Source organism: Shewanella scandinavica (assembly GCF_031932065.1).
GTDB classification, from domain to species: domain Bacteria; phylum Pseudomonadota; class Gammaproteobacteria; order Enterobacterales; family Shewanellaceae; genus Shewanella; species Shewanella baltica.
Map to the genome: position 1 here is coordinate 1 of NZ_JAUOES010000021.1, position 82,082 is coordinate 82,082.

Consider the following 82,082-nt stretch of genomic DNA (forward strand, 5'->3'; position numbering starts at 1 on the left):
TAGCCCTGCTGAGTGTGATGACGAGAGAAGGAAAGCAGCATGTTAACTGATGACAAACCGCTACACAGCGATATCAAAATCGGCGTTGGCCATATCGTCGCGTTTAAAGAGGGTTGGATGTTGCCCGGTGGCAAGTTTACCACCGACCGCACTGTCGCCATTCGTGCCGCCAAAGGTCTGCACCGTTTCTTGGTTAGAAGATAAGGAAATCAACATGAGCCAACACATCGAAATCCCCGCATTCTTGCTTGAAATGTCTCAGCAAATGCACCAACAAGATAATCGCATTACTGCGGAGCCAATCTGGCAAGTGCGCTGCAAGCGCTACTTAGTGACCCAAGAAGGCTACAACGATCATCACTGGGAGATTTTTTACGGTGAAGACGGCGATTATTCAACGCTCTATCGCTCTGATGATGGCGATAAAAGCAACCTTGCTGAATGGTTGCTAGAGCATGATGCCGAATGGTGCAAAACGTGGTTATTCGAGAGCGACAAGATCGAATCTTATCACGATGAAATCGAATCATTTGCCGACGTATTCACTCAAGCGTTTATCGAAGATTTTGATGTTGATTCAGATCATTACGATTTGCCATCAAGCCTCACCAAACTTCACTTTCAAGAAATTGAAGAGGTCATTAAATCCTGCCTCACCGAAGCCGATGCGAATTGGTTTATCAGGCGTAAACAGCATGATTACCCACATCTATACACCTATGTCGCGTCAATGTATTTGTGCCCTCAAATGATTGAGTTACGTAACTGGATCCTGTCACTGACTAAGGCAGAGGTGGCGGCATGAATCAACAACTCACCCCAAAGCAAATTGCGGCAAGGGCGTACTACCAAGCGCATAAGGAAAGTATCAAAGCGCAGAAACGCGCTAAATACGCACCTAAAGCGCGAAAGCTAAAAGTGATGAAAGTCGCCAACTCATCTACCACACCGCCATCAATAGTTGCACCTAAAACACAAGCAGTACGATTTCAGCAGGAAAAGGAACCTGTAATTCAGTCTGTGAGGATATCGGCTGAAGATAAGGTTCGCTTGGATAAACGCCGCCGCATCGAGAATATCAAACTAGCTAAAGAGTTGGGCTTAAGCATTGAGGATTTTGAATGATGAACCACTTACTCCCAGGCTTTGAATCACAAGAGCGCGTTGCGTTATTGCTATCGCTTACCCGCATTAGTTCGCCCGAGGTGATTGCGGCGTTAACGCTGCATTACACCAGCGCCCTACCCGCCGAACGCGCGGCGGCTCGCCACGGTATTGAACTGTCGAACTTTATGCGCGGGCAAAAGAAGTTAGAGCAAATCGCCGCCACGGTCGAGGCCATTAAAGCCATCGACTGGGCCAAGCTGCAATCGGCTCATTTGCAATCAAGCCCTTTGCAACCGAAGCAGGTGGCCTAAATGACTCAATCAGCGGCGTTTCGCCATCTGTTAAATCATTACCGCAGCCATAAATTAAGCCTGTTACTCAAGGCCACAACGGGCGATAGCATCAAAATCGCGCTGGCACTGGGCGCGTTAGATTGCCTGTACTGGCAAGCATTGGGCAACGGCTTAACCAACTTAGCCAAGGGCATTAGCCGCACCATAGTGTATTCGTACCGATATCACCCAATGCGCCTGCCCTGCCATCCGCCAGTCAGCCAAACCAACGCCAACCAAAACAAGGAGGCGGCATGAATACGTTCAGCACTAAAGCGGGCGTGGTCACGCTATCTAAGCCCTACTTCACCTTGATGTGCGATCAGCAACAAATCGAAGTGAAGTACACCCCCAACAACTATCACGGCTGGGGCATTTGTAAGTCTTTTAACGCCATCGAGTGCAGCGATTTCGGCCAAGCCGACGCCGAAGTATTCGCACTCAACGCAGAATCAAAACTCAGGATAAAAGGAGAAGCAGCATGAAGTCGATACAAGCAGCAACTGTAGAACGTGAAGAAGGTTATTGGACCCATCCCGATTTGCCCGAGTGGGATGAAGGTGTGACCCGTGTGGAGTGTGAAGCATGGGCGGCACGCCAAGGCGGCGAGTTTGTGGCGATTTGGTTTGAACTCGATGCGCCTGAAGATCAGATCGAGCGCTACTTTGATGAGGGCGATAACGATATCAGCGATTGGCAACCCGTTTGCGACAAGGCCGGCTCATTCCTGCTGAGTATTCACGACACCGAAGATGGCCCCGTCGCACTGTTCTTCGCACCGAAGGATAAGGAAGCGGCATGAAGCTTCAACAGGTGTTATCCGTGTTGGTAAACCATAACTATGTGAAGGAGTTTAGACCATGAGCCAGCTATTAACTGATGCTGAACTTGAAGTATTGAGTGGATTAAAGCGCCCAGGTGCGCAAGTAAAATGGTTACGTGATCAGGGCATAAACTGCTTTATACGTGCCGATGGTAAACCTTCTGTCACTTGGGATTTTGTGAATAATCCTCGGGGTATGTTGGTTCATCACAAATCAAGCGAGCCCAACTTTGGAGCACTAAGCAATGCGTAAACGTAAACCTGAGGATGCTTGGTTACCACCTTCAGTCTACATTCATCGCCGTGCTGGAAAGCCAATTTGTTATGTGATTAAGCGTCCTAACTCGACTAAGGTGCTGTGCAAAATCACGGCGAGTAAAGCCGAGGTATGGACTGCATACGAAAAGGCAGTTGCTGAGTTTAGCCTTGAGTACACGGTTAACCGTTTAGCGATGGAGTATTTGGATAGTGCAAACTTTAAAGAGCTTGCCCCCAGAACCCAGCGAGATCGGGACCGTGAACTTAATGTGTTCAGTAAAGTGTTTGGCAGTATGTTACCGGACCGAATTGAGCCACATCATATTAGGCGCTATATGGATCTAAGGGGGCAATCAAGTAAGACCCAAGCAAACCATGAACTCGCGGCAGCTAGCGTGATGTTTGCTTGGGGTTATGAGCGTGGACGCTGTAAAAGCAACCCCGCAAAAGGGGTTAAAAAGTTTAAGGTAAAGGCTCGCGATAGATATATTACTGATGCGGAGTTCAACGCTCTGCTTTCATGTGCAGAGATAAGGTTAAAAATTGCCTGTGAAATAAGTTACCTATGTGCAGCAAGGCAAGGTGATGTTTTGCAATTAACTTGGTCGCAGGTCAATGAAGATGGCTTGTTTATCCAACAGGGTAAAACAGGGAAAAAGCAAATCAAAGCTTGGTCGCCTCGACTGCGAAAAGCGATTGCCGAAGCAAGAACTCTGCATTCAGGCATTGCCAGTATTTATGTCATTAATAAACATCCCAGCGGGAAATTAACACAAGATGGATTGCGCAGTGCTTGGAAGCGAGCGATGGCAAAAATGGAAATGGATTATCCGCAGATTGAACGCACTTTTACGTTCCATGATATTAAGGCTAAAGGTGTATCAGACTTTGAGGGAACACTGTCAGAGAAGCAACAATACTCGGGCCATAAAACCTTGGCACAAGTGAACACCTACGACAGGAAAGTGGAAATAGTACCGACAATTGGTAGCGTTAAAAAATGACTACTTATTCAATCCGAGTAAAATCATTTTCTACGTTTTATTCTACGCAAAATAAAACGGCTCGCATATTTCTATGCAAGCCGTTGTTTTATTTGGCAGGGGTGGCAGGACTCGAACCCGCAACCATCGGTTTTGGAGACCGCTGTTCTACCAATTGGAACTACACCCCTGTTGACGTGGGGCATTATGCTAAAAGCACTTCCAAAGGTAAAGTACTTTTTATGACAAAACTCATTAACTGAAGGTTTTTCAAACAAGTTAGACGATTACTGTTGAATTAATTACCACTGAGATTAAAAAGCCACCGCATATCGGGCACGATGTTTTAACGAATGCATTATCTAGAGAATTAGCCGCCCTAATGTCCTAGCTAGAATCACTGCAGTAAATTCGACAGATATGGTTGTTTCGACAAGTTTTGGACCACTTAATGGCAAAAGCCACACATTTATCGAAAAAAGATCTGAGTTCGATTTATAAAATCGGCGTTTTATAGTATAAGCATCGTCAATTTCATACACTGCTCGACGGAACCAAGATGTCTGACAAATTTTTCTTCAAAGGTCGTAAAACGCCTAAGCCAAAGCATGAGAGCTTTGGTTACAACACTAAGCGTGCCGCTAAACCGGGTACAGAAGCTTTCCCTCTGCAATTAATCGTTGCAGATGAAGCGCGTAAACTCGAAGTTGCCGCGATTGTTGCCGAACACCAGCTGTTCGCCAATATCGAAGTCAATGCTGATGTTGCTGAAGATATCCTTGAGTTAGAAGGTTTATTGAATAAACCTAAGACCACAACGTTCGAGAAGAAACCGAATCGTAACGAGCCTTGCGCTTGTGGTAGCGGTCAAAAATTCAAGAAGTGCTGCGGCAAGTAAACGCTTTAATCAGCGTTATGAGTAATAGAATAGATAGGGACTTTTGCCGTGACGTTTTTGTACGTCGGGAATAGCCCCTTTTCTCTCCCCAATTCTAGTTTCTGCCCAAAGCTAATCTTCCAGCTTCGAGATAAAAATCCGCTGCAAATCGTTATTCCACAGCTGAATAATTTTGCGGGTCTTTTCTTTATTCCAAAAACATTTGCCAAATAAAATCAATCCCGCCCCTTCTAGGCAGCGTTTATCTTCTATTTCAAATTGCGCCAATAATGGCTGTTTTATCCCATCGATAGGAATGCCGATATCTTTACTGTCAGCGGGATTAAGCCAGCTCATGGTCGGGTCTGTATGGGATATTGTGCCCCAATACATGTGGGGTTTGTTATCAAGCGGGTCGGCATCGGCAAAGTTGACGAACAGGTTCTTCGCCCGCCAACGGTATTTGCGCTCACTGTCTGTATATACCCAGAGATCAGATTTCGCCAGATCTGTACCGCGCAATAAACTGTGCAGTAACTTTTCGAGCCCTTGGCTTGGCACCCGTTTCTCGGTTGTGCGTGCCGCAGTGTTAACTTGATAGTCTGTTTTCGACTCTTGCACTTGACCGTCCGCTGACGATGCAACAGGTACTGGTGACGACTCAGATATAGAAGACGACTTAGACGTCGGCGCGGTCTTACTTGCGGATGACGCAGTGGATGCTTTATTTGCGGAAGAATAGCGGCGAGGCTTGCGGCTGAAATCGATCATCAATGCATCGGCGTCCACCAGCTGTTGCTGAACTTCGATAGCATCTTGTTCCTCGCGGGATTTTTGCGCCGAGGGTTTAAATTCAATGCAATCAGCTTGGTGATAACGCGAGCCGAAACAGGCGGCTTTGCCATCCTTGGAAGCTTTACGGAAATACGCTTTTCCGCCGCACGCAGGGCAAATTAACCATTGTCGTAAGCGCTCGATATCTTCATCGGGTAATTGCTGAAACTTAAAAACACTGTAAGTGGTTCTCGCTGTTAAATGATCCTCTGTTTCGAGTTCACAAATGGCATCTAACATAGCGTTCTCCTTTATTTTTACCTGTTAGCAGATGCTCACAAAATCACTAAACCCAGGCATTCACCCCAAGGGGGATCATCGCTAACAGGATCAACATGCCCAGCACGCGGTATATCAAACCTAAGGTACTGGTGCCCTGCGAGCTCATATCCGAGTGTAATAGTCTGCTGTTTTCCTTTGCGGCATCTTGGTTATTGCGCTTCATTCAACCTCCTTGAAATATTTCGCCAAAGGCACCACTAGACTCAAAGGGATTAACGGCGCGGCTTTTGGATCAGTCGATACACGATAAAAAGGCGTCAGCAGAGTGATTAACGCATTGAAACACTTGAGCGCCGCCAAGGCATCGGCAGCGGCATAATCGATTTGCGCGCCAGATAAAGGCACATGCTGCCAATTCGATAGGGTGATTTTTTTCGGCTTATCAATACGGGTACCCAGCAGAGTCGCCACCAATTGGCGCGTCCCCATCTCCTTATCAGCCCCCAGTTGCGCCAATGCCCAGTTTAAATCCAACTTTGAAGCGACATTGATGCCCCACTGCCGCTTGAGGGCATGCGCATCACTGCGTAATCCGACGCCGACTTTGAGTATATTTTCATCTTCTAATACGGTTTTTAACTGGGTGAATTGCTCACCTAAAATGGCATGCTGAAATAGATAACAAGCGTCAGCTGTCGCTATTTGGATAAGGCTCAGGGGATATTGTACGCCGCGCTCAAAACTCGCACGGGTTTCAGTATCAAAACCTAAGACTGGCTCAGCCTGTAATCGTGCGACAACTGCATCAAACTCCGATGGCTGAACCACTTCAATGTAAACCTGTTGCAATTCAAAAACTGCGAGTGCCGCCATGTCAGCATCATCGATACGAGTCGCTAAGGCAATCCGCTGCTGCAACCACAAATACGCCAACTGACGCTGCGCTTGCCGCTGAGTCTTAGCATTTGTATTGAGGGGCGTATCAGTCTCGGCCGCCACCTCACCTTCTAACGGCTCTCCCTCTAACGCCTCGGTCGATGCATTGAGCTTATCGAGATAAGCTGTGCCCGCAGCATCCATTGCCGCAATCAAGCCGTTGGCATCTTTACCCAATTCTTTGCGTAACCAAGCCAACTTACTCGGGGAGATACAGTATTTCATTAACTTCATCGTCGCCCTTCCTTGTTGAGTTAATCCTCGATTTTCGATGCGCACTCCTCACTCGCCACGCAGTTTTTGTATCCCTGTCATCACAGCAAGTGCGACTGCGCCAGCAACAACGCCAAATAGGCCGTTGAGCACACTTGGCGTCAGCACGGCAAGCACAGGTCCGACAAAACTCATCGCCGCGACGGCTTGCTCAGCATGCTGGATTTGCTCGCCAATCATGTGTAAGCCATGGGTTAAAATCCCGCCGCCCACCATAAACATGGCCGCAGTGCCGATAATGGTTAAACTTTTCATCAGCACAGGTGCGGCGCTTAATAAGCCAAAACCCAGTTTACGGTTCATTTGCGTTAAGGCCGACTCACCTTCACGCTGACTCAAGTACAAACCCGCATCATCCATTTTCACAATCGCCGCCACTAAACCATACACACCAATGGTCATGATGATCCCGATAACGGATAAGGTGAAAAACTGCGTCGACAGGGATTTGTCCGCCACTATGCCTAAGGTAATCGCGATAATCTCCGCCGATAACACAAAATCGGTACGAATCGCACCTTTGACTTTTTCGGCCTCGTAAGCGGCTAAATTTTTGATGTCTGGTAGCTCACGTTCCTCTTGCGTTTCGCTGTGTGGCTGGCCTTTTCTGTGGCTATAGCTGTGATGCAGTTTTTCAAACCCTTCGTAACATAAAAACAGACCACCAAACATCAATAACGGCGTTACCGCCCAAGGAATAAAGGCGCTGATTAACAGAGCAGCAGGCACTAAAATGCATTTATTACGAAACGATCCCTTAGCTACCGCCCAAACGACAGGTAATTCACGCTCGGCACTCACGCCTGTGACTTGCTGGGCATTGAGGGCTAAATCATCCCCCAGTACACCCGCGGTTTTCTTTGCCGCCACTTTACTCATTACCGCTACGTCATCCAAAATCGATGCGATATCGTCAAGTAAGGTTAATAAACTTGCGCCAGCCATGCTAAATCCCTCTACAAATCATCTATAAACCATTCTGCTTTTGCCATAGTAGCTTAGTTAGATTAGTGACGTATAGCGAAATGCTTTCCAACTTAACTACTTCAGTTGCTTAGGTTATTGGGGCCGCTGACTGATATTGACCAGCCTGCAATCTAGATCACAGCTAAGGCGGAATTGCGCCACATTATTTATCGGAAAAGAGTATACTAAGCGCAGAATTTTTTACTCATTTGCCGTTACAGGATGTCAACATGACTCAAGATGAAATGAAAAAAGCTGCCGGTTGGGCCGCGCTCAAGTACGTTGAAAAAGACAGCATTGTTGGTGTTGGTACGGGTTCGACTGTGAATCACTTTATTGATGCACTGGCAACCATGAAAGCCGATATCGAAGGCGCCGTCTCTAGCTCTGAGGCATCAACTCAGAAAATGAAAGCGCTGGGTATTCCCGTTTATGACTTAAACAGCGTTGATCGTTTATCTGTCTATGTGGACGGTGCCGATGAAATCAACGACCGTATGGATATGATCAAAGGCGGCGGCGCGGCGTTAACTCGTGAGAAAATTGTCGCGGCTGTGGCTGAAAAGTTTATCTGTATCGTTGATAACACTAAGCAAGTCGACATACTAGGTGAATTCCCACTGCCAGTTGAAGTCATTCCAATGGCGCGCTCTTATGTGGCACGTCAGTTAGTTAAGCTAGGCGGCGATCCTGTGTACCGCGAAGGCGTTGTGACCGATAACGGCAACGTGATCCTCGATGTGTACAATCTTAAGATCCTTAATCCAAAGGAATTGGAAAGTCAGATCAATGAGATCGTCGGTGTCGTCACTAACGGTCTGTTCGCTAAACGCGGCGCAGATGTGTTGTTAGTCGGTACACCTGATGGCGTAAAAACCTTTACCGCCAAATAAGTTAAGCATTAAAGCTACATCACAGTCACAAGGCTGCAGATGTAAAAACACGGTAAAATACGCAATAAAAATGCCAGCCACTTTTTCAAAGGGCTGGCATTTTTTATGGTTTTTTAGGGTTCAATGTTATCTGACTCAGCCATCTATTCTCTGACTAAACGGCCTATTCTCTAACTAAACCCACATCGCAGACAACTTATATCAAGCGCTTGGCTTAAGCTCTGGCGGCTCTTGCCGCTCTTACCAAGCTCTGGCGACTAAGCCTTTTAAGTAGAATCCTTCTGGGAAGGCGCTACCGATAGGGTGATCGCTAGCTTGGCTTAAGCGTTCGATAAACTGGATTTCGCGTTTTGCGTCCAGCGCTGCATCGGCCACGATTTTTTGGAACAGATCCGCAGGCATTAATCCCGAGCAAGAGAAAGTCAATAACACCCCGCCCGGATTCAACAACTGCAATGCAATCATGTTGATGTCTTTATAACCACGGCATGCCCCGTTTAACTGTGCCTTGTTATCGGCAAATTTAGGCGGGTCGAGCACGATAACATCGAAGGTTTTGCCTTCATCACGGTATAGACGCAGCAACTTGAACACATCGGCTTCGTTGTAATGCACATTGTCATCACTCAAACCGTTTACTTGCATGTTCTGACGCGCCGTCGCTAATGCTAAAGAAGACACATCGACGTTTTCTATGCTGGCCGCGCCCGCTTTTGCGGCGTACAAACCAAAGGTGCCTGTGTAGCAGAAACAGTTCAATACCGATTTATCTTTCACGAAACGGGCGGCAATGGCGCGGTTATCACGTTGATCGAGATAGAAACCTGTCTTATGACCTTTAATCACATCGACGGCGATCTTGATGCCATTTTCTTCGATAATCACCGGCATTTCAGGCAGAGTGCCGTGCAGTAAACCGGTAACAGGCAGCAGACCTTCTTTCTTACGGGAATCCACATCGGAACGCTCATAAATAGCGCAATCAGGATATTGCTCAGCCAATAGCTCGACTAAGGTATCGCGCCATAAATCAGCCCCCGTGCTCAGTAACTGGCACACCAACACATTGGCATATCTGTCGATGGTGATCCCAGGTAAACCATCGGACTCTGCGGCCACTAAACGATAGCCTGTTAAGCCTTGCTCACGAATTAAATCATTACGGCCAATTTGCGCCCGCTGTAAACGTCTGGCAAAAAACTCGCGATCAATTTCTTCTTCGCGATCGAAAGTCCAAATGCGTACTTGGATTTGCGACTCAGGCGACCAAGCACCACGACCTAACCAATGACCATCATGAGCGACCACATCGACTGTCTCACCCGCTTCAGGTTTTCCCTTAATGTTATGAATAGCATTGGAAAATACCCAAGGATGGCGACGCTCGAGCGACTTCTCGCGGCCGGGTTTAAGTTTGATTCTGATAGCCATAGTTGCCTTATAAATAGTGCCGCCACTAAAAAAGGGCTGCTGTCTAAAAAATGGGAAACGGATGATATACCCAATGTCACCTGAGTGCGAGTACCGAACGCGCCGCAGCGCTTATTTGCCATCATCCACGGGTTGCCGATCATACCTTATTTTGCGCCACTAAACCTGCGCAAGAAACGCCATTTTTTCCATAAATTGGGCAATTTCTCTGCTCTCTCGATCGCGCTGATCTCGATTTTCACAACATCATTTTAACTTAAGTTGAAAGATATTGGTCTGAGTGCGGGTCTCATTAACGCAACAGGAAAAAGCTCTGCGCATTCGAAAGGCTCGTTTAGCCCGCGCACAAGATATTCAAACGAATCGCTCGATAACAACTAGGCTTACTCCTGTGTTTATTAGTCAATGCTTTATAAGTCGTCGATTTACAGCAGTCGTTATCAAAGCAACCAAATTAAGATTACTCATTAGCAGTCACACTCAAAAGGATTAGAACCATGAATAAGAAAACACAAACTGCACTGACGGGCGCCGCATTAGCGATGGCAATGGCAAGCATGGCGGGTTACGCCAATGCCGCCGAACCTATGGCTGGCGCTGACAGTACCGATCTCGTACATTGTTATGGTGTGAATGCCTGTAAAGGCCATAACGATTGCAAAACCGCCGATAACGCCTGTGCTGGACACGCCAGCTGCAAAGGCAGTGGTTTTGTGGCTATGCCATCAAAAAGCTGTGGTGATGTCGGCGGTAAAGTCGCAGATGACTGGGTGGGTAAAATTGCTAACGCCGAATTGGTTCACTGCTATGGCGTTAACACCTGCAAAGGCCATAACGATTGTAAAACTGCTGACAACGCCTGTGCGGGCCACGCCAGCTGTAAAGGCAGTGGTTTTGTCGCAGCACCTGCAAAATCCTGCGGTGATATCGGCGGCAAAGCAGGCGCTTAAACGCCAATATGCTGATTAAAAATCGTGACCAGCTTGTGCTGGTCACGTTTATCGCCCTGTTTACCACACATTCAGCAGAAAACTTAAGGATAAGGAGTCAATGTGGCGCAAGATGTCATCACGCAAGCACCATTAGGTTTTGGCTTAGGTTTGAGGACACAGCATTTTGATGCCGTGCTCAATACTGAGCCCGATATCGATTGGTTTGAAGTGCTCTCGGAAAACTACATGGTCGCCGGCGGCAAACCCCGCTATTACCTCAAGGAAATTGGCGAGCGTTATCCCTTAGTCATGCACGGTGTTTCCCTGTCGATTGGCAGTACCGATCCGCTCAATATGGATTACCTTAAAGCCTTAAAGCAGCTCGCCAACGATGTGCAGCCCCAATGGATTTCCGATCATATCTGCTGGACCTCAATTCACGGGGTGAACAGCCATGATCTCCTGCCACTGCCCTATACCGAAGAAACAGTTATGCATGTGGCGCAGCGGATTAAAACCGTCCAAGATTTTTTAGGCCGCCGCATTCTGATGGAGAACGTTTCTAGCTACTTGTCCTATCAAGATTCCAGCATGGACGAATGGGAATTCGTTAATGCCGTTGCCGAGGCGGCAGACTGTTTAATCTTGTTAGATATCAATAATATTTACGTCAGTGCCCGCAATCATAATTTCAATCCGTTGGACTACTTGAATAAAATCAATCCCAAACGGGTGCAGCAATTCCACCTCGCCGGACACAGCGACTATGGCGACTATGTGATAGACACGCACGACCATGATGTACCGAGCAGCGTGTGGGACCTCTACCGCGCTGCACTGAAACGTTTTGGCGGCATCAGCACTATGATAGAACGCGACGCCAATATCCCCGAGTTTTCCGCCCTCGAAGCCGAACTCACGATTGCCAGAAATATCGCCCGCGATACCTTAGGTAAGGCGCATCCACTCAACGCCGCCAAAGGTAGAAAGAACATGCATGAAGGAAAGGTTACCGCATGAGCCAACTTCAGCAGCTGCAATACGCATTTATGGATTATCTGCTGGCGAGCGCGGCGGTAGATACGCCGTCAACCCTTGAGCAAACCACGCAAACCTTCAAAGATAAGATTGCTGAGCAAGGCGGCATTAATGCTGATATTCGGATGCAGATCTATGCCAATGCCTATCGCATTCGTTTAACCGAAACCCTCGAAACCGACCACGAAATGCTGGGCATCTATCTGGGTGATGAACTCTTTGAGCGTATGGCCAAAGGTTATATTGCCAGTCAGCCATCGGCGTTTACCTCTCTGCGCAGTTTTGCCGATGCCCTGCCCGACTACTTAACCCAAGATGCGTTTTTCAGTCAGTATCCGATCATTGCCGATATTGCTCGCTTCGAGCGGCGTTTATTGAATGCCTTCGATGCTTTTGATACCGAGCGCGCCACTTTTGCCCGCCTGCAAGCACTGCCTGCCGAGCAATGGCCGGGTTGCCAACTGCGTTTTCACCCCAGCGTGCAGCTATTCCAATGCAACAGTAATGCGGTTGAAACTTGGCAAGCATTAAAACTGCAAGCATCACCGCCAAGTCCCGATTATCAAGGCAAACGAGCTTGGTTACTTTGGCGCGGCGAAAGCCGATTAACTGAGTTTATTTCCCTATCCGAATATCAACTCGCCCTGCTGCTGGGATTTATTGGCGGTGCCACCTTTGCCGAACAATGCGAAATGATGTTGACATTTTTTAGCGACGCGCAGGCGCCGATGCAAGTGCTGCAGGCACTGCAAGCTTGGTTTCAAATGGGGCTTATCCGCGATATAGCCTAATGCGCAAATCGGTTTAGAGATTGAGTGTTAGCCAGATTTAAAGTGAGTTTACTTGAGTGAGTTTAAGTTGTTTTATTTGGCTTGATTTAGCGAGCTCAACTGAATGAGTCATTAACTCCGCAGCGCCAACTCAACAATGACTGGCGCATGGTCAGTGCTGTAGGCATCGCGTTCATATTCGGGTCTGACTAAATGCCTGTCGCAGGTTTGATAATCTACCACTTGGGCTAAACTACGGCCATGGCTCGCATCAAACTCGCTCGAAAGCAAAATATAATCCAGCACAGAACCTTTAGGGCCATAGTAATGGGTCGCCGCTCTGTGCTCCCTATGATAAGCGGTATTGCTCGTCAAACTGTCCTGCTGATTGGCCTTGATAAATAGGTTGGCCTCGATAAATAATTCATAGGCATCCTTAAGTTGATATTGAGCAAACACCGCCGCTAACGCCGCATCCGATAAATGCCCAAGGCCCGCAGCTTTTATGTCATTACTGTGGATACTCTCGCCCTGTATTGTTAGCGCATCTAAGGCGCCCATTGTCAGGCTGTCATTAAAGTCCCCCATCACAATGACGGGATATTTAGATGCTTGTCTGCGTACTAATATGCCATTGAATAATAACGCAGCTTCCGCGCCGCGCTGCATGGTTGATGCCCAACGGCCTAAAGCTTGCTCTGTGAGTAATTGGGTTTCTGAATGCAGTTTCATGCTCGCTGCGGGCGCCGAGTTATCTAAAGCAAGTGGCTGATCTTCAAATCGCTTAGGTTCAAGTGGCTGATGTTCAATTAGCTTAGGCTCGAGCGCTAATCCAGCGCGTTTCGACTTAAAGTGCACCACATAAAAATCACACTTACCAATGTGCGGCACCTCAATGGTTGCGCGCAGCACCTTACGGCTAAAAGCAAATTCACTCGATAATCCCATCGCCGCCACTAAGCGCGCATCAGGTTCGACACTGCTGATTTCCACTATGGGATAACGGGAGGCAAGCGCGACCACTGGGCTACGATAAATGTAATCACTGATAAGAGTTGGCGCATCAATGACAGCAAAATGCACTAGCCCTTGCTCGCTGGCGATTCGTTTGAGCGGTTCAGGACTAAACACTTCTTGAAATCCGACAATATCGGGCTGACGATGGGCGAGAAACTCACTCAGCCATTGGCACTTTTTCTGCCACTGGCCATGGCTATAGATGTTTTCAAAGTCGTAGTAAGCCAAAGGCGGCTCAATAAAGTTAAACAGATTGATACTGGCGATCTTGATATTAGCGACTCTCATCTGGGCGATGTCATTATGCTCAACAGCCGCAGCCATTGAGTCCAACTCATCAACATCAATATTGTGTGCCACAGCGTAACACCTCCAAATCTGAATACGGCGACCAGTCTGAACCTGTCTGAATGATCACTTTGACTCACAGGTACAGACACTACAAGGGTATACCCGATGCGCATCAATGCCAAATAATCCATTTGAGATAAGGTGTTAGCCAAACTCAATCGACGCATCAATATCCGATCCCCGATACATCAATACCCAATGCCCGATATCCGATACCACTAAAAGACACCTCATAAAGGCAATACCACAGCCAACGCCCATAAAACAAACAAATCAACAACAAGCCACTGCACATAAATTCATCAAGCAGTCCAATAACCATACACAGACCTAAGTAGCACCATAATGTTAACATTTAATTAAAATCTAAATTTAAACAAAAACATAGGTAACGACTTGTGCGGTTGACTTTAACTTTTGGCCCATTAGAATGATGGCGACTTTTAATCATTGCGGAGACCCACTGTGGGCACACACATAAGCGACAGTAGATGCCCTGTCCAAAAGACAGGATTTAACGCCTAGCACTAGCCCGCAATATTTTGCTGCTACCTGCTAAGCAGGGTAGTAGTGTGAACCATTCTTCACTCCGCCTCCCCCAAAATATCAATCACAAACCATAAAGCCTGAGCCTATGGCCGCGCTTTCGCCATTCCAGCATATTCGCTGGGGTTCAGTTATGTGTATTTTTTGCATCTCAAAGCAAGTTTTTGCCTCAGTACCCTCCGTTTACCCGATGGATTAACACCTAAGGGTTTACACCTGAGGAGCCTTAACATGGCTTACATAAACAACGCAGCAATTTTGCGGTCTTTATCCTGTGCAAGTTTCAGCTTGTGCTACAGCATGAGTGCGGCAGCATCCCATCTTGAAGTGGATGATCCCGCCCTCGCAGAACACTGCGAATTAGAACTCGGCTGGCAACAACCTAGGTCGGATCATGCGCGCCCACAATTTAACGCAACCACGACTTGCAGCCGCAATCAATGGGAATGGCATTTAGGATTAGCGTCCAATGCCAATGACGATAATCGTGAGGAGCAGGCTGAAGTCAGTATCAAGCTACCGCTCAACTTAAGCTCTTACTCAGATTCAGGTTCGGATTCAGATCGGCAGCAGGATGATTGGCACAGCGCAGTGGTGATCAACTTACAGAAAAACCTCGATACCAATAACGGATTTGCCACCGAAGCCTTCGGCATTATGGGCAAAACCTTAGGCGACTCCGATGTCAGCCTGTATGCCAACTTAGGTTTCACCCATGAGTTTAATCAATCGACCCAATTACTTGTGGGTATCGCGGCGGCGTATGAACTCAGTAGTCACCATCGCCTGATAGCCGAGCTTTATCAAAAAGAGTTGAGTGAGGCGGCCTATCAGTTCGCCTATCAACACACGCCGCAACGGCAGCTACAGCTGGAATTGAGCTTAGGCAATGCCCTTCGTGGCAACGCGCTGCAACTTGGCGCAGACATCACCTTTTACTTTGGTCACTAGATCGTTGAGAGAATGAACTATGAACATGAATAACAGCACAAACAACACTAAAAAAATCATCCATAACCTGCAAATGATTATCGAACAACGCAGTGCCAGCGCTATGGCTGAATTAGCCGAAAAGCGCCACCCTGCCGATATTGCAGCGGTATTTAACGTCTTTAATCAAGAGCAACAAGTCCTATTGTTGCAACTGGCCTCACCTAAGGTGTGCGCCAATCTGTTCCGCTACCTGACCGACGAATTGCAGGCGAGCTTAGTTCAGCAGCTAAACAAAACCACGCTTTCTGCGCTGCTAGTACACATGGCGGCCGATGAACGTGCCGACCTTTACAATCTGCTCGATGAAACCCAGCAAGCGGCCATTTTACCTGCGCTCGCATTAGCCAAACGGGAAGATATGCGCACCCTCGCCGCCTATGACAAGGCGAAGGTCGGCGCGGTCATGACCTCAGATTACACCTTGCTCAATAGCCGCCATACAGCGGCAGAAGCCATTGATACCCTACGCACTGAGGCCGCCGATAAGGAAACCATTTATCAAACCTATGTGGTGGACATGTTAGGTCGCTTGATTGGTACTGTGTCTTTAAGACAGCTATTGCTGGCGCAGCCGCACGAGCGAGTGGTCGATTTTATGAAGCCCGATCCCGTCGCGCTCGATGCGAATGCCTTTCGTGAAGAAGCGGTGCAGATGATCGCCCATTACGACTTGATGGCACTGCCTGTAGTCAATGGCAAAGGCCAGCTTGTCGGTATCGTCACCTATGATGATGCTATGGATATTGCCAGCTCACAGGCGGATCTTGAGTTCACGAAAACAGCGGCCATCGGCAATATTGACCATAACCTTAAGACAGCCAGCATAGGCTTACTCTACCGCAAGCGCGTGGTTTGGCTGGTGATTTTGGTGTTTGGCAATATCTTCTCAGGAGCCGGTATCGCCTTCTTCGAAGACACAATTGCCAGTTATGTTTCCTTGGTATTCTTCCTACCGCTACTGATCGATAGCGGCGGTAATGCGGGATCACAATCGTCGACCTTAATGGTACGCGGGTTAGCCACGGGAGAAGTGGTACTCAAGGACTGGCTATCTATGTTGGGCCGTGAGTTATTTGTCGCCGGATTATTAGGTGCCAGCATGGCGGCGGCCGTATCACTGCTCGGCTTCTGGCGTGGCGGCCCTGAAATCGCGCTGGTTGTCGCGCTCACTATGCAAATAGTGGTGATTATTGGTAGCTTGATTGGTATGTCACTGCCTTTCTTACTGAGCAAGTTAAAGATGGATCCTGCGGCGGCAAGTGCGCCACTGATCACCTCCATCGCCGACATCATAGGCGTGCTTATATATTTCAGCATTGCCACTATGGTACTCGACTTACCTATGCCATAAAGCATGCCATAGAGCCTGACATAGCGCTAATCAATAGCCGAAAACCTCAAAGTGAACCAGCTACTTGGCCCAGATTTAGCCTTAGCTTGGTTCACTTTTCACTCAAAAATAAGGTTAATTTGCGCCAACGCATAAAAGCGACAATAACCTCAAAAAAATTAAGAATAAAGCCAAAGGATCAGTTAATATTTCAACACCTGAATAGTTTTACTTCTTATTAACATTGCAGTATTTACCGCTGAGTCTAGTCACTGTAAGTCGATAAGCAATAGCCATAGTCCTTGCGACGCTAGAGGTCTTTTTATGTGGTTTAATTCCCAGCTCAAAGCTGAAAATAAGGCGCTTAAAGAGCGGCTTATCCAACTAGAACAACAACGCCAAAATGAAATCGATGAACTGCGTGGCATGATCCGTGAAAATGAGACTATGCAGCAGCAATCGCGGCAAAATGCGGATCACTACACTGAGGTGATAGCCTGCCAAAACCAAGGTGGAGAAATGCTCAATGCGGTGCGCGAAGGTTTAGCCAATAGCGCCGAATTACTTACATCCGAACAGGATTCACTGTCAGAACTTGATAAGATTTTTGATCAAACCCGCATCGCCGTGGCAAGTTTAGGCACACGGGCGACTTATATTAATGAGCAAGCGTCGAGCAGCATGAAAGCCGTTACTGAGCTAGATGCGACGACCTCTTCAATCAACCAGTTTGTTGCCGCAATTCAAGGTATCTCAGAACAGACGAACTTGCTGGCATTGAATGCCGCCATTGAAGCCGCCCGCGCAGGTGAAGCAGGACGCGGTTTTGCAGTAGTTGCCGATGAAGTGCGCCAACTTGCCAGTAAAGCCCACGAAGCCAGTAGCCACATTGAAAAACTCGTGAAACAAATCGTCATTCAAGCAGCTGAAATTAAAGAAATTGTCCATAACAATCAAAGCAGCGCTATCGATGTTGCCAGCTCTTCTACCCAAATCGGCCAAGTGGTTGAAGATGTACTGCATCGCTCAAAGCAAATGCAGCAGGTTATCCATAACGCTGCTACCGCGTCATTCTTAAATACCACTAAGCTCGACCACGCTGTCTGGAAAAGCAGCGTTTATCAATTAATTGAAAAACCACAGCATAACCACAGTGTGAACTCGCACACTGAGTGCCGTCTCGGACAATGGTATTTCAAAGGTTTTGGTGCTGAGAATTATCAGCATTTGAGTAACTTCAAAGCCTTAGATGCACCACATAAAGCGGTGCACGAAGCGGGTAAAGCCGCGCTCAATGCCAGGCAAAAAGGTAATCTGCCTGAAATGGTTAAACAACTGCACTCAATGGAAGACGCCAGTATGCGTGTTGTCCACTGCATTGATAATCTGATGCGTGATGTTTATCGAGCCTGATGTTTATCGAACAGGCTTAGGTCAGCATTGATAAAAATACCCACCTAAGAGCGCCATACTCGCGCTCTTTTTTATCGTTCAAAACGGTATATTAAATTTACTCTTAGAAAATGAACCCCTAGCTATACTTGATTTGAACACAGCGTTCATCTTTAATCGTTTCAAGAGCAAGCAGTGAGACTCAATTATAACATTCTAATTTTTAGGGTTATTAATGAAACTAGTCACAAGCTTTTTGCTATCACTTATCTTCTGCGGCGCTTTTCCCCTGCGCGCACAGCCGCTAAACATCTATACAGAAGAATGGTCACCGATCAGTTTCTCTATCGATGGCAAACCTGCTGGTTTAGCGGTGCAAGTCGTAGAAGAAATTCAAAAACGCATCAATAACCCAGATCCAATTAAAGTTGTACCTTGGGCTCGCGGCTGGAAAATGCTGACCGAGCAGCCCAATACTGTGTTGTTCACTATGACGCGCACCGCAGAAAGGGAGCAAATGTTTACTATGATAGGACCCGTTGCTGTCGGCACGACCAATTTTTATGCCTTAAAAAATAGCGGCATAAAAATTACCTCGATAGAAGATGCTAAAACGGCGAAGGCAATTGGTGTCTATCGTGCCTCAGTGGAGGAGCGCTTGCTTACCGAACACGGCTTTACCAATGTCGCCGCCTCATCAACTCCCTTGTTGAGTGCGAAACAATTGATGAAGCACCGCATCGACATTTGGTGTAATGCTAATCTTACCGCGCCAAGTATTTTATCGGATGCGGGCGCCAGTATTGATGATGTAGAGTCCCTCTTCACTATTAGCGCTAACCATCTGTATATTGCCTTCTCGCAAGGCACGCCCAATGAGGTGATCGAGCAGTGGAAAAGCGCCCTAGAAGCGATAAAAGCGGATGGTACTTTCGCAACGATTTACCATACTTGGCTCCCCAATGATGCGCCGCCCATGCAGACCGAACGTATCGGGCTAGGTCACTAAACCCATTGTTCTAGGTCTTAAGTGCTGAATGCTAAACTCTATGACTCTTCAGCAAGCACTTAGAAAGGACACTCGCAAAGCCAGTCGATACGCTCACCCGTAATAGGATGATTAAACGCTAAGCGGGTCGCATGTAGCATTAATCTGCTGTTACTCACTCTCTTAGTCATGTCTGGATCAGCTGCATCAGCTTTATCAGCCGTGCTCTCCCCCACGCCACCATAGAGATCGCATCCCAGAATCGAGTGGCCAAATTGCTGGCTGTGGATCCGCAGTTGATGGGTTCGGCCAGAGACAGGGGTAAATTCGACCCGCGTGGCAAAAGGGTCGGTTAACCGTTCCAGCACCCGATATTCGCTGATCGCAGGTTTACCTGTGCTGTGGCAAATCTTTTGTAGTGGGAAATGATCACTATCTTTAGCGATCGGCAAAATAATCACCCCGCTGTCAGCGGCGACATGCCCGTGCAGCAAGGCGGTATAACGCTTCTCGACTGTGCGCGCCTGAAACTGCTTGGTCAGCAAGCCATTCACGGTTTTATTTAGCGCCACCAGCATGATGCCCGAAGTGCCAAAATCAAGCCTGTGCAGCAAAGTGGCCGTCGGAAAATCCTGTACTAAGCGATAATGCACTGAATCGAGATTGAGCGGATTCTTCCCCGACAAACTCAATAATCCACTCGGCTTATCAATCAGCAGAATGTCGCTATCTTGATAAAGCACGCGTATTTGCCCGAGGCAAGGCGGCGCAATAAAAGTATCAACTTTGGCAGGGCTATCGGCAGGAGCAGACATAGTTTTCAGGCAACCTAAATGGGCAATAAAATGAGTGAAGTCATACTCAAAACAAACTGCACAACTCAATAAAACAGGCTAAATAAAATAGACCCAATAATTCGATAAAACAGACTCATTAACTTAGAAAAACAGACACGGGCCTAAATAATAAGGCCGCATAACCTAAGTTATGCGGCCCTCTAATTCACGGCATTAACGCTGTGGCTTATTTAGCCAGTACGCGTAAATGCAGTTCTTGTACTGACGTCACGTTAGTACGGTCATCAGCGGCATGGGCCATACAAGTGGCGAATGCAGCGTTCATGGTCGTCGTGTAGTTAACTTTGTAACGCAGTGCACCGCGGCGCAATTGACGAGAATCTTCAATCGCTTGGCGACCTTCGGTAGTGTTCACGATATAAGTGTATTCACCATTCTTGATGCGATCGAGAATGTGTGGACGACCTTCGTGTACCTTGTTCACTAGACGTGGGTTGATACCCGCTTCGCCAAGGATAATCGCAGTACCGTGAGTGGCATCGATTTGGTAACCGAGCTCGATTAACTTAGCCGCTAAATCGGCAACGCGTTTCTTATCGCTGTTACGCACAGACAATAATGCACGACCCGACTTAGGCACTTCAGAAGTGGCCCCTAACTGCGCCTTGGCATAGGCTTCGGCGAACGTATCACCCACGCCCATGACTTCACCGGTAGAGCGCATTTCTGGGCCTAACAGTGGGTCAACACCCGGGAACTTGTTAAAGGGCAACACCACTTCTTTCACTGAGTAGAAAGGTGGGATCACTTCTTTAGTGAAGTTTTGCGACGTTAAGCTTTGACCCGCCATCACGCGCGCGGCAATCTTAGCCAAAGGCACACCGGTCGCTTTAGACACGAATGGCACAGTACGGGCAGCACGTGGGTTAACTTCAATCATATAGATTTCGTTATCTTTCACGGCAAACTGTACGTTCATCAGGCCGACAACACCGAGTTCCATCGCCAACTTGCCGACTTGAACGCGCATGCGATCTTGGATTTCTTGGCTTAGCGTGTATGGCGGCAGCGAACAACCTGAGTCACCTGAGTGAACACCCGCTTGTTCGATATGCTCCATAATCGCGCCAATCACCACGATTTCACCGTCACATACTGCGTCGATATCCACTTCAATCGCATCATCTAAGAAACGATCGAGCAATACTGGCGATGCGTTCGATACGCTCACGGCTTCATTGAAGTAACGCAGCAAATCTTGCTTGTCGTAGACGATTTCCATCGCGCGGCCGCCCAGTACATAGGATGGACGCACAACTAACGGATAACCGATACGCTCGGCGGCAATCACAGCACCTTCAACCGTAGTCACGGTATCGTTTTCAGGCTGCTTCATCTCTAAGCGTTGAATCGCTTGCTGGAAACGCTCACGGTCTTCGGCGCGGTCGATGGCATCTGGGCTAGTACCAATGACAGGTACGCCAGCGGCTTCTAAGGCACGGGCCAATTTCAATGGCGTTTGACCACCGTACTGCACGATAACGCCTTTTGGCTTCTCGATGCGGACGATTTCTAATACGTCTTCCAGTGTGACTGGTTCGAAGTACAGACGGTCTGAAGTGTCGTAGTCGGTTGAAACGGTTTCAGGGTTACAGTTCACCATGATGGTTTCATAACCGTCTTCACGTAGCGCTAACGCCGCGTGTACACAGCAATAATCGAACTCGATACCTTGACCGATACGGTTTGGCCCGCCACCTAACACCATGATTTTGTCACGGGTCGATGGGTTAGCTTCACATTCTTCTTCGTACGTTGAGTACATGTAAGCTGTGTCTGTTGCAAACTCAGCCGCACAGGTATCCACACGCTTGTAGACTGGGTGCAGGTCAAACTTGTCACGCAGCTTACGCACTTCGGCTTCGTTCACGCCTAATACATCGGCCAGACGCGCATCAGCAAAACCTTTACGTTTCAGTTTACGCAGTAAGTCGATATCCAGACCCGCAAGCCCCGCGTCAGCAACAACACCTTCAAGCTGAACCAGCTCTTCGATTTGCACGAGGAACCAAGGGTCGATATTGGTCAGCTTAAAGATTTCATCTAAGCTCAAACCCGCACGCATCGCATCGGCTATGTACCAAATACGGTCGCAACCAGGCTCTTTCAGCTCAAGGCGAATACGCGCCATCGCCTCAGGCTTAGACATGTCAGTGATAGGGTCTAAACCGTTACGGTTAACTTCTAAACCACGTAAGGCTTTTTGCAGTGACTCTTGGAAAGTACGGCCAATCGCCATCACTTCACCCACAGATTTCATCTGTGTGGTTAAGCGATCATTGGCGCCAGCAAACTTTTCAAAGTTAAAGCGTGGCACTTTAGTCACAACGTAATCGATAGCAGGCTCGAATGACGCTGGCGTAAGACCGCCAGTGATGTCGTTCATCAGCTCATCAAGGGTGAAACCAACCGCTAACTTAGCGGCGATTTTCGCAATCGGGAAACCCGTTGCCTTTGATGCCAATGCTGAAGAGCGCGATACACGTGGGTTCATCTCGATGATAACCATACGGCCATCTTTCGGGTTGATACCAAACTGTACGTTCGAACCGCCTGTCTCAACACCAATCTCACGCAGTACGGCCATAGAGGCGTTACGCATGATTTGGTATTCTTTGTCTGTCAGGGTTTGTGCTGGCGCAACGGTAATAGAGTCGCCAGTATGTACACCCATAGGATCGAAGTTTTCGATGGCGCAGACGATAATGCAGTTATCGTTGCGGTCACGGACCACTTCCATCTCGTATTCTTTCCAACCGATCAGTGATTCGTCGATCAGCAGTTCACTCGTTGGCGATAACTCTAAGCCCTGTGAACAGATCTCTTCGAACTCTTCCTTGTTGTAGGCGATACCGCCGCCCGAGCCACCCATAGTAAAGGATGGACGGATAATACAAGGGAAACCCACTTGATCGAGTACGCCGTAAGCTTCTTCCATGTTGTGGGCAATGCCCGCACGTGGGCAGTCAAGACCGATACTTTTCATCGCTTTATCAAAGCGGCTACGGTCTTCAGCTTTATCGATGGCATCGGCGGTCGCGCCAATCATCTCGACGTTAAATTCTTTCAGTACGCCTTTAGCTTCGAGTTCTAATGCGCAGTTCAGTGCGGTTTGGCCACCCATGGTTGGCAGAATCGCATCTGGGCGTTCTTTAGCAATAATGTTACGGACCACTTCCCAGTGAATCGGCTCGATATAAGTAGCATCGGCCATTTCTGGGTCAGTCATAATGGTGGCAGGGTTAGAGTTCACCAGAATGACACGGTAGCCTTCTTCACGCAGCGCTTTACACGCCTGTGCGCCAGAATAGTCAAATTCACATGCCTGACCAATCACGATTGGGCCGGCGCCTAGGATAAGAATACTCTTTATATCTGTACGTTTTGGCATTGCTTCTCTCTTCTCCTAGCTAGCGTACTACTTGGCGTTCTGACGGTATTGTTCAATAAGCTCGATAAAGTGATCGAACAGCGGGGCGGCATCGTTCGGGCCTGGGCTCGCTTCAGGGTGACCTTGGAAGCTGAACGCAGGTTTGTCCGTAAGATGGATACCTTGCAGTGAACCATCAAACAGCGACTTATGCGTCACCTTAATGTTGGCGGGTAGCGTGCTTTCATCGGCAGCAAAACCGTGATTTTGGCTGGTGATCATCACGTTACCTTTCTCGATGTTGCTCACTGGGTGGTTTGCACCGTGGTGACCAAACTTCATCTTTAAGGTTTTTGCGCCTGAGGCCAGAGCCAACAACTGATGACCTAAACAGATACCGAAAATCGGTGTGTCGGTTTTCAGAATTTGTTGAATCGCTTCAATCGCGTAATCGCATGGTTCTGGATCGCCAGGGCCGTTCGACAGGAACACACCATCGGGATTCATCGCTAACACGTCGGCGGCAGAGGTTTTAGCTGGCACAACAGTGACGTCGCAGCCGCGGTCCACTAACATACGCAGAATGTTTTGCTTAACGCCGTAGTCGTAGGCTACTACTTTGTATTTAAGCTCATTTGCTGGCGTATCTGCAGGTAAACCGCCGACTAAACGCCAACTACCTTTGCGCCATGTGTAGGTTTTATCGGTTGTGACTTCTTTAGCGAGATCCATGCCTTTTAAACCGGGGAAGGCTTTGGCAGCGGCGAGCGCTTTTGCTTCGTCTAAGTCTGCACCAGCCATAATACAACCGGCTTGTGCACCTTTTTCACGGAGAATACGCGTTAACTTGCGGGTATCGATATCTGCTATGCCAACGACATTGTTCGCTTTGAGATAATCACTTAAGCTTTGTTGATTACGGAAACTACTTGCGATGAGCGGAAGATCACGAATGATAAGACCACAAGCGTGAACCCCATCGGATTCAACATCTTCATCATTGGTACCAGTGTTGCCTATGTGTGGGTAGGTTAATGTTACAATCTGGCGTGAGTAGGATGGATCAGTTAAAATTTCTTGGTAACCTGTCATGGAAGTGTTAAAAACAACTTCACCAACAGAGAGACCATCGGCACCAATTGCTGTGCCAGAGAATACAGTTCCATCTTCGAGTACGAGTAAGGCAGACTTTGTCAACGCGACCTCCATAAAGAGCCAAGCCACTGAAATATAATGTTTTTATGTTATGTTAAGATACCAATTTCCGCTAATTTACGAAATTTTGACAAATTCCAGCGAGTTTACAGGAAAAACGCGAAACCGTCCACCCATTGGTATCTGGGTGCAAAAAAAAACGCCATATCGGCGTTTTTAATATTAATGCAAACCTAAAACCTGCTGCATATCATACAAGCCCGGCTTTTGCTCCACGAGCCAGTGGGCGGCGCGCATAGCGCCGTTAGCAAAGGTCATACGGCTCGAGGCTTTATGGGTGATCTCTAAACGCTCACCGATATCGGCAAACATGGCCGTATGTTCACCGACTAAGTCACCGGCACGAATAGTCGCAAAACCTATGGTTTCACGATCGCGTTCACCAGTGATCCCCTCGCGGCCATACACGGCACATTTCTCAAGATCGCGACCTAAGGTCTTAGCAATCACTTCACCCATTTTCAGGGCTGTACCCGACGGCGCATCTTTTTTGTGTCTGTGGTGACCTTCGATAATTTCGATATCGGTGTAATCACCCATGACTTCGGCAGCCAGTTCGAGTAATTTCCACATCAGGTTGACACCCACTGACATATTCGGCGCCATCACGACCGGCGTTTGCTCGGCAAAAGCATTGATCTGTTCTTTTTGAGCATGATTGAAACCGGTTGTGCCGATCACCATGGCTTTCTTATGGCGCACACACCAATCTAAATGGACAATACTGGCGTCTGGCGCAGTGAAATCAATCAAGACATCAAAATCATCGGTCGCGTAATCCAGCGAATCCATGATCATGACCTTTAATTTACCCACACCAGCTAGCTCACCCGCATCCACGCCCACTAAACTAGAGCCAGCGCGCTCAATAGCGGCACCCAGCAATATATGGTCGTGATTGTAAGCCGCTTCAATAAGAGTGCGTCCCATACGACCACCGGCACCGACGATTGCCACTCTCACTTGTCCACTCATTTCAATCTCCTCAATCTTTCTTTGTCTTCCATAAGAAAACGCCTAAGACAGGCTTAGGCGTTTTATCAATATTAGATGATATCTAATAATTCAACTTCGAATACCAAAGTTGAATAAGGAGGAATTGATGCCCCCGCGCCGCGCTCACCGTAAGCTAAGTGATGTGGCACAAATAATTTCAACTTAGTGCCAACTGGCATCAGTTGCAGTGCTTCAGTCCAGCCAGCGATAACGCCAGATACTGGGAACTCAGCTGGTTGACCACGAACCACAGAGCTATCGAACACATCACCATTGATGAAAGAACCATGGTAGTGAGTACGCACTGTATCTTCGTAAGTTGGAGTAGCACCGTCACCTTGGACTAATACTTCGAACTGCAGACCAGAGTCAGTCACAGTCACGCCATCACGCTTAGCATTTTCCGCTAAGAAGGCATCGCCTTCAGCAGACGCAGCTGCAGCAGCTTGCTCTTGAGCAGCTTGAATACGACCGCTGATTTCAGTGAACGCAACTTGCAGATCTTGCATAGACACAGCACTTTCTAAACCGGCAAACGCATCGGCTAAACCCGCTTGAACGGCTGGAATATCCACACCATCAAAAGAATTGGCGGCCAGTTGCTCACCCATTTGACGGCCTACACCGTAGCTTGCTTGCTGTTCAACAGTACTGAATTTATCAGACATAATTAACGACTCTCAATTTATCAGTGGAATTTTGCGCGCCAGTTTACCATAGTTCCGCGACCTATGCTGATAAACTGACTGCTTATTTAACTAAGGCGGCTTTTTTACACACTTATTGCGTATTTATCCAAAAGCGTAAATAGGCTAAGGACGCATATCGACCAGAAAACAACCGCTAACACTCAGCTAAGTGGCACTTCGCTATGCAGCGTGCAGCTTATTTCGGCGCCACACATTGATTCTTCACTTGGGTTTTAGCACTGGCATAGAGTGGCTGCATCTGCCCTTGCAGTTGTTGCAACTGAGCGATGCGATTACTGTTCGATGGATGAGTCGATAATAATTCTGGCCCCTGACTGCCGCCCACCTTCGACATGTTCTGCCATAAGGTCACACTTTGCGCCGGATCGAAACCGGCTCTCGCCATCAGCTCTAAGCCCATCACATCGGCTTCGCTCTCTTGAGCGCGACCAAAGGGCAGAATCACCCCAACCTGAGCACCGAGTCCTAACGCCGACATATATAAGTCGCGATTCGACACGCCACTCGCCCCCAACGCCGCATCGGCTATTTGCATACCGACGCCCGTTAACTGTCCACGAGAAACCTGCTCGTTACCATGTTGCGCCAATACGTGCGCCACTTCGTGACCAAGCACAGTAGCAAGCTGATCAGGACCATTGGCGACCTTAAGTAAGCCGCTATACACACCAATATGGCCGCCCGGCAGTGCAAAGGCGTTAACTTGTTCAGAGTCAAACAAGACCACATCCCAGCGCTGGGTTTGATCCGGCAGCACTGCTGTTACCCGATTAGCGACACAATTCACGTATTGCGTCAGCTTTTTATCGCTACTCACCTTTTGCTGCTTTTTCATCTCTTCAAAAGAAGCATCACCCATCTGCTGCATCTGCGCCGCTGAAAAGAGCAAAGTCTGCCCCCGCCCTGTTGGCGATTGCGTGGTCGCGCAGGCCGATAATCCGAGCACGACCGCCAAACCCACTAAGCCTAAACGCATTGATTTCATGTGGCACTCCTTAAATCCCATGACGGGCGTGAAGATCCTTGAGCCAAACGGGCTCAACTAATAAAGAGATTTTACTGAGATAGGGTCGATAAGCCAAATAGAGAAACACTGGCGACGAGCGTTATCGATACCTTGCACCTAAAGGGAATTAATACTCTTCTTTTAACAAGGCGTAGAGATACTCATCGCCCCACGCGCCCTTAAAGAAGATGTTTTTCACATAATGGGCTTCGCGCCTAAAGTGGAGTTTTTCGAGTAAGCGACAGCTGGCAAGATTTTGTGCGTCTGTGATCGCAATAACGCGATGCTTATGTAATTCAATGAAGAGGTAATCCAGCAATGCGCTGACGGCCTCAAAAGCGACATGTTTACCTTGATGCTCAGGCGCAATCGTAAAACCGATTTCCACCTGCTGCTCATCAATAAAGTGCAACGCCAGATCGCCAACGAGCGCGGTCGGTGTTGCTCCCGACGCGGCAGTGACAATCGCAAGTTGAAACCACGTATCCGCCGCACCAAATTGTGCGTAATCCATATTGTCGAACAGCGCGACTGCATCGCTATAGCGGTAATCCGTCCAGCTTTGATATTTAGCGACCTTAGGGTCGGCTCGATAGGCGGTAAAAGCCTCAAGATCCGCTCGCTGGAATGGCCTAAGCACAAAGTGCTCGGTTGTTAAACCGTTATTCACCACTTTATGAAGTGCTTTGCTTAACGCCAATGTCGATGCCATAACTTAGCTCCCTTAATGTAAATAAGTCACTAAGTTACACCCAGAGCGAAAGCGTTAACAGCAGCCAATGCGCTTTATTCTGTTATCGGTTTAGTGATAGCTGCGCGCCGAGCTTGGACGCTATGGATAGCTTCAAGCTCAGCGCTTACCTTTAAACTCTTTGGCGCTATGCTTATTGATGCTACGGCGATTCGCCTGTTTATCCCGCGGTGGTCGCTTACGCTCAACCTTGCTCTCTGCGGTGCCATCACTGGTATTTTCACTCGGCTTATCCGTTACCGGAAAGTCAGCCAATAATGCCAGCGGTAACTCCCGCGCGGTTAAGCTGCGGATCGCCGTTAAGGTAGTCATTTCACCGTGGCACACGAGGGAAATCGCCAGCCCTTTTTCGCCAGCGCGGGCGGTGCGGCCAATGCGGTGCACGTACACAGGCGCACTCATGGGCAAATCCAAATTGATGACGACAGGCAAGGCATCAACATGAATGCCGCGCGCCATCAAATCTGTCGCCACTAATACTTGGATCCGATTGGCTTTAAAGTCGGCCAAGGTTTGGCTGCGAACGGTTTGCTCTTTTTCACCGTGCAGCGCGGCAACTTTCATCCCCGCTTTAGCGAGCCGTTTAGCGACGGCATCGGCATCATCGCGGGCGCTGATAAACACCAACACCTGCGGCCATTGATACTGTTTTAACAGCGCAATCAATGCCTGTGCTTTGCTGCCCTTGTTGACTAAATAGAGCTGCTCTTCGATTTCACCAGCCACTGAATTCACCTTGTGGGCTTCGACCCGCAGCGGCTCATTCGCCAGCAGCTTGCCCGCCAATGTATCCAAAGCCTCGGGCAGCGTGGCAGAAAATAACAAGGTTTGCTTAAGCTTGGGCATAAACGCCATCAGCTTTTGCACATCAGGCCAAAACCCCATTTCCAACAAGCGGTCAGCCTCATCCAGTACTAGATGTTTTATCGAATCGAGGCTGATGTGAGATTGTTTACATAAATCCAGTAAACGCCCTGGGGTTGCCACTAACACCTGCGGCTTGGCAGTGAGTTCGGCCAATTGGTCTTCCAATGCGACCCCGCCACACAGAAGCTGAATGTTCAACGAAGTCGATAACTGACTCGCCACTGTTTGCAGCGCCTCAGTCACTTGCAGCGCTAATTCCCGTGTAGGAACCAGCACTAACGCCAGCGCATTTGAGGGCGGCACAGACTTAGTGCCCTGCAACTGTGTTTGCTGTTGCAACAAAAGTTGTTGTAGAAGTGGCAAACCAAAAGCTAAGGTTTTCCCGCTACCGGTTTGTGCTAAGGCTAACAAATCCCGTCCCGCAAGAATGGCCGGAATCGCCAGTTGCTGCACCTTTGTCGGATGTTTAAGACTTGCAGGTAAAACCTCAAGTAACGCCGAATTTAAGCCAAGCTCAGCAAAAGTTAACGACTCAGGGGAAGAAGAAAGCTCAGGAAAGGTCATCACAACACCGGATCAAAACATGGGAGCGAAAGTTTACGCAGAGTCGAGTGGGATTACCAATATTGCTTGTATCAATCGAGATCAAAGTTAGCAGTCACTTTTGACTCACTCATTTCACTGATTCATTTATCTAGCTAAGATTTGCTCGTGCTAGCACTAAACTAATAATCGAGTTCGAAAACCCCGCACGGCATAATAAGAGTCTGCACCATTATGATAAGTAAACACTTTGCCATAACGTCGATCACAGAAAATCGCCCCGCCTTGAGCCCTAATATCTTTTGGCGTGTCTACCCAACTTGAGGTTTTAGTATCAAACTCGCCTAAGGTTTGTAACTCACGATATTGCGCCTCGGTCAGCATTTGTGCCCCCATTTGCACCGCCAGTTCCAGTGCACTGCCGACGGGTTTATTTTTCTTACGCGCCTCGAGCGCTGCTTTGTCATAACAAAGACTTCGCCGTTCCGCAGGGCTTTGCGCCGCGCAATCTACAAAAATAAATTTGCCCGTATTCGCATCAATCCCCACCACATCTGGCTCGCCGCCTGTGTGTTCCATCCAATGCAGCGCATTTTGGATTTGCGTATCACTTTGCAAAATACTGGCCTCAACCTCAGGCCACGAAATCCCTTGATGGTGCAACCTATTTGCCGCAAACCTTGACGCCAGCTTTACCAGCAAGTCGCTTAAGAGTAAATCATTCACCGTTATTTCCCCCATGACTTCCCTGCCCTTGGTTTGTTATCGAAAATCACCACTCAATGGACCATAAACCGTTTTAGCATAACCTAAGATAGTCAAAACATTGTAAAATGCACAGGCCTGATTTGTTCGGACTATGAGCAAGAATAAAGCAAGTTTTAATATAAAGTGCACCAATAACATTCTGTTTTGGATTGGCGCATTTTACCGCGCAGATTTAATGCCAGCTTATGGTAGAATCCCGCCCAATCAGCTTTATGAATGTGCAACACAACTCATTTGTTTAACTGAACGTAGTGGAACACTACCGTGATTAACTAAATGAGGAGAACAGATTATGAGTAAGTTAAATGCCGCAGAACGTAAAGCCCGCGATAACGCCCGTTTTTCACAACGCGTCGATGAACGCCGCACAAAAGGTGAAGACGTAGTCGCCTACGCACTAGGCAACAAGCTCGCGTTTAAGTTTCTGACTAAACCAGAGAGACACGAATTTAAACAAAGAGAAGCCGCACTTGAAGAAGAAGCAAAGCTTAAAAAGCAGCAAGCGTTTCAGCTTAAAACCGAGCAAGAGTTAGAAAAAGTCGAAGCCGCATTTACTGATACAGAAGAGTAACTTCTCGAAAGGGCCATTGATCATCATTGATGGCTCACGCATACCCCATTTCCAAACTTCGTTTTGATTTTCGAATCGAAATCAAAATCAACGTCGTGGGGCTTCACCCCCTGATTTTTTATTAGAGAATCGACCAAGGAGGACTGCTCGTCCTATCAAAAACGTCCATGTTAAATTGCCAGCTCGATATCCCTATCTCGCGCTCAAAACGGCCGTTGGCCTTCGCCCTTGGATGCTCCCTTGACGAACAAAGTTCATATCTAACTACCCGTTCGCCATTCTATTGTGGACTACTGATTCTGAACAATAATGTTCAATAACACGGATGTATCTCATATCTTTAAATCCATTCCTTTGCTACATTCGATTGTAAAGCGTTAAGTTGCTGTCTGATTATTTTTTAGGAGGAAGTGTGATCAGATTATTTCTGTTGTTCATTGCATTAAGTCAATTAGCAATATCCTCTGCCCATGGAAAAGAGCTGAAATTTGCTGTTGTGCCTAAATTTTATAGTGTTTTTTTTGATCAAAGCAAAACGGGCTGTATAGATGCTGCAGCACAAATTGAAGGCGTGGAATGTATATATCGAGGACCCGAAATAAGCAGTGTTAGATTGCAAGATCAGGTAATAAATCAACTGATTGATGAAGGTATCGATGGTATCGCGGTCGCGGTTACACAATCTAAATACCTCGTTGAAAATAGCCTAAAAAGAGCCAAAGAAGCCGGAATACCAATTGTTACCTATGACTCTGATTTTGATGCTTCTATCAAAGAAGAACCTAAGAATTTACGCCTAGCTTATATAGGCACTGACAATTTTGAACTGGGTAAGTCATTGGGTGAACAGTTAAAAAAGCTACGGCCAAATGGGGGAACGCTGATAATGCATTCTGGGCGGCCAGATTCTCCCAATCTGAATTTAAGACTTATGGGTGTACGCTCCGCCTTATCAGGGCAAAAATATGATACTCCGCCAGGGGAATTACTTAATGGCGACTTTGGCTGGACAGAAGTTAGAGAACCTTTTTTTAACTTTGACCAACTTAGTCAAGCCGTAAAACAAATGGAATCAGTAATGAAAGGTAAGCCTGTGAAGGCAGACTCTTTTATCGCAGTGGGTGGTTGGGCGCAAAATAATGATGCGCTCTATCGTGAAATGATTTCTCCATACCAAGAAAAAATTAACAACAAAGAAATCGTCATTATTATTACCGATACATCTCCAGAGCAGTTAACGATGCTGAAAGATGGTCTTGCTCATGTTAATGTGGGTCAAAATCCATATGAAATGGGAAGACAAGCAATTTTGACGCTTTATAAAATTGTCACAAAACAAAAGTATGAGAAAGTAATATACACACCTGTTACGTTTTGCACTCCTCAAAACGCTGACACCTGCGACAAACGTATCGGAATGTGACACCAAAATGATGGATTAGGCCAGTACACCTCTCAAAGGAGCCATTGATTATAATTGATGGCTCACGCATACCCCATTTCCAAACTTCGTTTGGATTTTTAAATCAAAATCTACATCAAAGTCGTGGGGCTTTACCCCACACCCGACCAAAAAGGGAAAAGCGCCTGTTCCGCTTTTGGAAATCCCTCGGCGAACAACGTCCATGTCTAACTGCCAGTTCGCCATCCCTGGCTCTCGTTCGAAACGCTGCTACGCAGCACTCACCCTAGCGAAGTTAGATGCATTAATTTACCTGTCTCATACTCCAATAAAAATCGCCTAACGGCTCAGATGGCACATCCATGTGCCACCGAGCCTGCGCCATCATCCATGATGTCGCCACGGCATTTTTATCTCCGTATTTCGACAACTTCGCAGGGGATAGGTATGCCCCTCTAATTTTGAACATTAATTGTAAGTGCTGAAAGCTCCCAATATTACCAGCAAAGCAAATATGATAATCACCCAGCAAGCTTTAGGCTTAAAATTGAACTAGACAATATCGAATAAGTGTTTAATCATCAAAAATAACTAGCACGACTCCCGCAATTTAGAGCTGATAAATGAGCGTGCATTTTATTCAAACAAGAAATACACAAGGACGCTCGTGGATATTCTAAATAATAGAGAAATTGCAGTGGTATTTTGGCTTATAGTAATTTCTATTTTCTTTTTGTCTTCCTCGAAAATGACGAAAATCAGAAATAGCGTCAAACGCATGTTAGCGGGTTTATTTTTTAGACAAATAATATCCGTCCTTTTCCTGATGGTTACTTACATGGTGATTATCATTTATTGGCTTTCAGAGTTGGATCTATGGAATATTGAACAGCTAAAAAATACTGTTTTTTGGTGTATTTCTGTTGGCTTAATGTCGTTATTTCAGCTTGATAAATTTAAAATGGATAAGAGCTTTTTTAAAAAATCCGTTATAGACAACTTTAAACTACTAGCAATTATTCAATTTATCATTGGTGTATATACTTTCTCTCTTTGGATCGAGATTCTGATCGTTCCTTTTTTAGCATTAATTATAACTATGCTAGCAATTGCTGAAGCCGAAAAAAAGTATTATCAATTAAAGGTTTTTCTTGAATATAGTCTATCATTATTCGGTGTAGCCTTAATCGTTTATACTTTGTACATGCTAATTACCAATTTTGGTGAGTTTGGGAAAGAAAAAACTTTATATGACTTCTTTGTCCCCCCATTACTGACTCTTTGTTATTTACCATTTGTTTTCTTCATGTTGGTTTATACAACATATCAGCAGGTTTTCATTACTCTTAAATTTGCAACTAAAAATAGATTTCATAGATATGCAGCTACATTCTATGCTCTGATATTATTTAACTTTCGTATCAGTTTGTTAGAGCGATGGGTAAATGAAGTCAACAGAGCAACGATAAAATCACATTCTGATCTTGTGGACACATTTAGGCATATATTTGAAATAAGGTCTTCTGAGAAAAATCCAAAGGAAGTACCAAAAGAGCATGGTTGGAGCCCTTATAAAGCCAATGACTTTCTCGTAAAGGAAGGATTAAGTACTGGATTCTACAATAGACTTTTCGAAGATGAATGGTATGCATTATCTCCAATGCAAGAATTTAGCGATGGTATTATCCCGAATAATATCGCTTATTATGTTGAAGGTACTGAAGGAGTAGCAAAGGTACTAAAGCTTAAAGTTAACGTAAATGATGCAACAAGAACTCGTCAGGCATGTGAAAAATTAGAAACTATGGCAGAGGCTTTAAGTCTCTCTAGCTTAAATCTACCGTTATCTGAAGATATGATAAGTGCTATTTCAGGTTGTAATTCATATTCGGAGAAAATAGATGATAAAACAATCACATTGATTGTGGAACGCTGGTCAAATCATAAATTTAATGGGTTTGATCTCAAATTCCTGATATCAAGTATTGAAAAATCGGACAGACATAACTTTAATTCCTAAACAATTTACCGATAACTCTAAAACCTAAGGAATACATCATCCACTCGGAGTTGCCGCAGGGCAAATGAAAATCGACGATTTTACGGACTATCAGATATACGCAGGACTTAACAAGAGTTAAGCACGTGACCGTTGGCGGCATGGATGCCGTCGTCGAGCCCTCAGTGATGAGTTCATGGCGAGTCACTGGAGTGATAGTGCTTAATCAGTTACTGCGCACTACTCTCTCAAAATCTGAGCATTCAATCGAATATAAAAAAGCCCTGCAAGGTTAACCATTGCAGGGCTTTATTCATCTAGTGCGCAGCTAACCGCTGCGCCACTAGACCAAGTTAGCTATTCAGATCTTGAAAGAACTTCTTCACGCCATCGAAAAAGCCCTCAGCCTTTGGGCTGTGTTTTTTCGACTCACCGGTTAAGGTGGCTTCAAATTCGCGTAACAGTTCTTTTTGACGATCGTTTAAGTTAACTGGGGTTTCCATAACCACTTTGCAGAGCAAGTCGCCTACCGCATGGCTGCGAACCGACTTGACGCCTTTGCCACGTAAACGGAACATACGGCCCGTTTGCGTTTCGGCTGGGATCTTCAGGCTGACTTTACCATCCAGTGTTGGCACTTCAATCTCACCGCCTAGGGCCGCTTTACTGAAGGATATCGGCACTTCGCAGTAAAGGTTGTTGCCATCACGGACGAAAATCGCATGCTCACGCACACTGACCTGAACGTATAAATCCCCTGCTGGCGCGCCAAACTCACCCGCTTCGCCTTCGCCCGCTAAACGGATACGGTCGCCCGTATCGACGCCAGCTGGGATCTTAACCGATAAGGTCTTGCTCTTTTCAACACGGCCATCGCCATGACACTTAGAGCAAGGATCTTTGATGATCTTGCCGCGGCCATGACAGGTTGGACAAGGCTGTTGCACCGCAAAGAAACCTTGGCGCATTTGCACTTGGCCTTGACCATGACAGGTACCACAAGTGGTTGCAGAGGTGCCTTTTTTCGCGCCGCTGCCTTCACACAGATCGCAAGTCGCCAGTGTTGGAATCCGCAGTTCTTTGGTTAAGCCTTTAACGGCTTCTTCCAGTGATAACTCTAGGTTATAACGTAAATCTGAGCCGCGGGCCGCTTGGCGTTGACCGCCACGACGTCCACCGCCGAAAATATCGCCAAAGACATCACCGAAAATATCGCCGAAATCGCCTTGACCACCACCGTAACCACCGCCACCGCGATTAGGATCCACACCCGCATGACCAAATTGGTCGTAGGCCGCTTTTTTGTCGGCGTCGGTTAGGATCTCATAGGCTTCTTTAATTTCTTTAAAGTTAGCTTCTGCGGTTTTGTCGCCTGGGTTGCGATCTGGGTGAAATTTCATGGCCAGACGTTTGTAGGCCTTTTTAATTTCACGTTCGCTAGTGTCACGACTGACACCTAATACTTCGTAATAATCTCGCTTTGACATAATCTCATGCTTCTCAGCTGGTGTTGAACAAACGGGCGTTAGGGTTGCCCCGTAACGCCCGCCTAGAAATTAACGCTTTGAAATCAATCTATTGGATTGAAAACAAGTCATTATTTCTTGTCGTCTTTCACTTCTTCGAATTCAGCATCGACAACGTCATCGGCAGCAGCGTTAGCCTGTTTGCCCGCGTCGGCATTGTCGCCGCCTTGAGCTTGAGACTTAGCTTGAGCGATTTCCATCAGCTTAGCAGATGCTTCGATCAGTTCTTGAGTTGCCTTTTCAATGGCTTCTTTGTCATTGCCTTTGATAGCAGTGTCAACAGCATCCATCGCAGCTTGGATTTTCTCTTTATCTTCGCTTGGCAGTGCATCGCCCGCTTCTTCAACTTGTTTCTTAGTTGCGTGAACTAAGCCGTCAGCTTGGTTGCGTGATTGCACTAACTCTTCAAACTTCTTGTCTTCATCTGCGTGAGCTTCGGCATCACGTACCATTTGCGCCACTTCTTCTTCGCTTAAGCCAGAAGATGCTTTGATGGTGATGTTTTGTTTCTTGCCGGTTTTCTTGTCTGTAGCAGACACATGCAGAATACCGTCGGCATCGATGTCGAACATCACTTCAATTTGTGGCTGGCCACGTTGTGCTGGCTCAATACCGTCTAAGTTGAACTGACCTAATGACTTGTTCGCGCTCGCTTGCTTACGCTCACCTTGCAGTACGTGAATGGTCACTGCACTTTGGTTGTCATCGGCTGTTGAGAACACTTGCTGCGCCTTAGTAGGAATAGTAGTGTTCTTCTCAATCAACTTAGTCATCACGCTGCCCATGGTTTCGATACCAAGAGACAGTGGTGTTACGTCTAACAGTAATACGTCTTTCACGTCGCCTGACAGAACGCCCGCTTGAATTGCAGCACCTACGGCTACCGCTTCGTCTGGGTTCACGTCTTTACGAGGTTCTTTGCCGAAGAAGTTTGTCACTGCTTCTTGAACCTTAGGCATACGTGTTTGACCACCCACTAGAATCACTTCGTTGATGTCTGTTACAGATAAATCTGCATCAGCCAGGGCAACTTTCAGTGGCTCTAATGTACGGAGAATCAAGTCTTCAACCAGTGATTCCAATTTAGCACGAGTGATTTTAATCACTAAATGCTTAGGACCTGTTGCGTCTGCCGTGATGTATGGCAGGTTCACTTCAGTGTGGTTGGTGCTTGAAAGTTCAATTTTCGCTTTTTCAGCTGCTTCTTTCAGACGTTGCATTGCTAATGGATCTTTACGCAGATCTAAGCCTTGCTCTTTCTTGAATTCGTCAGCTAAGTAGTTGATCAAACGGTTGTCAAAGTCTTCACCACCTAAGTGGGTGTCACCGTTGGTTGCCAACACTTCAAATGTTTGGTCGCCATCGTTGCTGTCGATTTCGATGATAGAGATATCGAATGTACCACCACCTAAATCGTATACCGCAACAATGTTGTCGCCTTGTTTCTTATCAATACCGTAGGCTAATGCTGCTGCCGTTGGTTCGTTGATAATACGTTTAACATCAAGACCTGCGATACGACCCGCATCTTTAGTCGCTTGACGTTGTGAATCGTTAAAGTAAGCAGGAACAGTAATAACCGCTTCTGTTACTTCTTCACCTAAAAAGTCTTCTGCGGTTTTCTTCATCTTTTTCAAGATTTCTGCAGAAACTTGTGGTGGAGCCATCTTGTTGCCACGCGATTCAACCCATGCGTCACCGTTGTCGGCTGCAATGATTTTGAATGGCATGATGTTCACGTCACGTTGGACTTCGTCATCTTTAAAGCGACGACCGATCAAACGCTTAATCGCGAAGAATGTGTTAGTCGGGTTAGTCACAGCTTGACGTTTTGCTGGCGAACCGACAATGGTCTCATCATCTGTATAAGCGATGATTGACGGGGTTGTGCGATCGCCTTCAGCGTTTTCTAACACACGTGCTTTGCCACCATCGAGGACAGCTACACAAGAGTTTGTTGTGCCTAAGTCGATACCAATAATTTTACCCATGAGGTCCTCCGAAAAATTTCATTCAATCTAAATTTGTTTAGTTGGTTTTGATATGGGGCTAGATGGTTGAAATATCAAGTCCATCGTTGGCCACCTTCTCTGCCTTGATACCTATATTGGGACAGGGAATTTAATTACAAGGGCGAACAAAAAAATTTTCTGATTTATCTTTCTCGCATCTACAGTGGGATAAAATATCCAATCACATAAAATAGTCTTGCTTATCAACCAAAGCTGTTATTCAATCTGCCCACATTTGGCGGATGTTTATCCTAGTAAGGTAGCAGAGTGAAGTCTTCGAATTTAGCGTACGTGTATGGCATGGCGGCGGTCTTCCTCTGGTCTACAGTGGCCACGGCCTTTAAGATTGCCTTGAGTTACTACACGCCACTGCAACTGGTGTCTGTTGCCGTGCTCACGTCGATTATTGCCCTTGGCGGTATCCTTGCTTGGCAAAAAAAGCTTTCCTTACTCAAGCAACAGTTTTTACGCCGCCCTGCATTTTATCTAGTCACAGGGCTCATCAATCCCTTCCTCTACTATGTGGTGCTATTTAAGGCGTATTCCCTACTACCAGCGCAGCAAGCTTTGTCACTCAATTACACTTGGGCGGTATTACTGCCGTTACTGGCTGCGCCTTTGTTAAAGCAACATTTGCGTAAGAGCGACATTGCTGCGGCGCTGATTGCCTACACTGGGGTATTTATCATTGCCACCGGCGGCGATATCAGCGGCTTTAGTTTTGATAGCCCACTCGGGATCGGACTGGCCCTCACCAGCACCTTACTCTGGTGCCTATATTGGATCGTCAACACTAAAGATCAAGGCGATCCCGTGGTGAGTTTATTATTGAGTTTTCTTATCGGCTTACCTTTTATCGCCGTCACTTTAGTGCTGACAGATACCCTACCCAGCTTTAGTCTTAAGGCGGTATTTGCTGGTGTGTATGTGGGCTTGTTTGAGATGGGCATTACCTTCGTGCTTTGGTTAATGGCGCTGAAAACCGCCACTCGCACCGCGAACATCAGCACTATGGTGTTTTTATCCCCAGTAATGTCGATTGGGTTTATCGCGTGGATTTTGCAGGAAACGATTGCGATGGCCACCTATCTCGGCCTAGCCTTTATTTTATCAGGGATGATGTTGCAGCAACTTTGGCCCCGTTTTACCGAGCGCAAAAGCAAAGTAGGCCCAAAGCCAAAGCTCGCTAAATGATGGCTGAGTCATCACTGAATCGTCGCCTGAAACAAACTTGGCTCACCGCAATAAGCCAATTAAAGAGCGTAAAAACCGAAGTGGCTAACGTTTTACCTCAAGATTAAGCGTTAATATCGCCCATTTTGTGAAGGAGTATAGAATGACCCCGGCCGTTCGATTGGCGAAAAAAGCCAGCATTGCATTTGATATCTTAGAGTACAGCCACGATCCACACTGCGCCGCCTACGGCGAAGAAGCCGCTAACACCTTAGGGCTCGACCCCGCGCAAGTATTTAAAACCCTTTTAGTCGCCATCGACAAAGCTCATGCGCCGATTGCCGTCGCGCTCGTGCCCGTCGATCATCAGCTTAATCTAAAAGCCGTAGCTAAATGCTTAAAACAAAAGAAACTGCAAATGGCCGATGCTGACCTAGCACAAAAATCCTCAGGCTATCTGGTAGGCGGAATTAGTCCGCTAGCGCAGAAAAAACAGTTGCCAACCTTGATTGATGCCAGCGCTCAAGGCTTCGACAGGATTTATGTCAGCGCGGGCAGACGCGGTTTAGAGATAAGCTTAGCGGCCACAGACTTAGCCCAGCTTTGCAAAGGTGAATTTGCCGATATTAAGACGCTTTAAGCTAAACAGGCCACATTAAGCACAAGTTATTCGACGTTAAGTAAGTCACTCCACTTTATGCAACATGCGCTCATGTTGAATAAATGGTAAACAAGACTCCAACGACAGCAGCGTACTGAGCATACAATAGAAAGCGTTTGATAAAGCCGAGATATCCGTCTATAAATTGTACTGAGGTACAAATCGACTAAGGATAGTCAGATGGAAAAATCAACCCAATGGGCCCCAGAAAATAGCATCAGCCCAATCAGCTGGTGCGCTATGCTACTCTGCATCGCCTTATTTATTTATGAGCATTTCTGGGGAAACAGTTTTACCACTATGGTGGTCATGCTCTATTGCAGTTTTATGCTGCCCTCGGTATTACTCACCCGCAGAGTGCAGGAAAAGTACTTTATTTATACCTTGGAATACATCAAAGCCTTTCGTAAGTTCACTACCGTCATGTCGACGCTATTCTTCTGTATTTGGTTACTTGCCACCTATACGCCGTTTCTCCATTGAAGCACTGCCATCAATAAACTCTGCAAATTGGCACTTACAATCAAACTATACAATCAAACTATGCAAACAAAAAAGCCGTCAACGTAATGCGTTAACGGCTTTAATTTTATGGTTTTTAACCACTAAACACGGCTTGTGTAATCCCCCCAAGCTAGCCACTTATACGTGGTTAATGCCTCAAGCCCCATTGGGCCGCGAGCATGGAGTTTTTGCGTGCTCACAGCAACTTCGGCACCAAGGCCAAACTGGCCGCCATCGGTAAAGCGTGTGCTGGCATTGACATACACAGCCGCTGAGTTCACTTCGTTCATAAAGTGCGCCGCTGCGTGAATGTCATCGGTCAAAATCGCTTCCGAATGGCCGCTAGAATATTGGCGAATATGACTAACGGCGACATCGATATCGCTCACCACTTTAATGCCTAAGGTTAACGACAACCATTCGATGCCAAAATCCTCAGCCTTGGCGAGCGTCACATCAAACCCTAAACCATCAAGCAGACTAAAGCTTGTGTCACAGACTGAAAAACGCACGCCTAAACGATGCAGATACTCGGCAATTTGCGGCACAAATGTACTCGCCACGCGCTCATCCACCAGCAAGGTATCAAGCGCATTACACACAGTTGGACGCTGCACTTTGGCGTTAGCGATCACTTCGAGAGCCCGTTCAAGATTGGCATTTTTATCGACATATAAATGGCAAATACCTATGCCGCCTAAAATCACCGGAATGGTCGCCTGCTCAGCACATAAGCGCTGCAGTGCTTGACCGCCACGGGGCACTATCATGTCGACATATTGATCGAGCTTAAGTAAACCTGTCACTAAAGCTCTGTCTGAAGAATCAATAAATTGCACCGCATCTATCGGTAAACCTTGGGCGACAATCGCGCCGCGGATCACGTCACTAATAAGCTTATTCGATGCTAGGGTTTCTTTACCGCCACGGAGGATCACCGCATTACCGGTTTTAAGGGCAAGTACCGCGATATCAACAGTGACATTAGGCCGAGCCTCATAGATAACACCGATCACCCCAAGTGGTACTCTGCGGCGAGTCAGCCTTAAACCGTTATCTAATAACTTGCTGCCAAATTCTTCACCTACCGGATCGGCAAGACGGATCACATCGCTAATATCACCGATAATGCCCGCCAGACGCGCATCATCGAGCAACAGTCTGTCGATCATCGCATCCGTTAATCCATCGGCTCTAGCAGCGGCCACATCTTTAGCATTCGCGGCTAAAATAGCGGCTGTATTTTCCGTCAGCGCATCGGCGATGGCTTCGAGTAAGTCAGCCTTTTGGCTAGCGGTTAAATTGGCTAAGGCGTAACTTGCCTGTTTGGCATTATTACCAAGTTGCTGTAAATACTGTTCTTGATTAATTTGACTCAAAACAGACCTCGCTTATAAGACAACCATGTCGTTGCGGTGCACGATTGCGTCACCATAATCGTAACCGAGTAAAGACTCGATCTCATCGGAATGCTTGCCCGCGATCAAACTGAGGGCTTGGCCGCAGTATCGTGTCATCCCTTTAGCAATCACTTTACCCTGTTGATCAACTAATTGCAGCGTTGCGCCGCGCTCAAACTGGCCTTTAACGCCGATGATACCTTTAGACAATAGGCTGCGGCCCTTGTCTGTCACGGCTTTGACCGCGCCCGCATCGAGCACTAAAGAACCTTGAGTCGCAGGTCCCGCTAAAATCCACTGTTTACGGCTTTCTAGCGGGTTTTCAATCGCACTAAAATGCGTGCCAACCGATTCCTTACTCACCACTTTTTTAATCACATCGGGGTGATGGCCAGAGGCGATAACCACTTCGATGCCCGCACGGCGAGCAATATCCGCCGCTTCCAATTTAGTCGACATTCCGCCCGTACCTAAACCAGAAACAGACCCGCCCGCCAACATACGTAGGCTGTCGTCAATCTTGACGACTTGGGAGATCAACTTAGCATTCGGGTTAGTGCGCGGATCGGCATCGAATAAGCCCTTTTGATCCGTCAATAAAATCAATAAATCGGCATCACACAGCAGTGCGGCACGGGCCGACAGATTGTCGTTATCACCGACTTTGATTTCATTAGTGGCAACGGCATCGTTTTCATTGATGATCGGCACAATATTATTGGCCAGCAAGGCATTAAGCGTGTCACGGGCGTTGAGGTAACGCTCCCTATCCTGCAAATCGGCGCGGGTCAGCAGCAATTGGCCGACATGCAGCCCATAAATACTAAAGAGTTGTGACCAAGCGAGGATCAACTGACTTTGCCCGACAGCGGCTAACAATTGCTTATTGGCCATAGTGTCGGGCAGTATCGGGTATTGGAGATGTTCACGCCCGGCGGCAATTGCGCCAGAAGTGCATAATACGACTTCGACCCCTGACTTCATCAGTGCGGCCATTTGACGAGCAAGCTCAACCATGTGGGCTTTATCTAGCTGTTTACTGCCAGAGGTCAGCACACTCGTCCCTAACTTCACTACTACGCGGCGATACGCAATCTCACTTAAGTTCATTATTCATTTGTAAAAAATAACCGAACAATCCTTATACCTAATCCGCTGGGTAATTGGTAGCAAGGAGTTATTAACTCCGAATAAATTTTCGATTTTGCTTAGAATAGCGCATTAAAAAGGGCCATCAGTTAGATGACCCTCAAAAAATATTGTCTATTGTAGACAATCTAGGTTGCGAGCTTGCACTGCTCGAGCCACTAATCGATAGGATTAGCCATAGATAAACTTAGCCACAAACAGCGCGGCCAAGACGACAATGCCCACATTGAGATCGCTAAAACGACCCGTGAGTAATTTGATTGCGGCGTATGAAATCATCCCAAAGGCGATGCCTGTCGCGATGGAAAACGTCAGCGGCATTAAAATACACACAACGACTACCGGTGCGGCTTCAGTCAAATCTTCCCATTCGACATGCACGAGTCCTGACATCATCAGAATCGCCACATAAAACAGTGTACCCGCCGTCGCATACGCTGGGATCATTCCCGCCAATGGCGACAGGAATAACGCAGCAATAAAGAGTAATCCCACGACAACTGCCGTCAAACCAGTACGACCACCCGCGCTCACACCCGCCGTACTTTCGATATAGCTTGTGGTCGTCGATGTACCAAAAGCCGCGCCCGCAATTGTCGCTAAACTGTCAGCAGTTAAGGCACGGTTTAATCGCGGTAAGCGGCCCTTCTCATCGAGGAAACCACCGCGCTGTGCAACCGCAACTAAGGTGCCAGAGGTATCGAAGAGATCGACAAATAAGAAGGCAAACACCACAGATAACATCGTCACTTCAAAGACTTGGGATAAATCCATCTTCAAAAATGTTGGCATGATCGACGGCGGCATAGACACAATGCCGTGATACTGCACATCGCCAAACACTAATCCCAGCCCTGTGATAATCAAGATACTTAGGATAACCGCCGACTTCATTCCACGTTGCACCATAGCAATGATCAGGAAAAAGCCTAACACAGCCATCACCGCCGGAAATGCGGTGATATCGCCCAAGGTCACTAAGGTTGCAGGGCTTGCCACCACAATACCGGCACTCTTAAGGCCAATCAGCGCAAGGAACAGACCAATACCAGCGGCAATACCAATACGCAGCGACATGGGAATGCTATTCACAATCCACTCTCGAATGCGCACTAAAGATAAGATTAAAAAGCAAATACCCGACAGGAATACCGCGCCAAGTGCAGTCTCCCAGCTGTAACCCATCTCACCCACAACTGTGTAGGTAAAAAAGGCGTTCAGCCCCATGCCAGGTGCAAGCGCAATAGGATAATTCGCCATCAAGCCCATAACTAAACAGCCGACAGCCGCAGCTAAACAAGTCGCCACGAATACAGCCCCATGGTCCATGCCCGCATCGGCTAACATCATTGGATTCACAAAAATGATGTAGGCCATCGTCATAAATGTTGTCAAACCGGCGACCGCTTCCTGCTTGAGGCTCGTTTGATTTTGTTTCAGTTTGAACAGTTTTTCTAACATGGAACAAGGTTCCTTTTTATTTTAAGTATGTAGGGTAGGTAGATGTAAACACTATGTAACGTGATGACATTTGCAGCCGATTATAGGGAGTTTAGGCTGGTCAGGCCAGAAAATTGGCAAGGGATAAACACAAGTAACCATAAATCATTCGGTAAACGGCCGAGTAATTTATTCTGAACGCAAATGATGGAAACCTCGCCATGACTGTGCGGTTCAATAAAATAATAAATATGCGGAGTCAGTTAGCGCTTAGCAACTTAGTTAAGCTTGTATTTATTAGTATTGGTAATGTTATCACCTGAGCAAACTACTTCATCAGATAGTGTTTACATAGCGCATGAAAGGAGCGCTTGGAATTTTTTAGGATCACCCAGTGCATACCAATAACCCCAGAGTGGCGCAGGCTCAACATACACTTCAACCTCTTCTCCAGTAATCTCAACGCCACATTTATTAAAGAAGCAATCCCTCACCTCTGAGGAGGCGATTAAGTGTGAGGGCTGGTAATAGGTGCTTTACCACTTCTGACACTATCAGTTTATGCTCATTACTATCAGGTAAAACAGTTACAGGCTTAAGCGAAAAAAAGGCAAAAAAAAGCCTGCTCAATGAGCAGGCAAAGACATATTTCAAGCGTCCCTTTCGGGGAAGTACATTACCGCGCTAGCGGGAAAAACCTGGCATACCCATGAAAAAACATCGATATGCTACTTGAGTCTAAACACGCCAAAAAAGGCGATACAAAGGTTGATGGATGATGGATGATGGAAACTAAACTTTAAGGAGGGTTAGGCCTTAAAGCTCATGGCGAATAAACCGCCACGCAAAACATCAGTGTTAAACCAAGTGTTCTGCCAATAAAAATGGTTGTTGCCTGTATAAGACATAGTCAATACTCCTAAATTAGTTGTGATTAAGTACTCTAGTGAAGCTTGGCTCGGTTCCCTGGAACTAGAGATTCTCATATCCGTTGAGACGACTTGTCACTCAGGTCCTTGGAGAAAAATATCCATCCTGGATAGACTAGAGAGGAAAGGCATAGCGCCTAATCCACGAAAGCAATTATATGGTTTTGTAGTTTTATTACAATCTTTATTTGTAATTTTTTTAATTAAGGCTTTTTAATGTAATTAAATTACACAACTATAGTAGGGTTAATGGCGATCTGTTTCACAGAAAAACAGAAATAATCCTGTAACCATCTAATAAATAAGGTATTACAGAATTATTTCTTTTTGTTACTAACGATTGATCAGATATTGATACAAGCCCACTAGCGGACTGGCCGTAGGTTTGCCGTAGAGCGGATCGCCTTCTGTCGCACTACCAGCGATATCTAAGTGCATATAAGCTAAGGGAATCGGGGCGGTTACACCATGGTCAAATAGCCCCGACGCTTTCAGTAAAAACGCCGCCGGATATTGATGTCCACGGGCGGTAATCGATGATGGGGCATTATTTGAAGATAACATTTCAGCAGCGCCCGACACATCGCGGATCTTCGCGAAGTCTTCAGGTCGCAATGTAGACACTTCAAAGGGTTCGCCCCATTGAGTCGCCTGCTGTTGTAAAGTGACAGCGCATTGCTGCGAACTCGCCACTGAGTTTTCCACCGCCGCAGGATAACTGCCATAACAGCGCACTACGTGACCCGTGAGTGTTGCTACCGAAAACATTTCAGGCTTCACCGCCGACACGGCTTTGATGCGTAAATGACTCAATAAATCCGCCAGCACTAAGCGCCCTTCGGCATCCGTATTACCAATCCGCACTCGTACACCCGCATGACTGGTGATGATTTCATCAGTCACGAAGGCTTCGCTGCCTATGCTATTACGCACTAAACCTAACTCGGCAATCACGCGAATGCCCTTAGGCTTGAGCATTGACAAGGTTTTGAATAGCCCCGCCACGGCAGAAGCGCCGCCTTTATCACGGCTCATGCCCGCCATAGAACCGCCGACTTTCAGATCGGCGCCGCCGGTATCGTAAATCACGCCCTTCCCCGCGAACAGGAAAGTGCGAGTCACTTCACCCTCTGGCAGATATTCTAATTTCACCACCCGAGGTTGATGACGACCGACGGCAAATGAGGAGCGCGCTACTGCACTGAGCAGCGGATAGTCACGCTCTAAAATATCTCTGTCTTCTACCACTGCGGTTTTGATCACGCTGCCCGCTAAGGATTGCAGACAATAGTCAGCAAAGGCTTTAGCCGACATGCGCTCAGGTTCTGTACCACATAAATCCCGCGCTAATACGCGGCCCGCTTCTAACGCATTGAGCAAATTGCTGTTATGGGTTGATGACGATAGTAACCCTATGGCCTCAAATGCAGGCGTTAAGCCCGTCGCTTCACGCAGCTCTAAGGTTTGCCACAGTTCTTGACCGCAGGCTAACGCCGCGACTTCAGAGGCAAAACTAAAACGCAAATCCTTCGATGGCACCACATATAACAACGGACGTTTGGCGCCCGCCTCTTTTGCAATGGCAATCGCCGCCCTTGCGGCATCGGCATATACACGCACATCTACATACTCGTCGTTCACTTGGGTGACAGGCGCGATGATCAAGCGACCTCCCGCCAGACCCGGGGCAAACAGTAATGTCGGGCTCTTACCTACGCGCTTATCCACGTGGGCACCGTGCTGAGCCAATAAACTGATCTCATCAAAACCTATGGTATCCAGATCTGGCGTTACCACCACAACTGCATCCCAACCTTCACCATCAAAAATGGCATTTTCTGCTTTTACATCAACGAAGTTAACTTGAAACATGACCCATCCTTTTTCATTATTGTGTCTGCATTATTCCCGCTCTATCGCCTAATTACCAATCTAAAAGTGGTATCGAGACCCTCTGAAAAATCCCAACTGGAAACTTTGGCTGCCAGCGTAACAAAAGCCTGTGATGCTGAGATTAATTGGCTGCGCAGAATGTGGTAGAATGGCCGCAAATTTGCCCTATACCCACAAGACCTTATGAGGGACACTCTAGTGACAGCGTTAAGTCAGTTATACCCGCAGCCATTATGGCAATGGTTTGAACAAATCTGCGCGATTCCCCACCCATCTAAGCATGAGCAAGCCTTAAGCCAGCACATTCAAGCATGGGCTAAAAGCAAACAACTTGCCGTCGTTGAGGATGCCGTTGGCAACTTGATCATCCGTAAACCTGCAACGCCCGGAATGGAAGATCGTAAAATCGTGGTCATTCAAGCCCATATCGATATGGTGCCGCAGAAGAATGCCGACAAAGTGCATGATTTTACTAAAGATCCTATCGAAGCCTATGTTGATGGCGATTGGGTTAAAGCCAAAGGCACGACCTTAGGTTCTGATAACGGTATCGGCATGGCATCGGCGCTGGCCATTTTGGGCTCAGATGATATCAAGCACGGTCCATTAGAAGTGCTACTGACGATCGATGAAGAAGCCGGCATGACGGGTGCTTTTGGTTTACAAGCGGGCATGTTAGATGCAGAGATCCTGATCAACACAGATTCTGAGCAAGAGGGTGAAATTTACATGGGCTGCGCCGGTGGCGTCGATGCTCAAATCACCCTGCCTATGGTGTGGCAAGCGTCTGAGCAAAGTTACTCGGCCTTTAGCCTGCATTTATCTGGCTTAAAAGGCGGCCACTCTGGGGTGAACATTCACTTAGGTCGCGGCAACGCCAACAAGTTACTGGCGCGTTTCCTATTTGAAAATGCCGATGATTTAGCGTTAGAGCTGACCCAATTTAGCGGCGGTTCATTGCGTAATGCGATCCCACGTGAAGCCAACATCAGCTTTATGTTGCCAGAAGAAAACGTCAGTGCCTTAAACGAAAAAGTCGCTGAGTTTGAAGCGCTTATCCGCACTGAACTCGCCATTGCCGATCCTGATATGCGTTTAGTGTTAAACACTATCCCAACGCCGAAACGTGTGATGAGCGAAAACAGCCAAAATACCCTGATCGATTTGCTGCATGTGTGCCCGAACGGCGTGATCCGCATGAGCGATGAAGTCGAAGGTGTGACTGAAACCTCACTCAACGTAGGCGTTATCAGCACTGACGATGAACAAGTCACTATCCTGTGCCTTGTTCGCTCACTGATTGATTCTGGTAGAACTCAAGTCGAAGGCATGTTAACTGCGTTAACTAACTTAGCCGGAGCCGATATCGATTTAAGCGGCGCTTACCCAGGTTGGAAGCCAGATAACAGCTCACCTGTTATGGCGATAGTACGCGAAACCTATCAGGACATTTACCACAAAGAGCCAGTGATCATGGTGATCCATGCGGGTCTTGAGTGTGGTTTATTCAAAAAGCCTTATCCAGATATGGATATGGTCTCGATTGGTCCCACGATTCGGTATCCACACGGACCAGATGAGATGGTGAACATCACCACAGTCGGCCAATACTGGACCTTATTATTAGCCGTACTCGAGCGTATTCCAGTTAAGGCGTAACGCCCTAGTCTAAAGTTAGCCTAGCTCACTCAATTGGCACTTAATTCAAGGCCACATCTGCTCAAGTCAGATGTGGCCTTATTTTTTATCGCGCCTTCTATTTGTGTGTAGAAATGCCATTGATAAAATTTTTATGAAAGAACTGAATAACTTGAATTTTCTACTATAGTTGTTTTGTCTAACCTGAACGTATTTTTGCTTGTCGCGCTTTTAGAGATAGCCGCTTTCCCCTTCAATACAGTGACCTTAAGGAATAGAGATCATGAAATTTGGTAAAATCTTGTCAGCCGCCGCACTACTGCTCAGCAGTAACCTCAGTTTCGCCGAAGAAGTCCCCCAAGCCGTTATCGATCTAGCCGATTCACTGATGCCATTAGGTAAAGAAGTGGTGCTGGTGAATGCCGTTAAAGCGCAAAATGCTCAAGGCAAAAGTTTAGATTCGATCAAAACATTAGATGAAAAATGGATCGCCACCGCTGGGATTGATGATTTTATGTCGTCCTTGATGAACAACGAAGCGGCCAAGTTTCTCACCACCTTCGAAGCCAGCCAACCTTACTACCAAGAAATTTTCCTCATGGATAATCAAGGTGCTAACGTCGCCATGACCAGTAAAACCTCGGACTACTGGCAGGGTGATGAGGATAAATGGCAAAAATCCTTCGCCAATGGCAAAGGCGATAAGCACATAGGTCCGGTCAAATTTGACACTAGCTCCCAAGCTTATCTGGTACAAATATCGATACCCGTCATGGATGGCGATGCCGCAATTGGTGCTATCACCATAGGGATCAACCTAGATCAATTCGGACTCTAATAGCCAGAAAACGCCAGTGATGGGCCGCATCCGCTTTTATTTCGTGGTTATCGCGGCCCTCACCTTTCAGTGTATCAATCAAGGAGGGCGTGGCTATGGAATGGTATAAAGATCTTTCCGTTAACCAGAAACTGACTTACCCGAGTCTGCTACTCGCTGGCGTAGTCATCTTCGCCTCTTCAACTGGCATCTTAGGGCTTAAAGCATTAAATAACAGCGCAAATACGCTCGCACTCGAATACTTACCGAGCCAATCTGAACTGCTGCAAGCTGATAAAGAGCTTTACCAAGCGCAAGTTGCCGAACGTAGCCTGATGTTCGTTAACGTGGGCACTGACTCCTATAATAGCCTTCTAAAACAGCACACTAATAGTATATCTTTGGTCAAAGAACACCTTAATCAGTTTTCCAAGGTGACCACTAGTCCCCTCGCAAAAGAAAAACTCAATGAATTAAATCGCAGTTTCGAGGCGTGGAGTACCACCACTTCTGAAATCAGCAATCAGCGCACCCAAAATGGCCGTAACGGTCGCACGACCGCCATTGATCTGAGCTTTGGCCAAGCAGCGACGCAATTCGAGCAGTTGCATCAAAATATTAATCAGTTGATCGATGACTTAAACAGCAACACGGCAGCAGCCGTCACCCAAGTGGATGATGACGCCTATCGTGGGCAGCAGATGCAGTTAATTGCTTTAACGATTAGTATCCTGATCTGCATTCTGTTCATCGTTGCGCTGCCTAAACTCATCAGTAAGCCACTCGCAGTTTTGCTCGCGAAAATCCACGACATTACCGATGGTGATGGCGATTTGACCGAGCGAATCCAGCTAACCTCTAAGGACGAACTGGGTGATCTTGCCAATGCCTTCAATCACTTCCTCGATAATTTACACGGCATTATCTCGCAGTTTAAACAATCTACTTCGGAGCTGAATGTCGCCGCCGAAGGGCTAGCCAAAACCAGTGCCACGGCAAAACATACCTTGATGGATCAACAGGCGGCCACCCATAGAATCGCCGATGCCAGTGATCACATTGCTGCCTCAGTGCAAGAAGTGTCTGTCAGTGCCAGTCATGCCGCCGATGCCGCGAAACAAGCCGATGTCTTTACCGCCGATGGCCAAGAGAGAGTGAAAAAAACCATCAATGTAATTCGTGAACTCGCAGGAGATGTAGGCTCAGCCGAAATGCAGATCAACAAACTCGAACAAGAAGGCCAACATATCGGCCGCGTGCTTGAGGTGATCCAATCTATTGCCGAGCAGACGAATCTATTAGCCCTTAACGCAGCGATTGAAGCGGCGCGAGCGGGCGAACAAGGACGCGGCTTTGCTGTGGTTGCCGATGAAGTGCGCTCCCTCGCCTCTAAGACCCACCAATCCACCGAAGAAATTAAATTGATGATCGCCAATGTGCAAAATGGCACCCAAAGCGCTGTGGCGGCAATTAATATCGGTAATGAAAAGGCGATTTCAAGCGTCGAAGCCGCCAGTAATGCCGGTGAAGCCCTAGCGCATATTGCAGAAATGGTGAGCCAGATCAGCGAAATGAATAATCAAATCGCCCTCGCTGCCAAAGCGCAAACCACTATGGCCAATGAGAGTCATCAAAATATTCAACACATTGCCGAACAGTCGGAGGACAGTTTACGCAACACTGATGAAATCTACGCCGCAAGCGTACAACTCTCGTCAATGGCGGGTAACCTCACGGCGCTGGTCAGTCGTTTTAAACTGTAATTTGTTGAGAGTGAAAGTTTTTATATAAGTTACCTTTTGTAAATCAGTGATGTTTGAAAAGTCCCCTCTACCGAATAAGGGAGCATAAACCTGTCGCAGTGATGATCTGAATTCAGGTGCTCCCTTATATTTAAACAGCAAAGCTAGCATAGATTAGCAGCGCTTAACCACTAAGCCTCTTGCCGCGCGTAGGTTGACTAACATAGGTAACATCAACGCAAGGATTACTATCAGCATACCCACCAATTGAATTTCCGTTACCGCCTGCCCCATGGCTAACGCCGTTAATGCCGCAAAAACGGGCACGAGATTAAAAAAGACCGATGCCTTAGCGGGGCCAAGCGCCTTAACGCCGTTAATCCAAAACAGATAACCGAGCACAGTGGCGAACAAACCTATGTAGAGCACGCTAGACAAAGCCGTCGTCGACAGCCCCATCAACTCCTGCCAAGGGTGAAACTCACCTCGGCCAAGCCCAACCACGGACATAGACACACTGGCTGCTATCATACTCAGCAAGGTAAAGGGCAACACAGGCAACCAATGGCCGACCCGTTGCGAACAAATGGTATAACCACTCCACGCCAACATGCCAGCGGCAATCATCACATCACCTTGGCTAAAACTAAAATTGAGTAATTGCTGCATACTGCCGTTAGTGATCACTAACAGTACGCCCGCCAAACCGCCCACTAAGCTGAACACTTGCTGCCTGCTGAGCCATTCACGCTGTAATAGCGCGTTGACGATTGAAGTCACCAGCGGGCTGAGCGCCATAATCAAGGCGCCATTGGCGGCAGAGGTGTGCTGCAGCCCATTAAATAACGCCAGATTTAAGCCGCCCACACCAATCACGCCTACTAGCGCTATGACAATGTATTGCGCCAAACTCAATTTGGGCCAAGCCTGACGAGTAAAAACGATATATAACGCCAGAGTCACAGCCGCAATGGTAAAACGCCAGAATACGAGGGATTCCCCTGACATCTCCTCCAGCACTCGCTTAGCAATCGGAAACACACTGCCCCAGCTAAAAACGCAAATCAGTAGACAAACAATTGTCATGTAAGGTGTATGGGATTTCATATCGGACTCTAGGGAGGTAATTGGGATTGAGCTTAGTTTATAAGTTTCATATATTATTAAAACAAACAAGATTGAGAGCTTAAATTCCAAATATGAAACTTAATTATTCCTTAGACGATATGCGCTTATTTTGGGTGGTGGCACAACAAGGGAGCTTTAAGCTCGCGGCGCAGCACTTAGGCATTCCACCTTCAACCTTAAGCCGTCGAATCAATCTGTTAGAACAATCATTAGGCCTGCGTTTACTGCACAGAGACGCCCATAGAGTCAACCTTACCGCTACAGGTCAGCGGTATCTCGAACGCTGCGGCCCGCTGTTTATCGAGTTAAACCAGGTATCCGGTGAGTTGCATGCGGATAAACATCAAGCGGTTGGCAAATTGCGGATCTCGGCGCCCATCAATACAACCTATCGCTGGCTGGGTGAATCACTCAACGCCTTCCAACGGCATTATCCCAATATTGATATCGATTTAAGTCTGTCGAACATGAATATCGATGTCAGTGAAAACGCCATCGATATCGCCTTTCGAGTGGGCGAACCTAAAGATCCCGATTGGATTGCAAGGCCACTTACCACGATTAGCTTTGTGCTTTGCGCCAGCACACCGGCAATCCAGTGGCATACACTGCAATCCATAGAAGAACTGGATCTGCATCCGGTTATCATCGCTAAGCCCACAAAAACGTGGCGTTTACAGCACAAAAGCACTGGGCAAAATGTCGAGTTTGAGCCAAGAGGTAACATCAAATTAGCCGTCGATGATATGGCGATCGCCAGTCAGGCTGTAGTGGCGGGGCTCGGTATTGGACTATTACCCATCAGCATGGCGAGTGAACAGATACAAAGCGGCAAGCTCGTTCAAATACTGCCAGAATGGCAAGGTATTCCGCGCACAGCCTACTTGATGTATCGCGATCGGGACAACCTGCCCTTACGGGTCAGACTGTTAATTGATTTTATGTTGGCAAATCCACCCGAGGCTTATTGAGCCATTCAGGCGTGAGTCTGCGGCGTATCGACTCAGTAAACAGCTAGAGCGCTAAATCAAGCTGAGTCTGGGCATTTGGGATTTCGGGCACTGCGAGGATAGAATCGGCGAGGCCGACCGAAATACCTAATAGGCGAATGCCGCGCCCCTCTTGCCTTGCCATCGCCTGTGCGAGTAGATCATAGAACATCACAATCGAGACTTCATCGCTGCGATGCTCGATAGTGGTTTGCTTGAAATCATTAAACTTGAGCTTGACCACTTGCTTGTGAATTTTGCGCTCCTTAGCGCTGCGGCTCAAACGTAGGGCTAATTCTTGGATCAATCCTGGCATCACTTGTTGGCACTGCTCTAGGCTATAAATATCCTTCGCTAACGTGGTTTCAACACCCACCGATTTACGCTCCCTGTCGGCAGAAATGCCCCGCTCATCTATGCCTTGGGCACGTTCAATCAAGACACCACCAAACTTACCGAATCGCGCCAATAACTCAGCTTTAGAATAGGCTTGCACATCACCACAGGTATTGAGACCAAGCGAGGAGAGCTTTTCGGCGGTGACTTTGCCGACACCGGGAATTTTACGCAGCGATAAGGTTTTAACAAACTCAGGGAGTGTCTCTGGGGTAATCACATATTGGCCGTTTGGCTTATTCAAATCCGAGGCAACCTTAGCTAAAAACTTCACTGGTGCTATGCCAGCCGAAGCGGTTAACCCCGTTTCGGCTAAGATATCGCGGCGAATGGCCTGCGCAATCAAGGTCGCCGAGCCCTTATATTGTTGGCACTCACTCACGTCTAAATAGGCTTCATCTAAGGACAACGGCTCAATCAATGGGGTATAGCGGGAGAAAATTTCACGAATTTGCAGTGAGACATCTTTATAAACCTGCATCCGCCCAGGAACCAAAATGAGATCGGGACACAACTTAAAGGCATAAGCGGTCGCCATCGCCGAACGCACACCGAATTTACGTGCCTCGTAACTGCAAGTGCTAATAACACCACGACGATCGCTGCTGCCGCCCACAGCTAAAGGCTTGCCACGGTATTCGGGAAAGTCGCGCATTTCCACTGCCGCAAAATAGCAGTCCATATCGATGTGAATAATTTTTCGCACGTTGAATTCCTCTAACGCCAAAATACTGTATATAAAAACAGTAATCAAGTGTTCGTCATCAATTTAGCGGGGATCGGGCGGGAAACCTAAAATTAAAAGGAGCCTAAGCTCCTTTTGTGAGTGCACTATGAGTGATGCCGTGATTGAGCTGATGGTCAGTGAGCAAATAGTTCACTGACCAACTCAGGCTTAAATCTTAAATTGGCCGATATTGCGAGTAAGTGCGCGGGTCATATCCTCAAAGCCTTGCAAGCTTTGCGACAAGTCCTGACTCGAAAGCAAAGACTGATCCGACAACCCCCGCACATTATCGACATTGAGCGCCACTTCCTCGGCTGCCACGGCTTGCTGATCGATTGCTACGGTTATTTCAACCGTTTGCTGTTGGATTGACATAATCGCCGTCGCAATATCATTCAGTGCCGCTTCGACCTGAGTCGTTAGCTCTTGCCCCGCTTTCGCTTGCTCAACGCCCGATTCCATCACTTGCTCGGCCTGCAATGCGCTTTGTTGCAAGGTGTGAATAATACCTTGAATGTTAGCGGTAGAATCTTGGGTACGGGATGCCAGCGTGCGCACTTCGTCTGCCACCACAGCAAAGCCACGGCCTTGCTCACCCGCACGCGCCGCTTCAATCGCCGCATTCAATGCCAATAGATTGGTTTGTTCGGCAATATTACGGATCACGCTCAAGACTTCACCGATTTGCTCTGAGCTATTGCGTAAGTGTTTAATCACTTTCGCCGCCGCAATCACTTGCTGTGACAGCGCTTTCATCCCTTCGGTCGCACGGGAAACAATCTGTGTACCATCGTGGGCCTGAGTTTGCGCCTTCTGGGCAAAATCATTCGCCCGCTGGGCACTGACAGCCATTTCTTGACTGGTTTGCGCCATTTGCGTCGCGGCGGTGGCAACCGAATCTATCTGCTGCTTTTGCGATGAGACCGACGACACGGCTAAGTCGCAGATCTGCCGCGCATCAATAACGCCCGTCCCAACCTCTTGGGTTAAGCTGCGCGTATCTAACAACATATGCTGCACTTTCTCGGCAAAGCGGTTAAAGGCATCGCCAAGTTTGCCTAACTCATCTTCTCGATCCATTAGAATACGTTTTGATAAATCACTGTCACCTTCGGCGATATCTTCCATCGCATCCAATAACTTAGCTAACTGGCGTCTAAAGGGCAGCAACATCAACCATACCGTCACGCCCATTAGCAGCATGATACCTATGGCGACCATACTGGCATTCCAGAACGCGGCGGTCACTGGTGCTTCAATCACTTCGTGGGGCAACATAAAGGCTAAGTGCCACTTTTGTTTGGGATAATCGCCGCCCACGGTCACAAAGCTCACCCGCTGGGGAACGCCATTAAATGTAACATTAGCAAACCCTTGCGCTTCCCTTTGCATCTGTTGTCGTAATGCCGAAAATCCTGATGTGTCCTTAAACTGAGTATCCACTTGATTCGCCAAGGAGCCCGGCGGGAAACGCTCGGAAAAACCAGGGAAATACACTAGCTTGCCTTCGTCTGTCATCAAGAAAGCTTGGCCAAAGTCACGGTATTTGATCGGTGCCAGCAGGGATTTACCAATAGTATCAATCAAGATATCCATGCCGCCGATCCCAATCAGCTCACCATTGGCAGCATAAACAGGGGTTTTAACCGTGGCAGAAATTGAACCATCGTTCGCATCGACCGCAGGATCGCCAACAAACAAGCCACGCTGGTCAATCGCCTCCTGCCACCAAGGTCGTTTGTTGGTGTAGTAATCTGGGTCGCCATCGAAGCGGCCATTAAGGTCAAAGTACTCGAAGGTATTGGCCGAGCCAAAAAACACAGACTTAACATCGCTATCGCGATCGGAGAAAGACTTAAAGTAAGCAATAATGTCTTGATACTGGCGATCAGTCGCGAGATGACTGCCACGGGCGTGATACTGAGTAAACCATTTGACTAAACCCGGCTCGGCAAATACTGAATGGATCACTTGGCCCTTAGCAATAAAGTAACCGCTGATCTCATTGGCTTTTAAGGCAACCAGCGCCGAAATATCCGCATCGACCTGCTTTCGCGTGTTATCACTTTCTTTCGTCACCAACAAAGCGGCGACTAAGGTAAGCAGTACAGCAAGCGCACCAACGATAGTCACCACTAACTGCAAACTTAGAGAACGTTTCATATATCCCATCAATCTTCCCGTCTGGCTGACCAACAACTTAACAATATGGCTCGCAAAAATAGTTTTACACGGTAACAATTTTTACCTGTTAACAACAGATGGAATCACCATAAAAAACGTAAATAAGTATTTGTAAAGAAAGGATATTGAACATATAACAGGATTCGCTAAATTTAAGGCAGATTGCAGATGATGAGTTTGTAGAGGCAGAGTTTTACAGTCAGATAGACTATATAGGGATTCGAAAAATAGGAAGCGGTAGAAATAAGATCAGCGAGTTAGTCTCGCTGATCTCGATTTAGCGATTACATCTTAGTTTGCAGGTAGTTTTGCAGCCCGACACGGTCGATAAGTCCGAGTTGTTTTTCGAGCCAATACATGTGGTCCGACTCAGTATCGTCGAGTAACACTTCGAGGATTTCGCGGGTCTGGTAATCTTGCTTCTGCTCACACAGGGCAATCACTTGGCGCAAATCGTCCGCGACCTTGTACTCGTAGGCGAGATCATTACGCAGCATCTCTTCCACATCTTTACCTATGTTCAACGCCTCACGGGCGGCAACATTAGGCGTTCCTTCGAGGAATAAAATACGCTGTACTAATTTGGCCGCATGGGCTTTTTCATCATCAGACTCATGGGCGATGCGCTCATAAAGTTCATTCAAGCCCCAATCTTCGTACATGTGTGCATGGACAAAATATTGATCCATTGCCGAGAGTTCTCCCGTTAGGAGTCGATTTAACGCATCGATGACGTCTTTATCGCCTTTCATATCCCGCTCCTATTGGTCGCTAATTTGCGATTGAAGATAATTTTGAATACCGGTTAGCGTAATGAGCTCTTGCTGCGACTCGAGCCAATCTAAGTGTTCTTCCTCGTCTTCAAGGATGTCTTCCAGCAGATCGCGGCTCACATAGTCTTGCTCGGCTTCACACAGGCTAATCGCATCACGCAGCAATGTAAGCTGCTCTTGCACCATGGCCAGATCGCAGTCGAGCATTTCTTGGCTATGTTCACCAATGCGAAGTTTCTCGAGTTGCTGCAAATTTGGCAGACCTTCCAAAAACAACACGCGCTCGATGAGCTTATCGGCGTGCTTCATATCTTGGATGGATTTTTTGTATTCGACGTGATTGAGTTTCTCTAAGCCCCAATGTTTAAACATGCGGGCATGGAGGAAATATTGATTGATGGCGGTCAACTCACAGGTAAGCACCCGATTCAGTTGCCCAACCACTTTAGGATGACCTTTCATAAGTTACTATCCTTGGTAAGCGTGAAAAAGATTGATCTAAATCAAGCTTCTAGCCTAGTACAATTTACCCATCAACTCAAATTATCTTTATATTTCACTAACTTAATGATGAAAAGCATTCTCATTCCTGCTTAGATTAACGCGCTATCTCCCTCATAACCCAAGGATAAATTTAATTGGATGGTCTAGCTTGATAAGTTTCATGCAAAAAAATAGCCTCCAGATGGGAGGCTATTGTCGAAACAGACGATTGAGAGAATATTAAATAATACGATCTTTGGTTAACTTCTCACGGCGCGCTTCTTCAGCGGCCATACGACGTTTACGTTTGTCACAAGGGTCATCACAATCACACGCTTTCTCAATCCCTAGAACACCTAAACCGCCACAGCTTCCTTCGACGGCTTTGCGCTTGATGAGATAACCTATCGACATCAGCAAAAAGAACAGTAATAAAACTACAAATGCCGCGATAAAAGTGCTCATGTTAACTCCAACTACTTAAGGAAAGGCTTGAAGGCGTCACTGTAATAGACTTTAAATCCTTCGCCTTGCTTTTCAATTAGCATTATCGCCAAGTGTTCCTTCTTGGCAAGCTCCAATGATGCTTCTGTACCTAAAACCATCATAGCCGTCGCAAAGCCATCGGCAGTCATGCAATTCTGATGCAATACGGTCACAGATGCTAGCTTATGATTGATTGGCAAACCGGTACGTGGATCAATTATATGGGTAAAACGTTGGCCGTCTTCCTCATAATAATTACGATAATCGCCCGAGGTCGCCATCGCCATAGTCCCTGGTGAGATAACCTGCTGTACGGCTTCAGAGCCATCATCGGTCGGTTGCTCTATGGCAACGCGCCAAGAGCTACCATCGCCTTTAGCACCTTTAATGCTGAGCTCACCGCCAATTTCAACTAAATACCCAGTCGCGTGGTATTTATCGAGAATAGAAGCAACTTTATCAACCCCAAACCCTTTGGCGATTGATGACAGGTCTACGTACAAATGCGCGTTATGCTTACTTAAACGATGACCTTCTATCGAAAGCTCACTAATACCGGTTTTGGCTTTCGCCGCATCGATATCGGCCTGAGTCGGAACTTTCGTTGGGCGCTTATCAGGACCAAATCCCCACAGGTTAACTAAAGGACCTAAGGTAATATCAAGTGCCTTATCCGTCACTTGATATAAGCGTATTCCCTCTTGCACCACTTTGATGGTATCCGCTGAAACTTCAACGCTTTGTTCCAATGGCAATTGGTTGAAACGGGATAATTCTGAATTTGGGCGATACGTCGACATCTGGTCATTGACTAGCTCAAGGGCTAAATCAATTTCCGCTTGAAGTAATTGCGCCGTCGGCATCTGCTCATTCGGCACGACTTTAATGTGATAAGTCGTCCCCATAGTGCTGCCCGCTAATGAAATGACCTCGTTCTGCTTTGAGCAGGCTGAAACAAAAAAGGCCAGCCCTACGAGGACTAGCCAGTTAAATGAATGCTTTAATACTGAGGTATTGATCTTTAAGGTCTGAAACATAGTGACCTACTACTCTTATTTGGGCCCTTAAATGCAAAAGTTGCAGATGAGAGATTATCCTCAACATCTGCAACTTTTCTATCTAGGACTAATGAACATTAGCCGCCGAAGTCATCCAACAAGATGTTTTCGTCTTCGACACCAAGATTTTTCAACATACCAATTACGGCAGCGTTCATCATTGGAGGTCCACACATGTAGAACTCACAATCTTCTGGTGCATCATGGTTTTTCAGATAGTTTTCATACAATACGTTATGAATAAAACCTGTGTAACCATCCCAGTTATCCTCTGGTTGAGGATCTGAAAGTGCCACATGCCATACGAAGTTATCATTCTCAGCCGCTAGGCCGTCGAAGTCTTCTACGTAGAACATTTCACGCTTAGAACGAGCACCGTACCAGAAGCTCATCTTACGTTTAGACTGAAGACGCTTCAGTTGGTCGAAGATATGTGAACGCATTGGCGCCATACCCGCACCACCGCCAATAAACACCATTTCTGCATCGGTATCTTTCGCGAAGAATTCACCGAATGGGCCAGAAATTGTCACTTTATCGCCAGCTTTTAAGCTCCAAATGTAAGATGACATCTTACCGCAAGGCAGAGTCAGGTTACGTGGTGGAGGCGTAGCAATACGCACGTTCAGCATGATAATACCGAACTCTTCTGGGTAGTTAGCCATTGAGTATGCACGGATAGTTTCTTCATCAACCTTAGATTCAAGATTGAAGAAACCGAAGTGCTCCCAGTCGCCACGGTATTGTGCAGGTACGTCGAAATCTGCATATTTAACATGGTGAGCAGGTGCTTCGATTTGAATATAACCGCCAGCACGGAATGGTACAGATTCGCCATCAGGAATTTGCAGCTTCAGCTCTTTAATGAAAGTGGCTTTGTTATCGTTAGAGATAACTTCACATTCCCATTTCTTGATACCGAAGATTTCTTCGTCAAGCTCGATTTCCATATCGTTCTTAACGTTAACCTGACAAGAAAGACGACAGCCTTTACGGGCATCACCTTTGCTAATGTGGTCAAGTTCTGTTGGCAGAATATCGCCGCCGCCAGACTTAATCACTACGCGACATTGGCCACATGAGCCACCGCCACCACATGCACTCGATACGAAGATACCGCTGTTAGCCAAAACGCCTAACAACTTACCGCCAGCACCGGTTGTAATTGCTTTTTCAGGATCGTCATTAATGCCGATCGTGATGTCACCGCTAGCCACTAACTTAGACTTAGCGAATAAAATCACTAATACCAAGATGAGGACGATAGCAGTAAACATACTCACACCGAGGTAAACCTCGAGCGGAGTAGATTTAAAAATACCAAGAATATCCATTAACTTATCCTTAGAAGGTCCAATTCAAGAAGCCGTTATGCGTCTCTTACAGAGACACACCAGAAAACGACATGAAACCTAAGGCCATCAAACCAGCAGTGATAAAGGTAATACCTAAACCACGTAGGCCGTTAGGCACGTCGGCATACTTCAGCTTCTCACGGATACCGGCCATCAATACGATAGCTAATGCCCAACCCACTCCTGAGCCGAAACCAAACACCACACTTTCGCCTAACTTATAGTCACGCTCAACCATGAATGATACCGCACCAAAAATCGCGCAGTTCACTGTGATCAAAGGTAAGAAAATACCTAATGCGTTGTACAAAGGTGGAAAGTACTTGTCCAGTGCCATTTCCAGAATTTGAACCAAAGCCGCAATCACACCGATAAAGGTAATGAATTTCAAGAAGCTTAAGTCAGCTTCAGGTGCGCCAGCCCAAGCAAGTGCACCAGGAGCTAGCAGCCCTTGATAGATAACTTGGTTTGCTGGGACAGAGATAGTTAACACTACAACTACCGCAATCCCTAGGCCCATGGCTGTGGTGACTTTCTTAGACACAGCCAAGAAAGTACACATACCTAGGAAGAAGGCCAGTGCCATGTTTTCAATGAAAACAGAGCGAATTAACAGGCTAATATAATGTTCCATCGCACTTACCCTTTTGCTTCAACTTGCTCTGGCTTATAGGTACGAATAATCCAAATCAAAACACCGATCAGGAAGAACGCACTCGGAGGCAGTAGTAGCAGACCGTTTGGTTGGTACCAGCCGCCATCAGAGATCTTGTGCAGGATTTCAACACCGAACAGAGAACCGTTACCAAACAGTTCACGTACGAAGCCAACAGCTAACAGAATCGCACCGTAACCTAAACCGTTACCGATACCATCCATAAAGCTCATCATTGGCGGTGTTTTCATCGCGTAAGCTTCGGCACGACCCATTACGATACAGTTCGTAATAATCAGACCGACGAATACCGACAGCTGCTTAGAGATCTGATAAGCATAAGCCTGCAGCAATTGGTCAACCACGATTACCAAAGAGGCAATAATGGTCATCTGTACGATAATACGCACACTGCTTGGAATATGATTACGGATCATTGAGATAAACAGGTTCGAAAACGCGGTTACCGCAGTTAACGCCAACGCCATTACCAGTGCAGTTTCGAGCTTGCTCGTTACCGCTAATGCACTACATACACCAAGTACTTGTAAAGCAATCGGGTTGTTGTTGACTATAGGTCCGGTCAGAACCTGTTTCAGTTCTTTAGCGTCAGACATTAGTTGAGACCTCCATTGCGTGCTTTTTCAATGAAACTCGCAAAACCTTCTTTCCCTAACCAGAATGTCAGTGAATGTTGCACACCGTTACTCGTTAAGGTTGCGCCAGATAATGCGTCTACACCGTATTCAGTGCTAGCAACAGCTGGGTTTTTCGTTACGCTGATAGCAATGTTACCTTGCTCATCAAATAACTTTTTGCCATGCCATTTCGCTTTCCACTGAGCATTTTGCACTTCGCCACCTAAGCCCGGCGTTTCGCCTTGCTCATAGTAGACTAAGCTTTGCACTGTGTTTAGATCAGCATCCATAGCAAGGAAGGCATACATAGTAGACCAAAGGCCATAACCATGGATTGGCAGGATCACACTCGTTAATTTGCCTTGTTCATCACGAACAAGATAAACCACAGCGTTATCCGCTACGCGTTTCACAGAAGCAATGTCGTTCTCAGGTACAAATGAGGTTTTCACATCACGAGACGCTTTACGTTGATCATAAGTGTCAGCATCAACACCCTCAACCCAAGCACCCGTTTTCAAATCGACCAGTTTAGCTTCGATGTGTTTGCCGTATGTATCCAGAATTTGCGCTTTGGTGACCTTGCCAGCTTTAGTATCGATAAGACCAGCGGCTTCCAGAATGTACTTTTGCTTATCGAGCAGTTTATTTTCTGCTTGAGTCGGTCTCAGTAACACTGCTGCAGTAGACACAAATATCGCACAAATCAGACATAGGCCAACGACGATAAATAAGGTTCTGCCGAACGAATCTTTATTACTAGCCACGGGCAATCCTCCGCTTGATATTTGCCTGAACCACGAAGTGGTCGAACAATGGCGCGAACAAGTTAGCAAACAGAATTGCCAACATCATGCCTTCAGGGAATGCAGGGTTAATCACGCGGATAAACACAGCCATTGCACCGATCAAGATACCGTATGCCCATTTAGCTTGGTTAGTGAATGACGCTGACACTGGGTCTGTCGCCATAAACATCATGCCAAACGCAAAACCACCTAACACTAAGTGCCAGTACCAAGGCATTGCAAACATTGGGTTAGTGTCGCTACCGACAACGTTAAGCAGAGTAGAAATGGCAATCATACCGACCATTACACCGCCAACAATGCGCCATGAAGCGATACGGGTGTAGATGATGACCAAACCACCTAACAGAATCGCTAATGTAGACACTTCACCCACTGAACCTGGAATGAACCCGAAGAACGAATCCCACCAGTTTTGGTTAATTGCGTAATCTAATGTGCCCGCAGCAGCTTGGCTCAGTGCAGTCGCACCTGAGTAGCCGTCAGCCACAACCCATGAGGTATCACCCGACATGTTCAACGGATAAGCGAAGAACAGGAAGGCACGACCCGCTAGCGCTGGGTTTAAGAAGTTACGCCCTGTACCACCGAACACTTCTTTCGCCACAACCACACCGAAGGTGATACCCAGCGCCACCATCCATAATGGGATAGTTGCTGGCAGCGTTAAAGCGAACAGGATAGAGGTAACGAAGAAACCTTCGTTGACTTCATGACCGCGGATAGAGGCAAACAGCACTTCCCAGATACCACCGACGGCGAAGGTCACCGCATAGATAGGTAGGAAGAAACAGGCGCCATACCACATTAGCGCAGGCCAGCCAGAGTTTGCCGTCAGTTCAGTACCGAACATGCTGAACAAGCTCACTTGCCATACGTCAGGGGTAGCAAAACCAGCCACTAAAGCTAATTGAGCTTGTAAACCTACGTTGTACATACCCACGAACATCGCTGGGAAAGCACAAGCCCAAACCGTAATCATCATACGTTTTAGGTCGAGGTTATCGCGAACGTGGGTTTTGCCCTTGTTCACTTTACCTGGGGTATAAAAAATCGTGTATGCCGCTTCGAATAGGGCATAAAACTTTTCGTATTTACCGCCTTTTTCAAAGTCGGGTTCAATACGTTCGAAAAAATCTTTCAAGCTCATTAGCCTTCCCTCTCGATCGTATCTAGACAGTCACGCAGATATGAACCGTAGTCATACTTGCCTGGACATACGAACGTACACAGTGCGAGATCTTCTTCATCTAACTCTAACGCGCCTAACGTGGCAGCACCGTCAAAGTCACCTGAAATCAAGTCACGCAACAACATAGTAGGAAGAATGTCCAATGGCATTACACGCTCATAGTTACCAATTGGCACCATAGCGCGGTCTGAACCACCTGTACTGGTCGTCATACTGAACAGACGAGAAGGAGCAAGATGTCCTAAGAATGCACGAGTGATAGAATATTTGTCTGAGCCTGGTAATACCCAGCCTAAAAATTCTTTCTCTGTACCTTCTTCTAACAGACTTACTTGAACATGGTAACGACCTAAATACCCTTGTGGGCCAACGGCTGTACGACCATTCAGAACAGAGCCTGAAATCAGACGAACATTACCATCTAAGGCTTCACCTGCGGTTAATTCAGTCATACTCGCGCCCACAACAGTGCGTACGAGTCTTGGCTTAGCCGCTTTAGGGCCTGCGATCGCAATAACACGTTCGGTATTGAGCTCACCCGTTGTAAATAGCTGACCAATTGCTATTACATCTTGGTAACCAATATGCCAAACGGTACGTTTTGCAGAGGCAGACAATAAGAAGTGAATATGAGTACCGACTAATCCTGCAGGGTGCACACCAGCAAATTCTTCAACTTGGGCGTTTGCGGCAGGAATATCAGCGCCAGGCGCTTTACAAAGGTAAACTTTACCGTCAGTAAGTCTTGCTAAGACCTTAAGACCATTAGCAAAATCTTCTTTATGCTCACGGATCACCACAACGGGATCAGCGGCAAGAGGTTGAGTATCTATTGCGGTTACAAAAATACCAGCAGCAGAAGAGTCTACAGCAGGAACTTTGCTAAAAGGACGAGTACGCAATGCAGTCCATAAACCTGATTCGATCAGATTGTCACGGACTAACTGCGAGTCGAGCGTATCGAGTGCAGTGGCATCATATTTAGCAAAGGCAACGCTTTCGTTTCCTTCCACTGCAATGACAACAGACTGCAGAACACGCTGGGCGCCCCGGTTAATGTCTAATATAGTACCACTGGCTAAAGCCGTATATTTAACGCCTAAATTCTTCTTATCTTCAAAAAGAACCTGGCCTTTTTGTACTTTATCGCCCACTTTGATTTTCATCGTTGGACGTAAGCCAATATACTCTTCACCCAAAGTAGCTACATGTTTAATGGCTGGGCCATTATGGATAACTTGCTCTGGTCCGCCTGCTATAGGCAGTTCCAATCCTTTCTTAATTGTAATCATATCCACAAGCACTACGTTTGAAGGAAAGACAATGCGCCGCGTTCCTGCTAAATACTTAGGTTTTAAACAAAACCTACTGCATTGAGCTAGCGCAGATTTATCACAGAAATGCGATCGCAATCACGCTGGTCGCGCGCATTTTACCCCAATTGACTTGGCATCGCCACGAAAATTATAGGTGATTTCAAACCTAAAAAATGGATTGAAAAGAATCATGCGCTACAGCGTTCGCCTTCCGACCTAGTGACGGATCAGAAAGAGAGAATATTACGGCCACTGGGTACTATAGCATTAATAATTAAAGATTTAATTTAGCAAAAAGTCGAAACATCCACTAAACACGGCTTAAATCGATCTTATTTGTTTCAATTGATTTAAATTCAAACGAAATAAAGTTCAACTTAAAAGCGCCATTGATAACCTAAATAGCTAATACGTCCATTTTCCGATCGAATTCCGCTATTTGATGCTGTCGTGACTAATGTCTCATCTAAGAGGTTTTCTATCCGAAAATAAATCTCATGGTGACGGTTAAAATGATAATTCGCCGCTAAATCTACCCGCCATTGTGCAGCGACAGGCTGTAATTCGGCGCCAAATTGGCCCATTTCCCGCTCCGATTGATAAAAGACATTCGCGTTCAGTTCATATTCGGCATACTTCATTCCAGCACTCAACTGCAGCTGCTGCTCGGGTAACCACGCCACCCTATCGCCAGCCACGACGCAGCCTTGAATTTCATTGCAGCTATTGGTTTGATACTCGGCATTTGAATACTGATAATTCAATGCTAAAGGTAACTGCACGCTGCCCAGTTCCCACTGATAGCCAAGATTCAGCTCAACCCCTTTGGTCAGCACATCCACGACATTGCCTTGAACCCACAAACGACTGTCGGCACATTGAGTATACGCATCGCAATTGACATGCAGATTATCAAAATCTTGGACGTAGGTTTTGATGTCTGCACTAAAATGCTCGCTGGCATATTGGGCGCTGACTTGATATTGCAGCGACACTTGTGCCTCTTGCTCAAGATTCCCCGCACTCGCGGCGGTCCATGAGCGTCGAATATCCGTACTAAAGCGCCAATCTCCAGCATGATATAAAACGCCAAGTTGTGGCATCCAATCGCTGTCGGAAAAATCTGCCGCTTCGAGTCCGGCGTAGGCTAGATTGACCTCGCGATTGACGTCCACTTTTTCATAGGCAAGCGCGAGTTTGAGCTGCAATCCGTCCCAATTAAACAAGGAATCGATGGCCGAGGTGAATGCGGTCGCATCATCGGTATATGCCAACAGCGCATCGGGCGCATCACTCACTAGACTCAAGTCCTGCTGCCATAGACTTTGCTGTTCACCAAGGTGCATCTCGGCTTTATCCGTATGATAACGGGCACTCAAGCTAATTTGATGGGCGCCATATTGATTCACCGACTCAGTTTGTACCCCAAAGGAGCTGAAATCATTGTCTTGTTGTAAGGAGGCGACCGCGACGCCATCGACTGTCGGCTGCCGTTCAAATGCGGCCAGCGCTGCTAAACTCTGGGTATCGAGCATTTGCCCATCAAATTGATTAAGTTGATTTAATTGCTGCGAATAGGATTGATAATAAAAGTCAGTGATGACCTTATGCCCACCACTTAACGCAACTTGGTGTGACAATTGATACTTATGGTGTCGCCCTTGATGCTTATCTGCCGCCGTGGCCGAATACAAACTCATAGGATCTTGTTGCCAATCTGCTGGCGTTAAACCGAGTTGGGAGCGATTGCTATCATCATCGAGGAACTGATAGGTAAACTCAGTCACCTGTGGACTTCGGGCACCTAATAAACTCGCAGCATTGATTTTAAATAAGATATCAGTGGTTTGGCGGTCAATATCTTGACCATTGAGTAAGTGATCGGCGCCGCTACCATCGCTGTAGTTAACCGCGAGTATCATGCCGTATTCTTTTTGCTTCACGCCCCAATTCACATCGACACTGTAGTCAGCATCCGTATTGCCTTCGAGCGTTACCTTACTGTTTTCCGCTTGCTCGGCTACAGGTAAAGTTTGATAACTCACCACCCCAAACGCCCCTTGCCCACCAACAGCCATGTTCGCCATTGGCGTGACTGTGACACTCTGTTGTTGCAGCAGATTGGGTAATAGTTGTAATTGCGGTGCAGAATAAGGCGCAGGTGAGAAATACACTCTATCTTGCAATATGGCCACGCCTTGACTCGCGCTGCGCATACTAATGCTTGCTGGATTTCCGTTAAGATCCGCAGGTAAAACCGTCAAAGCCGTTAACTGGCCTAACGCTAAACTGTCAGCAGTGGAGTGGAATGTGTCATTGAGCTGATTCAGTTCAAGCATTTGACTGTGGAAATCATCGGCGAACGTTGTGTTAGAACAGGCAAGAGATACAGAAATTGCACAGAGTGATACTGTGAAGTAACGACTAGGCATACCAAGCTCCCAAAAATTTTGTTAGCGTACGGTGTTTTTGTTATTAACTTGTAAAATAGCTGAATTTGTTTGAAAAAAAAAGCGACTCTCGTCGCTTTCTCTCATTAACTTTAGGAAACTGAATTTACTGGCTAAGCACTCTTATACAAGTAAGAGTGCAAACCGTTACAGATTACCTAGAATTTCGTCGCTTAATTTCAAATCATCATTGCGATTCACACTCACGCCAGCCGCAATAATATTACGGGCGATATCTTGTGCCTGCTCTAACGAATGCATCTCATACGTACCGCATTGGTATTCGTTCAGCTCAGGGATTTCAGACTGCTCAACCACTTTAAGCACATTTTCCATCGAAGCTAACCACGCATCGGCCACTTGGCGCTCAGTCGGCTCTCCAATCAAACTCATATAAAAGCCGGTACGACATCCCATTGGCGAAATATCGATGATCTCAACATTGCTACCATTTAAATGGTCACGCATAAAGCCAGCAAATAAATGCTCCAGAGTGTGAATACCACGCTCACTGAGAATATCTTTATTCGGTGCGCAAAAACGTAGATCGAATACCGTAATCGCATCGCCCTTTGGCGTGCTCATGTGCTTAGCAACACGAACTGCTGGGGCATTCATTCGAGTATGATCGACGGTAAAGCTATCAAGTAATGGCATAGGGATCTCCAAATTCTCAGGGCGACATCAACGCCACTGTAACTGTCTATTTATGGCTTGCAAGCATAACACCAAATGAATTACGCCGATAACAAGATAATTTAAGATGAAATCATCTCATATAAATCAGCTGTTAATGTGACAGTGAGTGCTAAAAACGGCACGCATTTAGTGTTGACGCTGTTGGCTGTAAGCATCCTCAGATATTTTATGATACTGGCGTACACCTTGCTCGTAGGCGTGATAGGCGGCGTACACTTTGCGCATTAAAGGATCTTGATTAGCTTGCTCTTCAATCACTTGTTTAGAAATTTTCTCAAGTTCCAACAACACTTTCGGTGGAAACGCTTTAAGCACCACCCCTTCATCATTCACTAAGGTTTCAAGGGCGGCCACGTTTCGGGTCGTGTATTCATCGAGCATATCTTGATTAATGGCTCTCGCCGCGACTTTAACTATGGCTTGTAAATCTTGAGGTAAACTCTCGAAGGCGGCTTTATTAATCAAGAATTCCATATTAGAACCCGGCTCATGCCAACCAGGGTAATAGTAGTACTTCGCCACTTTATGTAGACCGAAGGCAAGGTCGTTCAATGGCCCCACCCACTCAGCCGCATCAATCGAGCCAGTTTGTAGCGCACCATAGAGTTCACGCCCCGCCATATTCACAGGAATAGCGCCGACACGCTTTAACACTTCGCCGCCCAAGCCCGGCATACGGATCTTCAGCCCCTTAAAATCGGCAATCGTATTAATCGGTTTATTGAACCAGCCGCCCATTTGCATGCCCGTATTGCCACCCGCGAGGGGAATGATGCCAAAGGGGCGATACACTTCTTCCCACAACGCCATGCCACCGCCGTAGTGAAGCCAGCCGTTCATTTCTTGCGCTGTCATACCAAAGGGAATCGATGAAAAAAACTGCGCAGCGGGCGCCTTACCTTTCCAGTAATAAGAAGCGGCATGGGCCATTTGAATTTTTCCCTGACTCACGCCATCAAAGATGGCAAACGCTGGCATCAATTCCCCCGCGCCATAAACCTGAATTTTTAACCGACCGTTAGACATGTCATCGACTAAATGCGCAAAACGCTCAGGTGCCATACCTAAACCGGGGAAGTTTTTGGGCCAAGAGGTTGCAAGGCGCCATTCAATTGCGGGGATAGCTTGGGGATCATCCGTTGCTGCATGGGAAAAGGCTACGTTTTGCGCATCACTAGCTACGGGGTTACAACCGCTCAGCGCCATCAGCAGCATTAAGACGAGCACACTCCCAAACTTACGCATTTTTAATACTCTCCCTGAAATAAAACGAACCCATAGTGCCAATAGACGTGAACATGCTCTCAGGACAGAGCTCCGCAATCGCATCACCCAAACCCTTAAAATAGAACATATTGTTAACACAGAAACGCCTATAGGGAAACCAGAAACTCGGGCACAGAAACCAGAAAATGACCTTAGTTTGACCTAAAACAAAAAGCCACTCGATGAGGAGTGGCCTTGGGATCTAAACTAATTAACTTTGTAGAGCTGATTAATTAGTCTATTGATTAACTGCAATAATTTTTAATTAACCGCGACAATTTGGCGTATTAGGCACTTGTGCATTCGCATCCCATTCACTTTGAGTGAAAGTGTGAATTGACAAGGCATGCACGCCATTAGCTAGCTCATGGGCTAAGTGAGTGTTAACCAATCGATGACGGGCCAAGAGGCGTAAACCATCAAACTGCTCGCTCACGAGCACAACTTTGAAATGGGTTTCTGAATTCGGTGGCACATGGTGACGATTACTTTCGTTGATCACTTCTAAGTGCGTCGGCGAGAAGCCTTCGGTTAACTTCTGCGTGATAGTGTTAGCCACTGTGCCCTGCGCATGAGTATTGGACATATTCGAGTCTCAGAATGGGGAAATCCAGTGGCCGCAGAGTACTGCTTCAGGTGGAAAAGATCAAATTCACTTATTCAGTTTGCTGATCTACGACCACATTATATCTCACCTTATTTGGCAGGCAGTCCGCAGCCACAAACAGTTAACAGTAGGCATTTAACAACGGGCATTTAGCCATGGAAATTAACGATGAGTTGTCTAAAGGTGTAGTTCCAGCGGGGCTCCTTTATTTTCAAGCGTTTAGGTAAGCTGTGTAACCAGTCGTTTTGCATGGGCCAATGCATGATGAGCAGATCGCCGCTGTGCAAACTGATGTTGTACTTGGTTTGGCTGTGTTTATGCTTAAGCACAAAATCCCGCGTGGCGCCTAAGGTAATAGACGCAATATGGCTACCATGGGCAATTTCTGGTTCATCATCGCTGTGGGCTCCCATGCAATCTTTACCATCTGCGTAGCGATTGACTAATACCCCATTGCTGGTCAATCCATAATCCCGCGTTAACTTTTCCCTCAACTTATTGGCATATTTAGGCCAAGGTAAGGCGCGGATAAACAGTCCTGAATATAAATAGTCACAGCCCAAATCGCCAAACCACACTTGCTGGCGGGGAATCGCGTGAAACTGACCGAATACTTGGATTTCAGGGCGACTTAAGGGATAAGTCTGCGCTTCTTTTATCAGCACTGCTTGCTGCTCAGCATTAAGATAACCCCGCACTAAGGTGATTGGCGGTGTGGGTTGCTCAGTCTTGTTCAAACCGTGATCGGTAAGGTTCAAACTTAGCTGTAAATCAAGACCCGCGTCATCATCAAGCTCAGAAAACAAATCGTAACCTTGGTTATCACGCCGCTCATTATCTTTAGCCATCAACCTACTTGTCCCCCGCAACTATCGATCCGTTTGCTTGCCGCTTCGTCCATAGCAGGGCTAACATTCGCTCTTGATGCTGAGCCGTCGCACTAAGCCATGAAATCTGCGATAATCTGCGCCTTAATTTATTGGCGCAGTGTGGCACATGACAACACAATTTTCAGTAGCGGGTGTTGAACTCGAACTTTTACGGTATCCAGCTCAGCAAGAATCTAATCTTCAAGCTTGGGATGCCGCCGATGAACACTTACTCAAAAGCCTTATTGAGTCAGAGCAAGCCGCCGTGCCAACCGCCATTATCAACGACAGTTTCGGCGCCTTAAGCTGTGGTGTATCGAAACTGAATCCAAGTTGGCCACTGTGTGTTGAAACCGATGCCAGAACCAGCTTTTTAGGCACAGAGCAAAACCATGGCAGCAATCAGTTGCCGCTGGATAACCTGCAATGGTTTACCAGCCGCGATACCTTGCCAGAAAACTTAGCCTTAGTATTGATGAAGTTGCCTAAAAACTTAAGCTACTTTGCCCACCAGCTAACACGCTTATCGCAAGTGTTACCCGCTGGCACTCGTGTATTAGTGGCAGCCAAAGCCAAATCGATAAATGGCGCCTTGCTCGATATCTTTGCTAAGCATTTAGGTCCTGCAAGCGCCAGTTTAGCGTGGAAAAACACCCGAGTAATTACCTGTGTCAGTGATGGTAAACCCAGACCATTAGCCAAAGAAGTGACTTGGGCCGTACCTGAATATCAACTTGAGATCAGCAACTTAAGTAATGTGTTTGCCGCCAACAAACTCGATATTGGCGCACGCATCATGCTCGAAAATTTGCCGAAAGGAGATTTTAAGTCGATTGTCGATCTCGGCTGTGGCAATGGCGTGCTGGGACTGCGAACCGCCCAGTTATTCCCTGAAGCTGATATCCACTTTATCGACGATTCCGAAATGGCGGTCGCATCAGCCAAGGCAAACTGGGCTCGTAATCAATTACCTGCAGACAAAGGCCACTTCTATTGGGACGACTGCATGACGCATCTGCCAGAAGAAGTGCAACCGGATCTGGTGCTGTGTAATCCGCCCTTCCATCAAGGTGAAGCCATTACCGATCATATCGCGTGGCAGATGTTTTTAGACGCTCGCCGCCGCTTAAAAGACGGGGGGATTTTACATATCGTCGGCAACCGCCATCTGGCTTACCATGTGAAATTACAGCGCTTATTTAAAAACTGCACCACAGTCGCCTCCAACGGTAAATTTGTGATCCTGCAGGCTAAGAAGTAATGTCAGGTCAAAAAACAGCCTGAAATCATCACAGCCTAATGGCGGTCTGAGGATTTAATCAATCCCCAAAACAAGGAAAACTTGCATGACTCATCACCAAGAAGAGCAATTATGCGAATTACTCGACAATAAGCAAAAAGAGCTACTGACAGCGATTGATAAGCAACTTAGCGCCTGCTGCGATCTGCTCGATAGAACCGCACGCGATACACACTTACATAATGCTCAAGATACTGTCGTCAGCTTATCTTATTTATATGCAGTGCTTCATCAGCACTGCTTCGAGCAGTTGCACCAAGGCGATCCCGAGATTGCGAGAATCGTAGCCAACAACCAAAGTGCCTTAGCGGAAGAATTAAATAAATAATTTGCCTTGAATAAGCGAAAATTCGGCTAACCACCTTGAATTTAACGCAGCCCAAGTTGCGTTAAAACTTGTTTTCTATGTCGCTTTTATGTCAGTACACTTCAACCCAGTAAAAGTTTAGTATATTACTAGTATTAAATACTTAGGATTGAGATATGCCGTTAAAGGATGACGTCGCCCAACTAAAAGCTGAGCTGGCACAATTACAGTCGCTGCATTTATCGCAGCAATCTTCGCTCAGCCGTCAATTGGCAGAATTTTCAACTAAGCTCGATACCTTAAGTCAGCAAATTGCGACTGAAGACGCCTCTGATACCACTGTCAGTTCGGCGGCAGATGCAGTATCGATTGCGGCTGTGCTCCCTGCCGCAGATAACACGCCCGCATTAGCCTATGCGGCACACACACCAATCCTTGAGTCTACTCCCGTAGCGCCTGCTCAAGCAGAACCCAACCCATGGCAGCAAAACGCTGTGCAAGGAAACCCTTGGCAAAGAAACACAAAAAATACCTCAGCAGAACAAGTCGCTAAAACCGAATACCAGGCGCAGGGCCAACAACTGAGTGATGAAGTCAAATTACAGGCAAGCGTGCAAGTGGCGAGTCAATTTGATGATCTGCTATCCCAAGGATTAGCGGCCATCATGGCGCCCTTTGGCGCAATTACCGAACAAATCAAATCCTTCTACCATCATTATCAAGCTAAGGGATTAGGGCCAGTCTTCTTGATGACAGTTGCAGGGATCATCACCCTGACCTTAGGCTTTGGTTATTTACTGCAATATTCCATCAACCATTGGTTCTCTGAACTGGGCAAAGCCCTACTCGGGTTTGCCAGTGCGAACGCTATCATAGCCGGCGGGATTTTTATTCGCCAAAAACGCGCGGGCATGGCGGATTTTGGCTCAGGTATTGTCGGACTCGGACTCATACTTAATTATCTCTGCGCGTACTTTATTGGGCCGTATTTTGAGTTAATTCCCAATAGCGCGAGTTTTATCTTACTGTTATTGATCACTTTGGCGGGTTATGGCCTGTCGCTGCGCTTAGATGCCAAAGTGATCGCCGTGATCGCCTTAGTCGGTGGCTCAACCGCGCCTATGATGCTGTTATCCCAAAGCTATGCGCCGCTATTGTATCTGCCTTATTTACTGCTTATTGGTGCAGGCGCCCTTGCCCAGAGTCGCAAACTTAAGTGGCCGCTGCTACTGGAAATCACCGCCCTGTTGCACATAGGCTGCATCGAAACTTTTAGCCATTTCATTGAATTGCCACTCAGTGACGTTGGCGGCGTCAGTCTGCTCGCGCTTATCAGTATTAATGCGTTCTTTTATCTCTACGGCATCACAGGCCTACTATTTACCAAACCGTTTACCCATCAGGATGAAAAACATAATGCACTGAGCCATCGCATACTCGCCCTACCGATAGCATTGCTCGCCTTTGTGTTATTAGAGTTGACGCAATTTACTGAGTTCGCAGGGGAAATCTTTGCGGCCAACGCACTGATTTGCGCAGCCCTCTATTGGAAGCGCACAGGCAACCTAGAAAAAGCCCGCAGCGGCTTATTGTTAGTCTTTGCAGGAAGTTTTGCCGGATTCGCGGCGCTGTATTTACTCAGCCATGATTTCCTCGGCTTAGTCTTACTGCTCGAAGCCTTATTACTGCTATGGATTGGCACCAAGGAAGAGCTGGTTTCAGTGCGCGCCGAAGCCTATGTACTACTGCTAATGGGATTAGGGCTAAATGCGTTTAGCGTGCTAGATAGCATGGCACTGTTAGAATCCAGCATGTTAGATACCTTATCGATTTCACCTTTATCGGCCTTTGGCTTTTCGCTGATAGCACTAGCCTTAAGTTGCGCCACCTTAGTCTTTACCATTCGACTATTAACATTCACCCATGCGCCGCTTTCTGCGTTAGAACATCAGCTTTGCAGAATACTAAAAGAACTATTAAGCGGTTTTTATGTGGCGACAATTATCCTCGCGGCTTACCTTTTGAGCAGCGATTACTATCTCGCTATCTTGCCACTGGTCAGCCTATTACTGCTGTATTTAAGCGCAAAGGACAAACTCGTTATCAGCGAATTTGCCGCTTGGATCTTGCTATTACCGCTGCTCTTTAAGGTCGTTGAAGGCATAACGCTCACTGACAGTTTTAGCTTTAGCGCCCAGCCGCTTATGGCCAAACTGGCACGAATTGAGTTATTTACCACCTTACTCTTGGCCCATTATTGGTATCGTCGTCACTATAAAGATGCGCTATTTGCCAAAGCCGCTTACAGCGTGCAAATCTGCTGTTATTTGCTGCTGCCGCTTATTCTGCTGCCCAAAGTTATCCGCAACTATTGGGAATATACCGCTATCGCCCTTTGGCTGAGCACCTTTATGAGCCTAGGTTTAGCCTATTTTGTTAAGCATAAGAGTTTGAACATAGAGGCCAAAATCCTCACTTGGCTAGCGGTTATGATGACCGCCTCGCTATGTCTTATTCACGCTTGGCAAGGACTCGCGGCGCTGGTTATTGGCGCCCTGTTTATGGGCTTCACCCTGCTTCGTTATCGCCAATTACCCGAGACATGGCGCCCCTTGCTGCAGCTACAATGGCAACTGAGTCCTTATTACTTTGCACTGGTATTGGCCGTGATCGTTTATGGCTTTAATCATTCAGAGCTAGTCGGAATAGCGATGACAGCGTTAGCCTTAAGTGGTTATTTTGCATTGCTTATCCAAAAAAGTTTAAGCAAAAGAGCTGAAGGCCAAGCCTCACATAGCATGAAGTTAACCCTAGTTGCCGAAATCCAAGCCGCAATAAAGGAAAGCTACCATCTCGCCTACGGCCTAACGTTAGGCTTAGCCCTGTTGCCCATCATGTTGCATTTTGAACTAACACTTGGGCTTAATCGTGATAATGCCTCGTTTGTGTTAATCGAGTTTTTATCGCTGGCACTCCTAGCAAGGCTTATCTTGCAGCACGGCGCAGCAATACGCTTGCATAGACGTATCTTGCCATTACAAGGACTTAAGTGGGGTTGGCATCTGCTACTTGCCTTGAGTTACTTCATGTGGAGTTATAGTTTCGATAGCATGATTGCCGCCCCACTCAGCGCAATTTTATTGGTTATCCATGGCAGTGTGTTGATGTTTATCAGCTTAAAACCACAAAATGCCGATATGATCCGCCTCGCCGCAGGGCTATTTATCCTATCGACGCTCAAAGTGCTATTACTGGATATGGCGTCCTTCGAATTAGTGCAAAAGGTCATTGCCTTTATGCTGATCGGGGTTATTTTGCTGACAGTGTCGTACTTCTACCAGAAGGCGAGAAATCGATTGCAGCAAGATTAACATCGTTTTAAAAGCACTAAAAAAAAGCCGCCATCGAATTGAATCGATGGCGGCTTTTTACTGTTAACGATTTAATAAATCGATGGGGTATCAGCTATTCGACATGGGCTACTCAATATGAACTACTTGCTAACCAGTGCCTTATCGAGCGCCTGCGCCACATCGTTAATGATGTCGTCAATATGCTCAATCCCAACCGAGATACGGATAAGATCTTCTGACACGCCCGCCCGTGCCAGTTCATCGGCATCGAGCTGTCTGTGCGTGGTACTCGCAGGGTGACAGGCCAAGGATTTCGCATCGCCGATGTTCACTAAACGCAGGATCATCTGCAGCGCATCGATAAAACGTCCGCCGGTAATTTTACCCTCTTCAGGCGTGGCCGCTTTAATCCCAAAGCTGATGATCCCAGAAGCTTTTCCGCCAGTGATCTTGTGGCAATTATCCTGATAAGGGCTGCTCGGCAACGCGCCGTAGTTCACCCAACTCACCGCCGGATGCAACACCAAATATTCGGCTAATGCTAGCGCGTTCGAGCAATGGCGCTCCATTCTAAGGCTTAAAGTTTCAAGGCCTTGCAGCAGTAAGAATGCGCTGTGCGGTGAAAGCGCGGCGCCGGTATTACGTAGCGGTACCACACGGCAGCGACCAATAAACGCTGCGGGGCCAAAGGCTTCGGTATAAACCACGCCGTGATAAGAAGGATCAGCTTGGTTGAGTAAGGCAAATCTTTCCTTATTGGCGACCCAATCAAACTTGCCTGAATCGATAATCACCCCGCCAATCGTCGTGCCATGGCCACCAATGTATTTGGTTAAAGAGTGGATCACGATATCGGCGCCATGCTCAAACGGGCGACATAACACTGGGGTTGCGACCGTATTATCGACAATTAAAGGCACGCCATGCTTATGGGCAATCTCGGCTAAACGTTGTAAATCAACAATATTGCCCGCCGGATTACCAATTGATTCGCAGAACAAGGCCTTAGTTTTGTCGTCGATCAGCTCATCGAGGCCTTCAAAATCATCGAAGGCCGCCATACGCACTTCTACGCCTTGGCGCGGCAGCGTATGGGCAAACAAATTGTAAGTGCCGCCATAGAGCTGACTGGTACTGACAATATTATCGCCAACTTGAGTCAGGGCTTGAATCGCATAGGTAATCGCCGCCATACCCGATGCCACGGCCAGCGCACCTATGCCGCCTTCAATGGCCGCCAGACGCTGCTCTAGCACGCTAGTAGTAGGATTCATGATCCGCGTATAAATGTTACCTGCGACTTTTAAGTCAAATAAATCAGCACCATGCTGGGTATCATCGAAGGTATAAGAGGTGGTTTGATAGATAGGTACCGCGGCCGCTTTCGTGGTCGCTTCTGACTCATAACCGTAGTGTAATGCCAGTGATTCAAGCTTCATTTTGACTTCCTTCAACAGAGTGCTGTCCTTGATCCAACCAAGAGGATTGCACAAGATTTGTGCATATTCAACAAGCTAACAGATAGACATCTGGAAGTCTAAAACTTTTTCAACCTCAGCATTTAACTTCTGACCGAAAACCCTAAACAACAAAGCGAGCTAACATAACAGGCTCATATAAAAAGCGAACCTAACGAGTTAGCGCGAATAGTTACGGATAAGTTCGGCCAGCACCACGACAGCAGAGACTATCTCTGGCGAGCACTCGTATGAGGCATTCAAGCGCATAAAATGGCGGAACTCGACCTGATTACTAAAGAGATTTCCGGGAGCAATACTGATCCCACGCTCAATCGCCTCAGAATAAATTTGCGTGGCATCCATGTGTGCAGGCAGCGCTAACCAGAGAAAATAGCCGCCTTGTGCAAAGTTAACTCCCACAGACTCGGGTAGATGTGCGCGCAACAACTGGTACATGGCCAATTTGCGATCGGCTAACTTTTTACGTAACTGCTTCAAATGGCGCTCATATTGTGCCGACTGAATAAAGTCGGCGATGGCAAGTTGCATGGGCGCACTGGTCGATAGCGTCGACATAACTTGCAAGCGTTGTAACTGCGGCGCATGCAGTCCCGCCGCCACCCAGCCGACACGATAACCTGCAATCAAAGACTTAGAAAATGAGCCGCAGTGCAGCACCCGTCCTTCGGTATCGAAGGCTTTTACAGGCCTTGGTGCACTAGAGCCGACATAGAGTTCTTGATAAACATCATCCTCAATTAAACTGACCTTATGCTCGTTTAGTAACTGATAAAGCGCCTGTTTTTTAGTATCCGACAAGCTACAGCCAAGGGGATTTTGATGTTGACTCATCAACCAGCAGGCTTTCACTGGGTAGGTTTTTAACACTTCCGCTAGCGCCTCGAGATCAATGCCCAGTTGTGGATCCGTCGCGACCGCAATGGCCTTAAGCTTAAGCCGCTCAATCGCCTGCATCGCGCCATAAAAGGTCGGGGATTCAATGACTACCCAATCCCCCGCTTGAGTCAGGGTCGCTAAACTTAAGTTCAGCGCCTCCATGGCGCCCGAAGTAATTAAGATTTCATCGGGTGAAATGCTCATACCCAATTTGGCATAACGTTGGGAAATCGCCTTACGCAGTCCCGCATTCCCCGGCGGTAAATTATCGGCGGCAAAAGACGGCGACATGTGCCGAGTGACCTTAACTAATGAGCGCGCCAACGCTTGCTGCGGGAATAAACTGGGATCGGGAAAACCTGAGCCAAAGGGCACTATGCCCGCCTGTTTTGACGCCTGTAAAACAGAGAAGACGAACTCGTTAATATCCACTTTATCAGAGAGATAAATCTGCCGCTGACGGTCGGGATAGCGAAAGGTTTCTGGCTGCGGCGCCACTAAATAACCCGATTTTGCCTGCGCCGTAATCACGCCTTGGCTTTCCAATAGCTGATAGGCATTAAGCACTGTCATCAAACTCAAACCCGAATCAGCCACAGTTTGGCGCAGCGACGGCAACTTGTCCCCCGCCTGCCAGACGCCTTGGGCTATTCGTGTCTTTAATTCCTGCGCTAACTGCTCGTACTTCGCCATCTGTTATAGCTCATTCAATATATTCTGTGTCTGTTATAGCCAGCTTATCCCATGCTCTAATGGCACACAAGCTTTCACCGCTGGGCCAATATTAGGCTCAGTGGACACTGCATTAATGAATGCCTTTGTAACGAGACTCTTATCTCTCGAGGAAATTATGTTTGATTTTGATGCCACCGTACTTGCTAGGATCCAATTCGCTTTTACTATCTCTTTTCACATTATTTTCCCCGCCATCACTATCGGCCTCGCCACTTATTTAGCGGTATTAGAAGGCTTATGGTTGAAAACGGCGAATCAAGTGTACCAACAACTCTATCAATTTTGGTCGAAAATTTTTGCTATTAACTTCGGCATGGGCGTGGTCTCTGGCATTGTTATGGCCTACCAATTTGGTACCCATTGGAGCGCGTTTTCCGCCTTCGCGGGCAGCGTGACGGGGCCGCTACTCACCTATGAAGTACTTACCGCCTTCTTCCTCGAAGCGGGTTTTCTGGGGGTCATGCTATTTGGTCAGCAGAAGGTAGGCAGAAACCTACATTTCTTCGCCACTTGCATGGTTGCCACGGGCACGATTATCTCGACCTTCTGGATCTTAGCGTCAAACAGTTGGATGCAGACGCCCCAAGGTTTTGAAATCGTAAATAATCGCGTCATTCCTGTTGATTGGTTTCAGATAGTGTTTAACCCGTCATTTCCCTATCGTTTAGCCCACATGACAGTGGCGGCGTTTATTTCGTCGGCTTTCTTTGTGGGCGCATCGGCGGCGTGGCATTTACTCAAAGGGAACGATACGCCCGCAATTCGTAAAATGTTGTCTATGGCGATGTGGATGGCGTTAATCGTCGCGCCGCTGCAAGCTGTGATTGGTGATTTCCATGGTTTAAATACCCTTGAATATCAACCAGTAAAAGTCGCGGCGATGGAAGGCCATTGGCGTAATGAGGGCGATAAACCCACACCGCTGATCTTGTTTGCCATTCCTGATATGGACGCAGAGAAAAACCACTTCAGCCTCGAAATCCCAGGACTGGCGAGTCTGATTTTAAAGCACGATTTAAGCAAACAAGTGCCCGCCTTGACTGAGTATCCCGCCGAGGACAGACCCAATGTTTTGTTAGTGTTTTGGAGTTTTAGGGTCATGGTCGGCTTAGGCCTATTGATGATTTTTGCCGGACTGTGGAGCGCTTACCTCAGACGCAAAGGCAAGCTCTACAGCAACAAACACTTTCTGCGATTTGTGTTGGTGCTCGGCCCTGCAGGACTGCTCGCGACACTAGCGGGCTGGTTTACCACCGAACTTGGCCGCCAACCATGGGTGATCCAAGGGTTGATGCGCACGCAGGATGCCGTGTCTTCCCACAGCGTTACCCACCTGAGTATCAGCCTAGGGATTTTCATTGTCAGTTACTGCGGCATCTTCGGTGTGGGTTATCGCTATATGATGCGACTTATCCGCAAAGGGCCAGATATCGCAGCAACAAGCCATTAATTTTAAAGTCAATAAATCTAGTTTTACTTATTCAATCTTAAACATATTTAAGGGCTCACCATGGAATTCGATTTACCCTTGATTTGGTTCGGGATCATTATATTTGCCACCTTGATGTATATCGTGATGGATGGCTTTGATCTCGGCATAGGCATACTGTTTCCCTTCATTCACGACGAGGACGACAGGGACATTATGGTTAATACCGTCGCCCCCGTTTGGGATGGTAACGAAACCTGGTTAGTGCTCGGCGGCGCCAGCCTGCTCGGTGCCTTTCCCCTCGCCTATGCCATAGTGCTCGAAGCGCTGACCATACCGCTGCTCATCATGCTGCTGGCACTGATTTTTCGTGGCGTGGCATTTGAGTTTAGATTTAAGTCGGGCGCAGAAGCTAAGCCATTTTGGGATAAAGCGTTTATGTTCGGCTCTATCACTGCCACCTTTTCACAGGGCGTAGTACTGGGGGCGTTTATCTCAGGTATTTCGGTCAGTGAGCAGCAATTTAGCGGCGGAAGTTTCGATTGGTTAACGCCCCTCTCACTCTTCTGTGGATTTGGTCTTATGCTGGCCTATGCTTTGCTCGGCGCGACTTGGCTGGTGAAAAAATGCCAAGGCGAGCTTAAAACGACCATGCAACAACTCGGCAGAGCACTGACCTTATGCTTACTTATGACCATAGGTTTAGTCAGTTTATGGACGCCTTTTGTGCAGCCCAATATTGCCCTGCGCTGGTTTAGTTTGCCGAATTTATTCTACTTTGCCCCAGTGCCCATACTGGTATTAGCCTGCGGCTGGGCCTTGATGAAATCCTTGCACCGCGATGATAACTATCAGCCATTCCTGCTCACGCTATGCCTGGTTTTTTTAGGTTTTAGTGGACTCGGGATCAGTATCTGGCCACACATTATTCCACCCAACATCAGCCTTTGGCAGGCGGCCGCGCCCGATAGCAGCTTAAGCTTTATGCTCGTCGGCGCGCTGATGATCATCCCGCTGATTTTGGTTTACACCTTTTGGAGCTACTACGTGTTCCGCGGCAAAGTCACTAAAGATGCAGGCTATCACTAGCCATGACTCAGGTAAAAGAGGCTTCCCAAAACGCGACCTAAGCTAATTTGGCTTAGGTCGCTAATTCACTTTAGATAACTTTACACATGCTGGAGATAAACATGACGACCCCAACTAAATCCCTCAGCTATCGACTCGGCTGGTTAGTGCTCATTTGGTGCACGAGCGTCAGTTGCCTGTTCCTCGTCTCCATGTGCATTA

At 47.1% G+C, this 82,082-nt stretch carries 76 protein-coding genes and 1 tRNA gene; 35 read left to right on the forward strand and 42 right to left on the reverse strand.

All coding sequences use genetic code 11. The features are described from left to right. The first annotated feature begins 39 nt into the window (after positions 1–39). From Q4Q50_RS16585 to Q4Q50_RS16625, 9 genes are read left to right on the forward strand one after another with little or no spacing between them, the layout of a single operon-like run. On the forward strand, positions 40–204 hold the full coding sequence (locus Q4Q50_RS16585) for a hypothetical protein (RefSeq protein WP_006083880.1): 165 nt from the start codon (positions 40–42) through the stop codon (positions 202–204). Between the two features lie 10 nt (positions 205–214). Next, on the forward strand, positions 215–805 hold the full coding sequence (locus tag Q4Q50_RS16590) for an ead/Ea22-like family protein (RefSeq protein WP_311900296.1): 591 nt from the start codon (positions 215–217) through the stop codon (positions 803–805). Then, positions 802–1,125, forward strand: coding sequence for a hypothetical protein (locus Q4Q50_RS16595; RefSeq protein ID WP_311900297.1), 324 nt, complete (start codon positions 802–804; stop codon positions 1,123–1,125). Before Q4Q50_RS16590 ends, Q4Q50_RS16595 begins: the two co-directional genes overlap by 4 nt. Beyond that, complete coding sequence (locus Q4Q50_RS16600) at positions 1,125–1,418, forward strand: hypothetical protein (RefSeq protein ID WP_311900298.1); 294 nt, start codon at positions 1,125–1,127, stop codon at positions 1,416–1,418. Before Q4Q50_RS16595 ends, Q4Q50_RS16600 begins: the two co-directional genes overlap by 1 nt. After that, entirely contained in the window at positions 1,419–1,697 is a 279-nt protein-coding gene (locus Q4Q50_RS16605) for a hypothetical protein (RefSeq protein ID WP_311900299.1), read from the forward strand. After that, on the forward strand, positions 1,694–1,924 hold the full coding sequence (locus Q4Q50_RS16610) for a hypothetical protein (protein WP_011847800.1): 231 nt from the start codon (positions 1,694–1,696) through the stop codon (positions 1,922–1,924). Before Q4Q50_RS16605 ends, Q4Q50_RS16610 begins: the two co-directional genes overlap by 4 nt. Next, the gene (locus Q4Q50_RS16615) at positions 1,921–2,241 is read left to right on the forward strand and encodes a hypothetical protein (protein WP_311900300.1); all 321 of its coding nucleotides are present in this window, start codon (positions 1,921–1,923) and stop codon (positions 2,239–2,241) included. Before Q4Q50_RS16610 ends, Q4Q50_RS16615 begins: the two co-directional genes overlap by 4 nt. Before the next feature lie 58 nt (positions 2,242–2,299). Further along, the gene (locus Q4Q50_RS16620; RefSeq protein WP_006083887.1) at positions 2,300–2,515 is read left to right on the forward strand and encodes a DUF4224 domain-containing protein; all 216 of its coding nucleotides are present in this window, start codon (positions 2,300–2,302) and stop codon (positions 2,513–2,515) included. Then, the gene (locus tag Q4Q50_RS16625; protein ID WP_012089998.1) at positions 2,508–3,524 is read left to right on the forward strand and encodes a tyrosine-type recombinase/integrase; all 1,017 of its coding nucleotides are present in this window, start codon (positions 2,508–2,510) and stop codon (positions 3,522–3,524) included. The genes Q4Q50_RS16620 and Q4Q50_RS16625 overlap by 8 nt, the downstream gene beginning before the upstream one ends. Positions 3,525–3,617: 93 nt before the next feature. On the opposite strand, the gene Q4Q50_RS16630 is transcribed toward Q4Q50_RS16625, so the two are convergent. Continuing rightward, positions 3,618–3,694 (reverse strand) — tRNA-Trp (locus tag Q4Q50_RS16630). A 368-nt stretch (positions 3,695–4,062) separates the two neighbouring features. Between Q4Q50_RS16630 and Q4Q50_RS16635 the strand changes: the two genes are divergently transcribed. Next, complete coding sequence (locus Q4Q50_RS16635) at positions 4,063–4,401, forward strand: PBPRA1643 family SWIM/SEC-C metal-binding motif protein (RefSeq protein WP_106651392.1); 339 nt, start codon at positions 4,063–4,065, stop codon at positions 4,399–4,401. A 111-nt stretch (positions 4,402–4,512) separates the two neighbouring features. On the opposite strand, the gene Q4Q50_RS16640 is transcribed toward Q4Q50_RS16635, so the two are convergent. The 4 genes from Q4Q50_RS16640 to Q4Q50_RS16655 are packed head-to-tail and all read right to left on the reverse strand — an operon-like array spanning position 4,513 to position 7,590. Further along, a complete protein-coding gene (locus Q4Q50_RS16640) occupies positions 4,513–5,454 on the reverse strand; it encodes a hypothetical protein (protein WP_311900302.1) in 942 nt (313 codons plus the stop codon). Between the two features lie 46 nt (positions 5,455–5,500). Then, positions 5,501–5,659, reverse strand: a complete 159-nt coding sequence (locus Q4Q50_RS16645) for a hypothetical protein (RefSeq protein ID WP_311900303.1) — start codon at positions 5,657–5,659, stop codon at positions 5,501–5,503. Further along, entirely contained in the window at positions 5,656–6,606 is a 951-nt protein-coding gene (locus tag Q4Q50_RS16650; RefSeq protein ID WP_311900305.1) for a 3'-5' exonuclease, read from the reverse strand. The genes Q4Q50_RS16645 and Q4Q50_RS16650 overlap by 4 nt, the downstream gene beginning before the upstream one ends. 48 nt (positions 6,607–6,654) lie before the next feature. Beyond that, entirely contained in the window at positions 6,655–7,590 is a 936-nt protein-coding gene (locus Q4Q50_RS16655; protein ID WP_311900306.1) for a DUF808 domain-containing protein, read from the reverse strand. 251 nt (positions 7,591–7,841) lie between these two features. Here Q4Q50_RS16655 and rpiA point away from each other — a divergent pair, with 251 nt between their 5' ends. Continuing rightward, complete coding sequence (rpiA, locus tag Q4Q50_RS16660; RefSeq protein ID WP_028761507.1) at positions 7,842–8,504, forward strand: ribose-5-phosphate isomerase RpiA; 663 nt, start codon at positions 7,842–7,844, stop codon at positions 8,502–8,504. A 240-nt stretch (positions 8,505–8,744) separates the two neighbouring features. On the opposite strand, the gene Q4Q50_RS16665 is transcribed toward rpiA, so the two are convergent. Next, positions 8,745–9,935, reverse strand: a complete 1,191-nt coding sequence (locus tag Q4Q50_RS16665; RefSeq protein ID WP_006082773.1) for a class I SAM-dependent rRNA methyltransferase — start codon at positions 9,933–9,935, stop codon at positions 8,745–8,747. Positions 9,936–10,432: 497 nt separating this feature from the next. Here Q4Q50_RS16665 and bufA2 point away from each other — a divergent pair, with 497 nt between their 5' ends. The 3 genes from bufA2 to Q4Q50_RS16680 all read left to right on the forward strand — a co-directional run bounded on the left by bufA2 (position 10,433) and on the right by Q4Q50_RS16680 (position 12,696). Beyond that, positions 10,433–10,885, forward strand: a complete 453-nt coding sequence (gene bufA2 / locus Q4Q50_RS16670; protein WP_006083895.1) for a BufA2 family periplasmic bufferin-type metallophore — start codon at positions 10,433–10,435, stop codon at positions 10,883–10,885. 102 nt (positions 10,886–10,987) lie between these two features. Further along, the gene (gene bufB, locus Q4Q50_RS16675; protein WP_311900308.1) at positions 10,988–11,887 is read left to right on the forward strand and encodes an MNIO family bufferin maturase; all 900 of its coding nucleotides are present in this window, start codon (positions 10,988–10,990) and stop codon (positions 11,885–11,887) included. Next, entirely contained in the window at positions 11,884–12,696 is an 813-nt protein-coding gene (locus Q4Q50_RS16680) for an HvfC/BufC family peptide modification chaperone (protein WP_311900309.1), read from the forward strand. Before bufB ends, Q4Q50_RS16680 begins: the two co-directional genes overlap by 4 nt. Positions 12,697–12,807: 111 nt before the next feature. On the opposite strand, the gene Q4Q50_RS16685 is transcribed toward Q4Q50_RS16680, so the two are convergent. Then, positions 12,808–14,052, reverse strand: coding sequence for an endonuclease/exonuclease/phosphatase family protein (locus Q4Q50_RS16685; protein WP_311900310.1), 1,245 nt, complete (start codon positions 14,050–14,052; stop codon positions 12,808–12,810). Between the two features lie 768 nt (positions 14,053–14,820). Here Q4Q50_RS16685 and Q4Q50_RS16690 point away from each other — a divergent pair. From Q4Q50_RS16690 to Q4Q50_RS16705, 4 genes are all read left to right on the forward strand, one after another. Beyond that, entirely contained in the window at positions 14,821–15,540 is a 720-nt protein-coding gene (locus tag Q4Q50_RS16690) for a hypothetical protein (RefSeq protein ID WP_311900312.1), read from the forward strand. Between the two features lie 19 nt (positions 15,541–15,559). Next, a complete protein-coding gene (gene mgtE / locus Q4Q50_RS16695; protein ID WP_311900313.1) occupies positions 15,560–16,933 on the forward strand; it encodes a magnesium transporter in 1,374 nt (457 codons plus the stop codon). Positions 16,934–17,236: 303 nt separating this feature from the next. After that, positions 17,237–18,325, forward strand: coding sequence for a methyl-accepting chemotaxis protein (locus tag Q4Q50_RS16700; protein ID WP_011847555.1), 1,089 nt, complete (start codon positions 17,237–17,239; stop codon positions 18,323–18,325). A gap of 214 nt (positions 18,326–18,539) precedes the next feature. Next, complete coding sequence (locus Q4Q50_RS16705) at positions 18,540–19,313, forward strand: substrate-binding periplasmic protein (protein WP_311900314.1); 774 nt, start codon at positions 18,540–18,542, stop codon at positions 19,311–19,313. A gap of 59 nt (positions 19,314–19,372) precedes the next feature. On the opposite strand, the gene Q4Q50_RS16710 is transcribed toward Q4Q50_RS16705, so the two are convergent. The 9 genes from Q4Q50_RS16710 to Q4Q50_RS16750 all read right to left on the reverse strand — a co-directional run bounded on the left by Q4Q50_RS16710 (position 19,373) and on the right by Q4Q50_RS16750 (position 30,333). Then, on the reverse strand, positions 19,373–20,107 hold the full coding sequence (locus tag Q4Q50_RS16710; RefSeq protein WP_311900315.1) for an RluA family pseudouridine synthase: 735 nt from the start codon (positions 20,105–20,107) through the stop codon (positions 19,373–19,375). Positions 20,108–20,315: 208 nt separating this feature from the next. Then, a complete protein-coding gene (carB, locus tag Q4Q50_RS16715; RefSeq protein WP_311900317.1) occupies positions 20,316–23,540 on the reverse strand; it encodes a carbamoyl-phosphate synthase large subunit in 3,225 nt (1,074 codons plus the stop codon). Positions 23,541–23,567: 27 nt separating this feature from the next. Next, on the reverse strand, positions 23,568–24,728 hold the full coding sequence (gene carA, locus Q4Q50_RS16720; protein WP_311900318.1) for a glutamine-hydrolyzing carbamoyl-phosphate synthase small subunit: 1,161 nt from the start codon (positions 24,726–24,728) through the stop codon (positions 23,568–23,570). Between the two features lie 168 nt (positions 24,729–24,896). Next, entirely contained in the window at positions 24,897–25,709 is an 813-nt protein-coding gene (gene dapB / locus Q4Q50_RS16725) for a 4-hydroxy-tetrahydrodipicolinate reductase (protein WP_006082785.1), read from the reverse strand. A gap of 71 nt (positions 25,710–25,780) precedes the next feature. Continuing rightward, positions 25,781–26,398: a BamJ family beta-barrel-assembly machinery protein gene (gene bamJ, locus Q4Q50_RS16730; RefSeq protein WP_006083907.1), complete on the reverse strand. Its 618-nt coding sequence runs from the start codon at positions 26,396–26,398 to the stop codon at positions 25,781–25,783. Between the two features lie 217 nt (positions 26,399–26,615). Beyond that, on the reverse strand, positions 26,616–27,425 hold the full coding sequence (locus tag Q4Q50_RS16735; protein ID WP_012197572.1) for a M48 family metallopeptidase: 810 nt from the start codon (positions 27,423–27,425) through the stop codon (positions 26,616–26,618). A 148-nt stretch (positions 27,426–27,573) separates the two neighbouring features. Continuing rightward, on the reverse strand, positions 27,574–28,158 hold the full coding sequence (locus Q4Q50_RS16740; RefSeq protein ID WP_311900319.1) for a GNAT family N-acetyltransferase: 585 nt from the start codon (positions 28,156–28,158) through the stop codon (positions 27,574–27,576). A 138-nt stretch (positions 28,159–28,296) separates the two neighbouring features. Continuing rightward, positions 28,297–29,628: a DEAD/DEAH box helicase gene (locus Q4Q50_RS16745; RefSeq protein ID WP_311900320.1), complete on the reverse strand. Its 1,332-nt coding sequence runs from the start codon at positions 29,626–29,628 to the stop codon at positions 28,297–28,299. Between the two features lie 156 nt (positions 29,629–29,784). Then, positions 29,785–30,333: a DUF4256 domain-containing protein gene (locus Q4Q50_RS16750; protein ID WP_311900321.1), complete on the reverse strand. Its 549-nt coding sequence runs from the start codon at positions 30,331–30,333 to the stop codon at positions 29,785–29,787. 334 nt (positions 30,334–30,667) lie between these two features. On the opposite strand from Q4Q50_RS16750, the gene Q4Q50_RS16755 reads away from it, so the two are divergent. The 4 genes from Q4Q50_RS16755 (at position 30,668) to Q4Q50_RS16770 (ending at position 34,643) form a co-directional block, all read left to right on the forward strand. Then, positions 30,668–30,946 (forward strand): DNA polymerase III subunit epsilon, encoded by a 279-nt coding sequence (locus Q4Q50_RS16755; protein ID WP_311900322.1) that lies wholly within the window; start codon positions 30,668–30,670, stop codon positions 30,944–30,946. Positions 30,947–31,358: 412 nt separating this feature from the next. Next, entirely contained in the window at positions 31,359–32,369 is a 1,011-nt protein-coding gene (locus Q4Q50_RS16760; protein ID WP_311900323.1) for a sugar-binding protein, read from the forward strand. A 646-nt stretch (positions 32,370–33,015) separates the two neighbouring features. Then, positions 33,016–34,368, forward strand: coding sequence for a hypothetical protein (locus tag Q4Q50_RS16765; protein WP_311900324.1), 1,353 nt, complete (start codon positions 33,016–33,018; stop codon positions 34,366–34,368). Between the two features lie 125 nt (positions 34,369–34,493). Next, entirely contained in the window at positions 34,494–34,643 is a 150-nt protein-coding gene (locus Q4Q50_RS16770) for a hypothetical protein (protein ID WP_311900325.1), read from the forward strand. 57 nt (positions 34,644–34,700) lie between these two features. Here Q4Q50_RS16770 and dnaJ read toward each other — a convergent pair whose 3' ends face one another. After that, on the reverse strand, positions 34,701–35,834 hold the full coding sequence (gene dnaJ / locus Q4Q50_RS16775) for a molecular chaperone DnaJ (protein WP_311900326.1): 1,134 nt from the start codon (positions 35,832–35,834) through the stop codon (positions 34,701–34,703). Positions 35,835–35,944: 110 nt separating this feature from the next. After that, complete coding sequence (dnaK, locus tag Q4Q50_RS16780) at positions 35,945–37,864, reverse strand: molecular chaperone DnaK (RefSeq protein ID WP_226060583.1); 1,920 nt, start codon at positions 37,862–37,864, stop codon at positions 35,945–35,947. A gap of 288 nt (positions 37,865–38,152) precedes the next feature. On the opposite strand from dnaK, the gene Q4Q50_RS16785 reads away from it, so the two are divergent. The 3 genes from Q4Q50_RS16785 to Q4Q50_RS16795 all read left to right on the forward strand — a co-directional run bounded on the left by Q4Q50_RS16785 (position 38,153) and on the right by Q4Q50_RS16795 (position 40,202). Further along, positions 38,153–39,079, forward strand: a complete 927-nt coding sequence (locus tag Q4Q50_RS16785) for a DMT family transporter (RefSeq protein WP_311900327.1) — start codon at positions 38,153–38,155, stop codon at positions 39,077–39,079. Positions 39,080–39,221: 142 nt separating this feature from the next. Next, on the forward strand, positions 39,222–39,698 hold the full coding sequence (gene ybaK, locus Q4Q50_RS16790; protein WP_311900329.1) for a Cys-tRNA(Pro) deacylase: 477 nt from the start codon (positions 39,222–39,224) through the stop codon (positions 39,696–39,698). Between the two features lie 201 nt (positions 39,699–39,899). Continuing rightward, the gene (locus Q4Q50_RS16795; RefSeq protein WP_311900330.1) at positions 39,900–40,202 is read left to right on the forward strand and encodes a hypothetical protein; all 303 of its coding nucleotides are present in this window, start codon (positions 39,900–39,902) and stop codon (positions 40,200–40,202) included. Between the two features lie 122 nt (positions 40,203–40,324). Here Q4Q50_RS16795 and Q4Q50_RS16800 read toward each other — a convergent pair whose 3' ends face one another. The 4 genes from Q4Q50_RS16800 to Q4Q50_RS16815 all read right to left on the reverse strand — a co-directional run bounded on the left by Q4Q50_RS16800 (position 40,325) and on the right by Q4Q50_RS16815 (position 47,013). Continuing rightward, positions 40,325–41,602, reverse strand: a complete 1,278-nt coding sequence (locus tag Q4Q50_RS16800; protein WP_311900332.1) for a glutamate-5-semialdehyde dehydrogenase — start codon at positions 41,600–41,602, stop codon at positions 40,325–40,327. A 12-nt stretch (positions 41,603–41,614) separates the two neighbouring features. After that, positions 41,615–42,733, reverse strand: a complete 1,119-nt coding sequence (gene proB, locus Q4Q50_RS16805) for a glutamate 5-kinase (RefSeq protein WP_311889866.1) — start codon at positions 42,731–42,733, stop codon at positions 41,615–41,617. Between the two features lie 210 nt (positions 42,734–42,943). Beyond that, entirely contained in the window at positions 42,944–44,233 is a 1,290-nt protein-coding gene (locus tag Q4Q50_RS16810) for an NCS2 family permease (protein ID WP_311900334.1), read from the reverse strand. Between the two features lie 1,241 nt (positions 44,234–45,474). After that, positions 45,475–47,013 (reverse strand): M17 family metallopeptidase, encoded by a 1,539-nt coding sequence (locus tag Q4Q50_RS16815; protein WP_259483403.1) that lies wholly within the window; start codon positions 47,011–47,013, stop codon positions 45,475–45,477. Between the two features lie 219 nt (positions 47,014–47,232). On the opposite strand from Q4Q50_RS16815, the gene Q4Q50_RS16820 reads away from it, so the two are divergent. From Q4Q50_RS16820 to Q4Q50_RS16830, 3 genes are all read left to right on the forward strand, one after another. After that, positions 47,233–48,693, forward strand: coding sequence for an aminoacyl-histidine dipeptidase (locus Q4Q50_RS16820; RefSeq protein WP_311900335.1), 1,461 nt, complete (start codon positions 47,233–47,235; stop codon positions 48,691–48,693). A gap of 262 nt (positions 48,694–48,955) precedes the next feature. Further along, on the forward strand, positions 48,956–49,510 hold the full coding sequence (locus Q4Q50_RS16825; RefSeq protein ID WP_006080485.1) for a cache domain-containing protein: 555 nt from the start codon (positions 48,956–48,958) through the stop codon (positions 49,508–49,510). Positions 49,511–49,605: 95 nt separating this feature from the next. Further along, a complete protein-coding gene (locus Q4Q50_RS16830; RefSeq protein WP_311900336.1) occupies positions 49,606–51,252 on the forward strand; it encodes a methyl-accepting chemotaxis protein in 1,647 nt (548 codons plus the stop codon). Between the two features lie 153 nt (positions 51,253–51,405). Here Q4Q50_RS16830 and Q4Q50_RS16835 read toward each other — a convergent pair whose 3' ends face one another. Continuing rightward, positions 51,406–52,338, reverse strand: a complete 933-nt coding sequence (locus tag Q4Q50_RS16835; RefSeq protein ID WP_311900337.1) for a DMT family transporter — start codon at positions 52,336–52,338, stop codon at positions 51,406–51,408. Between the two features lie 92 nt (positions 52,339–52,430). On the opposite strand from Q4Q50_RS16835, the gene Q4Q50_RS16840 reads away from it, so the two are divergent. Continuing rightward, entirely contained in the window at positions 52,431–53,330 is a 900-nt protein-coding gene (locus Q4Q50_RS16840) for a LysR family transcriptional regulator (RefSeq protein WP_311900338.1), read from the forward strand. A 43-nt stretch (positions 53,331–53,373) separates the two neighbouring features. Here the strand turns inward: Q4Q50_RS16840 and dinB are convergent, their stop codons facing one another. The 17 genes from dinB to Q4Q50_RS16925 form a co-directional block, all read right to left on the reverse strand. Continuing rightward, complete coding sequence (gene dinB, locus Q4Q50_RS16845) at positions 53,374–54,450, reverse strand: DNA polymerase IV (RefSeq protein WP_311900339.1); 1,077 nt, start codon at positions 54,448–54,450, stop codon at positions 53,374–53,376. Between the two features lie 189 nt (positions 54,451–54,639). After that, a complete protein-coding gene (locus tag Q4Q50_RS16850) occupies positions 54,640–56,643 on the reverse strand; it encodes a methyl-accepting chemotaxis protein (protein ID WP_311900340.1) in 2,004 nt (667 codons plus the stop codon). A gap of 296 nt (positions 56,644–56,939) precedes the next feature. Beyond that, positions 56,940–57,407 (reverse strand): bacterioferritin, encoded by a 468-nt coding sequence (gene bfr / locus Q4Q50_RS16855; protein ID WP_006080476.1) that lies wholly within the window; start codon positions 57,405–57,407, stop codon positions 56,940–56,942. 9 nt (positions 57,408–57,416) lie between these two features. After that, entirely contained in the window at positions 57,417–57,890 is a 474-nt protein-coding gene (gene bfr, locus Q4Q50_RS16860) for a bacterioferritin (RefSeq protein ID WP_006080475.1), read from the reverse strand. A 261-nt stretch (positions 57,891–58,151) separates the two neighbouring features. Then, entirely contained in the window at positions 58,152–58,376 is a 225-nt protein-coding gene (nqrM, locus tag Q4Q50_RS16865) for a (Na+)-NQR maturation NqrM (RefSeq protein ID WP_063884096.1), read from the reverse strand. 11 nt (positions 58,377–58,387) lie between these two features. Next, a complete protein-coding gene (locus tag Q4Q50_RS16870; RefSeq protein ID WP_106651432.1) occupies positions 58,388–59,434 on the reverse strand; it encodes an FAD:protein FMN transferase in 1,047 nt (348 codons plus the stop codon). Between the two features lie 98 nt (positions 59,435–59,532). Beyond that, on the reverse strand, positions 59,533–60,789 hold the full coding sequence (nqrF, locus tag Q4Q50_RS16875; RefSeq protein WP_006080471.1) for an NADH:ubiquinone reductase (Na(+)-transporting) subunit F: 1,257 nt from the start codon (positions 60,787–60,789) through the stop codon (positions 59,533–59,535). 46 nt (positions 60,790–60,835) lie between these two features. Further along, a complete protein-coding gene (nqrE, locus tag Q4Q50_RS16880; RefSeq protein ID WP_006080469.1) occupies positions 60,836–61,444 on the reverse strand; it encodes an NADH:ubiquinone reductase (Na(+)-transporting) subunit E in 609 nt (202 codons plus the stop codon). A 5-nt stretch (positions 61,445–61,449) separates the two neighbouring features. After that, on the reverse strand, positions 61,450–62,082 hold the full coding sequence (locus tag Q4Q50_RS16885; RefSeq protein WP_006080467.1) for an NADH:ubiquinone reductase (Na(+)-transporting) subunit D: 633 nt from the start codon (positions 62,080–62,082) through the stop codon (positions 61,450–61,452). Then, entirely contained in the window at positions 62,082–62,870 is a 789-nt protein-coding gene (locus Q4Q50_RS16890) for a Na(+)-translocating NADH-quinone reductase subunit C (protein WP_311900342.1), read from the reverse strand. Before Q4Q50_RS16890 ends, Q4Q50_RS16885 begins: the two co-directional genes overlap by 1 nt. Then, positions 62,863–64,062, reverse strand: a complete 1,200-nt coding sequence (locus Q4Q50_RS16895; RefSeq protein WP_006080463.1) for an NADH:ubiquinone reductase (Na(+)-transporting) subunit B — start codon at positions 64,060–64,062, stop codon at positions 62,863–62,865. The genes Q4Q50_RS16890 and Q4Q50_RS16895 overlap by 8 nt, the downstream gene beginning before the upstream one ends. Continuing rightward, complete coding sequence (locus Q4Q50_RS16900) at positions 64,062–65,396, reverse strand: Na(+)-translocating NADH-quinone reductase subunit A (protein WP_006083937.1); 1,335 nt, start codon at positions 65,394–65,396, stop codon at positions 64,062–64,064. Before Q4Q50_RS16900 ends, Q4Q50_RS16895 begins: the two co-directional genes overlap by 1 nt. A gap of 401 nt (positions 65,397–65,797) precedes the next feature. Beyond that, positions 65,798–67,852, reverse strand: a complete 2,055-nt coding sequence (locus tag Q4Q50_RS16905; protein WP_311900343.1) for a TonB-dependent receptor domain-containing protein — start codon at positions 67,850–67,852, stop codon at positions 65,798–65,800. 165 nt (positions 67,853–68,017) lie between these two features. Continuing rightward, positions 68,018–68,527 carry an S-ribosylhomocysteine lyase gene (gene luxS, locus Q4Q50_RS16910; RefSeq protein ID WP_311900344.1) on the reverse strand — a complete coding sequence of 170 codons (510 nt, stop codon included), beginning with the start codon at positions 68,525–68,527 and terminating at the stop codon, positions 68,018–68,020. Between the two features lie 168 nt (positions 68,528–68,695). Beyond that, positions 68,696–69,814, reverse strand: a complete 1,119-nt coding sequence (locus tag Q4Q50_RS16915) for a TRAP transporter substrate-binding protein (protein WP_311900347.1) — start codon at positions 69,812–69,814, stop codon at positions 68,696–68,698. Positions 69,815–70,100: 286 nt separating this feature from the next. Then, complete coding sequence (locus Q4Q50_RS16920) at positions 70,101–70,421, reverse strand: BolA family protein (protein WP_006080458.1); 321 nt, start codon at positions 70,419–70,421, stop codon at positions 70,101–70,103. Positions 70,422–70,591: 170 nt separating this feature from the next. Next, positions 70,592–71,290 carry an alpha-ketoglutarate-dependent dioxygenase AlkB family protein gene (locus Q4Q50_RS16925; protein ID WP_311900348.1) on the reverse strand — a complete coding sequence of 233 codons (699 nt, stop codon included), beginning with the start codon at positions 71,288–71,290 and terminating at the stop codon, positions 70,592–70,594. A gap of 148 nt (positions 71,291–71,438) precedes the next feature. Between Q4Q50_RS16925 and Q4Q50_RS16930 the strand changes: the two genes are divergently transcribed. The 3 genes from Q4Q50_RS16930 to Q4Q50_RS16940 all read left to right on the forward strand — a co-directional run bounded on the left by Q4Q50_RS16930 (position 71,439) and on the right by Q4Q50_RS16940 (position 76,289). Then, a complete protein-coding gene (locus Q4Q50_RS16930; protein ID WP_311900350.1) occupies positions 71,439–72,572 on the forward strand; it encodes a methyltransferase in 1,134 nt (377 codons plus the stop codon). A gap of 85 nt (positions 72,573–72,657) precedes the next feature. Then, complete coding sequence (locus tag Q4Q50_RS16935; protein ID WP_006080450.1) at positions 72,658–72,939, forward strand: hypothetical protein; 282 nt, start codon at positions 72,658–72,660, stop codon at positions 72,937–72,939. Between the two features lie 155 nt (positions 72,940–73,094). Further along, positions 73,095–76,289: a DUF2339 domain-containing protein gene (locus Q4Q50_RS16940; RefSeq protein WP_311900351.1), complete on the forward strand. Its 3,195-nt coding sequence runs from the start codon at positions 73,095–73,097 to the stop codon at positions 76,287–76,289. 122 nt (positions 76,290–76,411) lie between these two features. Here the strand turns inward: Q4Q50_RS16940 and Q4Q50_RS16945 are convergent, their stop codons facing one another. Continuing rightward, on the reverse strand, positions 76,412–77,710 hold the full coding sequence (locus Q4Q50_RS16945) for an O-acetylhomoserine aminocarboxypropyltransferase/cysteine synthase family protein (protein ID WP_311900352.1): 1,299 nt from the start codon (positions 77,708–77,710) through the stop codon (positions 76,412–76,414). Positions 77,711–77,908: 198 nt separating this feature from the next. Beyond that, complete coding sequence (locus tag Q4Q50_RS16950; protein ID WP_311900353.1) at positions 77,909–79,321, reverse strand: aminotransferase-like domain-containing protein; 1,413 nt, start codon at positions 79,319–79,321, stop codon at positions 77,909–77,911. 157 nt (positions 79,322–79,478) lie between these two features. Here Q4Q50_RS16950 and Q4Q50_RS16955 point away from each other — a divergent pair, with 157 nt between their 5' ends. The 3 genes from Q4Q50_RS16955 to Q4Q50_RS16965 form a co-directional block, all read left to right on the forward strand. Next, entirely contained in the window at positions 79,479–80,813 is a 1,335-nt protein-coding gene (locus Q4Q50_RS16955) for a cytochrome ubiquinol oxidase subunit I (protein ID WP_311900354.1), read from the forward strand. A 60-nt stretch (positions 80,814–80,873) separates the two neighbouring features. Further along, positions 80,874–81,881, forward strand: coding sequence for a cytochrome d ubiquinol oxidase subunit II (gene cydB, locus Q4Q50_RS16960; RefSeq protein WP_311900356.1), 1,008 nt, complete (start codon positions 80,874–80,876; stop codon positions 81,879–81,881). 101 nt (positions 81,882–81,982) lie between these two features. Further along, positions 81,983–82,082, forward strand: a 100-nt coding sequence (locus Q4Q50_RS16965) for a DUF2474 family protein (protein WP_311900357.1), incomplete at its 3' end; no start/stop codon positions are given.

Excerpts from the sequence above, each read along its gene's own strand:
- Q4Q50_RS16590 (WP_311900296.1), top strand. The coding sequence starts at position 215 with ATGAGCCAACACATCGAAATCCCCGCATTCTTGCTTGAAATGTCTCAG.
- Q4Q50_RS16920 (WP_006080458.1), bottom strand. The coding sequence starts at position 70,421 with ATGTCCAATACTCATGCGCAGGGCACAGTGGCTAACACTATCACGCAG.
- Q4Q50_RS16950 (WP_311900353.1), bottom strand. The coding sequence starts at position 79,321 with ATGGCGAAGTACGAGCAGTTAGCGCAGGAATTAAAGACACGAATAGCC.
- Q4Q50_RS16935 (WP_006080450.1), top strand. The coding sequence starts at position 72,658 with ATGACTCATCACCAAGAAGAGCAATTATGCGAATTACTCGACAATAAG.
- Q4Q50_RS16870 (WP_106651432.1), bottom strand. The coding sequence starts at position 59,434 with ATGTTTCAGACCTTAAAGATCAATACCTCAGTATTAAAGCATTCATTT.
- Q4Q50_RS16745 (WP_311900320.1), bottom strand. The coding sequence starts at position 29,628 with ATGACCTTTCCTGAGCTTTCTTCTTCCCCTGAGTCGTTAACTTTTGCT.
- Q4Q50_RS16930 (WP_311900350.1), top strand. The coding sequence starts at position 71,439 with ATGACAACACAATTTTCAGTAGCGGGTGTTGAACTCGAACTTTTACGG.
- Q4Q50_RS16945 (WP_311900352.1), bottom strand. The coding sequence starts at position 77,710 with ATGAAGCTTGAATCACTGGCATTACACTACGGTTATGAGTCAGAAGCG.
- Q4Q50_RS16665 (WP_006082773.1), bottom strand. The coding sequence starts at position 9,935 with ATGGCTATCAGAATCAAACTTAAACCCGGCCGCGAGAAGTCGCTCGAG.
- Q4Q50_RS16825 (WP_006080485.1), top strand. The coding sequence starts at position 48,956 with ATGAAATTTGGTAAAATCTTGTCAGCCGCCGCACTACTGCTCAGCAGT.
- Q4Q50_RS16815 (WP_259483403.1), bottom strand. The coding sequence starts at position 47,013 with ATGTTTCAAGTTAACTTCGTTGATGTAAAAGCAGAAAATGCCATTTTT.
- proB (WP_311889866.1), bottom strand. The coding sequence starts at position 42,733 with ATGAACTTAAGTGAGATTGCGTATCGCCGCGTAGTAGTGAAGTTAGGG.
- Q4Q50_RS16690 (WP_311900312.1), top strand. The coding sequence starts at position 14,821 with ATGGCTTACATAAACAACGCAGCAATTTTGCGGTCTTTATCCTGTGCA.
- Q4Q50_RS16810 (WP_311900334.1), bottom strand. The coding sequence starts at position 44,233 with ATGTTAGAAAAACTGTTCAAACTGAAACAAAATCAAACGAGCCTCAAG.
- Q4Q50_RS16925 (WP_311900348.1), bottom strand. The coding sequence starts at position 71,290 with ATGGCTAAAGATAATGAGCGGCGTGATAACCAAGGTTACGATTTGTTT.
- dnaK (WP_226060583.1), bottom strand. The coding sequence starts at position 37,864 with ATGGGTAAAATTATTGGTATCGACTTAGGCACAACAAACTCTTGTGTA.
- Q4Q50_RS16655 (WP_311900306.1), bottom strand. The coding sequence starts at position 7,590 with ATGGCTGGCGCAAGTTTATTAACCTTACTTGACGATATCGCATCGATT.
- Q4Q50_RS16840 (WP_311900338.1), top strand. The coding sequence starts at position 52,431 with ATGAAACTTAATTATTCCTTAGACGATATGCGCTTATTTTGGGTGGTG.
- Q4Q50_RS16900 (WP_006083937.1), bottom strand. The coding sequence starts at position 65,396 with ATGATTACAATTAAGAAAGGATTGGAACTGCCTATAGCAGGCGGACCA.
- carA (WP_311900318.1), bottom strand. The coding sequence starts at position 24,728 with ATGGAGGTCGCGTTGACAAAGTCTGCCTTACTCGTACTCGAAGATGGA.
- Q4Q50_RS16650 (WP_311900305.1), bottom strand. The coding sequence starts at position 6,606 with ATGAAGTTAATGAAATACTGTATCTCCCCGAGTAAGTTGGCTTGGTTA.
- ybaK (WP_311900329.1), top strand. The coding sequence starts at position 39,222 with ATGACCCCGGCCGTTCGATTGGCGAAAAAAGCCAGCATTGCATTTGAT.
- Q4Q50_RS16605 (WP_311900299.1), top strand. The coding sequence starts at position 1,419 with ATGACTCAATCAGCGGCGTTTCGCCATCTGTTAAATCATTACCGCAGC.
- Q4Q50_RS16830 (WP_311900336.1), top strand. The coding sequence starts at position 49,606 with ATGGAATGGTATAAAGATCTTTCCGTTAACCAGAAACTGACTTACCCG.
- Q4Q50_RS16915 (WP_311900347.1), bottom strand. The coding sequence starts at position 69,814 with ATGCGTAAGTTTGGGAGTGTGCTCGTCTTAATGCTGCTGATGGCGCTG.
- Q4Q50_RS16595 (WP_311900297.1), top strand. The coding sequence starts at position 802 with ATGAATCAACAACTCACCCCAAAGCAAATTGCGGCAAGGGCGTACTAC.
- Q4Q50_RS16885 (WP_006080467.1), bottom strand. The coding sequence starts at position 62,082 with ATGTCTGACGCTAAAGAACTGAAACAGGTTCTGACCGGACCTATAGTC.
- Q4Q50_RS16735 (WP_012197572.1), bottom strand. The coding sequence starts at position 27,425 with ATGAAATCAATGCGTTTAGGCTTAGTGGGTTTGGCGGTCGTGCTCGGA.
- Q4Q50_RS16625 (WP_012089998.1), top strand. The coding sequence starts at position 2,508 with ATGCGTAAACGTAAACCTGAGGATGCTTGGTTACCACCTTCAGTCTAC.
- Q4Q50_RS16940 (WP_311900351.1), top strand. The coding sequence starts at position 73,095 with ATGCCGTTAAAGGATGACGTCGCCCAACTAAAAGCTGAGCTGGCACAA.
- bufA2 (WP_006083895.1), top strand. The coding sequence starts at position 10,433 with ATGAATAAGAAAACACAAACTGCACTGACGGGCGCCGCATTAGCGATG.
- nqrF (WP_006080471.1), bottom strand. The coding sequence starts at position 60,789 with ATGGATATTCTTGGTATTTTTAAATCTACTCCGCTCGAGGTTTACCTC.
- Q4Q50_RS16905 (WP_311900343.1), bottom strand. The coding sequence starts at position 67,852 with ATGCCTAGTCGTTACTTCACAGTATCACTCTGTGCAATTTCTGTATCT.
- nqrM (WP_063884096.1), bottom strand. The coding sequence starts at position 58,376 with ATGAGCACTTTTATCGCGGCATTTGTAGTTTTATTACTGTTCTTTTTG.
- Q4Q50_RS16835 (WP_311900337.1), bottom strand. The coding sequence starts at position 52,338 with ATGAAATCCCATACACCTTACATGACAATTGTTTGTCTACTGATTTGC.
- Q4Q50_RS16710 (WP_311900315.1), bottom strand. The coding sequence starts at position 20,107 with ATGTCTGCTCCTGCCGATAGCCCTGCCAAAGTTGATACTTTTATTGCG.
- mgtE (WP_311900313.1), top strand. The coding sequence starts at position 15,560 with ATGAACATGAATAACAGCACAAACAACACTAAAAAAATCATCCATAAC.
- Q4Q50_RS16700 (WP_011847555.1), top strand. The coding sequence starts at position 17,237 with ATGTGGTTTAATTCCCAGCTCAAAGCTGAAAATAAGGCGCTTAAAGAG.
- Q4Q50_RS16615 (WP_311900300.1), top strand. The coding sequence starts at position 1,921 with ATGAAGTCGATACAAGCAGCAACTGTAGAACGTGAAGAAGGTTATTGG.
- Q4Q50_RS16795 (WP_311900330.1), top strand. The coding sequence starts at position 39,900 with ATGGAAAAATCAACCCAATGGGCCCCAGAAAATAGCATCAGCCCAATC.
- Q4Q50_RS16680 (WP_311900309.1), top strand. The coding sequence starts at position 11,884 with ATGAGCCAACTTCAGCAGCTGCAATACGCATTTATGGATTATCTGCTG.
- nqrE (WP_006080469.1), bottom strand. The coding sequence starts at position 61,444 with ATGGAACATTATATTAGCCTGTTAATTCGCTCTGTTTTCATTGAAAAC.
- Q4Q50_RS16705 (WP_311900314.1), top strand. The coding sequence starts at position 18,540 with ATGAAACTAGTCACAAGCTTTTTGCTATCACTTATCTTCTGCGGCGCT.
- bfr (WP_006080476.1), bottom strand. The coding sequence starts at position 57,407 with ATGAAAGGCGATAAAGACGTCATCGATGCGTTAAATCGACTCCTAACG.
- dapB (WP_006082785.1), bottom strand. The coding sequence starts at position 25,709 with ATGAGTGGACAAGTGAGAGTGGCAATCGTCGGTGCCGGTGGTCGTATG.
- luxS (WP_311900344.1), bottom strand. The coding sequence starts at position 68,527 with ATGCCATTACTTGATAGCTTTACCGTCGATCATACTCGAATGAATGCC.
- Q4Q50_RS16740 (WP_311900319.1), bottom strand. The coding sequence starts at position 28,158 with ATGGCATCGACATTGGCGTTAAGCAAAGCACTTCATAAAGTGGTGAAT.
- bfr (WP_006080475.1), bottom strand. The coding sequence starts at position 57,890 with ATGAAAGGTCATCCTAAAGTGGTTGGGCAACTGAATCGGGTGCTTACC.
- Q4Q50_RS16610 (WP_011847800.1), top strand. The coding sequence starts at position 1,694 with ATGAATACGTTCAGCACTAAAGCGGGCGTGGTCACGCTATCTAAGCCC.
- Q4Q50_RS16600 (WP_311900298.1), top strand. The coding sequence starts at position 1,125 with ATGAACCACTTACTCCCAGGCTTTGAATCACAAGAGCGCGTTGCGTTA.
- Q4Q50_RS16640 (WP_311900302.1), bottom strand. The coding sequence starts at position 5,454 with ATGTTAGATGCCATTTGTGAACTCGAAACAGAGGATCATTTAACAGCG.
- Q4Q50_RS16895 (WP_006080463.1), bottom strand. The coding sequence starts at position 64,062 with ATGAGCTTGAAAGATTTTTTCGAACGTATTGAACCCGACTTTGAAAAA.
- rpiA (WP_028761507.1), top strand. The coding sequence starts at position 7,842 with ATGACTCAAGATGAAATGAAAAAAGCTGCCGGTTGGGCCGCGCTCAAG.
- Q4Q50_RS16585 (WP_006083880.1), top strand. The coding sequence starts at position 40 with ATGTTAACTGATGACAAACCGCTACACAGCGATATCAAAATCGGCGTT.
- carB (WP_311900317.1), bottom strand. The coding sequence starts at position 23,540 with ATGCCAAAACGTACAGATATAAAGAGTATTCTTATCCTAGGCGCCGGC.
- Q4Q50_RS16755 (WP_311900322.1), top strand. The coding sequence starts at position 30,668 with ATGAGTAAGTTAAATGCCGCAGAACGTAAAGCCCGCGATAACGCCCGT.
- Q4Q50_RS16955 (WP_311900354.1), top strand. The coding sequence starts at position 79,479 with ATGTTTGATTTTGATGCCACCGTACTTGCTAGGATCCAATTCGCTTTT.
- dnaJ (WP_311900326.1), bottom strand. The coding sequence starts at position 35,834 with ATGTCAAAGCGAGATTATTACGAAGTATTAGGTGTCAGTCGTGACACT.
- Q4Q50_RS16645 (WP_311900303.1), bottom strand. The coding sequence starts at position 5,659 with ATGAAGCGCAATAACCAAGATGCCGCAAAGGAAAACAGCAGACTATTA.
- Q4Q50_RS16850 (WP_311900340.1), bottom strand. The coding sequence starts at position 56,643 with ATGGGATATATGAAACGTTCTCTAAGTTTGCAGTTAGTGGTGACTATC.
- bamJ (WP_006083907.1), bottom strand. The coding sequence starts at position 26,398 with ATGTCTGATAAATTCAGTACTGTTGAACAGCAAGCAAGCTACGGTGTA.
- cydB (WP_311900356.1), top strand. The coding sequence starts at position 80,874 with ATGGAATTCGATTTACCCTTGATTTGGTTCGGGATCATTATATTTGCC.
- Q4Q50_RS16620 (WP_006083887.1), top strand. The coding sequence starts at position 2,300 with ATGAGCCAGCTATTAACTGATGCTGAACTTGAAGTATTGAGTGGATTA.
- Q4Q50_RS16635 (WP_106651392.1), top strand. The coding sequence starts at position 4,063 with ATGTCTGACAAATTTTTCTTCAAAGGTCGTAAAACGCCTAAGCCAAAG.